Origin of the sequence: Halomonas binhaiensis (genome assembly GCF_008329985.2) — a bacterium.
In the GTDB taxonomy this organism is placed as follows: Bacteria; Pseudomonadota; Gammaproteobacteria; order Pseudomonadales; family Halomonadaceae; genus Halomonas; species Halomonas binhaiensis.
In genome coordinates, this window is the sequence record NZ_CP038437.2 from 1555963 (window position 1) to 1669641 (window position 113679).

At 57.2% G+C, this 113679-nt stretch carries 107 protein-coding genes, 1 other RNA gene and 2 pseudogenes (2 of these 110 cut by a window edge); 77 read left to right on the top strand and 33 right to left on the bottom strand.

Features of this window, described 5'->3' with window-relative positions:
- From dnaX to E4T21_RS06775, 6 genes are all read left to right on the top strand, one after another.
- Window positions 1–1507, top strand: partial view of a DNA polymerase III subunit gamma/tau gene (gene dnaX, locus E4T21_RS06750; RefSeq protein ID WP_149284273.1) — the 3' portion only. 722 nt of this gene lie to the left of the window's left edge; 1507 of the gene's 2229 nt are visible here — the last part of the coding sequence; its start codon lies off the left edge, out of view; the stop codon is at window positions 1505–1507.
- 93 nt (window positions 1508–1600) lie between these two features.
- Complete coding sequence (locus E4T21_RS06755) at window positions 1601–1927, top strand: YbaB/EbfC family nucleoid-associated protein (RefSeq protein WP_149284274.1); 327 nt, start codon at window positions 1601–1603, stop codon at window positions 1925–1927.
- A gap of 83 nt (window positions 1928–2010) precedes the next feature.
- Entirely contained in the window at window positions 2011–2616 is a 606-nt protein-coding gene (gene recR, locus E4T21_RS06760; RefSeq protein ID WP_149284275.1) for a recombination mediator RecR, read from the top strand.
- 26 nt (window positions 2617–2642) lie between these two features.
- Window positions 2643–3767, top strand: coding sequence for a ribonuclease D (gene rnd, locus E4T21_RS06765; RefSeq protein ID WP_149284276.1), 1125 nt, complete (start codon window positions 2643–2645; stop codon window positions 3765–3767).
- 153 nt (window positions 3768–3920) lie between these two features.
- On the top strand, window positions 3921–4229 hold the full coding sequence (locus E4T21_RS06770; protein ID WP_240349317.1) for a YcgL domain-containing protein: 309 nt from the start codon (window positions 3921–3923) through the stop codon (window positions 4227–4229).
- A gap of 150 nt (window positions 4230–4379) precedes the next feature.
- Entirely contained in the window at window positions 4380–4835 is a 456-nt protein-coding gene (locus E4T21_RS06775; RefSeq protein WP_149284277.1) for a YcgN family cysteine cluster protein, read from the top strand.
- A 61-nt stretch (window positions 4836–4896) separates the two neighbouring features.
- Here the strand turns inward: E4T21_RS06775 and E4T21_RS06780 are convergent, their stop codons facing one another.
- From E4T21_RS06780 to E4T21_RS06805, 6 genes are all read right to left on the bottom strand, one after another.
- Window positions 4897–5061: a type 2 periplasmic-binding domain-containing protein gene (locus E4T21_RS06780; RefSeq protein WP_187775126.1), complete on the bottom strand. Its 165-nt coding sequence runs from the start codon at window positions 5059–5061 to the stop codon at window positions 4897–4899.
- A gap of 65 nt (window positions 5062–5126) precedes the next feature.
- Entirely contained in the window at window positions 5127–6350 is a 1224-nt protein-coding gene (locus tag E4T21_RS06785; RefSeq protein WP_149284278.1) for an ABC transporter substrate-binding protein, read from the bottom strand.
- Window positions 6343–7404, bottom strand: coding sequence for a CobW family GTP-binding protein (locus E4T21_RS06790; protein ID WP_205423472.1), 1062 nt, complete (start codon window positions 7402–7404; stop codon window positions 6343–6345). Before E4T21_RS06790 ends, E4T21_RS06785 begins: the two co-directional genes overlap by 8 nt.
- A complete protein-coding gene (locus tag E4T21_RS06795) occupies window positions 7379–7711 on the bottom strand; it encodes a hypothetical protein (RefSeq protein WP_149284280.1) in 333 nt (110 codons plus the stop codon). The genes E4T21_RS06790 and E4T21_RS06795 overlap by 26 nt, the downstream gene beginning before the upstream one ends.
- 26 nt (window positions 7712–7737) lie before the next feature.
- Window positions 7738–9105, bottom strand: a complete 1368-nt coding sequence (locus E4T21_RS06800; RefSeq protein WP_149284281.1) for an amidase family protein — start codon at window positions 9103–9105, stop codon at window positions 7738–7740.
- Window positions 9106–9124: 19 nt separating this feature from the next.
- A complete protein-coding gene (locus E4T21_RS06805; RefSeq protein ID WP_240349318.1) occupies window positions 9125–10648 on the bottom strand; it encodes an NCS1 family transporter in 1524 nt (507 codons plus the stop codon).
- A gap of 421 nt (window positions 10649–11069) precedes the next feature.
- On the opposite strand from E4T21_RS06805, the gene E4T21_RS06810 reads away from it, so the two are divergent.
- The 5 genes from E4T21_RS06810 (at window position 11070) to E4T21_RS06830 (ending at window position 16541) form a co-directional block, all read left to right on the top strand.
- On the top strand, window positions 11070–12029 hold the full coding sequence (locus E4T21_RS06810; RefSeq protein ID WP_420827737.1) for a GntR family transcriptional regulator: 960 nt from the start codon (window positions 11070–11072) through the stop codon (window positions 12027–12029).
- 534 nt (window positions 12030–12563) lie between these two features.
- Window positions 12564–13445: a polysaccharide deacetylase family protein gene (locus E4T21_RS06815; protein ID WP_149284284.1), complete on the top strand. Its 882-nt coding sequence runs from the start codon at window positions 12564–12566 to the stop codon at window positions 13443–13445.
- A gap of 122 nt (window positions 13446–13567) precedes the next feature.
- Window positions 13568–14926 carry an MFS transporter gene (locus E4T21_RS06820; protein WP_149284285.1) on the top strand — a complete coding sequence of 453 codons (1359 nt, stop codon included), beginning with the start codon at window positions 13568–13570 and terminating at the stop codon, window positions 14924–14926.
- The gene (locus tag E4T21_RS06825; RefSeq protein WP_149284286.1) at window positions 14923–15711 is read left to right on the top strand and encodes an SDR family NAD(P)-dependent oxidoreductase; all 789 of its coding nucleotides are present in this window, start codon (window positions 14923–14925) and stop codon (window positions 15709–15711) included. Before E4T21_RS06820 ends, E4T21_RS06825 begins: the two co-directional genes overlap by 4 nt.
- Window positions 15712–15800: 89 nt before the next feature.
- Complete coding sequence (locus E4T21_RS06830) at window positions 15801–16541, top strand: SDR family NAD(P)-dependent oxidoreductase (RefSeq protein WP_149284287.1); 741 nt, start codon at window positions 15801–15803, stop codon at window positions 16539–16541.
- 132 nt (window positions 16542–16673) lie between these two features.
- Here the strand turns inward: E4T21_RS06830 and E4T21_RS06835 are convergent, their stop codons facing one another.
- On the bottom strand, window positions 16674–17582 hold the full coding sequence (locus tag E4T21_RS06835) for a LysR substrate-binding domain-containing protein (protein ID WP_149284288.1): 909 nt from the start codon (window positions 17580–17582) through the stop codon (window positions 16674–16676).
- 126 nt (window positions 17583–17708) lie between these two features.
- Here E4T21_RS06835 and E4T21_RS06840 point away from each other — a divergent pair, with 126 nt between their 5' ends.
- From E4T21_RS06840 to E4T21_RS06865, 6 genes are all read left to right on the top strand, one after another.
- Window positions 17709–18467 (top strand): 5-oxoprolinase subunit PxpA, encoded by a 759-nt coding sequence (locus tag E4T21_RS06840; RefSeq protein ID WP_149284289.1) that lies wholly within the window; start codon window positions 17709–17711, stop codon window positions 18465–18467.
- Between the two features lie 55 nt (window positions 18468–18522).
- Window positions 18523–18780, top strand: coding sequence for an acetyl-CoA carboxylase (locus E4T21_RS06845; protein ID WP_149284290.1), 258 nt, complete (start codon window positions 18523–18525; stop codon window positions 18778–18780).
- On the top strand, window positions 18777–20219 hold the full coding sequence (locus E4T21_RS06850) for an acetyl-CoA carboxylase biotin carboxylase subunit (RefSeq protein WP_149284291.1): 1443 nt from the start codon (window positions 18777–18779) through the stop codon (window positions 20217–20219). Before E4T21_RS06845 ends, E4T21_RS06850 begins: the two co-directional genes overlap by 4 nt.
- Window positions 20216–21121: a 5-oxoprolinase subunit B family protein gene (locus E4T21_RS06855; protein ID WP_149284292.1), complete on the top strand. Its 906-nt coding sequence runs from the start codon at window positions 20216–20218 to the stop codon at window positions 21119–21121. The genes E4T21_RS06850 and E4T21_RS06855 overlap by 4 nt, the downstream gene beginning before the upstream one ends.
- Entirely contained in the window at window positions 21111–22085 is a 975-nt protein-coding gene (locus tag E4T21_RS06860; RefSeq protein ID WP_149284293.1) for a 5-oxoprolinase subunit C family protein, read from the top strand. Before E4T21_RS06855 ends, E4T21_RS06860 begins: the two co-directional genes overlap by 11 nt.
- 159 nt (window positions 22086–22244) lie before the next feature.
- A complete protein-coding gene (locus E4T21_RS06865; RefSeq protein ID WP_149284294.1) occupies window positions 22245–23606 on the top strand; it encodes a purine-cytosine permease family protein in 1362 nt (453 codons plus the stop codon).
- A 224-nt stretch (window positions 23607–23830) separates the two neighbouring features.
- Here E4T21_RS06865 and E4T21_RS06870 read toward each other — a convergent pair whose 3' ends face one another.
- Complete coding sequence (locus E4T21_RS06870) at window positions 23831–24676, bottom strand: hypothetical protein (protein WP_149284295.1); 846 nt, start codon at window positions 24674–24676, stop codon at window positions 23831–23833.
- Between the two features lie 64 nt (window positions 24677–24740).
- Window positions 24741–26903 (bottom strand): S9 family peptidase, encoded by a 2163-nt coding sequence (locus E4T21_RS06875; protein WP_149284296.1) that lies wholly within the window; start codon window positions 26901–26903, stop codon window positions 24741–24743.
- 90 nt (window positions 26904–26993) lie between these two features.
- Between E4T21_RS06875 and E4T21_RS06880 the strand changes: the two genes are divergently transcribed.
- Window positions 26994–27440, top strand: coding sequence for a hypothetical protein (locus tag E4T21_RS06880; protein WP_240349319.1), 447 nt, complete (start codon window positions 26994–26996; stop codon window positions 27438–27440).
- Between the two features lie 64 nt (window positions 27441–27504).
- Window positions 27505–29340: a VWA domain-containing protein gene (locus E4T21_RS06885; RefSeq protein WP_149284298.1), complete on the top strand. Its 1836-nt coding sequence runs from the start codon at window positions 27505–27507 to the stop codon at window positions 29338–29340.
- 417 nt (window positions 29341–29757) lie between these two features.
- On the opposite strand, the gene E4T21_RS06890 is transcribed toward E4T21_RS06885, so the two are convergent.
- Window positions 29758–30141: a DUF4168 domain-containing protein gene (locus E4T21_RS06890; RefSeq protein WP_149284299.1), complete on the bottom strand. Its 384-nt coding sequence runs from the start codon at window positions 30139–30141 to the stop codon at window positions 29758–29760.
- A 258-nt stretch (window positions 30142–30399) separates the two neighbouring features.
- Between E4T21_RS06890 and E4T21_RS06895 the strand changes: the two genes are divergently transcribed.
- The 7 genes from E4T21_RS06895 (at window position 30400) to E4T21_RS06925 (ending at window position 41341) form a co-directional block, all read left to right on the top strand.
- Window positions 30400–31200 (top strand): class II glutamine amidotransferase, encoded by an 801-nt coding sequence (locus E4T21_RS06895; protein WP_149284300.1) that lies wholly within the window; start codon window positions 30400–30402, stop codon window positions 31198–31200.
- Between the two features lie 180 nt (window positions 31201–31380).
- Entirely contained in the window at window positions 31381–33060 is a 1680-nt protein-coding gene (locus tag E4T21_RS06900) for an AMP-binding protein (RefSeq protein ID WP_149284301.1), read from the top strand.
- Between the two features lie 404 nt (window positions 33061–33464).
- Complete coding sequence (hrpA, locus tag E4T21_RS06905; protein WP_240349372.1) at window positions 33465–37406, top strand: ATP-dependent RNA helicase HrpA; 3942 nt, start codon at window positions 33465–33467, stop codon at window positions 37404–37406.
- Window positions 37407–37577: 171 nt separating this feature from the next.
- Complete coding sequence (locus tag E4T21_RS06910; protein ID WP_149284303.1) at window positions 37578–38699, top strand: beta-ketoacyl-ACP synthase III; 1122 nt, start codon at window positions 37578–37580, stop codon at window positions 38697–38699.
- A gap of 112 nt (window positions 38700–38811) precedes the next feature.
- Window positions 38812–39555, top strand: coding sequence for an MlaA family lipoprotein (locus E4T21_RS06915; RefSeq protein WP_149287086.1), 744 nt, complete (start codon window positions 38812–38814; stop codon window positions 39553–39555).
- A gap of 18 nt (window positions 39556–39573) precedes the next feature.
- Complete coding sequence (locus tag E4T21_RS06920) at window positions 39574–40761, top strand: PP2C family protein-serine/threonine phosphatase (protein WP_149284304.1); 1188 nt, start codon at window positions 39574–39576, stop codon at window positions 40759–40761.
- Entirely contained in the window at window positions 40751–41341 is a 591-nt protein-coding gene (locus E4T21_RS06925; RefSeq protein WP_149284305.1) for an STAS domain-containing protein, read from the top strand. Before E4T21_RS06920 ends, E4T21_RS06925 begins: the two co-directional genes overlap by 11 nt.
- 157 nt (window positions 41342–41498) lie before the next feature.
- Here E4T21_RS06925 and tal read toward each other — a convergent pair whose 3' ends face one another.
- Window positions 41499–42434: a transaldolase gene (gene tal, locus E4T21_RS06930; RefSeq protein ID WP_149284306.1), complete on the bottom strand. Its 936-nt coding sequence runs from the start codon at window positions 42432–42434 to the stop codon at window positions 41499–41501.
- Window positions 42435–42737: 303 nt separating this feature from the next.
- Between tal and E4T21_RS06935 the strand changes: the two genes are divergently transcribed.
- From E4T21_RS06935 to pstB, 6 genes are all read left to right on the top strand, one after another.
- Entirely contained in the window at window positions 42738–43967 is a 1230-nt protein-coding gene (locus tag E4T21_RS06935) for a multidrug effflux MFS transporter (protein ID WP_149284307.1), read from the top strand.
- Window positions 43960–44718 carry a sulfite exporter TauE/SafE family protein gene (locus E4T21_RS06940; RefSeq protein WP_149284308.1) on the top strand — a complete coding sequence of 253 codons (759 nt, stop codon included), beginning with the start codon at window positions 43960–43962 and terminating at the stop codon, window positions 44716–44718. The genes E4T21_RS06935 and E4T21_RS06940 overlap by 8 nt, the downstream gene beginning before the upstream one ends.
- Before the next feature lie 173 nt (window positions 44719–44891).
- Window positions 44892–45905: a PstS family phosphate ABC transporter substrate-binding protein gene (locus E4T21_RS06945; protein ID WP_149284309.1), complete on the top strand. Its 1014-nt coding sequence runs from the start codon at window positions 44892–44894 to the stop codon at window positions 45903–45905.
- A 164-nt stretch (window positions 45906–46069) separates the two neighbouring features.
- Window positions 46070–47326 carry a phosphate ABC transporter permease subunit PstC gene (pstC, locus tag E4T21_RS06950; RefSeq protein ID WP_149284310.1) on the top strand — a complete coding sequence of 419 codons (1257 nt, stop codon included), beginning with the start codon at window positions 46070–46072 and terminating at the stop codon, window positions 47324–47326.
- 15 nt (window positions 47327–47341) lie between these two features.
- Complete coding sequence (gene pstA / locus E4T21_RS06955) at window positions 47342–48508, top strand: phosphate ABC transporter permease PstA (RefSeq protein WP_149284311.1); 1167 nt, start codon at window positions 47342–47344, stop codon at window positions 48506–48508.
- Window positions 48509–48571: 63 nt separating this feature from the next.
- Complete coding sequence (pstB, locus tag E4T21_RS06960) at window positions 48572–49381, top strand: phosphate ABC transporter ATP-binding protein PstB (RefSeq protein ID WP_187775171.1); 810 nt, start codon at window positions 48572–48574, stop codon at window positions 49379–49381.
- 89 nt (window positions 49382–49470) lie between these two features.
- Here pstB and E4T21_RS06965 read toward each other — a convergent pair whose 3' ends face one another.
- On the bottom strand, window positions 49471–50655 hold the full coding sequence (locus E4T21_RS06965; RefSeq protein WP_149284312.1) for an acetyl-CoA C-acyltransferase: 1185 nt from the start codon (window positions 50653–50655) through the stop codon (window positions 49471–49473).
- Window positions 50656–50946: 291 nt separating this feature from the next.
- Here E4T21_RS06965 and E4T21_RS06970 point away from each other — a divergent pair, with 291 nt between their 5' ends.
- From E4T21_RS06970 to E4T21_RS06995, 6 genes are all read left to right on the top strand, one after another.
- Entirely contained in the window at window positions 50947–51519 is a 573-nt protein-coding gene (locus E4T21_RS06970; protein ID WP_149284313.1) for a TetR/AcrR family transcriptional regulator, read from the top strand.
- Between the two features lie 191 nt (window positions 51520–51710).
- Complete coding sequence (locus E4T21_RS06975) at window positions 51711–53387, top strand: AMP-binding protein (RefSeq protein ID WP_149284314.1); 1677 nt, start codon at window positions 51711–51713, stop codon at window positions 53385–53387.
- A gap of 48 nt (window positions 53388–53435) precedes the next feature.
- Window positions 53436–54215 (top strand): SDR family NAD(P)-dependent oxidoreductase, encoded by a 780-nt coding sequence (locus E4T21_RS06980; protein ID WP_149284315.1) that lies wholly within the window; start codon window positions 53436–53438, stop codon window positions 54213–54215.
- Window positions 54216–54442: 227 nt separating this feature from the next.
- A complete protein-coding gene (locus E4T21_RS06985) occupies window positions 54443–56248 on the top strand; it encodes an acyl-CoA dehydrogenase C-terminal domain-containing protein (protein ID WP_149284316.1) in 1806 nt (601 codons plus the stop codon).
- 221 nt (window positions 56249–56469) lie between these two features.
- A complete protein-coding gene (locus tag E4T21_RS06990) occupies window positions 56470–57066 on the top strand; it encodes a GNAT family N-acetyltransferase (protein ID WP_149284317.1) in 597 nt (198 codons plus the stop codon).
- Complete coding sequence (locus E4T21_RS06995; RefSeq protein ID WP_149284318.1) at window positions 57053–57298, top strand: helix-hairpin-helix domain-containing protein; 246 nt, start codon at window positions 57053–57055, stop codon at window positions 57296–57298. The genes E4T21_RS06990 and E4T21_RS06995 overlap by 14 nt, the downstream gene beginning before the upstream one ends.
- Here the strand turns inward: E4T21_RS06995 and E4T21_RS07000 are convergent.
- The 13 genes from E4T21_RS07000 to E4T21_RS07060 form a co-directional block, all read right to left on the bottom strand.
- Entirely contained in the window at window positions 57277–57585 is a 309-nt protein-coding gene (locus E4T21_RS07000) for a winged helix-turn-helix domain-containing protein (protein WP_149284319.1), read from the bottom strand. The two genes, E4T21_RS06995 and E4T21_RS07000, sit on opposite strands and share 22 nt — an antisense overlap.
- A 132-nt stretch (window positions 57586–57717) precedes the next feature.
- Complete coding sequence (gene bioA, locus E4T21_RS07005; RefSeq protein WP_149284320.1) at window positions 57718–59001, bottom strand: adenosylmethionine--8-amino-7-oxononanoate transaminase; 1284 nt, start codon at window positions 58999–59001, stop codon at window positions 57718–57720.
- A gap of 118 nt (window positions 59002–59119) precedes the next feature.
- The gene (locus E4T21_RS07010) at window positions 59120–59644 is read right to left on the bottom strand and encodes a BUD32 family EKC/KEOPS complex subunit (protein WP_149284321.1); all 525 of its coding nucleotides are present in this window, start codon (window positions 59642–59644) and stop codon (window positions 59120–59122) included.
- A 291-nt stretch (window positions 59645–59935) separates the two neighbouring features.
- Window positions 59936–60205 (bottom strand): HPr family phosphocarrier protein, encoded by a 270-nt coding sequence (locus E4T21_RS07015; RefSeq protein WP_149284322.1) that lies wholly within the window; start codon window positions 60203–60205, stop codon window positions 59936–59938.
- A 6-nt stretch (window positions 60206–60211) separates the two neighbouring features.
- Window positions 60212–61093, bottom strand: coding sequence for an RNase adapter RapZ (gene rapZ / locus E4T21_RS07020; RefSeq protein WP_149284323.1), 882 nt, complete (start codon window positions 61091–61093; stop codon window positions 60212–60214).
- A 97-nt stretch (window positions 61094–61190) separates the two neighbouring features.
- Window positions 61191–61676 (bottom strand): PTS IIA-like nitrogen regulatory protein PtsN, encoded by a 486-nt coding sequence (ptsN, locus tag E4T21_RS07025; protein WP_149284324.1) that lies wholly within the window; start codon window positions 61674–61676, stop codon window positions 61191–61193.
- Between the two features lie 12 nt (window positions 61677–61688).
- The gene (gene hpf / locus E4T21_RS07030) at window positions 61689–61997 is read right to left on the bottom strand and encodes a ribosome hibernation-promoting factor, HPF/YfiA family (RefSeq protein WP_149284325.1); all 309 of its coding nucleotides are present in this window, start codon (window positions 61995–61997) and stop codon (window positions 61689–61691) included.
- 198 nt (window positions 61998–62195) lie between these two features.
- Complete coding sequence (locus E4T21_RS07035; protein ID WP_149284326.1) at window positions 62196–63608, bottom strand: RNA polymerase factor sigma-54; 1413 nt, start codon at window positions 63606–63608, stop codon at window positions 62196–62198.
- A 112-nt stretch (window positions 63609–63720) separates the two neighbouring features.
- Entirely contained in the window at window positions 63721–64446 is a 726-nt protein-coding gene (gene lptB, locus E4T21_RS07040) for an LPS export ABC transporter ATP-binding protein (protein WP_149284327.1), read from the bottom strand.
- Entirely contained in the window at window positions 64446–64973 is a 528-nt protein-coding gene (gene lptA, locus E4T21_RS07045) for a lipopolysaccharide transport periplasmic protein LptA (protein WP_149284328.1), read from the bottom strand. The genes lptB and lptA overlap by 1 nt, the downstream gene beginning before the upstream one ends.
- A complete protein-coding gene (gene lptC, locus E4T21_RS07050; protein ID WP_149284329.1) occupies window positions 64970–65560 on the bottom strand; it encodes an LPS export ABC transporter periplasmic protein LptC in 591 nt (196 codons plus the stop codon). Before lptC ends, lptA begins: the two co-directional genes overlap by 4 nt.
- Before the next feature lie 2 nt (window positions 65561–65562).
- Complete coding sequence (locus E4T21_RS07055) at window positions 65563–66123, bottom strand: KdsC family phosphatase (RefSeq protein WP_149284330.1); 561 nt, start codon at window positions 66121–66123, stop codon at window positions 65563–65565.
- A 40-nt stretch (window positions 66124–66163) separates the two neighbouring features.
- Window positions 66164–67162 (bottom strand): KpsF/GutQ family sugar-phosphate isomerase, encoded by a 999-nt coding sequence (locus E4T21_RS07060; RefSeq protein ID WP_149284331.1) that lies wholly within the window; start codon window positions 67160–67162, stop codon window positions 66164–66166.
- Window positions 67163–67440: 278 nt separating this feature from the next.
- On the opposite strand from E4T21_RS07060, the gene E4T21_RS07065 reads away from it, so the two are divergent.
- The 9 genes and pseudogenes from E4T21_RS07065 (at window position 67441) to hisD (ending at window position 74339) form a co-directional block, all read left to right on the top strand.
- Window positions 67441–68253 carry an ATP-binding cassette domain-containing protein gene (locus E4T21_RS07065; RefSeq protein WP_149284332.1) on the top strand — a complete coding sequence of 271 codons (813 nt, stop codon included), beginning with the start codon at window positions 67441–67443 and terminating at the stop codon, window positions 68251–68253.
- Window positions 68250–69032, top strand: a complete 783-nt coding sequence (gene mlaE / locus E4T21_RS07070; protein ID WP_149284333.1) for a lipid asymmetry maintenance ABC transporter permease subunit MlaE — start codon at window positions 68250–68252, stop codon at window positions 69030–69032. The genes E4T21_RS07065 and mlaE overlap by 4 nt, the downstream gene beginning before the upstream one ends.
- 18 nt (window positions 69033–69050) lie before the next feature.
- Window positions 69051–69518 (top strand): outer membrane lipid asymmetry maintenance protein MlaD, encoded by a 468-nt coding sequence (mlaD, locus tag E4T21_RS07075; protein WP_149284334.1) that lies wholly within the window; start codon window positions 69051–69053, stop codon window positions 69516–69518.
- Window positions 69519–69568: 50 nt separating this feature from the next.
- On the top strand, window positions 69569–70213 hold the full coding sequence (locus E4T21_RS07080) for an MlaC/ttg2D family ABC transporter substrate-binding protein (RefSeq protein ID WP_149284335.1): 645 nt from the start codon (window positions 69569–69571) through the stop codon (window positions 70211–70213).
- Between the two features lie 8 nt (window positions 70214–70221).
- Window positions 70222–70536, top strand: a complete 315-nt coding sequence (locus E4T21_RS07085; protein ID WP_240349320.1) for an STAS domain-containing protein — start codon at window positions 70222–70224, stop codon at window positions 70534–70536.
- A gap of 262 nt (window positions 70537–70798) precedes the next feature.
- On the top strand, window positions 70799–71053 hold the full coding sequence (locus tag E4T21_RS07090) for a BolA family protein (protein ID WP_149284337.1): 255 nt from the start codon (window positions 70799–70801) through the stop codon (window positions 71051–71053).
- Window positions 71054–71065: 12 nt separating this feature from the next.
- Window positions 71066–72228 (top strand): annotated as a pseudogene (locus E4T21_RS07095) (UDP-N-acetylglucosamine 1-carboxyvinyltransferase).
- A 73-nt stretch (window positions 72229–72301) separates the two neighbouring features.
- The gene (gene hisG / locus E4T21_RS07100; protein ID WP_149284338.1) at window positions 72302–72955 is read left to right on the top strand and encodes an ATP phosphoribosyltransferase; all 654 of its coding nucleotides are present in this window, start codon (window positions 72302–72304) and stop codon (window positions 72953–72955) included.
- 64 nt (window positions 72956–73019) lie between these two features.
- Entirely contained in the window at window positions 73020–74339 is a 1320-nt protein-coding gene (hisD, locus tag E4T21_RS07105; RefSeq protein ID WP_149284339.1) for a histidinol dehydrogenase, read from the top strand.
- 98 nt (window positions 74340–74437) lie between these two features.
- On the opposite strand, the gene E4T21_RS07110 is transcribed toward hisD, so the two are convergent.
- Window positions 74438–75751, bottom strand: coding sequence for a Do family serine endopeptidase (locus tag E4T21_RS07110; protein WP_149284340.1), 1314 nt, complete (start codon window positions 75749–75751; stop codon window positions 74438–74440).
- 163 nt (window positions 75752–75914) lie between these two features.
- Between E4T21_RS07110 and E4T21_RS07115 the strand changes: the two genes are divergently transcribed.
- On the top strand, window positions 75915–76676 hold the full coding sequence (locus tag E4T21_RS07115; RefSeq protein ID WP_149284341.1) for a Nif3-like dinuclear metal center hexameric protein: 762 nt from the start codon (window positions 75915–75917) through the stop codon (window positions 76674–76676).
- A 92-nt stretch (window positions 76677–76768) separates the two neighbouring features.
- On the opposite strand, the gene E4T21_RS07120 is transcribed toward E4T21_RS07115, so the two are convergent.
- Window positions 76769–77242 (bottom strand): Z-ring associated ZapG family protein, encoded by a 474-nt coding sequence (locus E4T21_RS07120; protein ID WP_187775128.1) that lies wholly within the window; start codon window positions 77240–77242, stop codon window positions 76769–76771.
- Window positions 77243–77426: 184 nt separating this feature from the next.
- On the opposite strand from E4T21_RS07120, the gene zapE reads away from it, so the two are divergent.
- From zapE to E4T21_RS07160, 8 genes are all read left to right on the top strand, one after another.
- The gene (gene zapE, locus E4T21_RS07125; protein ID WP_149284343.1) at window positions 77427–78599 is read left to right on the top strand and encodes a cell division protein ZapE; all 1173 of its coding nucleotides are present in this window, start codon (window positions 77427–77429) and stop codon (window positions 78597–78599) included.
- Window positions 78600–78796: 197 nt separating this feature from the next.
- On the top strand, window positions 78797–79225 hold the full coding sequence (gene rplM, locus E4T21_RS07130; protein ID WP_149284344.1) for a 50S ribosomal protein L13: 429 nt from the start codon (window positions 78797–78799) through the stop codon (window positions 79223–79225).
- Window positions 79226–79238: 13 nt separating this feature from the next.
- Complete coding sequence (rpsI, locus tag E4T21_RS07135) at window positions 79239–79628, top strand: 30S ribosomal protein S9 (RefSeq protein ID WP_149284345.1); 390 nt, start codon at window positions 79239–79241, stop codon at window positions 79626–79628.
- A gap of 249 nt (window positions 79629–79877) precedes the next feature.
- A complete protein-coding gene (petA, locus tag E4T21_RS07140; RefSeq protein WP_149284346.1) occupies window positions 79878–80489 on the top strand; it encodes a ubiquinol-cytochrome c reductase iron-sulfur subunit in 612 nt (203 codons plus the stop codon).
- Entirely contained in the window at window positions 80489–81748 is a 1260-nt protein-coding gene (locus E4T21_RS07145) for a cytochrome b (protein WP_149284347.1), read from the top strand. Before petA ends, E4T21_RS07145 begins: the two co-directional genes overlap by 1 nt.
- A gap of 53 nt (window positions 81749–81801) precedes the next feature.
- Window positions 81802–82515: a cytochrome c1 gene (locus tag E4T21_RS07150; protein ID WP_149287088.1), complete on the top strand. Its 714-nt coding sequence runs from the start codon at window positions 81802–81804 to the stop codon at window positions 82513–82515.
- Between the two features lie 160 nt (window positions 82516–82675).
- Complete coding sequence (gene sspA / locus E4T21_RS07155) at window positions 82676–83302, top strand: stringent starvation protein SspA (RefSeq protein ID WP_149284348.1); 627 nt, start codon at window positions 82676–82678, stop codon at window positions 83300–83302.
- A 199-nt stretch (window positions 83303–83501) separates the two neighbouring features.
- Window positions 83502–83990: a ClpXP protease specificity-enhancing factor gene (locus tag E4T21_RS07160; protein WP_149284349.1), complete on the top strand. Its 489-nt coding sequence runs from the start codon at window positions 83502–83504 to the stop codon at window positions 83988–83990.
- A gap of 90 nt (window positions 83991–84080) precedes the next feature.
- On the opposite strand, the gene E4T21_RS07165 is transcribed toward E4T21_RS07160, so the two are convergent.
- The 4 genes and pseudogenes from E4T21_RS07165 to E4T21_RS07180 all read right to left on the bottom strand — a co-directional run bounded on the left by E4T21_RS07165 (window position 84081) and on the right by E4T21_RS07180 (window position 87208).
- Window positions 84081–84650, bottom strand: coding sequence for a BON domain-containing protein (locus E4T21_RS07165; RefSeq protein ID WP_149284350.1), 570 nt, complete (start codon window positions 84648–84650; stop codon window positions 84081–84083).
- Between the two features lie 4 nt (window positions 84651–84654).
- Window positions 84655–85161: pseudogene (locus E4T21_RS07170) on the bottom strand (phosphoheptose isomerase); the annotation flags it as partial.
- Window positions 85143–85451: a YraN family protein gene (locus E4T21_RS07175; RefSeq protein WP_149287089.1), complete on the bottom strand. Its 309-nt coding sequence runs from the start codon at window positions 85449–85451 to the stop codon at window positions 85143–85145. The pseudogene E4T21_RS07170 and the gene E4T21_RS07175, both read right to left, overlap by 19 nt.
- Window positions 85451–87208: a penicillin-binding protein activator gene (locus E4T21_RS07180; RefSeq protein ID WP_149284351.1), complete on the bottom strand. Its 1758-nt coding sequence runs from the start codon at window positions 87206–87208 to the stop codon at window positions 85451–85453. The genes E4T21_RS07175 and E4T21_RS07180 overlap by 1 nt, the downstream gene beginning before the upstream one ends.
- 47 nt (window positions 87209–87255) lie before the next feature.
- On the opposite strand from E4T21_RS07180, the gene rsmI reads away from it, so the two are divergent.
- The 17 genes from rsmI to lpxC all read left to right on the top strand — a co-directional run bounded on the left by rsmI (window position 87256) and on the right by lpxC (window position 106532).
- Window positions 87256–88122, top strand: coding sequence for a 16S rRNA (cytidine(1402)-2'-O)-methyltransferase (rsmI, locus tag E4T21_RS07185; RefSeq protein ID WP_149284352.1), 867 nt, complete (start codon window positions 87256–87258; stop codon window positions 88120–88122).
- An 85-nt stretch (window positions 88123–88207) separates the two neighbouring features.
- Window positions 88208–88560, top strand: an RNA gene (gene rnpB / locus E4T21_RS07190) — RNase P RNA component class A.
- Window positions 88561–88621: 61 nt separating this feature from the next.
- A complete protein-coding gene (rsmH, locus tag E4T21_RS07195; protein WP_187775129.1) occupies window positions 88622–89578 on the top strand; it encodes a 16S rRNA (cytosine(1402)-N(4))-methyltransferase RsmH in 957 nt (318 codons plus the stop codon).
- 8 nt (window positions 89579–89586) lie between these two features.
- Window positions 89587–89910: a cell division protein FtsL gene (ftsL, locus tag E4T21_RS07200; protein ID WP_149284354.1), complete on the top strand. Its 324-nt coding sequence runs from the start codon at window positions 89587–89589 to the stop codon at window positions 89908–89910.
- Entirely contained in the window at window positions 89907–91637 is a 1731-nt protein-coding gene (locus E4T21_RS07205; RefSeq protein WP_149284355.1) for a peptidoglycan D,D-transpeptidase FtsI family protein, read from the top strand. The genes ftsL and E4T21_RS07205 overlap by 4 nt, the downstream gene beginning before the upstream one ends.
- A 14-nt stretch (window positions 91638–91651) precedes the next feature.
- The gene (locus E4T21_RS07210; RefSeq protein ID WP_149284356.1) at window positions 91652–93262 is read left to right on the top strand and encodes a UDP-N-acetylmuramoyl-L-alanyl-D-glutamate--2,6-diaminopimelate ligase; all 1611 of its coding nucleotides are present in this window, start codon (window positions 91652–91654) and stop codon (window positions 93260–93262) included.
- The gene (locus E4T21_RS07215; RefSeq protein WP_149284357.1) at window positions 93262–94638 is read left to right on the top strand and encodes a UDP-N-acetylmuramoyl-tripeptide--D-alanyl-D-alanine ligase; all 1377 of its coding nucleotides are present in this window, start codon (window positions 93262–93264) and stop codon (window positions 94636–94638) included. The genes E4T21_RS07210 and E4T21_RS07215 overlap by 1 nt, the downstream gene beginning before the upstream one ends.
- A gap of 9 nt (window positions 94639–94647) precedes the next feature.
- A complete protein-coding gene (gene mraY, locus E4T21_RS07220) occupies window positions 94648–95730 on the top strand; it encodes a phospho-N-acetylmuramoyl-pentapeptide-transferase (RefSeq protein WP_149284358.1) in 1083 nt (360 codons plus the stop codon).
- Window positions 95731–95737: 7 nt separating this feature from the next.
- Window positions 95738–97156 (top strand): UDP-N-acetylmuramoyl-L-alanine--D-glutamate ligase, encoded by a 1419-nt coding sequence (gene murD, locus E4T21_RS07225; RefSeq protein WP_149284359.1) that lies wholly within the window; start codon window positions 95738–95740, stop codon window positions 97154–97156.
- Window positions 97153–98388 (top strand): putative lipid II flippase FtsW, encoded by a 1236-nt coding sequence (gene ftsW, locus E4T21_RS07230; RefSeq protein WP_149284360.1) that lies wholly within the window; start codon window positions 97153–97155, stop codon window positions 98386–98388. The genes murD and ftsW overlap by 4 nt, the downstream gene beginning before the upstream one ends.
- A gap of 196 nt (window positions 98389–98584) precedes the next feature.
- On the top strand, window positions 98585–99640 hold the full coding sequence (gene murG, locus E4T21_RS07235) for an undecaprenyldiphospho-muramoylpentapeptide beta-N-acetylglucosaminyltransferase (protein WP_149287090.1): 1056 nt from the start codon (window positions 98585–98587) through the stop codon (window positions 99638–99640).
- 7 nt (window positions 99641–99647) lie between these two features.
- Window positions 99648–101117 (top strand): UDP-N-acetylmuramate--L-alanine ligase, encoded by a 1470-nt coding sequence (gene murC / locus E4T21_RS07240; protein WP_149284361.1) that lies wholly within the window; start codon window positions 99648–99650, stop codon window positions 101115–101117.
- Window positions 101117–102040, top strand: coding sequence for a D-alanine--D-alanine ligase (locus tag E4T21_RS07245; protein WP_149284362.1), 924 nt, complete (start codon window positions 101117–101119; stop codon window positions 102038–102040). The genes murC and E4T21_RS07245 overlap by 1 nt, the downstream gene beginning before the upstream one ends.
- Before the next feature lie 2 nt (window positions 102041–102042).
- Window positions 102043–102768, top strand: coding sequence for a cell division protein FtsQ/DivIB (locus tag E4T21_RS07250; RefSeq protein ID WP_149284363.1), 726 nt, complete (start codon window positions 102043–102045; stop codon window positions 102766–102768).
- Window positions 102769–102967: 199 nt separating this feature from the next.
- A complete protein-coding gene (gene ftsA / locus E4T21_RS07255) occupies window positions 102968–104257 on the top strand; it encodes a cell division protein FtsA (protein ID WP_149284364.1) in 1290 nt (429 codons plus the stop codon).
- Between the two features lie 34 nt (window positions 104258–104291).
- On the top strand, window positions 104292–105476 hold the full coding sequence (gene ftsZ / locus E4T21_RS07260) for a cell division protein FtsZ (RefSeq protein WP_149284365.1): 1185 nt from the start codon (window positions 104292–104294) through the stop codon (window positions 105474–105476).
- Between the two features lie 144 nt (window positions 105477–105620).
- Entirely contained in the window at window positions 105621–106532 is a 912-nt protein-coding gene (gene lpxC / locus E4T21_RS07265) for a UDP-3-O-acyl-N-acetylglucosamine deacetylase (protein ID WP_149284366.1), read from the top strand.
- A 348-nt stretch (window positions 106533–106880) separates the two neighbouring features.
- Here lpxC and E4T21_RS07270 read toward each other — a convergent pair whose 3' ends face one another.
- The gene (locus E4T21_RS07270) at window positions 106881–107336 is read right to left on the bottom strand and encodes a DUF721 domain-containing protein (RefSeq protein WP_149284367.1); all 456 of its coding nucleotides are present in this window, start codon (window positions 107334–107336) and stop codon (window positions 106881–106883) included.
- 103 nt (window positions 107337–107439) lie between these two features.
- On the opposite strand from E4T21_RS07270, the gene E4T21_RS07275 reads away from it, so the two are divergent.
- The 4 genes from E4T21_RS07275 (at window position 107440) to E4T21_RS07290 (ending at window position 113052) form a co-directional block, all read left to right on the top strand.
- Window positions 107440–107787 (top strand): hypothetical protein, encoded by a 348-nt coding sequence (locus E4T21_RS07275; RefSeq protein ID WP_149284368.1) that lies wholly within the window; start codon window positions 107440–107442, stop codon window positions 107785–107787.
- Between the two features lie 95 nt (window positions 107788–107882).
- On the top strand, window positions 107883–110618 hold the full coding sequence (secA, locus tag E4T21_RS07280) for a preprotein translocase subunit SecA (RefSeq protein WP_149284369.1): 2736 nt from the start codon (window positions 107883–107885) through the stop codon (window positions 110616–110618).
- A 135-nt stretch (window positions 110619–110753) separates the two neighbouring features.
- Complete coding sequence (gene argJ / locus E4T21_RS07285) at window positions 110754–111983, top strand: bifunctional glutamate N-acetyltransferase/amino-acid acetyltransferase ArgJ (RefSeq protein WP_149284370.1); 1230 nt, start codon at window positions 110754–110756, stop codon at window positions 111981–111983.
- Window positions 111984–112095: 112 nt separating this feature from the next.
- Window positions 112096–113052, top strand: a complete 957-nt coding sequence (locus E4T21_RS07290) for a Nudix family hydrolase (RefSeq protein WP_187775130.1) — start codon at window positions 112096–112098, stop codon at window positions 113050–113052.
- A gap of 150 nt (window positions 113053–113202) precedes the next feature.
- Here the strand turns inward: E4T21_RS07290 and E4T21_RS07295 are convergent, their stop codons facing one another.
- A protein-coding gene (locus tag E4T21_RS07295; protein WP_149284371.1) for a carbon-nitrogen hydrolase crosses the window boundary here: on the bottom strand, window positions 113203–113679 show its 3' portion. Its footprint extends 426 nt past the window's final position; only the last 477 of its 903 coding nucleotides appear in the window; its start codon lies beyond the right edge, outside the window; its stop codon occupies window positions 113203–113205.

The window sequence follows — 113679 nt, forward strand, 5'->3', positions numbered from 1 at the left end:
GGATGTGGCGGCCATGCTGGGCACCCTGGATCATCGGCATGTACTGGCGCTGGTGGAGGCTCTGTCCGATGTGGATGCCGCCCGAGTGTTGCAGGAAGTCGCCAAGCTGGCGGAACAGGGCCCGGACTTCGCTGCCGTCCTGGATGACCTCACAGCGATACTGCATCGCCTGGCGATTGGCCAGATGGTACCCCAGGCCCTGGATAACGGTCATGGTGACAGGGAAACATTGCTTGCCTTGTCCGCTCGTTTCACTGCCGAAGACATTCAGCTGTATTACCAGATTGGTGTCCAGGGACGAGCAGACATGGCGCATGCTCCAGATCTGCGCACCGCATTGGAAATGACCTTGTTGCGGATGTTGGCGTTTCGCCCACAGGGTGTTCCCAAGCCTGCACGAACACCTCTGCCACTGCGCGCAGCACCTGAGCAGCAGGGTAGTGTCGAACAGTCTTCTGCCGGAACAGCAGTTGAAGGCGCTACCGGAACAGCAGTTGAAGGCGCTACCGGAACAGCCGTTGAAGGTTCTACCGGAACAGCCGTTGAAGACTCTGCGCCCGAACCGCAGCCAGAAGCCGCAACGCGTAGCGAACCTCCGCCCTGGGAGGGCGGCGCTGCGGAGGACCCTAGTCCAGGCGCTGAGATGTGCGAGACCGAGGCATCCAGCGCAGAAAATACCGTTGCAGCTACATCCCAGACACTGCCGCATGAGCCATCGCCCATGTCGCAGTCGTCACCAGGGCTCGCGGAACCTGTCTCCGGTGAACCAGGCCCGGATGAGCCAGCCCCTGCAGAGCCTCCTCCCTGGGAAGAAGCGGCGCTGGACAACGCGCAGGAGCCTGAGGGTGTGGCGGCGGTTGGTTCGGCAAATGTTGCTTCGCCAGACGTCCCGAATACACCGGACTTGAATCCCGCTGCGTCGAGTGACGTCACTGCCGCGCCGGCCGCTGCTGACGTTGAGCCTGTTGTTGAGTCTGTTACCGAATCCAGTGCCCCCGTGGACACGGTTAGCGATACCTCCACGGTGGCGGATACCACTCCAGTCATAGATGACAGAAGCGCTTCCGAAGCAAGGGCTGGCGTGGAGAATGGGATCGAAGGCCGCTTGAACCATGCCGTATGGCTGGCTTCCTTTGACACATTAGGGCTTTCCGGGCTGACGCGTAACCTGGCGGCTCACTGTGTGGTAGGCGAAGATGATGGCCAAAGCGTACAAATGTTGCTGGATCCATCGCAGGCGGCGATGAATGCAGAAGTCCACATCACGCGAATTCGCGATGCACTGGAAGCAGCAGGTTATCCGCGGCGTCTGGACATAGAAGTTTGTGAGCTTCCCGGCGACGTGGAAACGCCGCGCCAGATGGCCGAACGTCTTGCTGCAGAACGTCATGCACAGGCGGTTGAGTCCTTGAAGCGAGACCCCCATATCCAGCAAATGCAGCAGACCTTTGGTGCCCGTCTGGTGGAATCCACGGTAAAGCCCCTGGAACCGGAAAACGGGCGCTGAGATAGCATTATTTCACAACAGCATTGTCTGAAATGAATACACAACGGCTGGCATGGGCCGGTCGTTAGACCCCATCGGAAAGAGGACAGCACCATGTTCAAGGGTGGAATGGGCAACCTGATGAAGCAGGCCCAGGAAATGCAGACCAAGATGCAGCACATCCAGGAAGAGATTGCCAAGTCTGAAGTACTGGGCGAGGCCGGTGCCGGCATGGTCAAGGTGACCATGAACGGTCGCCATGATGTCAGCCGCGTCGAAATCGACCCCAGCATCATGGAAGAAGACAAGGAATTGCTCGAAGACTTGCTGGCTGCAGCGGTCAATGACGCTGTGCGCAAGGTAGAGCAAAACTCTCGCGAGAAGATGGAAGAAGCGACGGCCGGCCTGAACCTGCCGCCGGGTTTCAAGATGCCTTTCTGAGGCAAAATATTTTCCCGGACCTGTATCCTGGTCACCTGCACCCTAAGTCGCCCAGGGCCCTGTAATCGGACACTGAGAATCGGATGAGCTTTTCTCCTCTTGTCGAGCAATTGATGGAAGCACTGCGTGTGCTTCCTGGAGTGGGCCCCAAGACCGCTCAGCGCATGGCCATGCACTTGCTGGAGCGTAACCGGGAAGGTGGCGAGCGCCTGGCCGCAGTGATGCGAGAAGCGGTTGAACGGGTGGGCTACTGTCAGCGTTGTCGAACTTTGACTGAAGAGCCGTTATGCGGCCTATGTGAAAGTCCCCGTCGTGATGACAGCCTGCTGTGTGTCGTCGAGTCACCGGCAGACATGCTGGCGATCGAAGACGCCGGTGGTTATCAGGGCCGTTACTTTGTCCTGCATGGTCACCTTTCGCCGCTTGATGGTATCGGCCCCGAGGATATCGGTCTGGATCAACTGGATACCTTGATGGAAGAGGGGCAGGTGCAGGAGGTAGTGCTGGCCACCAATCCTACCGTGGAAGGTGAAGCCACTGCCCACTACATAGCCGCCCAGATCCAGCGTCATGGCGCGCGCCTGTCGCGATTGGCCTATGGTGTTCCCATGGGCGGTGAACTTGAGTACGTCGATGGCGGCACCCTGAGTCGCGCCTTCTCCGGTCGCTTGCCGTTTCTCGGTGAGTGATGTTCTTCATCCAGCTGGACACCTGAATGCCTGTTTCCCCTGATATTCGATGGATCGATACTCCTGACGCACTGGACGCTGTCTGTCAGGCGCTTGACGATGCTTCCGTACTGGCTCTGGATACCGAGTTCTTCCGTGAGAAGAGCTTTTTTCCAGTGCCTGCCCTCATCCAGGTCTGTGGTGGTGGTTCTGCCTACTTGATTGATCCGTTGGCGGTGGATTGCACGGATGCCTTTCGTCGTCTCCTGACGGGAAGTGCGATCAAGCTGCTTCATGCCAGCAGTGAAGACTTGGAAGTCTTCGAGCATTGGGCAGGGGTGTTGCCAACCCCTCTGGTGGATACCCAGGTTGCGCAGAGTCTGCTGGGCGAAGATGCGGCCATCGGTTATCAGCGCCTGGTCGAGCACTGGGTTGGCCAGACCTTGCCCAAGGATGAAACGCGCTCCAACTGGCTGGAGAGACCGCTGAGTGATGCTCAACTGAGCTACGCTGCCATGGACGTGGTGTTCTTGCTCGAGGTATGGCAACACCAGCAGGAAGCCTTGTCGCGTCTTGGGCGCCTCGAGTGGGTGATGGCCGACTGCGCTGAGCTGGTGGCCCAATCTCAGCGCACAGAGGAGGGCGACGGCCAGTGGTATCTGCGCCAACGACAACTCTGGCGTCTTAAACCTCAGCAAGTCGAGGCCTATCGTCTGATGACAATCTGGCGGGAAGGCGAAGCGCGTGAGAGGAACCTGCCCCGGGGCTGGGTGGTTCACGATCGGGTATTGTATGCAATCGCTGAACGGATGCCGGAAAATCGCTTTGAGCTGGCAGATGTGGAAGGAGTGAAGCCGACGCTGATCAAGCGCGAAGGGGATGTGTTGCTGGCCATGGTCAAGCAGGCTCGCCACACTGAACTGGCAGACCTGCCGACCGCTTCCCTGTCACCAAGCCTGCCACCGTTCAAGAAGCGCATGAAAGCCCTCAAGCAGGTGGTCAATGCAGAGTCCGAGAGCCTGGGTGTCGCCGCAGAGGTGTTGCTTCGCCGCCGCGAGATGGAGGCGCTGGTCACTGCCAACATGCGTGCTGAGCCACTGCCGTTGCTGAAGGGCTGGCGTGGCGAATTGCTCAATCAGAAACTGGATGCAGCGCTTAACGGCTTCAAGTGATGTAGTAGGCGGGAAAGACGGGATGGACGTTGTTGTCAGGTTCGCCTGTACAGCATGTTCTCTTGTACAAATGGCTCGCTTGTACAAATGGTTTGCTTGTACAGCATGAATCAATGGTTCTTTAAACGGCACAATGGTGCAAGTGGGCTTTGAATGGCCAAGGTAACGATGAAAGACAAGCTGCTGTGTGAGATCTACAAGAGCTCACGCAAGGAAGAGATGTATCTCTACGTGGACAAGCGCCGAGGCCTCCAGGATGTTCCCGCTGCACTGCTGGAACATTTTGGCAAGGCCATTCCTGCGATGACCATGATTCTGACGGCTGACAAGACGCTGGCGCGAACCAGTGGAGCTGCAGTGATGGAGGCCATTGCCGAACAGGGCTTCTACCTGCAGATGCCTCCCGCCAGGGAAGACTACATGCTCGACCTGTATCGCACACCGACAGAAGCAAGATACTGAAACGAGCTACGAGCTACGAGCTACGAGCTACGAGCTACGAGCTACGAGCGACACAGTTGCACCGCAGAACTCGGTGCTCGTCGCTCGAGACTCGTCGCCACAGGAAGCACCGTGCCAATGAGAGATGACCGCGTGAGACGGTCTTGAGAGATGACCTTGAGAGATAGATTCTGGGAGCGCTATGCGCTCGATGAGTTGACCCAGGAGGAGTGGGAGGCGCTGTGCGATGGCTGCGGCCAATGCTGCCTGCTGAAGTTTCAGGATGAGGATAGTGGCGACCTGGCCATTCTCAATCTGGCTTGTACATTGCTCGACATCGGCAGTTGCCGTTGCAGCGACTATCCCAACCGTTTCAGCAAGGTGCCGGATTGTACCCAGTTGACTCCAGCGCTTGTCGGGCAGTTCAAGTGGCTGCCTCATTCCTGTGCCTATCGCCGTTTGGCGGAAGGGCGCAAGCTGGCGGGTTGGCACCATCTGATCAGCGGTGACCGTGAGCGCGTGCATCGCAAGGGCATCAGTGTGCGTTCCTTCGCCGTCCCCCAGGATGGTGTGCGGGAAGAGCACTACGAAGACCATATCATCGCCATCATTCCCATTGATGATTAACGAGCTTCGAGCTTCGAGCTTCGAGCTTCGAGCTTCGAGCTTCGAGCAGCTCGTGGCTCGACTATCCTGCCATCATCTCGATCAGTGCATCATGAAACGCCTGCGCCGTGGGCGTTAGACCTCGTCCAGCATCCCAGGCCAGGCCCACGTCCATGGTCGGAATCGGGTCGCTGAGATCGATGTGCTCGATGCGCCGCCCTTCCAGTGACCATGGGCGGTAGACCATAGTCCGAATGAGTGATGATGCTGGTGGCCTGGGCCTGTGATTCGAAGTTTGTATCGACAGAGGCGTCATGCCGACATGAAGTCGTTCCAGCGCCGTACCAGATAATTGTGTTCGTCCATGACAGTATTCCAGACCGCGATCTTGCTCATGCGAGAAAAGTAGTCGCCACCGTCGCGTACCTCGCCACGTTGTATCATGACATCGTTACTCATTGGGCCGCAGAGGTCTTCGATGGCAGGTTTGCCGGCGTACCAGTAGTCCCATTCGGCAGTGGACAGGTGTGGTCGGGTCAGTGATGACGTGGAGATGTAATACCCTTGTCTGGCCATGACGGCCCCGGGCCAGCCTGATAGCCACCAGTTCATGTATTCGTATGCGGCATCCAGAGTGCGGCCTCTGACCTCGCGAGAGATAGACATACCGCCATACCAGGCACGATAGCCTTCCTGAGGTGAGGCGAGACGAACCTCGATATGGCGCTGCTTGAGATCGTTTATGGCAGGTGACCAAAGGCTTTCAATGCCAACCTTGCCGCGTGCCATGTCGGTGGCAGATTGGCCTTGATTGCTCCAGAACGTACGAAAATGACGGCGTTGCTTGAAGTTGATCAGACAGTCAATCAGGGCATCAATCTCTTTCACACTTAGGTTACCGATGTCTTCGAACTGGATGAGCCCGGAGGCCTGAGCGGCAAGAGCCGCATCAATGGCGCCTATAGCGCTGTCATTCTGCAGGCTAACCAGCCCTTGCCAGCGTTCATCGAGTAGCCAGCTCCAACTCTCCTGATCAGCACTGAGCCCTTCGGGCAACATATCGAGACGATAACCAAAACTGTCCACATTGTGACTAACTGGCAGCATGGTAATTTGCTCGCTAGGGCGTGAACCACAGCTGCCACCGGGTTGTACATAAAGCCGATCCACAGGGTTGCTGCCTGCGCCTAGTGGAGAGTGTGGCGTCAGGCGCCCTGTCTTGGGCAGTTCATTGATCGCATCCCAGTAATGGATACGCTCCAGCTGAATCGGCTGGATGGCGTTGGCCGGCCATACGAAGTCGACATTGTGAAACCACTGGTCATAGATATCGAAGCTGTGTGGTGCCAGAACGCCGAGCCGCTGCGCGGCGACGCCATCCTGGACTTCAAAGGTGATATCAATACCGAGATCGCTGCGGGCTTGTTGGCGAATGTTCTCCAGTAGAGTGACCGAGGTACCGAGGACACGCAGCGTGACCTTGCTACGCTGGACGTAGGGCCCGCTGGTTGCGGTATTGGAAGACGCATCAGGCATGAAGGATCCTGGGGGCGGAGTGGTCGCTCAATTGTTCCATGAAGATTTTCAGCGAGTTTGCCACGGCCTCTCCCGTGATACCACGAGTGATGAAGACCAGCTCCGAGCGCCGATCACCGGGAGGCCAGGTAGTCAGGTGTTCAGGAGGATGGATCGTGTGTTGCACACCGTGCAGCACAACCGGGTAAGGGGAACCCTGAACGTGGAGTAAGCCTTTGACACGTAATAGATGGGTACCATGACGATTGAGCAGCATCGACAGCCATAGGCCAAAGCAGGTCCAGTCCACATCTCCCTCCAGGCGGAGGCGGAAGGTCTTGATGTCGGCAAGCTGCTGCAGATGGCGCTGGCTGGTACCAAGTTGCCATGGCCCCAGCCACTGGCGTGCCTGGCTGGGGCTGAAATGGGATGGGGGGATATTGTCGTTGAACAGGGAATCGGTGTTTGCCCCCAGGCTATCGGCATCCAGGCACTGGGCAGAAGGGTTGATAGCAGCCAGGCGTTGTCGCAGTTCGTCGAGATCTATCGCTGAGCTCAAAGAGGTCTTGCTGATGATCAGTCGATCTGCGGCAGCGACCTGGCTGGCCCAGACAGGATGGTGCTGGTAGCTGGCTCGGGCGTTGATGGCATCGACGACAGTCACCGCGATTCCGGTACTGAGATGGTGGCGCAATACTGGGTCTGCTGTGATGGTCGAGGTAATAGGACCGGGATCAGCGAGGCCGGTGGTTTCCAGCACGATGCGTTTGAATGGCGGGACCTGCTGTTCCTCACGTTGAGTGAGCAGGCGCTGCAAGGCATCGGAAAGCTCGCCGCGAATGCTGCAGCACACACAGCCGCTCTTCAGCAGTACCGCATCCTCTGCAACTTCTCTCACTAGGCGGTCATCAAGGCCAACTTCGCCGAATTCATTGATCAGTACCGCACTGTCGCCAAAGTCTTCGTTGGAGAGGATCGATTTCAGTAGCGTGGTCTTGCCGCTGCCGAGGAAACCCGAAATGACATGCACTGGCAGCCGTTGGTGGAGGTCAGCCATCGTTGTCACGTTTCCCATGGTAATGCTCCAGCTCATCGAGGAACTGGGCTGATAATGGATCCAGCGCATGGCCACTCATCGCTTCCGCCTGACGCCATATGCCGCCCAGGTCCTGAACAATTTCCTGTTTGCCGGTGGCGCTACCCAGTACGAAACTGGTGGACTGGAAATCAGTGACGGACAGCCGTCGTGGAGCGAGTACGGCATTGATCAGTCTTGCCCGATAGGCACGAGCATGTCGCCGAGCGTAATGGGCCTGTTCGGGATCTTCGATGCCCGTAATCCAGTGGCTGTCTTCTCCAAGTGTGCCGCAGAGTCCGCACATGATGGATAACCTCCCGCGGTTTGGTGTTAGCTCGTTGTGGGTGTCGGAAATGCGGTCAGGCATTGATCCACGGCCAGAGCGGTGCGCAGCAGCGCTTCATCCTGGCCGCGGGAAGCACTCAGTTGCATGCTGGTGTGCTGCTGGTTGTGGCGCCCGCAGGGCAGAGCCACTGCCGGACAGTCCAGCAGGCTGGCCACCATGCTCAGGCGCAGGGTGGCCAGGTTAACTTCGGCAAAGAGTTCTGCATCCTGCTCCAGGGGTGCCAGTTCAGGAGCAATATGTGCCACTGTAGGTGTCAACAGAACCGCGCCGCCGAGCTCTTTGCTCAGTTGTTCGATCAATTCCTGACGTCGCCGGTACAGGGTGACTACGGCATCGGGGGGCATCTGGCACGTATTCAACAAGCGCTGGCGAACACGCGGATCCATCTCATGAGCGGCGTTGCTTTCCAGTAGCGCGCGATACTCGGTGTACGCTTCGGCGGCACCCAGCCATCCGATACGATGAATATCGTCGAGAGTATCGGCAATGCTCTGCAATGGACGCTCGACAACCATGAACCCTGCCTCTCGGAGTTGCTTGGCACGGTGTAGCAAGTGGTCGCGTACACTGGGCTCAAGTCTTTGATCCTCGAGGATGGCGGTGTCTACTATCAGCAGGCTGGTATTCGGCTGTGAAGGCGTTCGCTGGCGGGTGGCATGACCGCGCATGGCATCGTCAATCGCTACGCAATCATCGAGGGTGCGGGCAATGACGCCGATAGTATCGAGGCTACGCGCCAGAGGTGTAGTGCCTATACGGTCGTGGCGCTGCTGGCTGGGTCGGTAGGCGCACAGTCCATTGAAGGCTGCAGGAACACGCAGTGATCCGGCGGTATCGGTGCCGATGGCCGCAGGTACGATGCGTTGGGCCACCGCGATGGCGGAACCCGAACTGGAACCTCCAGGTGCTCGCGTCGGCCCATCGCCGGGGGTGCAGTGTGGCGTACCATAGTGGGGGTTGAGACCCAGGCCAGAATAAGCCAGTTCGGTCAGGTTGGTCTTGCCGATACATACCATGCCCGCGCCACTCAAATGGCGCACGGCGTTGGCATCCTGCTGGGCCGGGCTGGCACTCAGTACACGGCTTCCAGCCGTCGTGCAGGTTCCCGTGATATCGAACAGGTCTTTCCACGCAATCGGAACCCCATCAAGAGGGCCATGTCGGGCTCCCGACTGCTGGCGGGCAGCGGATGCCCGTGCTTCTCTCAGGGCCCGCTCTTCGGTCAGTGAAATAAAGACACTGTCGCTATGCTGGGCCAGGCCAAGACAATGCTCGGTGATGTCGACTGGGTTCAACTCGCCTTGTGCGATGGCTTGGCCTAGTTCCAGCGCAGTGTCAGGAAAGATGGTCATTGAGCGCATTCTCCGGGGGTTAGCGATCTTCTCGTTTGAGTGCGGAAGCTGGTATCTGATCGTTAGTCAGGCGGTCAAAACGACCGTTCTTGGTGTAGACCCAGCTAAGGCCGACGCTGGTCGCCAGGTAGCTGTCTCCGTCACGGGTATCGATCTCGGCTTGAGGATACCGAGGCATAATCCAGGTTTTCATCAGTATCAGGTAGACGATCAGAGCAGTTATGAAACCGACAGCATAAGCGTATTCAAGGAAGATGAGCGCCATTGCACCCCCTGCCAACCAAGCGATGAGTCCGGCTGGGTTGTAGCCGTTGGCGAAGCGAAACTGCCCTTCGCTATCGAACAGGGCGGGTACATTGAGACGGCGTTTTCTCAGTAGATAGTAGTCTGCAACCATGATGCCCCCCACCGCCGACAGTACTGCACCGTAATAACTCAGAAAGGTGAATAGATTGTCGAGAATCAGCCATGGCATAACTGCCGTGCCAATAATGCCGGCCAGCACCAGAGCCAGTGGATAAGACAGTCGAGGAGCACCTGCATTGACGAAAGTAAGGGCCGCGGGAATCAGGTTGGCAGCGTTGTTGGTGGACCACTGAGCAAGAATCACCATCAACAGCAACACGATCAGAGTGAAACCGCCTCCTTGGGCCTGAATCACTGTTACTGGGTTCCAGTCACCAGCGGCAATGAACGAGACGCCACCAATCAGGGCAATCCATGCCTGGGTCACCGGCAGGGCGAGAAACTGTGCCACGAACACGTTGCGGTTGCGGGCAAAGAAACTGCGCTCATCGCCCGAAGTACTGAGGAATCGTGTCAGGTTGGGAATGTCGACTGCCAATGCCGACCAGAAAGCCATATTGGCAAAGAACAGTCCGATGATGGAAATGTCCTGGTCGCCGGCAAAAGTCCAGATGTTGACACCTTTGGCCTTTGCCATGACATCCAGTGTGAAGTACATCCAGACCGAAATGGCCACAATGCAGGGTGCCGCAATCGACGCGAGTAGCTCAACGGCACGAATGCCTAAAGCCGTGTTGACGATCTGTACAGTAGCGAACAGCAGATACCACAGTATCCAGTTATCGAACCCCCACAGGTATTCGACGATACCGTTGAGCGCCAGTGCTCCCAGGTAAGTCTGTATGCCGAACCAGATAGCGGCAACGATACCGCGTGATACTGCGGGTAAATGAGTTCCTTTGATACCGAATGGAGCGCGTAGATAGACTGCAAAGGACAGCCCGTGCTCTGTACCGATGTCAGCAGTCAGAGTCATGACGATACCCAGCACCAAGTTAGCGGCGAAGATGACCGCGACCACTTGCATCAGTGACAGTCCCGCGACGCCTCCTGCGCCGAGCTGGAAGGTCGCAATGATCACGGCCATGCCGATCCATAGCCAGATGAAGCCCCAGAAGCCGATGGTACGTTGACTGAGCCAGACCGGAACAATCGAGGGTTCCAGTAGATGCTGGTTGTTATTGGGGGAGGCATCCAAGTGTGGCGCGGTGTTATCAAGAGGCTGCGAATGTGGCACGGAATGGTCCCTTCTGGAGTTGTTGTATGAGGAAGGCATTTTGTTGTCTTTGGGATGACTTAGCCTTGCTTAAATGAAGTATGAGTACAAAGTTCGTTTTTGTGCAATAGTTGTATCCTGGCCTCTCCAGCGGACATTTTTATCGTGTTGATTTGGCAAAAATTTCTTGCCGAAGGCTTTTTGTCTTGATTACTGTCGAGGTGGGGTGATATCTCAAATCATCATCGTGGTTGTGCTCGAAAGGAGTACTTAAAGGTGCCAGAATGTGTGCCGGTTGCGGCTCGATGGAGCGTGCTGTGATTTCGGGTGATCGCAGAAGTGGCATCTGTCTCGTGACAGTATGAGCCTGGGATAGGGAGGAGAGGTTCTGACCAAAGTCGACAGACCCGTGGGGCGGGATCCTAAGCCGCCGCGTTATACGGTGATTCGGAATGTTTTGCGCGAGAGTATTCTTGATCAGCGCATTGCTCCCAATCTTGTTCTCCTCGAGGGCGCCATTGCGCGCTTGTTCGGTACCAGCCGAGGACCCGTGCGCAAGGCGTTGGAGCTGCTTCATGAAGAAGGTGTGATCAGCCGTTTTGAAGGTCGTGGTTTTCTGGCGACGTCTGACCCGGATTCCGTGGTGCCGGCGCGTGACCCACTAACGCCGAGTGCGCTGAGGCTCAATCACAAGGAAGGCTCCGTGGTTGACCAGCGTTCAGTGGCCGAGAGGATCTATGATGACGTTGAGGACGCAGTAGCGACCTGTATTGCTTTCGGCCATTTTCGTATTATTGAAACCACCCTCAGCGATTACTACGGCGTCAGCCGCACGGTGGCACGTGAAGTGTTGGGGCGTTTGCGTAGCCAGCGGTTGGTCGAGAAAGGGCCGCGTTCCCACTGGCTGGCCGGCCCCTTGACCTCTCAGGCGGTGCTGGAGGATTACGAGATTCGCGTATTGCTGGAGCCTGCAGCGTTGCGCGCTTCGGCACCTCTGCTGGCACGTAGTGAGTTACTGGAAATGCAGCAGCGCCTGCAGCGTCTGCTGGATGATCCTGCCCTGCTGAACGCGGCCGAGATCTCTCGCCTTGAAAATGATCTGCATCGCCAGTGCCTGCGCCACTACCGCAACCGTAAAGCGGCAGAAATGATTGCTCAGAGTCAGTTGCCGATTCTCGTCAACCGACTGTTCTTTCAGTCATTGGGTGTGCCGCTATGTGAGCCGATGGTGGTTGAGCATAAGTTGGTGATCGATCATCTGTTGTACGGTGCTTTCGATGCTGCCGCCTCCAGTCTCGAATCCCATCTACTGGCGTCTTCAGAACGGACCAGAAGTCGCCTCAAGGTGTTATCTGTTTTTCCCGAACCAGATCTTCCTCCCTATTTGACGAGAATCAGCTGAGGAAGGGCTGTATCCGCTTAACGATCCCTGATGGGTAACGACTTGAGCGCAACACTCAGGTTGAAGCGTTATTCGTTTATTGCCCACCTCTGCCATTTTCTCTGCATATCCCTTTTCACCTTGAACGCTCCCGCCCCACCGAATCTGTTCGGCAGACGGTGCTTTGAACTCCCGTCATTGATCCGAATCAATAAAATGATCTTTGTATCCTATAGTCGAATTCAAATGGTTTCAGTATTCGCTTCACGACCTGTTGCTGTCATGGAGGGACATGTCATTGCAATTTTTCAATTAGCTGTTTTTGTTAGAAATTATTGAGGTATTCATCGGGTTTTTTTGCTGGAGGGCTGATCGTGCTGAGCACAAAATCATCAAAAATTAGGTCGCTTTTGGTGATTTGACAAAAATGACGTTTGTATCCAATATCCAAAAAATCCAGTCATGGATAACCATCATCTACGCAGCGCTTGATGGTTACGCCTGCGAAGGCAGTGCCAACTGAAGTCAACGAATTCACAACAAGAGGTGTTGATAATGGCAAAGAAGGAGATTCTCTGTGCGTTTGGCGTCGATGTGGACGCTGTGGCTGGCTGGTTGGGTTCATATGGAGGTGAAGACTCACCAGACGACATCTCTCGCGGCCTGTTCGCGGGAGAGGTAGGAGCGCCTCGGCTGCTCAAGCTGTTCGAGCGCTATAACCTCAAGACCACCTGGTTCATTCCTGGTCATAGCATCGAAACCTTTCCTGAGCAGATGAAGGCGGTGGTAGAGGCGGGACATGAAGTGGGGATTCATGGCTATAGCCACGAAAACCCGATTGCCATGACTCGGGAGCAAGAGCGTGATGTGCTCGATTACAACATTGATCTGGTGACCCAACTGACGGGCAAGCGTCCGACCGGTTATGTAGCGCCCTGGTGGGAATTCAGCCCTGTCACTAATGAGTTGTTGCTGGAACGTGGCATCAAGTATGACCACAGTCTTATGCACAATGATTTCCATCCATACTACGTTCGGGTCGGTGACTCCTGGACAAAGATCGATTACTCCAAGCCTGCCCGCGAGTGGATGAAACCGCTTGAGCGTGGCAAGGAAACGGATCTGATCGAGATTCCTGCCAATTGGTATCTCGATGACCTGCCGCCGATGATGTTCATCAAGAAATCCCCCAACAGCCATGGCTTTGTCAGCCCGCGCCAGCTTGGCGAGATGTGGCAGGATCAATTCGACTGGGTTTATCGCGAGAATGATTATGCGGTCTTCACCATGACGATCCACCCCGATGTGTCTGGGCGCCCACAGGTGCTGTTGATGTTGGAGCGGATGATCGAGCACATGCTGGCCCACGAAGGCGTACGTTTCTGCACTTTCGATGAAATTGCAGATGACTTCGCCGCCAGACAGCCGCGCAAATAGCAGGGAAATTCGAACGTCGAGATAGGGGCTGGCCCGTGTTCCATCCAGCGGCTGGAATGGCTCATTTGCCCCCTGTCTTGTCGCTCAACGTTAAATACCAATAACGATAAAGGGTGGCGTGGATGTCTATGGATTCAAAACTTGGGCGGCCTGAAGGTCGTCCTGATAGCGACCAACCGTGGAACGCTGTCATTACAAGAAAGCAGATCGGCTACGCTTCCTTGGTCTGTTTCATTGCCTGGGCGGCATCGGTATATGACTACACCTTGTTCGGTACCTTGTTACCGGTCATTGCCGAGGACTTTGGCTGGACCACGGCCAAGGCGACCGCTGTCAATACCTGGGCCACTATCGGTGTGTTTCTGGTGTCACTGGTGGTGGGGTCCATGCTGGACCGCTTCGGACGCAAGAAGACTCTGATCCTGCTGGTCATCGGTGGTGCGATCAGCTCCGGGTTTTCCGGTCTGGCAATCGGTGCTGCTTCGATGGTCATCATTCGTGCTTTCTCGGGTTTTGCTGTGTCGGAAGAAGTGGTGAATGCAGTTTACCTGAACGAAATCTATCGCAAGGCCAAAGGCCGGGGCTTCATGTACAGCCTGGTGCAGAGTGGCTGGCCGGTGGGCGCGTTGCTGGCAGCCGGCATGACATCCCTGTTGCTGCCGGTGATCGGTTGGCGCGGTAGCTTCTTCGTTGCGGCTCTGGCATCCGTCATTGTCATTGTGATGGCAGTCAAACTGCCGGAGTCCCCGGTGTTTGCGGCGATCAAGGAGGTTGAGCGGCGGCGCAAAGCAGGCCAGAACGCCGAAGCAGACCAGTTGGCCCTTGAGCATGAGCTTGAGATGTCCAGTGATAGTCACAAGGGCATCAAAGGTGTGCTGACTCCAGAGCTGCGCCGTCACACGATTTCGCTGTCGTTGGTATGGTTGTTCAGTTGGATGGCCATCCAGGTCTTCGCGGTATTGGGCACCACAGTATTGGTCGAGGCCAAGAGTGTCAGCTTTGAAAGCTCATTGCTGGTATTGATTCTGGCCAATGCCGTGGGCTTCATCGGCTACCTGACTCACGGCTGGATCGGTGATCGGATCGGACGTCGCAATACTGTGCTGGGCGGTTTTGTGCTGGGTGGTATAGCGAGCCTGGCAATGTTGCTGGGTCCAGCCACCGAGGCTTTCGTCTATGTGATGTATGCCGTGACTCTGTTCTTTCTGCTTGGTCCCTTCGCCGCCATTCTGTTCTACATGGGAGAATCCTTCCCACCACACGTGCGCGGAACGGGAGCCAATGTGGCCCACGTCATGGCACCCGTAGGAGCGATTGTCGGTTCAGGCCTGATCTCGATACTGCTGACCGCAGGGGTATCCATGACCATGGCAGCGATCATTGCCGGCTCTCTGCCGTTGCTGCTTAGTGGTCTGCTGATGCTGGGGTGTCGTAGGGTCGAGCACCATGTTTCTGATGTGATGGAAGGGGCTACTGCATGAGCAATTTAATTCGCGACGATGGATTGAACGGCAAGGTAGCAATGATTTCAGGGGCTGCCAGCGGCATCGGTCAGGCCCTGGCCGTCTGTTATGCCCGTGCGGGAGCGCGAGTGGTAGCTGGCTACTACCCGGGAGACCCTCATGATGTGCAAGATACGGTTGCCGCGGTCAACGAGGCAGGTGGAGAATGCTTGCCCTTTGCAGTAGATGTGCGCAGTACTGAACAATGTGATGCCTTTGCCCGAAGTGCAGTGGATACCTTTGGTTCGCTAGACATTGCGGTGGCTGGTGCCGGTATTCTCCGTCAGTCGACACTGGCGCAGCTTAGTGATGAGCGCTGGAATGACATGCTGTCCGTGGATCTCGGTGGGGTGATGCGCATCTTCCGCAGTGCTGCTGATGCCATGACCGGCCCTGGTGCCATGGTGGCAATCTCATCCATCGCCGGTGGTGTCTATGGCTGGGATGACCATGCCCACTATGCGGCTGCCAAGAGTGGCTTATTGGGATTGGTGAAATCTCTGGCTGTCGAACTGGCCCCGCGAGGCATCCGCGTCAATACCATCATTCCCGGTTTGATCGAGACGCCGCAGTCACTGGATTCGGTGAATTCGCTGGGACCCGATGGCCTCAAGGAGGCGGGGCGCTATATTCCTGCCGGTCGGGTAGGCCGGGCCGAGGAAGTCGCAACGACAGTACGTTTCCTTACCAGCGATGACTCAGCGTATATCACCGGTCAGCAGTTGATCGTCGATGGCGGACTGACGGTGCGCTGGCCGGGCTGATTCATGCATGGTGTCGTGCTGGCTATCCAAGATCATGCCGGGGGAGGCACAGGCTGCTCCCGGCTGTCTTCTTGTCGGGAGGTGGTGGTATGTCCCATAAGTTGAGTGGAAAGGTAGCTCTGGTGGTGGGGGGAGCGAGTGGCATTGGCCGTGCCATTGCTGAGTTGTTTCATGCCGAAGACGCGTACCTGGCTGTCGCTGACTATAATGACGAGGGCTGCGCTGAGCTTTCACGCCAATTGGTGGATCGCGTGACAGCACATAGCGTGGATGTTGCCTCGGATAGTAGCGTTCAAGCTCTGATCCAGGATGTGATTGCAGCTCACGGTCATATTGATGTGCTGGTCAACAGCGCAGGGATTCTTGATGAGACTGCGTTTCTGGATATGTCGACCGACACCTTTGATCGCATGATCGGTATCAATCTGCGCGGTATTTTCGTTGTCAGCCGCCTTGTGGCGGCACATATGGTCGAGAGGCGTGAAGGGCGTATTATCAATATTGCATCTCAACTGGCGTTGAAGGGTGGAACAGGACTGGCACATTACTGTGCTGCCAAGGCCGGAGTGCTGGGGTTGACGAAATCCATGGCACGTGAGCTGGCACCCTTTAATGTACTGACCAATGCCATAGCACCGGGTCCCATCTTGACACCGATGCTCGGAGGACTGAGTGACGAGTGGATTGCTGCCAAGGAAGCTGAGCTTCCGCTCGGCCGCTTCGGACGTGCGGAGGAGGTGGCACCCACGGCACTGATGCTGGCAGCATCACCGGACGGTGATTTGTATCTTGGACAGACACTGGGCCCCAATAGTGGGGATGTGATGTAACTCCATGTCGAATCTGGTTGCCTAAAGTGCTGCAGTTATTCTATGGATCCAGGCTAAGCGCTTAGCCTCGACATGGGGCATCTGGAGGAGGACAGGCTGTTGCTTGTTTCTTGAATTCAACCAATAAGTGCATCATCCCACCGCCATGGCCTCGATCAGTGCATCATGAAACGCCTGCGCCGTGGGTGTTAGACCTCGTCCGGCATCCCAGGCCAGGCCCACGTCCATGGTCGGAATCGGGTCGCTGAGATCGATGTGCTCGATACGCCGCCCTTCCAGTGACCAGGGACGGTAGACCATATCCGAAAGAATGCTGATACCAGCGCCATTGGCCACCAGGCTTCGTACCGCTTCCACGGAAGACGTACTGAACAGTGTGCGTGGCGCCAGGCCGCTGGGTGCCCAGTATTTGAGCGCTGTCTGCTCGGCTTCGTCGACATTGAGCATGATGTATGGCTCCTGGGCGACATCTTCCAGGCCTACCTGTCGACGTTCCAATAGCGGATGGTGACTTCCGACCCATAGCCGCCTCGGCGAGCGAATCAACAGGTGTGTTTCCAGCGGCGTGTCGGGTTCCAGGTTGGAGACAAGCATGATGGCCAGATCGAATGTGGCGTTTTTCAGGCCGGCCTGGATGACGGGTCTGGGGGCTTCATGCAAGCGTACTTCGACCCCCGGATAGCGGCGTTGGAATTGAGCCAGCAAGGGCGGCAGGAAGTAACCGGCCACGGTGTAGCTCATGGCCAGCTCCAGTCGGCCAGTGAGTGTGGGGGAATGCACCCTTGTGCTATCGAAGGCCTCATCCACGGCCTGGAAAACATGCCGAACCTGTTGCAGAAAACGGGTACCTTCGCGGGTCAGCAGCATGCCCTGGGCCTGACGATCGAATAATTTTACGCCCAGTTCTTCCTCGATTTCCCGGACGCCAGTGGTGATGGAAGACTGTGAGACATTCAGGTCGACCGCGGCCTGGGTGACTTTGCCGCTTTCAGCAACGGCCACAAAATAACGTAGCTTTCGCAGTGATGGAGTTCTTGCCATGGCCTGATGTCCACTGAGTTTACGCTAGGTGTTCGGATTTTTTGATAATGCCAAACAAGAATGAATAATTCCAAAGATAAAAGGGCTGAGATACACCTGTGGGTACCGAAAGACGGGAGACTCACAATGACAACGGTTCTGGACATCAATGCGGACATGGGAGAGGGGTTTGGCCCATGGCTGATTGGCGAAGGTGTCGATGATGACATCATGGCATTGATCAGTTCTGCCAATATCGCGACCGGCTTCCATGCTGGCGATCCTTCCACCATGACCCACAGCCTGCGTGAAGCTCGGAAACATGGTGTGGCCGTCGGTGCCCACCCCGGATTTCGTGACCTGGTCGGTTTCGGGCGCCGACATATCAATGCCAGCCCGGAAGAGCTGGTCAATGACGTGCTCTATCAGTTGGGCGCGCTGCGTGAACTGGCCCGGCGAGAGGGACAGACGCTGCACCACCTCAAGCTGCATGGTGCGTTGTTCATGCATGCGGCACGAGACGAGGCGTTTGCGACTCAGCTGTGTGAAGCCCTGGTGGCGTCAGGCACTGATCTGCCGATCTATTGCTTGGTGGATTCAGTGCTCGACCGAGTGGCTCGGCAGGCCGGCTTGCGTTCCGTTCACGAATTCTATGCCGATCGTGACTACGACGATAACGGTTCGATTGTCTTCGTCCGTCAGGTGGCGCGACGTGACCCGGATCAGGTTGCCGCCAAGGTGCTGCTGGCTGTCACCGAGGGTGTCGTCGAGAGCATCAATGGCAAGCGAGTGGCGGTGAGCTGCGATTCGGTGTGCCTGCACAGCGACTCGCCGGGAGCACTGGATATGCTCAAGACCATTCGTCGTCGCCTGGGTGAAGCCGGTATCGCAGTGCGGACGGTGTGATCTTTCCTACCAATTGCCCATCAATAACAACATTTTTGAATGAAGGACCCATGCCATGTCACAACTTACTCAACAAGCCCCGTTTCCCGGCGTCTTCTACTGTCGGCCCTCGCCGGACTCTGACCCCTTTGTCGAGCCTGGCAGCTCGGTGGATGCGAACACAACTATCGGCTTGCTGGAAGTCATGAAGCAATTCGTCGAGGTCAAGGCCGAGGCTGCTGGCAAGGTACTGGAGGTTCTGGCCGGCGATGAACAGCTGCTGGAGGCCGGTGATGACATTCTGGTGATCGACACCAGTGGGGAGGGCGCATGAACGGTCGACTGCTGATTGCCAACCGGGGCGAGATCGCCGTTCGTATCGTACGTGCCGCACAGGAGCTGGGGCTGACCAGCATTGTGGTACACAGCGAGGCGGATGCTGAAAGCCTTGCCGTGCAACTGGCGGATGAAGCGGTGTGTATCGGCCCGGCCCAGGCAGCGAAGAGCTATCTGAATATCGACGCTATCCTTGCCGCTGCCCGCGATTGTCGTGCCGATGCGGTACATCCCGGTTATGGCTTCCTGTCAGAGAATGCGGAGTTTGCCCGGCGTGTCGAGGCTGCGGGCATTGTCTTCGTGGGACCGGATGCTGGCTTGATCGAGCGCATGGGCAACAAGTCAGAGGCGCGGGCCACGGCGATGGCGGCGGGTGTTCCGGTAGTGCCGGGCTCTCCCGGGCCGGTGGTTGGCATTGACGAGGCAACAAGTGTTGCCGGTGATGTTGGCTATCCACTACTTATCAAGGCTGCAGCGGGGGGCGGTGGACGTGGCATTCGCACCGCGCGCAACGAGAGTGAGTTGCGTGAACAGTTGCCGCTGGCTCAGGCAGAAGCGCGTGCAGCATTCGGTGACGATAGTGTCTATCTGGAGCGTTACATCGAGCGGGCGAGGCATATCGAGGTGCAGATTCTCGCCGATGGTGAGCGTGCTGTGCACCTGTTCGAGCGCGAGTGTTCCCTGCAGCGTCGTCGCCAGAAGGTGTTTGAGGAGGCGCCGTCTCCAGCACTTTCCGAAAAGGCACGTCAGCAGCTCTGTGAGTCTGCCGTGGCACTGGCCGAGCACGTCGGCTACCGCGCTGCGGGCACGCTTGAATACCTGTATGACGACGATAGCGGCGAATTCTTCTTTATCGAGATGAATACCCGCATTCAGGTAGAGCATCCGGTCACGGAGATGATTACCGGTATCGACCTGGTTCGAGAGATGATCCGTATCGCCCTGGGGCAGGGCCTGTCACTGCAGCAGGGCGATATCCAGCGTCGCGGTTGGGCGGTGGAAATGCGCCTTAATGCCGAGGATCCCGACAAGGGGTTCTTCCCGTCACCAGGGCGCGTGGAGAAGCTGACCTGGCCCACGGGCCCCGGTATTCGCATCGATTCGTTGCTCTATGAAGGCTATCGCATGCCTCCCTATTACGATTCGATGGTGGCCAAGCTGATTGTCTGGGATGAAACCCGTGAGGCGGCGCTGAAGCGGGCAGCTCGGGCATTGGATGAGTTCTGCCTGGAAGGATTCACCACCACGGCGGGCCTGCACCGCCGTCTGTTGGATGAACCTGCCATCCAGAACGGTGATTTCCACACCGGCAGTCTGGAAGTCTGGCTGGAGGATCAATCTCAAGCGCTCTCTCAATCCGAGTCTCAACTCCGGTCTCAAGCCCAGTCTCAACTCCGGTCTCAACCCCAGTCCACATCAGTGGAGGAGGCATCATGAACGCTGAATCCGTTACGGAAACTGCTGCGGCACGCTATAGCGTTGCGGGCGATGAATTCCTGTTCGTCGAGCTCAGCGAATCGATGACACTGGAGGCTTTCTTTCGCTCGATCTCGATCACTGGTCGTCTGCGGGAGAGGGCGTTACCTGGGGTGCTGGAAATCTGTCCGGCCAATGCCTCCTATCAGGTACGCATTGATCCGCAGCAGATATCGGTGAGCCAGTTGCAGGCCGAGCTGGAAGATATCGATGCCGAAGTATCCAGCCAGTCCGTTCAGAGGCTGACCACGCGGGTGGTTGAGGTACCGGTGCTGTACAACGATCCCTGGACCCATGAAACGCTGATGCGTTTTCGGGATCGCCATCAGGATCCAAGTGGTACGGATCTCGAGTATGCCGCACGCATCAATGGCTATGCCGATGTCGAGGCCTTTATCGATGCTCACAGTGGCAGCCCTTGGTTTGTGTCGATGGTGGGCTTTGTTGCCGGTTTGCCGTTCATGTACCAGATGGTGCCTCGCGAACGCCAGATCCAGGTGCCCAAGTATCTGCGGCCGCGTACCGATACTCCGAAGCAGACCGTCGGTTACGGTGGCTGTTTCAGCTGCATCTATTCAGTGCGTGGGGCGGGGGGCTACCAGATGTTCGGTGTCACGCCGATGCCGATCTACGACCCCACTGGCAACATGCCGCATATCGACGACTCGATGATCTACTTCCGGCCCGGCGATATCGTCAAGCACCGTCCGATCACCCGTGAGGAGTATGACACCTTGCAGGCCGCCGCCGAGGCTGGTGAGTTCAAGCCACGAACAGCCGAGTTCGTGTTTGATCTGGATGATTTCACTGCCGATCCCGATAGTGTCGCCAATCGTGTCAAGGAGGTGCTCAATGAGCATTGAAGTGATCAAGCCGGGACTTGCGACCACCATTCAGGATGCTGGGCGTAGTGGTCATTATCATCTAGGGATCCCGCCATCGGGAGCCATGGATCAGGTCTCGATGCGCTCCGCCAATCTACTGCTTGGCAATCCGGAAGCTGCTGCAGTGCTTGAATGCGCTTTGATGGGCCCGGAGCTGCGCTTTCATGACACCCTGCGTATTGCCACCGGTGGCGCGCAAATGGTGCCGAAGATTGATGGCGTCGCCTGTCCCAATCATGAAGTCATCGAGGTGCCGGCGGGGAGTGTACTGAGCTTTGACTTCGTACGAGCGGGGGCGCGCCTGTATCTGGCGGTGGAAGGGGGCTTCGATGTACCCGAACGCCTCGGCAGTCGCAGCACCTATGCATTGGGTAGTCTCGGAGGCCTGGAAGGTCGGCCGCTGCAAGCGGGGGATCGGTTGAAGGTACTGTCGGCAGAGTATTGTGCGGATGTTGGCCGATCCTTGCCGGAGTCCTTGAGGCCCGTATATCACAAGCAATACGAGCTGCGCGTGGTACCCGGTATCTATGATCACCGTTTGACACCGGAAGCTCGTGAACGCTTTTACGACGAACTGTGGTCAGTGGGTTCCGAAGCAGACCGTATCGGTTATCGCTTCAAGGGGGGAACGCCACTGGAGTTCATCGAGCGGGAGCCACCTTTTGGTGCCGGTGATGACCCTTCGAATATTGTCGATGCCTGCTATCCCATTGGCTCCATCCAGGTGCCGAGTGGTAGCGAACCCATCGTGCTGCATCGTGATGCAGTATCAGGCGGTGGGTACGCGATGATCGGTACTGTGATCAGTGCCGACATGGATCTGATTGGTCAGATTCAGCCCCACCAAAAGGTGCGTTTCGTGCCGGTTTCCCTGCAACAGGCCTTGACGGCCAGGGCCGAGTACCAGCAGCGCCTGCAAGGGCTTCGTCAGGCATTGGTTTGATGTTCCCCAGAGGCTGAACGCCTCTGACGTATCTTCTCCTCACTGTTGCTCGGGGCCTTGTGGCCCCGTAGGAGAGCTTTGTCATTTTGATGGAGTTCAGCAAAGGTACTGCTAGTCCTCGAACTTGGAATAACAACATTAAATCAAGAGGATATTTCCATGAGCAATATATCCCGTTGTTCAGAGACGTCTGTCGATAGCGACTATACGGATCGCCCGGTGCCCAGCGACCAGCGCATGCCGAGGCTCAATCTGATGATGGCCTGGTGGGCGGTATGCAGCGCAGTTTTCTACATGGTGGTGGCAGCGTCCATGGCGCGCAATTATGGGACAGCCAATGCCTTGATAGGCATCGTCCTGAGCGTGCTGTGTTACGGCATCATCAATGCGGTCATCAGTCGCTTTGCCATGCGTACAGGCGTGACGGTGGCCTTGTTCTCCAAGGTGATGTTCGGACATGTCGGAGCCGTGATCGCTACCTTGATCTTTTTTGCCACCGCCCTGTATTACGCTGTCTTCGAGGGTTATGTGATGGCACTGGTATTGTCCGAATGGTCGCCGTCTCTGGGCATGCCCATGGCCACGCTGATCGTCGTGGTATTGGGAGTCTCGCTGATTTTCGGCAGCATTCAACACTGGCTCGACAAGTTCAATGGCATTCTGCTGCCGGTCTATGTGATTGGCATGCTTGTCGCCGTGGCTGTGGCGATTGCTGTGCATGGATACCCGTCGGGATGGTTGAGCCAGGTACCTGAAGGCGGTGCAAGCCCCTGGGGATGGTGGCATGCCTTCAGCTACTACATGGGTGTCTGGGTGCTGATGATGTTCACCTTTGACTATGCACGTTTTGGCCGTCAGGAAGATGCCGGCTTCCATGGGCGGGTGACCTTTGGCGTGCCGTTCTATCTCATGACGTTTCTCTTCAGTGGCCTAGTAGGCATCCTGCTGGATGCGTGTCTACCCAGCGAAGGACTTTCTGAGGCCTCTATTGTGCTGGGGCTGCTGAAACTGCTGGGAGTGGGGGGGCTATTGTTGGTGTGGGTGACCCAGAGCCGTATCAATACGGCGAACTTCTACTTGGCGACAGTGAACCTGGAAGCCTTCATCGGCAAGGCCATGGGAATCAGGCTGAACAAGTTCGTGGCAGGCTGCCTGGTTGGTGTATTGGCCTGGGGGTTGATGTCGGCAGATGTCTTCTCTTACTTGCTCAAGGCACTGGCCTATCAGGGCGTGTTCGTGGTTGCCTGGGTGGGCGTGGCATTGGCTCATATCCTGTCGCGTACCTATCAGCGTCGCTTCAATGGCCACCTGGAGCTTGTGGATGCAAGAATTCCTGCGCTCAATCCATGTGGTCTCGTGGCATGGGGCGGCGCTACCCTGTGTGGCATTGGTGTGATGCATCTGCCCGGCTGGTCTGGCGCTTCAGCGCCTTTGACCTTCATCGCCGCCTATCTGGTCTATGCCGTGGGGCTGCATTTTGCGAGGCCGCAGTGGTATAGCGTAGAGCCCTCAGCATCTTGAAACTGGAGCCCTCAGCATCTTGAAACTGGAGCCATCAGCGTCTTGAAACTGGAGCCCCTCAGTTTCTTGAAGCCAATAGCTCTCAACCATTCGAAGAACTGTTGGTGCAGGACTCTGGCCTGATACCTAAAAACCCAGGGGCCATGATGGCCCCTGGGTTTTTACTGCCCCACAAGATTACCTGCGAGCTTCTGGCTGAAAAGCCCAGAGGCCCAGACTGTCGGTTACTGCTGTGGGCTGCTGTCATCCTGCTGCTGTTCGGCTTCCTCTTCGACAGCATCGCCAGCGGCTTCAGGGTCGCTGTCTTCTTGAATGGAGCTGTCTTTCTCTTTCTGCTTGTCATCCTTATCAGATGAACTGCTTGCCTCGGCCGAAGGTTCACTCATCTCGTATGAGCCGCTGATTTCGCCTTCAAACAGTGGGTGGGCGTCATCCAGGCTGTCAAACGGTTCGATCAGGGTCTTGCCTCCAGTGGCGTCGTCACCCTTTCCGTCGGCCTCCACATAGCTATCCCCATCGAAGCGCAAGCGTACTGTCTCGGAGGGCTGGTCGGCGGCGACATGACGTTGCATCAACAGGTCCTGCCAGCCGTCATGGTTGTCCGCGCCCAGTGCGATAGGCGGCTCGGTCGTTGGCTGGGCGCTGAGTACCTGGTAGGTATCGCCTTGGGCCTGGAGAATCAGAGTATCGCAGCCACCGGTACCACAGACCATAGGGCCGACGACATGCACGATCGCTTCATCTTGTCCGTCATCATTGAGATCGGCCCAGCCCACCAGATAACGGATCTCGCCCAGTTGCGGGTCGAAGTTGCCACGCAAGGAGTCTTCCAGAACCTGCTGGCGCTCGGCGGGGTCGATGGCTGAGGTAGGCTCCTCGGCCTTGGATTCAGCATCTTCGGCTTCCGCGTCAGAAGTCGAAGTATCCTGGGTATCAGCCGCGTCGGCGTTCTGAGTCTGCTCGCTTCCCCCATTGGTGCCTTCTGCATCTTCATCGTTATCCGAGCAGCCGGATAGGCCGATACCAAGCCAGAGGGCGGCGGTGAGAGCCAGCATGGGTTTTGCGTTCATTGAATGTCCTTTTCCGTCGATTGCCGCAGGTTCGTGATTCGCGGCTTTCAGCATAATGGATGTCTTACGCGTGTGTTAATGGGCTGGCGAAATCAATGTGCTTCCCGTCATCGGCGAGACCCAGGGCCCAGAGGATGAAGGCATCCTGACGGGCTCCATCGCGCCAGGCCTTGAAACGACCGGAAGCACCGCCATGACCAGCTTCCATGTCAGTGCGCAGGAGTACTGGTCGATTGGACAACTCAGGGTTGTCGATGTTCGCCATGGCCAAGCGAGCGTAGAGTTTGGCGGGCTCCCAGTAGGGGACACGAGTATCGTGCCAGCTGCCCTGAAGGAATACTGCCGGCCAGTCTGCTGCAGCCAGGTTGTCCAATGGTGAATAGCTGCGGATACGCCGGGCAGCGGCAGGTTCCTGCGGATCGCCCCATTCGGTATATTCCGCTGTGGTCAAGGGGAGGTCCGGATTGTTCATGGTACGCAGGACATCGACGAAAGGTACGTCGAGAACCGCGGCACAGAAGGATCCTGGAGCAGCATTGAGGCTGGCGCCGACCAACAGGCCGCCAGCACTGGCGCCGTAGGCGACAATACGTTCAGCATCGGCCAGGCCGTGCTCGACAAGGGCATCCCGGGCAGCGAGGAAGTCCTCGAAACTGTTGGTCTTGTGCTCCAGCTTGCCCGCCAGATACCAGGGCTCGCCTCTTTCTCCCCCTCCACGAACATGGGCGACAGCAAAAGCGATGCCTCGCTGCAACAGCTCCAGGCGTGAAATCGAGAACCAGGGGTCCAGAGCTTCGCCGTAGGCTCCATAGCCATACAGCAAGGTGGGCATGGCCTGGTTGGCGAGATCGGCCCGGCGGACGATCGATACCGGGACACGCTCTCCGTCATGGGAGGTGGCCCAGATGCGATCGCAGACCAGGTCCTGCGGAGTAAGATCGCCGTGAACAGTCTGGCGCTTGAGCAGGGTACGGGTAGCGCCATCCAGGTCCACTTCCCACCAACTTGGCGGTGTCGTGAAGGATTCCTCGCGCAGGCGCAGGGTGCGGGTATCGAAATGGGGCGAGTCCGCCATACCGATGCTCAGTAGCCCGGTAGAGCAGGGCAGGGGTTCATCGAGGCAGATGTTGCCTTTGGCATCCAGCTCGATGCGGTGCAGGTGAAGTTGTGCCTGCTCATGGTCACGTTCCGTGACCACGAGCCCCCAGGAGTAGGCGTCGATACCTTCCAGAGTGACATCCTGACGATGGGGCAGCAGCACACGTGTCATGGTGGCGATGTCGGGGGAAGATGAAATGGCCAAGTCTTCATCGATGACATCGAGCTGAAAGTGCACGGCATTGCGGTTATGCAGCAGGTAAAACGCTCCAGGCCGGTGATCCAGGGCATATTCAACGCCTGACTGGCGCGGCAGTATACATAACGCGGGGGTTGCTGGGTGCGCTGCGGGAACCAAGTGGGTCTCGCTGGTGTCCTTTGAGGCACTCTCGATGATCAGCCAGGTGCGAGAACGAGTCTTGCCAAGGCCAACCCAGAATTGTGGATCGTCCTCGCGCAGGATCAGCTGCGGTGTCGGGAAGTGGATATTGCCTACTGGACCGCTGAGTTCCAGAGTGAGTCGCCAAACACTGTCAGGTCGTTGGGTGGCATCATAGCGAGTGAACAGGAGGGTACTGTTGTCTTCGGCCCAGCACAGTTCGGGGCCAATCTGTTCCAGTAGCAGTTGCGGCTCGCCATCAGGCAGGCGCTTGAGGTAGAGCTGGTAGGTTTCATCGCCCTGAGTGTCTTCGCTCCAGGCCAGCCACTCTTCATCCGGTGACAATGTCATGTCACCCAGTTCGAAAAAAGTGTGCTGATGAGCGCGGGTTTCGAGGTCGAAGAAACATTCCTTCGCTGTGCTGTTACCGTTAGGGTGGCGCCACCACAGTGGATAATCGGCATCGGCAGCCGTCTCGCTCCACACCGTATAGTGATCGAGAGGCGTGGGCAGGCCTTTTACGGCGAGTTCCCTACGTGCCAGGTGGCCTTGATAAAGCTGCTCGGCAAGAGGCATCAGGGGGGTGAACCAGGCGTCGGATTCCGTATTGGCTGCCGCAAGAAAGGCCTTTACGTTATCGTCATCGCGTTGCTCGAGCCAGTCCCAGTTCGGGTCATCCGGGTGCAGGAAGTCTTTGGCTGGGCAAGTGGCGGAAGAGGTGCCTGGTGCATTTGGCGGCTGTGCTTTCATGGTGCGGGATGTACCATACTCAAGAGAAATTTCATTATGCGCGCCTAAGGCGCGTTCTGGAGTGAGAAACAGATGCTTATCGGAAATTCCATGTCATCGCTTTGGATGATCTATATCGCATTGTCGCTGGTGGTGCTGCTGACTGGCTACCTTGGCTTGGCTTTTCTTCCTCGTCTGCCGCGCTTGGTGATTACCTGGGCAGTGGCAGGGGTGATGTGGATGCCGGCGGCCTTCGAACTGCCCTTGACCGATGATGGTGAAGTATACCGGGGCGAAGCGCCAGGCGTGATGGTCGCTGCCGTGGCATTCGTTGAGCACAATGCGGTGGTCTTGGCTGGCTCGGGCATGAAAGTTGTCTTCGCTGCGGTGCTTGGTGCCTTGTTTGGCATCGTGCTGTGGTGGTTCGGCCACAAGCGTCGTGTACGCAAGGCAGAAGAAGCTCGAGCACAAGCTCGCCGCGAGCAGGCTGGTGGCGAAGATGAACCTTCCGTCTCCCGTGCAGAAGGTGGTCGCAGAGAACCTGTGCTTGGCCAATGATCTTGCCTGGAATGCTGGGCCAATGGGTTCCAGTTAAGGGGCTGTCGTGGGACATTGCAACATTATGCTGAAACTTCTGCTGAGATACGGCCGTAGTGTCGCCAACCGGGCACCGGTCATAGGGCTGGCGGTGGTACTGTCCTTGGCAGCCCTAGGTAGTGCAAGCGCTCAGAACACGGGTGATCAAGCTGACATTCGCGTGCTGGTCGATGTGTCCGGCAGCATGAAGACAAATGATCCCAACCGTCTTGCAGTCAGTGCCATGGACATGCTGGTGGCTTTGCTGCCGAGTGGTGTTCATGCAGGCATTTGGACCTTTGGCGAGCATGTCGATAATCCCTTGCCTCTTGCCCCGGTGGAGGAAAGTTGGAAGAAACAGGCTCTGTCGCTGCCCCCGGCACTGCAGGATTATCAGCAGTACACTGATATCGAGGCCGCCTTGCGTGTCGCGGCGGCTTCTGATGGTCAGGGGCCACGCCATCTGGTTCTGATGACGGATGGTGTGGTCGATCTTCCACCATCCCGTGGTGCCAAGCCTGCCATCGATGTGGCATCACGTCAGCGTATTCTTGACGCTATCTCCCCGGATCTGGTCAACCAGGATACGGCAGTGCATGCCATTGCCTTTTCTGCTGGAGCAGACGCTGCCCTGGTCGAACGCCTGGCCCAGCAGTCCGGTGGCCTGGCGGCCGTTGTCGATTCACCTGAGGAACTGTTGGGGGCCTTCCTCGATATCATCGGTCGTATACTGCCGACAGATCAGTTGCCACTGGACGGCAATCACTTCACGGTGAATGGCTCTGCTGATGAAATCGTGCCATTGATATTCCATGGGCCTGATGATGGCGGCAAGGTGACGCTGATCGCACCGGACGGTACTCGCTATAGCGCAGAATCCCCTCCGCCAGGTGGGAGTTGGCAGCAGGATCCACGTTTCGACCTGATTCGCGTGCCGAATCCACAGCAGGGTGAGTGGCGGATTGAAGGGCCTGTCGGCGAGGGGAGTCGGATCATGGTATCAGGTGGCTTGCGCCTGGCCACACAGTCGCTGCCGACCACACTGTACTCCAGCTTTGCTCTCCCTTTGCAGGCCTGGGTGGAAGGGGACTCTGACGCAGAGTTGCCTGAGAACCTGTCAATCACTGCTCGGTTGGTGGGGGACAATGAGGAAGCCCCGCAGAGCATCACTCTGAAACGTTCCTCCGATGGCCGTTTCAACGGTGTGCTGCCAGCGCCCCAGGGTACGGGCAATGCACGTCTGGTCATTGATGCCAAGGGCGATGATTTTCGTCGTCAGCGGATACAGGCGGTAAACATCCTGCCTGCCGTGGGGGCCGTGCAAAGCGAGGATGGGCAGCGGGTGATTCTGGTGGCTGAGCACCCTGAGCTGGATCGCGACAACACGACATTCAGCAGTGATCTGCGGGGTGAAAACCTTGATGTCGACGCCACGGGCCGGAAGCGTTGGCAGATCGCGCTGCCGGAGATCGAGGAACATTTGCGTCAGCCGCTGGAAATCGAAGCCACGGCACAGCTCGAGGATGGCGAGCATCGCTGGAAGCTGGCGACAGTCTGGCTCAATGCCGATGAAGTGGTTGGCATCGATCGCGCAACGGCTGGGCCGACCCTGGCAGGCGAGCGTTTTGCGGAGGCTGATCAGTCAGCCCCGCCGGCAGAGGACTCCTTGGCTGATCGATTCGTTGCCCTGGTCAATGAAGGGCCTCGGCGTCTGATGGACTGGTGGCAGGCAGGGCACCCGGGCCTCGAGGAGACGATTGAACGCGCCGTGAATGACATACGTGTATGGATTGGCGTCGCTGTCGTGTTGCTGTTGATGGTGTGGAGCCGCTGGCGGCGGAGGCGTGTGATGTCCCGGAAACGGCAGGAGCCGCATGTGTGATCAACAGGGCCCGCTTTGGTATCGCAGTGTCTCTTTACTGTCGAAGAGACCTGCCAGACAAGATATGCCCTGGCCAATGCCAGGGCATATGATGGAGCAGGGGCGAGGAATCATGTCTTCTGACTTGAGAACAGATATTTGACCAGGGCTGCAATGCCTAGCCCGAGCAGTGCCAGAAAGGCTATCCCCACGACCGGCATCAGCCATCCCATTGAACCCATCATCATGGAACAGTCTTGTACTGCACCATTCATGGCCGCACCCCCAAGTGCTGATTGAGTCACTACATGGTGCAACCTGGGGGCAGGGCATAGGTCAATAGTCGTTACGAAATAGCCACCACTACATACAAGTCGCCAATGGTGATGAGGCCAGCCGGGTTAGGCACTCAAGTCCTCATTCATGGTCCCCGGGCGCTTAATTGGTGCCTTGAGCCAATTCCTTCACGCGATTGGCCAGTTCAGGGTCTGACTGGACCGCGTTGCCGATGGCGCCATAGGTATTGGCATCGAGTCCTTTGCTCTCTACCACTCCGACCATCTTGTTATTGGCTTCCTGCATCAGCGATTGTTTTTCAGCATCGCTGGGAGCCTGTTGAATGCGTGGATTGTACTCCTCGATTAACCCGCGCAGTTCACGGGAAGCATCGACAAACTGCTGCAACTGCTCATCCGTGAAGTTTGCGGCCGGGGCCTGGGCCTGCGTGAGGGCACTGCCAGCTTCCTGCGCATGAGCTGTCGCACTCATCAGTCCAATGCTCAGTACTGCTGCGGTCAACAGCGTAGTGATACCTTGCCGCATGAAATACTCCTAACATTTGTATGAACCCACCACCCTATCAATCACACTATCGCGTCACCACCGCATCTCAATGACATCTACAGTAAAATTATGAAAATTTGCGACAGGTCATGTCGGATAAAGCGTCAACCGCTATTAGATGCCTGCATACTCGCTGGAAACGCAAGTGATGCAGGTTTGTGAGACACTAGAAATATCATGTGGCAGCAGGTTGTTTAATCTGCTGAATGGAAAGGCGGATTTCGAGGATAAGCGTTCATGTGCGAGTTGCTGGGTATGAGTGCGAACGTGCCCACAGATATCTGCTTCAGCTTTACCGGCTTCCTGCGCCGTGGCGGGGATACTGGGCCCCATCGTGATGGCTGGGGGATCGCATTCTATGAGCAAGGTGGCTATCGCGAATTTCGTGATCCTTTTCCCTCCGTCGATTCGGCCATCGCGCGGCTGATCTGTGACTACCCAATCAAGTCGAACATTGTCATCAGCCATATTCGTCAGGCCAACGTTGGCCAGGTGCGCCTGGCCAATACTCATCCCTTTACTCGCGAGATGTGGGGCCAGCCCTGGTGTTATGCCCACAACGGCCAATTGGAAGAGTGGCAGGCCTTGCCGTTGAGTTTCTATCGCCCGGTGGGATCGACGGATAGCGAACATGCCTTCTGCTGGCTAATGGGCGAGCTGCGCAAGTGCTACCCGGACCCTCCTGAAGATCGCTCTGGATTGTGGCAGAGACTGCATGAGCTATGCGAGGAACTGCGTCGTCTTGGTGTGTTCAACCTGATGCTGGCGGATGGCGAATATCTCTACACTTTCTGTTCGACCAAGCTGGCGCATATCACGCGTCGCGCACCTTTTGGAGAGGCGAATCTGGCGGATGCGGAGATGGTGGTGAACTTTGCTGAACACACGACGCCGAATGACGTAGTGTCGGTCCTGGCGACGGAGCCCCTGACCGACAATGAAGAATGGGTCCGGATGCTTCCCGGTGAGCTGCTGGTCTGGCGTGATGGTGTCATAGTGGCGCGTTTTGTTGCTGGGCAGGATGAGAGTGTCGTTTAAGTTGACCCATTATTTACGTGAGTTTAAAACGAAAGTTTAAATCATCTGTATTACGGATGGGTAGCGAGTACGCTATCGTAACGACTCTTTGAGTGATGGCTACGTCATAGCCACTACGCTATAACAACAATCACGCCACAGTATCAGGCCCATCTTGAGCCTGGATAATGGAGAATGCCCATGAGCGAGAATGCCAGCGAAGCGCTTATCAAGGGAGCGGCCCTGGAGGGCCTCGACGAATATCATTCCGTGATGGATATCTTCCATCGTTCGGCCAAGCGCTTTGCCGATCACACGGCCTTCTCCTGCATGGGCAAGTCGCTGAGTTATGCGGACCTTGATCGATTGTCCGGGGATTTTGCTGCCTGGTTGCAGCAGGAAACAGACCTTGAGCCTGGCGATCGCATCGTTATCCAGTTACCGAACCTGCTGCAATATCCCGTCGCTGTCTTTGGCGCCATCCGTGCGGGCCTGGTGGTGGTCAACACCAACCCGCTCTACACCGAACGTGAGATGGAGCATCAATTCAAGGACTCTGGTGCCAAGGCCATTCTGATTCTGGCCAACATGGCCGACAAGCTCGAAAAGGTCCTGCCTGCGACAGATATCAAGCATGTGCTGATCACCGAGATTGGAGATCTGCATGATTTTCCCAAGCGACAGCTGATCAATGCGGTGGTCAAGTACGTCAAGAAGATGGTGCCGGGCTATTCGTTACCTAAGGCAGTATCGTTTCGCCAGGCGCTGGCGCGAGGAGCAAAGCATCGTCATGAAGAAGTCCAGCGCGAGCTGGATGACATTGCGGTATTGCAATATACCGGCGGAACGACAGGAGTGGCCAAGGGCACGATGCTGACCCATCGTAATCTCGTGGCCAACATGCTCCAGGCCAAGCAGGCCATTGGTGTCGGGTTGAAGGAAGGTCATGAACTGATTGTGGCACCGTTACCGGTCTACCACATCTATACCTTTACGGTGAATTGCCTGTTCCTGCTGGAGGGTGGCCACCACTCATTGTTGATTACCAACCCCCGGGACCTGCCCAATTTCATCAAGGAGTTGAAGAAGACTCCTTTCACGGGCTTTGTTGGCCTTAATACGCTGTTCAATGCACTGTGCAATCGTGAAGATTTCCGCAGTCTGGATTTCTCACGTCTACACCTGACCATTTCCGGTGGCATGGCACTGACCTTGGCTGCCGCTGAGCGTTGGAAGGAGGTGACAGGCTGTCCCATCGCCGAAGGTTATGGGTTGACCGAGACCTCGCCCATCGTCAGTTTCAACCCCATTGAGGCTATTCAACTGGGCACCATCGGTGTACCGATGGCGGGTACTGAGCTGAAGATTGTCGGCCCTGAAGGTGGGACGTTGTCCCTGGACGAACCCGGTGAGCTATGCGTGCGCGGCCCCCAGGTGATGAAAGGCTACTGGCAGCGGGACGACGAAACGACCAAGGTCATTGACCAGGATGGCTTCCTGCGCACGGGAGATATCGCATTGATTCAGCCGGATGGCTATGTGCGTATCGTCGATCGCAAGAAAGACATGATTCTGGTATCCGGCTTCAATGTCTATCCCAACGAGATCGAGGATGTCGTTGCCACGCATCCCGGTGTGGTGGAATCCTGCGCGGTGGGAGTCCCTGACGATGATAGCGGTGAAGTGATCAAGCTGTTTGTCGTGTCCAGGGATCCTGATCTTGATGCGGCATCGTTGCGTGCCTGGTGCAAGGGAAAGCTGACCGGCTACAAGGTGCCGAAGCTGGTCGTGTTCCGCGATGAACTGCCCAAGACCAATGTGGGTAAAGTGCTGCGTCGGCAACTGCGCGATGAACCCGATCCGGAAACCCGCAATGGCTGAAAGCTCATGACAGCTTGGAACGCTGCCCAAGGGCTCTGACAGATTGGGAGCTGCCGACACATAAAGACGCTGCGCAGCGGGATTGTTGGCTGAGAAGCCCATGTCAGCGTTACAATGATCTTCTTTTACTCGACGATTCACGTCAGGTTTCCCGATCAAGATGAAGGGAGCGGACGTGAATCGCTCGTCTGAGGGTACTGGTAAACAGTGGTATTCGCCCCGTTCGTCGGCACCCTTGTCTTTTAGCATGTCACCCTGACAGGCCGCGTGGCTTGTGTGGCATGTCTTGATGATTTCCATTTGGAGCCCTCGATTTCGACGTGAGCACCGATACTTCCTCTACTTCTGTACACTCCGACCAGTTGACCCTGCTCAAGCAGCTTTCCGCCAGCCTGGAGGATGTGATGCTGCGTGACCGGCCCACCCTGGCCAAGCGTCTGGCAGGGTTGCAGCGTCGGGTCCGTGAGGGCAAGCCCGTGGACCGCGGACTCAAGGAAGTGCGTGACCAGTTGGCGCGTTCCCGACAACGCCTGGAGGAGCGCCGTACACGCTCGGTACATCTGGAATATCCGGAGTCGCTGCCAGTAGCCGCTCGGCGTGAGGATATCCTCAAGGCGCTGGCATCCCATCAAGTGGTGGTGGTGGCAGGTGAAACGGGTTCGGGCAAGACGACTCAGCTACCCAAGCTGTGTCTCGAGCTGGGACTCGGGCGCAAGGGGTTGATCGGACATACCCAACCCAGGCGCTTGGCAGCACGTTCCGTGGCGAATCGCCTGGCTGAGGAAATGCAGGTCAATCTGGGCGAGCAGGTCGGTTATCAGGTGCGTTTCACTGATCAGACTGATGAAGGCACCCTGGTCAAATTGATGACCGACGGTATCCTGCTGGCCGAAACCCGCCACGATCCAGATCTTCGTCGCTATGACACGCTGATCATCGATGAGGCCCACGAGCGCAGTCTCAACATCGACTTTCTGCTTGGCTACCTCAAGCGTCTGTTGCAACGGCGTGATGATCTCAAGGTGATCATCACCTCAGCGACCATCGATGTGCAGCGTTTCAGCGAGCACTTTGCTCAAGTGGGGGCGGATGGTGTCAAGCGCCCAGCGCCAGTCGTCGAGGTCTCGGGGCGTACCTATCCGGTAGAGGTGCGTTATCGGCCCTTGATGCGTGATGCCGAGGACGAGGAAGACCTCACTCTGAGCGAAGGCATCCTTCACGCGGTGGAGGAAATCGATGGCATTGAGCGGGAAAAACGCTGGTTCCATGGTCCCAGGGACATTCTGGTGTTTCTGCCCGGGGAACGGGAAATTCGTGAAGTAGCGGATGTATTGCGTCGCGCGGATCTCAAAAGCACAGAAGTGCTGCCGCTTTATGCACGCCTTTCCAATGCCGAGCAGAATCGGGTGTTTGCACCCCACAGTGGGCGGCGGATTGTACTGGCTACCAACGTTGCTGAAACATCTCTGACAGTCCCAGGCATCCGCTATGTGGTCGATCCGGGGCTGGTTCGTATCAGCCGCTACAGCTATCGTGCCAAGATTCAGCGCCTGCCGGTCGAGCCGGTAAGCCAGGCCAGTGCCAATCAACGCAAGGGGCGCTGTGGACGAGTCGCGGAAGGGGTCTGCATTCGCCTCTATGATGAAGAGGATTACCTGTCGCGCCCGGAGTTCACGGACCCGGAGATTCGTCGCACGAACCTGGCCTCGGTGATCTTGTCGATGTTGTCGCTCAAGCTTGGCGACATCGAAGACTTTCCCTTCATCGACCCTCCGGATTCTCGTTTTATCACCGATGGCCTGCGTCTGCTGTATGAGCTGGGTGCGGTGGATGAGCGCAATCGGCTTTCGCCTGTTGGTCGTAGTCTGGCACGCCTGCCTATCGATCCACGCCTGGCGCGCATGGTGCTGGCCGCCGAGAAAGAGGGCGCTCTGCGCGACGTGCTGGTGGTGGTCTCTGCATTGGCCGTACAGGATCCTCGCGATCGACCGGCAGAAAAACGCGAGGCGGCCGATCAGGCCCATCGCCGCTGGCAGGATCCCGACTCCGACTTTCTCGCACTGTTGAACCTGTGGAATGGCTTCGAACAGGCCCGTGAAGAGCTGTCCGGCAACCGTCTGCGACGTTGGTGCAAGCAGCACTACTTGAGCTATCTGCGCCTGCGTGAATGGCATGATACCTTCCGCCAGCTACGTCAGTTGCTACGCGATATGGATATCCAGGTGCCTCCACCTGAACCGAGGAAGGCTGACACTGGCGATGGCGACGAGAGCATTGCCGAGGCCAGTCGTGAGCAGGTTCGTCGCAACAGTGCGGCGATGCATCGTGCCTTGCTGACGGGCTTGCTGTCTCACCTTGGCACGGTGACCGAGAATCGAGAGTATCTCGGTGCGCGCAATCGAAAATTCGTGATCCATCCGTCTTCGGGGCTGGCCAAGAAATCACCCAAGTGGGTGATGGCGGTCGAGCTGGTGGAAACATCCCGGCTGTTTGCCAGGATGGTCGCGCGCATAGAGCCGCAGTGGATCGAGCCACTTGCTGGGCATCTGGTCAAGCGCAGCTACAGCGAGCCGCACTGGGAAATGAAGCGGGCCCAGGTGGTGGCTTTTGAGCAGGTGACCTTGTTCGGCCTGCCCGTCGTTACTCGGCGCAAGGTGCATTATGGGCCCATTGCGCAGAAGGAATCTCGCGAGATCTTCATTCGCCGTGCGTTGGTGGAAGGTGAGTTCCGCACCAAAGGGACGTTCTTTGCTTACAACAGAGCATTGATCGAGGAAGTCGTTGATCTGGAGGATCGTGCACGGCGTCGTGACATTCTTGTCGACGAAGACACGCTCTATGATTTCTACGCCGAGCGATTGCCTGACGGTATCGTCAACGGCAAAGGGTTCGAGGCGTGGCGCAAGCAGGCTGAACACGATGATCCGGGGCTGCTCAAGTTTGACCGTCAAGCACTGTTGGCTCGGGGAGCCGAAGAGGTCACGCAAGAGCAGTATCCCGATGCGCTCGACATCGATGGTGTGCGTTTCCCCCTGGCCTATCACTTTGCGCCTGGCGCAGAGGACGATGGTGTGACCATGACAGTACCGGCTGCCATGCTGTCGCAGTTGGATCCTGCCCGTCTGGAGTGGCTGGTGCCAGGACTGCTGCGGGACAAGTGCATCGCGTTGCTCAAGTCTCTGCCCAAGTCGATTCGACGTCAGGTCGTGCCAATCCCCGACTGGGTCGATGCCGCACTGGAAGCCATGGTGCCAGGCAATAATAGCTTGTGTGAGGCCTTGGGAGAGTTCCTGCGGGTCAAGACCGGCGTACGCTTGCACATGGACGACTGGCGTCTGGACCAGTTGGAGTCGCATCTGGTCATGAATATCCGAGTGGTCGATCACAAGGGCAAGGTGCTTGGCCAAGGGCGTGATCTACGGGCGCTGGAACAGCGCTTCGAAGCCGCTGCTGGCGAAGGAGCGCGAGCCCTGGCCAAGGCGGTGGAGCAACATGACAGGATGGAAGCGTTTCCCAGTGAGCCGCTGGCCGAGTCACGGGTCACGACTCAGGCAGGCATTCGTGTCGAAGCTTTCCCGGCATTGGTCCCGGACGGAGAGCAGCTCAAGCTCGAATTGTTTGATCATCCAGGCAAGGCCAGGGTTGCGCAGCGTTCCGGCGTGGTAGCGGCGGCCATGAAGCGTTTGCCTGATCAGGTGCGGGCCATCGAGCGGTTACCGGGCATACCGGCTTGTGCGTTGCTGTTCACCAAGGTAGGAAGCAAGCAACAACTGGTCGATGATGTGGTCAAGGCGGTGTTTTCCCAGGTAGTGGCAGTGGAACCTCTGCCGCGCAGCCATGCCGAACTGGAGCAGCGTCTCGAGGACGTGCGTGCAGAACTGGTGCCATTCGCTGAAACTCTCATTGCTACGCTCAAGCAAGCACTGGAAGGGCATCTGACGGTCACCAAGGCGCTGAAGGGTAATCTCAGCCTGGCGCTGGCCCTGGTATACAGTGATCTCAAGGCCCAGATGCAACGCTTGGTATATCCCGGCTTCGTTACTCGAGCAGGGGCCTGGCTGGAGGCGTATCCGCGCTACATGGAAGCAGCTATCTTGCGCCTGGAAAAAGCGCCCAGAGAGCGGATGCGCGACCAGATGCACATGCAAGTGGTGCAGGAGTTCGAATCGAAGCTGGTGGCGCGTCGGGAAGCCCAGCGCCGCGGTCAGTTTGAGGACCCGGAATTGGTCGAGTTTGGCTGGTGGATCGAGGAACTGAGGGTATCGTTGTTTGCTCAGCAACTGGGAACCGCCATGCCAGTATCGGAGAAGCGCTTGCAGAAACGCTGGGCAGAGTTGACCGGGTGAATGGCAACCCGCTGATGGGGAAATATTGTGCAATGTCAGGAAAGTCGGGAAATAAACGACTAAGCATGTATCTATGCTGATGAAGGTTTATGCATAGAGAAGGATAGTGCGCAGAGACGGTTGGTGTGCTGCGAAGGATGGTTGCGTTGCTGCAGCCCATAGGAGATAGGCATGACCCAAGTGGTAATTACTGGCAGTGGTCTTTTTACCCCTGCCAATTCCATTGACAACGATGCTCTGGTGGCCTCATTCAATGCCTGGGTGGATGCCGAGAATGCACGCAACAGCAAGGCTATCGATGCTGGAGAAATGGAGCCCCTGGCTCATTCCAGCACCGAGTTCATCGTCAAGGCTTCTGGAATTCATAGCCGTTATGTGCTGGATGCAGAAGGTATCCTCGACATAGAGCGCATGCGGCCGAGACTCGATCAGCGTTCCAACGATGAGCCTGGCATTCAATGCGAGATGGGGATGGCAGCAGCCCAGCAAGCGCTGGAGAGTGCTGGTGTCGCGGCGGCAGAGATTGATCTGGTCATCGTAGCCTGCTCCAACCTGGAACGTGCCTATCCTGCCGTGTCGGTGGAGCTGCAGGCGCAGCTTGGGACTGGGGGATATGCTTTCGACATGAACGTGGCCTGCAGTTCAGCGACCTTTGCCATCGAGATGGCGGCAAACGCCATCCGTGCAGGTAATGCAAAACGTGCCTTGGTCGTGAATCCTGAGATCTGTTCGGCACACCTCAATTTTCGTGATCGTGACAGCCATTTCATCTTCGGTGATGCCTGTACGGCATTGGTGCTGGAGGATGCCTCTGTTGCGACAAGCGATACGCGTTTCGAGATTCTGGGTACGCGCCTGATAACACAGTTCTCCAATGCCATTCGCAACAATGCAGGGTTCCTGAATCGTGTTACCGATAGTGACCCGATGGCTCTGGACAAGCTATTCGTGCAGGAAGGGCGCCGCGTGTTCAAGGAAGTGTGTCCGATGGTGGCCAGTCTGATCGGTGACCATCTTAACTCGCTCAGCATTGATCCTGCTCAAGTAACTCGACTATGGCTGCACCAGGCGAATCGGCACATGAATGATATGATTGCGCGTCGTGTGCTCGGTCAGGATCCAACACCGGAACAGGCGCCTATCATTCTTGATCGGTACGCCAATACCAGTTCGGCAGGCTCGATCATTGCCTTCCATCTTCATCATCAAGATATGTCAGCTGGTGCAATCGGGGTGGCGTGTTCTTTCGGTGCGGGATACAGTGCCGGCAGTGTAGTAGTGCGTCGCAGCTGAACAGTGACATGCTGTGGCGTCCTTCCGCAGAGCAATAGCAATGCAGCGAGGCAGGCAATCGATGGAACTGAGAGCAGGCGCTAGCCTGGGAAAAGGTAGTCGCCGAGTGGCCATGATGGTGGCAATCCCACTGACAGTAATGTCGTTGGCCATGACTGGGTGTGCAACTACCGGTGGCGCCAATGGTGTCAGCGAAGCCAATCCAGATGACCCCTGGGAAGGATTCAACCGACGTGTGTTCGCCTTCAATGATGTGCTGGATCGCTATGCGCTAAAGCCCGCGGCCCAAGGTTATCGCTACATCACCCCGGATCCACTGCAAAAGGGCATCAGCAACTTCTTCGACAACCTGGGAGAGGTACGGACAGCGTTCAACAGCCTGCTTCAGGGCAAGCCGAAGAATGCGGGCCTCGCTTCGACCCGTTTCCTGATGAATACGACTTTTGGTCTGGGTGGTTTGCTGGATCCGGCAACGCATGCGGGTTTCATTGCCGATAAAGAGGATTTCGGTCAGACACTGGCCGTATGGGGCGTCGGGGAAGGGCCTTACCTGGTCCTGCCATTCTATGGTCCTGCGACTGTACGCAGCACAGCAGGCCTGCCGGTAGACTGGGCGACCTATCCGCTGACCTACGTCGAGGATGATACGGTACGTTATTCATTGCGTGGTCTCGAAATTCTCGATGCCCGGGCCAGCCTGCTGGATCAGGAAGACCTGATTCGTGGTGACCGCTACAGCTTTATTCGCGATGCCTGGTTGCAGCGTCGTCGCTTCGAGGTGAATGATGGTGACACGGGTGAAGATACCTTTATCAATGACGACTTCGACTATGACGAAGACGCCTTCTCCGAATAAGACGATGAAGAGCATGTCATGTCTGCCGCCAGCACTCTGATCGGAGTGATCGACCTCCCGGGCAACGAGCGTGATGCTCTGGTCGATGCCATTGCCCGGGATGGTGTTGCAGTGTGTGCTGTCGATCGAGCAGCCGACCTGCCTGACGACATCAGTCTGGTCGTGGTGCATGCCCGGGCAGTTCCCAGTTGCGAATGGCATATGCTGTCCAATCGCTGGCCGACCCTGGTGGTCAGCGCAAAGCGTGACGACGATGATCTGCTCAAGGCGGTGGATGCCGGGCTGGTCGATTACGTGATTGACCCATTACGCCATGCCTATCTGCTGCGTCGCATGATTCGTCGTGTACTCGATGTGCATCGTCTGGCCCAGCAGCGAGAGGCTGACAGGCGCCGGCTTGAAGAGCTCAACGAGAATCTTGAGACTCACCTGGTCATGCTGCGCCTTGACCAGCAGGCGGGTGGACAGATTCAGCGTCGGCTATTGCCTGCCCGCTCCCAGCAATTCCGTGACATATGCTGTGACTACTGGATGGCGCCGTCGTTATACCTCTCCGGGGACTTTCTCGATATTCAGGCATTCAATGAACGCTATACGCTGTTCTACTTTGCTGATGTATCAGGACATGGTGCCTCGTCTGCCTTTGTCACGGTATTGCTCAAATACCTGTTCAATCAGCTGCAGAGCCAATGGGATGGCTTGTATCCAGAGCAATTGCCTCCGCGCTGGTTGAAGGCGCTCAATGGTGAACTGCTTGATACGGGGATCGGCAAGCATGCCACGTTGTTTGTCGGAGTGATTGACCAGCAGCGCCACTATCTGCACTATTCGCTCGGTGCACAATTACCCATGCCGCTATTGAAGAGTGGCTCCGAGACCACCATCTTGGAAGGAGAGGGAATGCCTGTTGGCTTGTTCCCTCAGGCAGAATATCCGCAGCTGGGATGTGATCTGCCTGATGATTTCTCGTTATGGTTGTGTTCGGATGGGGTGCTTGAATGCCTGCCAGGCGACAGCCTGGAGGTTCGTCTGGAAGAGCTCCGGAGCCGAGTGATGGAGAGTGAAAATCTGGAGTCCATGCGTCGTAGTCTAGCCTTGGGAACTCGGGGCGAAGACGATGACACTGATGATCCAGCGGCGGATCGTGAAGAATTACCTGATGACTTGACGATCATGCTGGTGAGTGGATTTCGCCATGAATGCTAAAGAAGGTTGTATAGGGGCAGGCCGCGTCATTCACGAAGGCCGTGTAAAGGCGGCATTCGAGTCTGGCGTCTTCGTTCTTAATCTGAGCGGAGACGTGCGCTTGCCGTTGTGCGCAACACTGGACTACCAGGCCCAGCAGCTTGCTCGAACTCCCGGCCTCAAGGCTGTGATGATCGACCTGCGTGATGCGACCAATGTGGATTCCACTGCTCTGGGGTTCCTGGCCAAGGTGGCCATGGCGCTGAAAGGCAAGCTGGAGCAGCCACCAACGATTGTGGCTGATAATCCAGATGTGAAGCGCATGCTCGAAGTGATGGGGTTCGCGACTTACTTCACCATGGTTGAGCAGCCGATTGCCGAGGTGGCCGAACTGGAAGATCTGATGCAGCTACCTGCGGATGAAGAAGGCCTGCGTCAGCGTATCCTCGAAGCCCACCGCATTCTGATGGATATCAATGAGCACAATCGCCAGCAGTTTCAGCCACTGGTGGAGATGCTGGAGCAGCAGGCACAAGCACCTGAATCAGCACCCGTGCAGGAACAAGAGAAGACCGGGAAGGAAAAGACCTCCCACCATTGACGGTGTGATCAGCGCATGTGTGCACTGCTGAGGCGTGAGCAGCCACCGAAAGAGCTGCCTCCGAGTAAAAGCGTGCCTGATTCCCAAACAGCAAGTCCCGATGTCACCCATGCATCGGGACTTGCTGTTTGGGGTATTGCAGGCCTGTGCTGGCAGCTTACTTGCGTAGTTCACCAAGCAGAGTTTCCAGCTTGCGCTGATCGGCCATGAACTTGCGGATACCTTCGGCAAGCTTTTCTGTGGCCATGGCATCTTCATTCATGGACCAGCGAAACTCGGGCTCGTCCTGGGGTTCCGGAGCCTGTGTCTCGGCATCGCAGGAGCGTAAGCGTCGCTCAAGTGAGCCTGTTTCCTGTGCCAACTCTTCGAGCAGGGCCGGGGAGATGGTCAGGCGGTCACAGCCGGCCAATGCCTTGATCTCTCCGGTATTCCGGAAACTGGCTCCCATGACGATAGTGGAGTAGCCATGGCCTTTGTAATGGTCATAGATCTGTTTGACGGACTGCACTCCGGGGTCATTGTCGCCGGAGAAGTCCGCGCTGGGATCCTGGGCCTTGTGCCAGTCAAGAATACGGCCAACAAAAGGTGAAATCAGTGTCACACCGGAGTCTGCACAGGCCTGGGCCTGGGCAAAGTTGAACAGAAGCGTCAGGTTGGTACGAATGCCTTCACGCTCCAGCACCTTGGCGGCACGGATACCTTCCCAGGTGGAAGCAATCTTGATCAGGATACGTTCGGCACCGACACCATGTTGCGCATAACGCTCGATGAGCGAATGAGCGCGGGCCAAGGTCGCCTCGCTATTGAAAGAAAGGCGCGCACTGACCTCGGTGGATACATAACCAGGCACCAGTGAGCTGATTTCACTGCCGATTTCCACTGCCACGGCATCCAGGGCATCGTCGATGTCATTGGCACTCTTGGCGATGGCTGCCAGACGGGCACGCCTCTCGTCCTGTTGAGCAGCCTGCAGGATCAGGGACGGATTGGTCGTCGCATCAGTGGGGGAGAAGCGGCGAATGGCATCCAGGTCGCCAGTATCTGCGACAACGGTGGTCATCGCTTTCAATTGTGTCAGCAGGTCTTCTGCCATGGTGACTTTTCCTCCTTGGGTAGCCGGCTTGTTACTCTAGCAAGGTCGCGCTACCGGTGACAGTTGGTTGAGATAGATAAGTCAATGCTGTGTGAACGTTTGTCTGGGGCTTTGTGCATGCTATCGGGAAGCTGTTGCATTTGTGCGAGCAGCTGAAATGGTGCATGGATGAAAATGGCGGATAGATGACGCTGCGGCGGAGGTCGTATCCAGCTGATGGCAGAGAATGATGTTGGTCGGTGATATGGATAAGATGGTGATTGCGCTATTATTTAGCTCTCTACTCATTCCTGCGGAGAACCAGTGACGATCAATGCTCGGCGAGTCGCCCTTCTCGTGGCGGCCAATACTGCCTTGGCTCCTTTTGCCATCGATGCCTATCTTCCCGCCATGTCCGCACTGGCAGAAACGGTTGGCGCCAGTGTCCACCATACAGAACTATCGATCAGTATTTTCCTGTTTGGTTTCGCTATCGGCCAACTGGTATGTGGCCCTCTGTCAGATCGGGTTGGGCGCAAGCCGGTTCTACTCAGTGGATTGGTGGTGTTCGGACTGGCCAGCCTGGCGATCATCAGCGTGGATTCGCTGACGGAGTTGCTTGCCTTGCGTTTCGTACAGGCATTGGGGGGTGGTGCCTGCGTCGTCAATTCGGCTGCCATCGTGCGCGACTGCTTCAGCGGCAGGGAGGCGGCCAAGGTCATGTCGACCATGGCCATGATTCTGATGCTGGCACCGTTGGCGGCCCCTGCCGTCGGCAGTGGCTTGCTGTATCTTGCGGACTGGTGGCTGATCTTCGTGTTTCTGGCCGTCTATGCTGCCTTTCTGCTATGGCTGCTGGGCACCAATCTTCCCGAGACTCGTGCCCCAGACCTGCCCGTGGCCTCGTTGGGGCAGGTGCTGAGGAACTATGCCAGTGTTCTCAGTAGCCGTAGTGCAATGGGGTATATCATGGCAGCGTCCATGTCCTTTGCCGGCATGTTTGCCTTCGTTACCTCATCACCCTTCCTGTACATGGAATACTATGGGCTGACGCCTGCCATCTACCCGGTGGTATTCGGGGCCAATGTCGTATTGATGGCGTCTTCGAATCGTCTGAACATTCATCTGCTGCACCGATACTCGCCCCATCAGATTCTTCATCTTGGTCTTGGAATTCAGTTGTTTGCTGCCATGGCCCTGGTACTGCTGGTTGCCCTGGGGCTAGATACCATCTATACCGTGGTCCCTCTGGTGATGATGTTTCTGGGCGTGATAGGGCTGATCTCTCCGAATGCCATTTCATTATTGCTTGAGCGTTTCCGCCATATGAGCGCTACAGTGGCCGCGGCGCAGGGCTGCATTCAGTTCAGCTGTGGTGCGCTGACAGGGGTGCTTGTCACTGTCTTTGAGGTCGATTCCGCCTGGCCCATGGTCACTGCGATGCTGCTGGCCGCATTGGCTGGCAATCTGGCGCTGCGCGTTCTGGCGGGGCATGCCAATGGGGAGCATGATCAGACAAAGGAATACGGTCAGGTGAAAAGTACTGATGGTTGAAGGTTTACATGTCGTCTGGCATGACTGGTGGCAGTGGACTGGCCTGTCACCTGCTACCTGGCTGTGTGTCGGGCTTGTGCTGGCACTGGGGGCTTGTGTTCAGCGCATTACCGGGTTTGGGTCGGCGGTCGTTGGTGCTCCTCTGATCCTGATGCTGGCACCATCTCTGGTGCCTGTAGTGCTGGTCATCTATGGCTTTCTGCAATCCTGCATCGTGATACGGCGTTACTACCGAGAGGTGGCCGTGACAGATATCAGCGTTGCCCTGATTGGCAAGGTGCCTGGCACGTTGGTTGGGGTGTGGTTGCTGCTGCTGGTGCCCATGGCAACGCTGGAGCTGTTGATTGCAAGCATCGTGCTGTTTGCCGTATTCGTGACGCTGTTTCAGTTCAGGTTGCCGGTCAATCGTGGCTCGATGTTTGCTGGTGGTTTTCTTTCCGGGGTTTTCGGCGCGGTTGCTGCCATTGGTGGGCCGCCCATCGTACTGCTGATGCATGGCATGCCCATGGAGCGCCTGCGCGGCAACCTTGCTGCTTTCTTTCTGATCTCGTCGTTGATGACGTTGACCGCGCTGGCCTTCGCAGGGAAGGTCACCCTATGGCTGGTGCTGATGAGCCTGAGTTTTTTCGCTTTCGTGGTGATGGGGAATGCGCTGGGGGCCGTGCTGGCACCTCGCTTGCCGAGGCGGCTGTTGCAAGGAGTGTCCCTGGGGCTCTGCACCGCTGCCGCCATTGGTCTGCTGCTCAAGTGACGAGAACCAAGCCGCGCCCTTCATATCTATAACGTTGCTCACATCACGTTAACAGTACGGACACAGAAACCGGGAGGACGAAACAGGAACGGGGTTGTCATGAAGTTGTCATCTTTGTGGGGCAATGTGTCCATCGCGAAGGTTGACCACATCCTGAACGAGGAGCCCCCTCCATGAATCGCATTCTCAAGACCACTGCTGTAGCTGCGGCCGTTATGGGCGTAGTTGGCATTGCTGAAGCTCGCGACCAGCTTCGCATCGTCGGTTCCAGTACTGTCTACCCGTTCGCCAGCTATGTTGCCGAGGAGTTCGGGGCTACTACCGACTTCCCGACTCCTGTCATTGAGTCTACCGGTTCCGGCGGCGGTCTGAAGCTGTTCTGTTCCGGTGCAGGTGATGACACTCCCGATATCACCAACGCCTCCCGCCGCATGAAGCCGTCTGAGTTCGAAATCTGTGAGGCCAACGGGGTCACTGATATCACTGAAGCCTTCATTGGCTACGACGGCATCTCCTTTGCTCAGTCCGCCGACAATGAGCCCATGGATGTGACGCGTGAGCAGCTGTTCCTGGCCCTGGCTGCCAAGGTGCCGGTGGATGGCGAGCTGGTCGATAACCCCTACACCAAGTGGAGCGATGTTGACGCCTCTCTGCCGGATCGCAAGATTGCGGTGTATGGTCCGCCCACGACTTCCGGTACTCGCGATGCTTTCGAGGAACTGGTCATGGAGGCCGTTTCCGAAGAAATGTCCGAGTACGGTGGTGAAGGTTACACCGATATCCGTGCTGATGGTGCTTACATCGATGCCGGCGAGAATGACAATCTGATTGTTCAGCGTCTTGCCGAGAACAAGGATGCCTTCGGTATCTTTGGCTACTCCTTCCTGGAAGAGAACAGCGACTCCATCGTTGGCTCCCATGTCGATGGTGTAGAGCCGACTCCGGAAAACATTGGCTCCGGCGAATATCCGGTATCTCGCTCTCTGTACTTCTACATCAAGGACCAGCATGCCGAAGATGTACCGGCCATGTATGAGTACGCCAACATGTTCATGAGCGAGATGATGATCGGTTCTGAAGGTTACCTCCGGGACATCGGTCTGATTCCGGCTCCGGAAGACGTTCAGGCTGAAGCTCGTGCAGCAGTGGAAGGCAAGACGGCTCTGCAGTTGAGCGATCTCAACTAAACATCGGGCCCTCGATGACGCTGGCCGACGTCCTCTGTTGAGGCGTCGGCCGCTCAGGATTCCGGCGAATCGGGCTCGCTCCCCGGCACGATTCGCCGGAATGAAGGAACCCATGCATTCATGTGGATGTGTGCAGAGGTTCTTACAAAATCCGAGAGACATCCATGCAGACTAACCAACTCTTGGCAATGTTCAGCGGCTCGCTGCTGCTGCTGGGTCTCATTGCCTATCTGCTGGGGCGCTCCAAGGCCGCACGAGTGCGTGCCAGTGGAGCTTCCATGTATTCCCAGCCCGACCAATATGCCTGGTTCACTGTCCTGTCGACTGCAGGGCCAGCGCTGGCGGTTGGCGCTGTTGCCTCCATTCTCATGTTGTCATTGGGTGCTGAGGTTTCGCCGCTTTATCTCTTGATCGGCTGCCTGTTGGTGGCCTGTATCGGTCTGGTCGTCGGTATCCAGATGGTGCGCCCCAATTTTCATGCCCGCCAGGCCATCGAAAGTGTCATCCGTTTCATCCTGGCTGGCGCGGCGCTGATTTCCATCTTCACGACTCTGGGTATTCTGGTTTCGATCATCTTTGAGGCGATACGCTTCTTCCAGATGCAAAACTTCTGGGACTTCATCACGGGCACTACCTGGAATCCTGGTGCCAGCTTCCTGGAAGCCGCTGGACGAGCCAAAGAAGGCGCCAGTGCTGCGCAATTCGGATCTGTACCATTGTTTGCCGGCACCTTCATGATCACGTTCATCGCCATGCTTGTGGCGATTCCGGTGGGTCTGTTGGCGGCGATCTACATGGCAGAATTTGCTCCGGCCAGAATTCGCACCATCGCCAAGCCCGTGCTCGAGGTCTTGGCGGGTATTCCTACCGTGGTATATGGCTTTTTCGCCGCTATCACGGTGGCACCTATCATTGTGGGCATTGCCGGTTTCTTTGGTCTTGAAGCCTCGTTCAACAATGCACTGGCTCCTGGCATCGTCATGGGCATCATGATCATTCCGTTCATTTCCTCGCTGTCGGATGACGTCATCAACTCGGTACCGGACAGCATGCGCCAGGGAGCCTTGGCCCTGGGGCTGACCAAGGGCGAAATGATTCGTGACATCGTGGTACCCGCTGCGTTGCCCGGCATCATCTCCGCTTCCCTGCTGGCAGTATCCCGGGCCCTGGGAGAAACCATGATTGTGGTGATGGCGGCAGGCATGCGACCAAACCTCACCGCCAACCCCCTGGAAGACATGACCACCGTCACTGTGCGTATCGTGGCCGCACTGACGGGAGATCAGGAGTTCGCCAGTGCCGAGACCCTGTCGGCATTTGCCCTGGGACTGGTGCTGTTCGTCGTGACGCTGGCACTCAACCTGGTGTCGGTGATGATGATCCGCCGCTTCCGCGAGAAATATCGCGTCAACAACCTTTAAGCGTGGAGCATGCCAATGCCTCAATCTTTCGATGACATCAGTGCTCAGCTCCGCGCCCGCCACCGCAAGTCCGCTCGGCTGAAGTGGATCTCCATGGGGGCGCTGGGCTTGGCTGCGTTATTCCTGGTGCTGTTCTTTGCCGACATGCTGGTCAAGGGCCTGCCGGCCTTTCAACAGGCCCAGATCCAGGTCGAGGTCGATTATTCCGAAGAGACCAGCAAGATGCCGCTGAAAGCCGTGGACAGAGACATGAGTCGTCTCGTCAGCCGTGGCTTTCTGCGCCTGATTCCCGGTCGCATGAAGAACGATCCGGAGCTGCTGGGTACCAGGCAAATGGAGTGGGTGACCGCCACTGCCGAGGTCGATCAATATCTCAAGGGCCATTACTCCCGACTCAAGGATGACCAGAAGGCGATCGTCGATCAGTTGGTGGATGAAGGGCGGGCGGAGTTGCGCTTCAACTCGACTTTCTTCACCAGCGGTGACTCCAAGATGGCGGAACTTTCCGGTATCGCCTCTGCTGCCATGGGTACCGTGTTGACCCTGCTGGTGACGCTGGCTGTGTCATTTCCCATTGGGGTCATGACAGCGGTGTATCTGGAGGAGTTCGCTCCAGACAATCGCTTCACTCAACTGATCGAAATCAACATCAACAACCTGGCGGCGATTCCGTCGATTCTGTTTGGTCTGCTGGGTCTGGCGGTATTCATCGGCTTCTTTGGCATGCCTCGATCTTCACCATTGGTGGGGGGCATGACGTTGGCACTGATGACGCTGCCCGTGATCATTATTTCGACACGTACTGCGCTGCGCAGCGTGCCGGACTCCATTCGCCATGCCGCCTTTGGTGTCGGCTGCTCGCGCTGGCAGATGGTTCGCGATCATGTGTTGCCCATTGCGCTGCCAGGGATCATGACCGGCTCCATCATTGGCCTGGCACAGGCCATGGGAGAAACGGCGCCATTGATCATCGTGGGGATGGTGGCCTTTATTCCTGATGTGTCCGCGTCTCTGAGCGATGCAGCGACGGTGCTGCCAGCGCAGATATTCACCTGGGCTGGTGAACCGGAGAGAGCTTTCATCGAGAAGACTTCCGGCGGCATTCTGGTCCTGCTTGCGGTTCTCATCACGTTGAATGCGACGGCCGTGGTGCTGCGCAAGAAATTCGAGCGTCGTTGGTAACGCTGCCACCAGACAGGATATGTTGTTATGAATATGAAAGTTACTCCGCGTGGAGAGCATGCCATGAAGCAGGATCAACCTGGCCAGCCGGTCACCCGCAACGATGATGCCAACCATGATCTCAGCATTCGCGTGCGTGACCTGGACTTGTGGTATGGAGACTTCCACGCTCTGAAATCCATCAACATGGATCTCTACTCGAAGAATGTCACTGCCTTGATTGGCCCTTCTGGCTGCGGCAAGTCGACTTTCCTGCGCTGCCTGAACCGCATGAACGACCTGATTCCCAGTGTGCGCATCGATGGCCTGGTAGAGATGGATGGGCGCGATGTCAACGAGCCGAAGATGGATGAGGTGGCCCTGCGTCGCCGGGTTGGCATGGTATTTCAGAAGCCCAATCCATTCCCCAAGTCGATCTATGAAAACATCATCTATGCTCCCAAGATGCATGACCTGGTCAGCCGCAAGGCCGATCAGGATGAACTGGTGGAGCGAGCATTGCGCGATGCTGGCTTGTGGGAAGAGGTGAAGGACAAGCTGCACCAGCCCGGGACTTCGTTGTCGGGTGGTCAACAGCAGCGTCTGTGTATTGCGCGGGCCATTGCCGTGCAACCGGATGTCATTCTGATGGATGAGCCGACATCGGCCCTGGACCCGATTTCCACAGCGACCATTGAAGACTTGATGGACAAGCTCAAGAAGCAGTACACCATCATCACCGTGACGCACAACATGCAGCAGGCCGCTCGTGTCGCTGACTACACGGCTTTTTTCCACCTGGGCGAGGTCATCGAGTACAACGATACCAAGACCATGTTCTCGACACCTGCGACCAAGAAAGCGGAAGACTATATCACCGGCCGTTATGGCTGAGGCATTGTCTTCGGGCTGACTCTGCTCATTGGGATAACGCTGATGATGGTGGCATCAGCGTTATCCGGAAGGAACTGAAGAAAAAGGGGTCAGTCAATCAGCTCGACGGCGACAGCGGTCGCTTCACCGCCTCCGATACACAGACTGGCGATACCACGCTTACCGCCTGTCGTGCGTAGCGCGTGGATCAGGGTGGCGATGATGCGAGATCCCGTGGAGCCAATCGGGTGGCCTTGAGCACAGGCCCCGCCAAAGATATTGACCTTGGTGTGCGGGATGGAAAGATCATCCATGGCCATCAGGGTGACCACGGCAAAGGCTTCGTTGATCTCGAACAGGTCTACATCGTCCACTGTCCAACCCAGTGTTTTCATCAACCCATCGATGGCGCCTACCGGGGCAATGGTGAATTCACTGGGATGGCGCGAGTGGGTGTTGTGACCAAGCATGCGAGCCAGGGGGTTGATTCCCAGGCGATCCGCAGCCGCTGCTGAAGCCAGGATCAGTGCCGAGGCGCCATCGGAAATGGAGCTGGCATTGGCGGCCGTGATGGTACCTTCCTTGGCAAAGGCAGGGCGCAGAGAACGGATCTTGTCGAGCTTGGCCTGGAAGGGTTGCTCGTCGTGTTCGACCAGTGTTTCTCCCGCACGACTGCTAACGGTCACAGGAGCCATCTCGGCATTGAGCTGACCAGATTCTGTGGCGGCCATGGCACGTTCCAGAGAGGCGATCGCGAAATCGTCCATGCGCTCCCGGGTGTAGCGACGATCGTCGGCGATGCCCTGGGCGAAACTTCCCATCAACTTGCCGGTTTCAGCATCTTCCAGGCCATCCAGAAACATGTGGTCCTTGAGTTCACCGTGTCCCAGGCGATAGCCACTACGAGCGCGGGTCAATACATGCGGGGCATTGGACATGGATTCCATGCCGCCGGCCAGCATCACTTCACCACTGCCGGCCTTGATCAGGTCATGGGCCAGCATGGCTGCCTTCATGCCGGAGCCACAAAGCTTGTTGATGGTGGTGGCGCCGACGCTATCGGGAATGCCGGCCTGGCGCATGGCCTGTCGGGCTGGCCCCTGCTTGACGCCAGCGGGCAGAACGCAGCCCATGAAACCTTCATTGATGGCTTCTGCAGGAATGCCGGCCCGTTCGATGGCTGCACGAATGGCCACGGCAGCGAGTTCTGGGGCTGGCATGCTGGATAATGAGCCCAGCATGCCGCCCATGGGGGTGCGAGCTGCAGAAAGGAAGACGATATCGGACTGAGTCATGGCGTTTCTCCCGGCATCGGTGAGTTTGTCTTGCTATATATTTGCCTTGCTATATATCAGCAGCAGAATGCTCCCGGATGCCTGTTGTGCTTATGTGTCGTGGTCGTGATTTGTTTGCCGGTAGTGATGTGTCGTGGCGATGTGGCCGAGAAAGCAACCTCTGCTCTTTCAGTCTGGTCCAGCTCGCCGGAATATGCCGCTTGTGCGTCGCAGTTGGCGTTGACCCCAGGGCGTGGCTGTGCTTTTCTCAGTTCAACCAAGCAAGCGCTAGTGTGACTGCAGATGACTGTAATGAATGACTCGCCCCGCCGCAAGGAGCTGACTCGGCTTGCCGGCCAGCTTTTTGTCCAGGAAGGATTTGATCGTACTACGGTGCGTATGTTGGCCCAGGAGATGGGTATCAAGTCAGGCAGCCTGTTCCATCATTTTCGAGACAAGCAAGAGATTCTTGCTGCCGTCATCGAGGAGGGGACCCAAAATGCGCTGACCCAGGCCCGACAGGCACTGGCCAAGTGTTCACCAGAGCCTCAGGCGCGTCTGCATGCGTTGGCCAAGGCGCACCTGGATACTCTGCTCACTGATCGCAACTCCCATGTGGTGGCGCTCTATGAGTGGCGCCGCCTGGATGATGAGGCTCGGGACCACCTGATCCATCTGCGTGATGCCTACGAAACGCTATGGAATGAAGTGATTGCGGATGCCATTGATGCGGGCCTGGTCAAGGGAGAGCTGGCTCTGGTATCTCGCTTTGTTCTTGGTGCATTGAACTGGACCGTGCGCTGGTATGACCCGGATGGTCCACGTGATTCAGGTGAACTGGCCGAGGAACTGGTGGCCATGATTACTCAGGAAAATCCAGCCTGACGCCATTTTCTGCGGCTTTCTCCTTTCTTCTCGTGATACGCGCCTAGACCATAGTCTAGGCGTTTGTGTCTTGTGCCTGTGCTGTTCTGACTCTAGTTTGTACCGAGCGCTTGGTAGGTTTTGTCTTGAGTGTTTGCCTCAAGCATTGTTTGTCCAATAACTTCATACAAGAGTCAGACAGAGGACCAATCATGAGTACATCAGTAAAGCCCATCGACTATGCCGACTATCTTGCTGACTTTCGCATAGAGGATGTTTTTCGGCGCCTTGATGATCATGACGATGGCCTGTTCAATGCTTATGAATCCTGCTGTGGGCGACATCTCCGGGCGGGGCGTGGGGATGTCGAAGCTCTGGTGCATGAGGCTGTGGATGGCAGTGTGAACCGCCTGACGTTTGCTGATCTGGATACGCGTAGTGCACGATTGGCTGGCTGGATGGCCGAGCAAGGGCTGGGCACTGGCGATCGTATTGCCTGTATGCTGCCGCGCTCGCCAGATCTGCTGGTGGCTGTGCTGGCAACCTGGCGTCTGGGGGCAGTGTATCAACCGCTATTCACGGCTTTTGGTCCTGATGCAGTGGCGTATCGCCTGGAACGGGCTAGTACTCGCCTGGTCATCACTGATACGAGCAATCGCCACAAGTTTGCTGATCTCGATAATCTGCCTTCGGTGCTATGTGTTCGAAGTGCGGATGCTGAAGATGACCACCCTGAGGACCTGGATTGGCTGAGTGCCTTGCAGTCTGCCGCCATGGATACTCCGCCGCCACGCTTGTCAGCCGATGCCCCTTTTCTGCAGATGTTTACCTCCGGCACGGTCGGCAAGCCAAAGGGAGTGGCGGTGCCCCTGTCCGCCATGGCGGCATTTGCGCTGTACATGGATCTGGCCGTTGATCTGCGCGAGAACGACCGTTTCTGGAACATGGCGGACCCGGGTTGGGCCTACGGACTTTATTACGCGATTACCGGACCCTTGCTGCTGGGACGGACGACACACTTTTGTGAGGCAGGCTTCAGCGCCGAGGGCGCCAAGGCCTTCATGCAGCGCCACGGCATCACCAATTTTGCTGCGGCCCCCACGGCCTATCGACTGATGAAGGCCTCTGGCCTGTTCGAGGATGCTCATCGTGTTCTATCGCTACGTGCGGCGAGTTCCGCTGGAGAGCCTCTGAATACGGAAGTGGTGAGTTGGGTCGAGTCATCACTGGGCTGCCCGGTGATGGATCATTATGGCCAGACGGAAACTGGCATGACGTGCAACAATCACCATGCACTCGAGCACCCTAAGCACGTCGGCGGCATGGGGGTGCCTATGCCGGGTTACCGGCTGGCGATCCTGGATGCGGAATATAACGAGCTACCGGTGGGGGAGCCCGGAGTGCTGGCAGTGGATATGGCCCGTTCTCCCGCATTCTTCTTTCCGGGCTATACCTGGCAGGAAAAGCATCCATTTGCCGAAGGCTATTACCTGACTGGCGATGTGGTGGTACGCCTGGAAGATGGCACCTTCCAGTTTGCCGGGCGTGATGACGACATCATCACCACGGCGGGGTATCGAGTCGGACCCACGGATGTGGAGAATTCGGTGCTCACGCATCCTGCCGTGGCAGAGTCTGCGGCTGTCGGTCTGCCTGATGATATCCGCGGGGAAATCATCAAGTCCTACGTCGTGCTGCGTGAAGGCTTCGAGCCCAGTGATGAGTTGGCCGAAGAAATACAGCAACGTGTTCGTCAGCGGCTTTCAGCGCATGCCTTCCCTCGGGTCGTTGAATTCGTCGATGCATTGCCGAAGACACCAAGCGGCAAGATCCAGCGTTTCAAGTTACGTGCCGATGCGGCCACTAAATCTCGAGGCAGTGCTGCATAGAGATAGTGCCGCATAGATATCTATCGACAGGAATATGGAGAAGCAACAATGCAAATTCAGGGCTCGACTTTCCTGATCACCGGGGCGGCTTCTGGGCTTGGGGCTGCTACGGCGGAACGTTTGGCCCAGGGTGGGGCCCGAGTGGTGTTGTGTGACCTTAGTGACAAGGTCGAGCAACAGGCGGCAGGCTTGAATGAGAAATACGGTGAGGTAGCCATCGCCGTACACGCAGATGTGACCTCGGCAGAGCAGATGCAGCAGGCCTTCGATAGCGCTGTGGCTCACGGTGGTGAGCGGGGGCTGGGCGGAGTCATTCATTGTGCTGGTGTGGTCAGCGTCGCCAAGCTTCTGGACCGTCAGGGCAATCCGGCGGACCTGGACGCGTATGCCCGTACTGTACAGATCAACCTGGTGGGAACCTTCAATGTCATGCGCCTGGCTGCAGCCGCCATGGCCGGTAACGCTCCAGGGAAGGATAGTGAGCGTGGAGTGATCATCAACACCGCCTCGATTGCGGCCTTCGATGGCCAGGTTGGACAGTGTGCCTATAGTGCTTCTAAGGCAGGGGTGGTGGGGATGAGCCTGCCAGCAGCTCGGGAACTGTCGCGCCATGGGATTCGGGTCATGGCGATTGCGCCCGGTGTATTCGAGACCCCGATGATGAGTGATATTCCCGATGATGCGGTGGCTGCTCTGTCCCAGGCCGTGCCATTTCCCAAACGTCTGGGCAAGGCTGAAGAGTTTGCCAGCCTGGCGGAACAGATCATCACGAACACCATGCTCAATGGTGAAGTGATTCGCCTGGATGGCAGCATTCGCATGCAGTGATCGCCTGCGCGATCGATAGTCAGCCAGGGGCAGGGCGGCGCCTGGCTGATTCCATTCGTATAGGGCGCTCAAGTGGCTTTGTCTTTACACCTTGGTCGAATTCAGTGGTTAAATTTAAAACGAACGCTTGACCTTGGTCATGCTTGAGAGCTACTTTCAAACAATCGTTTGAAAGCGCTTCGTCCCAGTCACTGACTCTGGCGAACCCCGTTATCCAGGAGTATCCCATGCCCGACTATCAGGCTCCGCTGCGTGATCTTCGTTTCGTGATGGACGAGATGTTCGACTACCCGGCCCACTATGCGCGTCTGCCGAATGGAGAAGATGCCGATCCTGATACGGTAGCGGCCATCCTCGAAGAGGGCGCCCGTTTTTCCCGGGAAATTCTCCTGCCATTGAACCAGAGTGGCGACCAGGAAGGCTGCACCTGGGAGGGTGGTGAAGTGAAGGCTCCCAAGGGATTTCGTGAAGCCTACCAGCAGTACGTCGAAGGTGGCTGGCCCGGGTTGTCTGCAGATCCTGAATATGGCGGACAGGGGCTGCCGCCCTCCCTGGCGATGATACTGTCCGAGATGATCTGTGCCTCCAACCTGGCCTGGGGAATGTATCCGGGGCTTTCTCATGGTGCAGCGGATGCTCTGCGGCACCATGGTACCGAGGAGCAGAAGCGCACCTACCTGACCAGACTGATCGAGGGCACCTGGACCGGTACCATGTGCTTGACTGAACCTCATTGCGGGACGGATCTTGGCCTGATCAAGACGCGTGCCGTGCCACAGGATGATGGCAGCTTTGAGATCAGTGGCACCAAGATCTTCATTTCCGCGGGTGAGCATGACCTGGCGGAAAATATCGTGCATCTGGTACTGGCCAAGCTGCCCGATGCACCGCAGGGATCAAAGGGCATTTCCTTGTTTGTGGTGCCCAAGTTCCTGCCGGGCGCCGATGGTGAGGTTGGTGAGCGCAATGGCGTGGTATGCGGTTCCCTGGAACACAAGATGGGCATACATGGCAATGCGACATGCGTGATGAACTTTGATGCAGCCAAGGGGTTCCTGGTCGGTGCTCCGAACAAGGGGTTGGCGTGCATGTTCACCATGATGAACGATGCCCGCATCGGGGTCGGTATCCAGGGACTTGGCCTGATGGAGGCCAGCTTCCAGAATTCCCTGGCCTATGCTCGTGATCGCCTGCAGATGCGTGCACTTTCTGGCCCCAAGGCTTCCGACAAACCGGCTGACCCCATCATCGTGCATCCTGATGTGCGCCGCATGTTGCTAACGCAGAAGGCCTTTGCTGAAGGTGGGCGCATGCTGGTGCTGTATGCGGCACAACTGGTTGATGTTGTTGCCAGTGGAGAGGAAGGGCATGAGCGTGCTGATGAACTGCTTGGTTTCCTGACTCCCATCGTCAAGGCTTTCCTGACGGAGGTCGGCTTTGAGTCCACCAATGAAGGTGTACAGGTATTTGGTGGGCATGGCTTCATCCAGGAGTGGGGAATGGAGCAGCGAGTCAGGGATTCCCGTATCACTCGTCTGTACGAAGGCACAACGGGTATTCAAGCCCTGGATCTATTGGGGCGTAAGGTGCTGATGAGCCAGGGGGAAAGCCTCAAGCTGTTTACCAAGGAAGTTCATAAGTTCTGTCAGGCCGAGGCTGACAACGAAGCGCTCAAGGGCTTCATCGAACCATTGGCCAAGCTCAATGCCGAGTGGGGCGAACTGACCATGAGCATTGGCATGAAGGCCATGGAGGACCGCGAAGAGGTCGGTGCAGCGAGTGTCGATTACCTGATGTATTCCGGGTATGTCACCTTGGCTTACCTGTTCGCCCGGGCTGTGAAGTGCGCTCGACATGCATTATCGGCATCCCCCAGTGACGCTGCTTTCTATCATGCCAAGATCCAGACGGCACAGTTCTATTTCGCGCGTATACTGCCGCGCACTCGGGCTCACGCCATGATGATCCAGGCAGGGGCTGAATCACTGATGGCAGTCAGTGAAGGAGATTTCGGCCTGGGTTTTGAGATCTAGGCTTTTGATCTAAACCAACCTCTCTCGATCCCCGGAAGCTTTTCTCTCAATGCTGGGCTTCCATTTCGCCGACCGTCATGGTCGGCTTTTTTGTGAGGTGGAGGTTGGGGCGGCAGGAGTGCGCATGGAGGAGGCTTGCATGGATGGGGCTTGCATGAGATAGAAAGAAGTCATCCTGATAGCATTGGGCCAGGACACGTCAGTCTGACAGGAGGTTGGGCATGGTATGGCAGGTCAGAGAATCCATCACGTTGCGTCCGTTGTCTCCAGCACACCAGCAGGAGCTGTGGCTCGCCGTGGATGCCAGTCGCGAGCATCTGCGCCCGTGGCTGCCGTGGGTGGATGCAACGCGAGCGCCAGAGGATATTGGTAGCTTCATCCAGGGAGCACAAGGGGAGCATCAGCGAGGAGCTGCCTGGCATTTTGCGATTATCGATGACGGCGAAAAAGAGGGCAATGAAGTGATTGGTGCCTGTGGCTTCAATCGTATTTCTTTACCGCATCGTTGGGCGTCGATTGGCTACTGGCTGCGGCGAGATCGTTGGGGTCAAGGCATCATGTTGGCATGTGTCCGTACGCTGCTGCAGGTGGGCATCAGTGAGCTGAATGTGCATCGCTTGGAAATCCGCTGTGCCGAGGGCAACAAGCGCAGCCGAGCCATTCCTGAGCGTCTAGGGTTTCGCCAGGAAGGCGTGCTGAGGGATTGCGAGTGGGTCAATGACCAGGCCTTGAGTCACGTTGTCTATGGACTGCTGGTTTCCGAGACATCATTTTCTGCGCATCACCATCGTCAGAGGATGGGTAATGGCGTTCAGTAATGTGGAAAGAGAGCAGTTGTTGGCGTTAAAAGGTGTTGGCCCTTTGGTGGTGGCGCGCCTGGAACAGATTGGCATTGACTGCTTTGCTGTCCTGGCGGGATCCGATGTCGAGAAGGTTCTTGCAGACATTTCTGCCATGCTGGGTGTTACGTGCTGGCGCAACAGTCCGCAGGCTCGCGGAGCCATCGAGAGCGCTGTTGCGCTCGCTCGTCAGTCTCGAACACTGGGATAACCCAGTGTCTTGCGCAGGTGCTCGGCGTTGGCCGACACCCATTCCGGGGTGATAGGGCCCCAGTCCTCCACAGTGTAGTGGCCCACGTTATGCCGTTGCCCGGGTTCGGGAATGAAGCGGCAGCAAATGTCCAGTTCTTCCAGTGCCGTCAGGGTGTCCTGGGCGGTGCGCCTTGGCATGCCGGTAGCCGCCATCAGCGTGGGTACGGTATCGATGCCTTGTTCGATCAAGTGGGCAACGTACAAACGACGATAAAAGCTGGTGCGTGTCTTGCTGGGAGATGACATGAATGCTCCATCGAGATGAGGTAATCACATTCCATGACAGATATTGATGCCATGACAGGTATTGATGCAATGACAGGTATTGATGTCATGATATGTGATTGCCTCAGGATCAGCGATTGTGCCGCAGTGTGGTCAGCGGTTGCCAGGGGAATTCAGGAAAGAGGCTTTCATGGCATCGGTGATGCGGCGCATGTCGTCATCGCTGGTGATGTAAGCCGGCATGGTATAGAGCCAGCGTCCGAAGGAGCGTAACCAGACGCCGCGCTCTCTGGCCTGCTCGGCGACACCCTTGAGGTCTGCACTATCCTTGACCTCAATGACCCCTGTGGCGCCGAGAGTGCGTACATCGGCGATCCGAGGATGGCTGCGTAGATCATCATCCTCTTCAAGCTCTGCCTTCAGCACAGCATTGAGTCTGGCGATGCGGTCAAGGTAATGGTCTTCTTCGAAGACCCTGATGCTTTCCAGTGCGACACGACAGGCCAGGGGGTTGCCCATGAAGGTGGGGCCATGCATGAAGGCATGGTATTCGCTGTCGCCAATGAATGTGTCATGCACCTGGTCGGTGGCCAGTGTGGCTGCATGGCCGAGGTAGCCACCGGTCAGCCCCTTGGACAGCACCATGATGTCGGGGCAGATGTCGGCATGATTGGCAGCAAAGAGACGTCCGGTGCGGCCGAACCCGGTGGCCACTTCGTCGAAGATCAGCAGCACATCGAATTCATCACAGAGCTCCCTGGCCCCCTTCAGGTAAAGCGGAGAAGTCATGTTCAACCCGCCTGCGGCCTGTAGCAAAGGCTCCATAAGCAGAGCTGCGATTTCCTTATGATGGGCTTCAAGCACCTTGCGCAAGGCGGCCAGGTCAGCATCGACACTTGCCTGGTCGGCGTCAAAGGGAGAAGTCGGCGCTGGGGCAAAATAATGCTGAGGCAAGAAGCCTGAAAACAGGCTGTGCATTCCTTCTTCGGGATCGCATACCGCCATGCAGCCAGCAGTGTCGCCATGATAGGCCTTCATCAATGACAGCATGCGGTGCTTTTGTGGACGCCCGCGGAGGAAGTGGTATTGCACTGCCATCTTCATCGCCACTTCCATGCCCACGGAGCCACTGTCCGAGTAGAACACATGGTTGAGCCCCTGCGGGGTGATACGCACCAGCTCGCGCGCGAGAAGGTCGGCGGGTTCATGGGTCAGGCCGCCCAGCATTACATGGCAAAGTGTTGCTGCCTGTTCCTGAATGGCCTTGACCAGGCGTGGATGACCATATCCATGGATCATGCACCACCAGGAACATGTGGCATCGAGAAGATGCTCGCCAGACTCCAGAGTGAAATGTGTCCCCTGGCCTCCAACGACCTTGAGAGCTGGGGCCTGGTGCTTGAGATGGGCGTAGGGGTGCCAGACAGGTGAAGACATGGATGATTCTCGCTAATGGTAAACCTGTGTACGAATATAAAGTTTACCAATATGAGCGAAAAAGTGGAGTCATCCTGTTGTTGGGCGATCATCCGTTAGGCGATACCCCGAACCTGTATCAGGAGGCAGGAGCCTCTATGGCTTGCAGGAAGCGTTGGAACAGAAAGGCTTCTTCACCTTTCAGGGAGCGGCTGAGACAGTCGATGAACTCTTGGTGGGGATAGGTAAAAATTCTCGGCGCCTTGTAGGCATCCAGATCAATGGCGATGATCTCGCCATTCTTGACCAGGAAGTTGTCGGTGTGCAGGCCTCGGCAGTGAATACGATCACGATACAGGGCTACCAGAATGTCCACATAACGTTGCTGCAGGACAGGATCATCCTGAATGAGCTGCTTGAGAGGCACGCCATTCACATTGGCAGTGACCAGGCGATAACGCTTGGACTCGATAATCTCGGGAGCCTGGATGCCAAGCAGAGACAGACGCTTGGCCACATAGCGAAAGTTATATCCGGGATAACGACGAATGCCGAGCCGGTAACGCCAGCGATCGGTGATGTTGGGAGAGAACGTCTTGATAAAAGTGTCGTGCTCGGGATCGTAATGGACGCTACTGTATTTTCCGGTCTGGATTAACTGCATGGTGGGAAATCGATATTCTCCGCACGCTCGAGCAGGATGCTCGGCGATCATCTAATGTACGCACAGTATAATCGACTGGCGCTAAGGAAAAACTGCATAAATGCCTGCGCGACTCAATCACTGCGTTACGCGGTGCGCGGAATCCTCACCTATATCCCATAGGCTCCGGTTCCTGTGCTCCGGGCGCCTTGTGCTTGAGCATGCTCGTCGATTTATTCAGCGCTTCCCTAATTCAAGCATATCTCTTGTACATCGAGTTCGTATGCATGGAAAGGATGCTGATGCTAGAGATCAGTCTTCTTCGTCGAAGCGGGCGGTGAATAGCGCTTCAATGGCGTCAAGTGCTGATTCGGCATCGTCACCTTCGGCTTCAATGATCAACTCGGTGCCGCAGGGCGCAGCCAACATCAATAGCGACATGATGTTGGCGCCATCTCCCTGCATATGGTCACGGCGAACAATGATCTGAGACTGGAAGGTCTGACAGCACTGTACCAGGCGGGTGGCAGCTCTAGCGTGAAGGCCGCGCTTGTTGATAAGAGTGAGCTGTCGCTGTGGCACGGTATGTCAGTCTCCCTTTGATACCAGGCGTCGCTGCTGAACAAGCTCGCGATGGCGCAGGCGAATGCGGTCGTGCTTGGAGGCAAGAGATTGAGCGATACGCTCGGCCAGATAGACCGAGCGATGTTGACCACCGGTGCAACCGATGGCCACGGTAAGATAGCTGCGGTGGCTGGCCTTGTATTGCGGTAACCACTTGTCCAGCCAGTGGAGAATGTCATCGTACATCTCGTCCACGACAGGAAATCCCTCGAGAAAGTCGATGACAGCCTGGTCCTGGCCTGTCGCGTCACGCAGGCAGGGGTCCCAGTAAGGGTTGGGCAGGCAACGGGCATCGAAGACGATGTCGGCATCAGGAGGAACGCCGCGCTTGAAGCCGAAGGACTCTATGGTCAGGCTGAGCTGTTCTGCATCTTGCCCGGCGACCTGGTCGGCAATCTGGGCACGCAAGTCATGCACGGACAAGCGGGTGGTATCGATGACCAGGTCCGTCAGATCTCGCATGCCACTGAGTGCTTTTTCTTCAGATTCAATAGCTTCAGCCAGGGTCATGTCGCTGTAGCGGGTTAGCGGATGACGCCGACGAGTGTGGGAAAAGCGTTCCAGCAGTACCTGCGGGTTGCTGGTCAGGTAAACCACCTGGCACTCGATATTGCCATCCTTGAGCTCGCTGAGCAGTTCAGGGAATCGTTCGAGTGCTCCTGGCAGATTGCGTGCATCGATGCTGACAGCGACGCGGCGCAGGTCACTATTGGCCAGTTCTGCCACCAACGATCCCAGCAACATGGCAGGGAGATTGTCGATGGCATAGAAACCGAGATCTTCGAGGGCCTGCAGAGCAACGGACTTGCCCGAGCCAGAGCGGCCGCTGATGATCACGAGTTGCATGTCCTGTCTCCTGGTCAGGGGAGAGCCGCAGTACTCGAAGGAGAGTGCGGCTGAGGCATGTAATGGATGGACGGTATTGTTGATGGGACGGAAGCTCTCAGCCACTGGGAGGTGAAGGTTCGTCGGATTGACGAATCGCTTCCTGGAGGCATTCGTAAAGCTCTCGCTGTGAAGTGGCATTGCGCAGGCGTTGCCGGGTTTCGGCATCGCTCATGACCCCTGCGACCTGTCCCAACAGAGCCAGGTGGGTATCGTCAGCTTCCTCAGGCACCAACAACACAAAGATTAGATCGACGGGCTCACCATCGATCGCATCAAAGTCGATAGGCTCAGAAAGCTTGAGAAAGCCCGAGATTGGCGTTTTGCAGTGAGGGTTACGGGCATGAGGAATGGCCACACCATTACCGATACCCGTACTGCCTAGCCGCTCGCGGCCAATCAGTCGGCTAAAGACTTCCTGGCTGTCCAGGCTCGGAGTATTTTGCGCAATAAAGGTGCTGAAAAATTCCAGCACCCTTTTTTTGCTTCCTCCCGGCACATCAAAGAGAGTGCGCTCGGGAGGGAGAATGGCTTCCAATGTCATAATGATGGGGGATCAACGGAGTCCGGTGCCCTGAGCTCGGGCTTGAGATTTTTCCTTATGCTTGACCAACTGACGATCAAGCTTGTCGGCAAGCGCGTCGATGGCGGCATACATATCGCCATCTTGTGCATCAGCATGGAGATCAGCACCGGCGGCGTGAAGCGTGCAGGCGGCGTGCTGGCGTTCCTTCTCCACTGACAATGTCACCTGAACGTTGGTGATATTGTCGTAGTGGCGCTCCACTCGAGTGAGCTTCTCTTGTACGTAGTCACGCAGGGGGTCGGTCAGTTCAACGTGATGGCCGGTGATGTTTACTTGCATGACAAGCTCCTTGCTCTTGCATGTGGTAGCTCGATTGTAACCCTTTTTCTGATCCTGCAAACCCCCTCATCGAAGTTGCTTGAAATCTGGCAGGAGAGCCCGTGATTCAGCAACTTGTATGGTTTATCAGCTTGTCCAGCAGGCGGATTCAACGGCAGCGGGTGTTTGCGGGCAGTCCTTGCGACTTTAAGACGCGCCTCAGCGTAGACGTTTTCTCTCGCTGGATGAGGGAATATGCATCGACTCACGGTACTTGGCTACTGTACGTCGGGCCACGTTGACGCCAGTCGCATTAAGCAGCTCGACCAGCTTGCTGTCGGATAGCGGCTTGCGAGGAGGCTCGTCCTGGATGAGTTTCTTGATCATGGCGCGAATTGCTGTGCTGGAATGAGCGTCGCCATCGTTGCCTACCTGGCTGGAGAAAAAGTATTTGAGTTCGAAGACGCCACGGGGGGTATAGATGAACTTCTGTGTCGTGACTCGAGAGATGGTGGACTCATGCATCTCGACCTTGTCTGCAATGTCGGCCAGGATCAGGGGTTTCATTGCTTCTTCGCCATGATCTAGAAAGTCGATCTGGCGTGCCATGATTTCACGGCCCACCTTGAGCAGGGTGTCATTGCGGCTGGATAGACTCTTGAGAAGCCAGCGGGCTTCCTGCAGATGATCCTTGAGAAACTGGTTGTCCTGGCTTTTATCGGCACGGCGAATCAAGGCTGCGTAGTCGGGTTGAATACGCAGTCGCGGCATGGCATCAGGGTTGAGCTCTACCTGCCAGCCAGCGGCGCTGTGGCGTACGATGAGGTCAGGTATCACGTAGTCTGAGCTGTTGTCACCGAATTGACTGCCGGGGCGCGGATCGAGGCTGCGTATGAGGCGGATGACGCTGTCGAGCTGGTCGTCATCCAGGCTGAGACGGCGCTTGAGCATGCGACGATCATCAGCAGCCAGAGCCTCGAGAAACTGGCGGACCAGACGCCCTGCCTGGGCCAGCAGAGGCGTTTCCCTGGGCAATGCATCGAGTTGCAGGGATAGGCACTCGCGCAGGTCGCGAGCGAAGACGCCGGTGGGTTCGAACTGTTGCAGGCGCTTGAGAATGGCCTCGACATCGCTCAGGGTCAATGGCTCCAGACCTTGGCCGAGAAGGCCTTCATGGATGTCTTCCAATGGCTGATCGAGATAACCGTCGCTGGTGACAGCATCAATCAGGCTTTCGGCGATGCGGTTTTCTGCTGGAGAAATGTCGAGCATGGCCAACTGCCAACTGAGATGGCTCTGGAGTGACTGGCTATCGGCCTGACGCTCGAAGTCGGGCGCTTCACCGCTGCCGGCAGGTGCCATGCCGAGGTCCTGGAAGGTGTCCTCCCATTCGCTGTCGGTCGTCAGGTCTGCAGGAATTTCATCGGCCCAGTCGTCATCTGTGGTTTCCTGGGCCTGTTGCTCGCCAAAATCATCTTCCAGCTCGAGCATGGGGTTGGAATCCAGGGCCTGCTGGATCTCCTGGCGCAGGTCCAGGGTGGATAGCTGCAACAGAGCAATGGCCTGTTGCAGTTGGGGAGTCATGGTGAGCTGGGTGCCAAGACGCAGCTGCAGTGACGCCTTGAGGGCCATTAGCGAATTCCGGTTAAGGAAACACTGATGGATATTACAGTGCTTCTCGGGTGGATGATCGCATCACACTAACGGCGAGTCGGGCGGCATGCAAGTCCCTTGCCAACATTAGTTAAAGGCGGAAGTTTTCGCCTAGATACACTTCCTTGACCCGCTGGTTGGCAAGAATGTCATGGGCATTGCCTTCAGCGATGATCTGTCCATCGCCCACGATGTAGGCATGATCACAGATATCGAGTGTCTCGCGGACGTTGTGGTCGGTAATCAGAACGCCGATATTGCGTGCCTTGAGCTGGCGAATGATGGCCTTGATCTCACCGACGGAAATGGGATCGACGCCGGCAAAGGGCTCATCAAGAAGAATGAAGGCGGGTTCTGTTGCCAGGGCGCGGGCAATCTCCACCCTGCGACGTTCACCGCCGGACAATGCCATGCCGGGATTGTCGCGGATATGGGTGACATGGAAGTCTTCCAGCAGTTGCTCCAGGCGCTGTTGACGGCCGGCCTTGTCAAGGTCCTTGCGAGTTTCGAGAATCGCCATGATGTTATCGGCAACCGTCAGCTTGCGGAATATCGAGGCTTCCTGGGGCAGGTAGCCAATTCCGGCAAGTGCTCGCTCGTGCATGGCGGCACGACTCAGGTCCATTTCGTCAATGGCAACTTCGCCGGAGTCTGCGCGCACCAGTCCCACGATCATGTAGAACGAGGTGGTCTTGCCGGCACCATTGGGGCCGAGCAGACCGACAATGCTGCCCTGGCGAATGGACAAGCTGATGTCATGGACGACGCGGCGTTTCTTGTAGCTCTTGGCCAGGTTGCGGGCGTGAAGCGTCTTCATCAGTTACCTTGCTCCGGCTCGAGAGTCATGCGAATACGCTGATTGCCCTGAACGCCTTCAGCACTGGAGCGGGCCTGCACTACCTTGCGATCGAGGAAGTATTCCACATAGGCGCCATCGAAGGTGTCGCCTCCCTTGTGCAGCTCGGCCTGGTTGATCAGCTCGATGCGGCGCTCAGGGACGTGATAGATGACTCGATGCCCCCACCCCTTGACCACGGGTTCTTCGGGAGAGGGTTTTTGCTCGAGGTAGGCGCGCTGACCGGTGGCCGTGGCCAGCGACAGCTCGCCCTTGTTGTTGCGCCGAATTTCTACCCGGTCGCCGGTGAGGAGCATGCTGCCCTGCTGGATGCGTACATTGCCGGTATAGACAGCCGTGCCAGCCTTGTCATCCAGATCAAGCTGATCGGCTTCGACCTGAATCGGGGCAGTGCGGTCACTTTCCAGGGCCAGGGCAGCGCTGCTGCCGAGGCAGGTGGCAAGGCCCAGGCACAGGGCGAGCAGGTGAGTGGTGCTCGGACGCGTCATTGGGCAGACTCCTTTTGGGGTTCGGGCGGATGAAAGCCAGTCACATTGTCGGTCAGGCGGGCGCGATTGTCATGAATCCAGGCATCGAAACGCTCGCCACGCATTTCCTGGGGCGGTTGGCGTAACAGGGCAGGGGTTTCGCTCCAGGCGTGACCTGTCTTGTTATCGTAGTGGAGTTCTTCGGTATCCAGCTGCCAACGTTCCTGCGGTGCTTCTAGGTGAGCGTTGCCGGTAAGGACGATGGGGTTGCCATCAGGCCCCAGGCGTCCTTCGTCTGCACTGGCAATCCAGTCCCTTCCGTCATCGTCGATCAGTTCGAGATCTGGTGTCTTCAGGCGGGTGACATCATCCTCCGGAGTATGTGCCAGACGTGGAGTGGTAGCACGCTGATACGCTTGGCCCTGGGCATTGAAGCGAGTCAGCTTGGCATCCTCCAGGTAGTAGTCCGGTTCCCCCGCCTCGTTCTTGGGGATCATGTTGGGAATGATGGTATCGCGTGGATCAAGAAAAGCCAGCCATGCTCCCAGCCCTAGTAGTATCACTACCAGCCAGAAGCGGAAGCCGGGCTTTCGCAGGCGCAATTGCATGTTCAGTGACCACTGTGCAAATAGGTATCGAGCACGCTGTCCCAATGACCCTGGGCCATCAGTAGGCGGTCGCAGATTTCACGCACAGCACCATGTCCCCCATGGCGTTCGGTGACCCAGTGAGCATGCTTCTGTATATAGTCGGGGGCACCGGGAACGCTGATGCCTACGCCTACATGATGAATGCAAGGCAGGTCGGGGAGGTCGTCACCGCAGTAAGCGACCTGGTGCAGTTCAAGGCCAAGTGCTGTGCAGAGAGTCTTGAGCTCGACAAGCTTCTTTTCCACACCTTGGCTGACATGGCGGATGCCCAGAGCATCGGCTCGATGCTCGACCATGGTGGAGCGCCTTCCAGTAATGATCGCGACTTCAATGCCTGCGCGCTTGAGCAGTTTCAGTCCGTGTCCATCCAGCGTGTTGAACGCTTTGAGTTCGCTGCCATCGGCCTGGAAGTACAGGCTGCCATCGGTCATTACGCCATCCACATCGAGAGCAAGCAGGCGTATCCGGCGCAGGCGGTCGAGCAGATCCTGGGGGACGGTCGAGAGAGTATCTTTGGGCATGGCACTGTCCTTGTTCATGAGGGCGTCATGGAGGCTCTGTTTAGATGACCCCTGCACTCAGCAGGTCATGCATGTGCAGTGCGCCGATGGGACGTTGCAAATCGTCGATGACGGCTAAAGCAGTGATGCGGTTATCTTCCATGATGCGTACGGCTTCTGCCGCCAGTGTATCAGGAGTCACGTAATGTCCTGGCCGAGTCATGACATCGTCCACCTTGAGGCCAGTGAAATCCTGGTAGCGGTCCAAGGTGCGACGCAGGTCACCATCAGTATAAACGCCAGCCAGCGTGCCATCGGTGGATACTACGCAAGTGAAGCCCAGCCCCTGGCGGGAAATTTCCAGCAAGGCATCACGCAGAGGACTGCCTTGCGGAACCTGGGGCAGACGGTCGCCTTTATGCATCAGGTCAGCAACCGTCAACAGCAGTCGCTTGCCGAGGCTGCCGCCGGGATGGGACATGGCAAAATCTTCGGCGGTGAAGCCGCGTGACTCGAGCAGCGCCACTGCCAGAGCATCGCCCAGGGCGAGAGCCGCGGTAGTCGAGGAAGTCGGAGCCAGATCCAGAGGGCAGGCCTCGCGCTCGACACCTGCATACAGGTGTGCGTTGGAGTGGCGTGCCAGTGTCGAGTTGGGACGGCCGGTCATGCTGACCAGCGGTATGCCCATGCGTTTGAGCAATGGTAGAAGTGCAGTAACCTCGGCGGTTTCACCAGAGTTGGACAGTGCCAGGACCACGTCGCCACGGGTAATCATGCCGAGGTCTCCGTGGCTGGCTTCACCGGGGTGGACGAAGAAAGCCGGAGTGCCGGTGCTGGCCAGGGTGGCGGCGATTTTGCCGCCAATATGGCCGGACTTTCCCATGCCTGTGACGACTACGCGACCGCGGCAGGTGAGAATCAGCTCACAGGCTCGATCAAAGCTTTCGTCGAGATGCGTGAGCAGAGCATCTATTGCATCTCGCTCCAGGCTGAGAGTGCGTCGGGCGCTATCGCGTAAGGACAAGGGGGCCACGTGTGCGGTATCAGGTTGTTCTGTCATGGATATGATTGTTGCCGTTAGAGCGCGTTCTCACAAGAGGCAGGAGGTGGTCGGTCACGACGCCTTTGTCAGGCCAGGTTGCTTCAGCGAAGAGCGTCCTGTACCAAGTTTGCCTGTGCGCATAAGTCGTTGGGGGCATACTAGCATGGTGTGAGAGAGTTAGGATACGATGTTCGATAACTGGCCGAATGGTCGTTATCATTGATGCTTCGACTCTTGGCCGGCGCGAATGTTCAGCGGCCACCTTCACTTTGACTGATTCAATAACGGGGATTGCGATGACTTCATCCGCCTTGGTAGAGGTGGAAAAACTGCGCTTTTCGCGAGGAGATCGAGAGATCTTCCGCGGCGTGGATCTGTCTATTCCGCGTGGCAAGATCACGGCCATCATGGGGCCGAGCGGTACCGGCAAGACGACGTTGCTGAAATTGATCGGAGGCCAGCTGGTCCCCGATGCCGGGCGTGTGCTGATCGCTGGTCATGATGTTCATCGGCTGTCACGCAAGGCGTTGTTCCGAATGCGTCGACGCATGGGCATGCTGTTTCAGAGTGGCGCACTGTTTTCCGACCTGAATGTCTATGAAAATGTGGCTTTTCCGCTGCGTGTTCATACGAACCTGCCTGAGAGCATGGTTCGTGATGTGGTGCTGATGAAGCTGGAGGCGGTTGGCCTGCGCGGTGCTCGCGAGCTGATGCCCTCGGAGCTATCAGGGGGTATGACCCGGCGAGTGGCGCTGGCCCGTGCAGTGGCGCTCGATCCCGAACTGATTCTCTACGACGAGCCTTTCGTTGGACAGGATCCGATTTCCATGGGCGTGCTGGTGCAGTTGATCAAGCGTCTCAATGAAGCTCTTGGGCTGACAGCGGTGGTTGTGTCACACGATATCAAGGAGACCTTGTCCATCGCGGATTATGTCTATGTGATTGCCGATGGCGAGGTGATGGCGCATGGCACACCGGCTTCCCTGGATGTCGAACAGGACCCGCGGGTTTATCAGTTTGTTCATGGTGAGCCCGATGGTCCTGTGCCATTTCACTATCCGGCCAACGATTTCCATGAAGATATCCTAGGGCAAGGAGTCCGGCCATGATGGCGTACATCACCCGCCTTGGGCGGCTTGGCTGTGACCTGCTTGAGGCCATGGGGCGGGCAGGGTTGTTTCTGATTCAGTCGATGTTTGGTCGGCCTACTGCAGAGGGTTTCCGTCTGTGGCTTGTCCAGATGCATATGGTAGGGGTGATGTCTCTGGCCATTATCCTGGTGTCCGGACTGTTCATCGGTATGGTGCTGGCCCTGCAGGGTTATACCATCCTGGTCGATTTCGGTGCCGAGCAGGCTCTGGGCCAGATGGTGTCCCTGTCGCTGCTGAGAGAATTGGCCCCTGTCGTTGCAGCCTTGTTGTTTGCTGGTCGTGCAGGTTCAGCCTTGACCGCTGAAATAGGCCTGATGAAGGCCACTGAGCAACTGACCAGCATGGAGATGATCGGGGTGGATCCTCTGCGCCGTATCGTAGCGCCGCGCCTGTGGGCTGGTTTTGTCTCCCTGCCTCTGTTGACGATTGGCTTTAGTGTCATCGGGATCTGGGGCGGCTATCTGGTGGGGGTGCAGTGGCTGGGTGTCTTCGATGGTTCCTACTGGGGCAACATGCAGGCCAGTGTGGAATTTATCGATGATATCGGCAATGGCCTGGTGAAAAGCCTGGTGTTTGCCCTGGTCGTGACCTGGATTGCCGTGTTCCAGGGCTATGACCTGGTGCCCACGTCAGAGGGTATTTCCCGTGCTACCACACGTACTGTGGTGTACTCGTCCCTGGCCGTACTGGGCTTGGATTTTGTATTGACTGCCGTAATGTTCGGCGGGCTTTCCTGATTCTGCGGAGTATTGTTGATGAAGCGCAGCAAGATGATGGAGTTCGGTGTGGGTCTGTTCATGTTGGCCGGCATCCTGGGGCTCGTATTCCTGGGGTTGAAGGTCAGTGGTCTCGACCCGACAGGACGCCCCAACGACACTTTCGAGTTGACCGCCAACTTTGCCAATATCGGTGGTCTCAAGCCGAGGGCCAGAGTCACCATGGCTGGCGTGACGGTGGGTCGTGTGGAGAGTATCCGCTTGAGCACGGAATGGTATGACGCTCAAGTGGTGATGTCTTTGAACAGCGATCTGCTTGGCAAACTGCCGGAAGACTCCACGGCAGCCATTCTGACAGCAGGCCTGCTTGGTGAGCAGTATGTTGGCCTTTACGTGGGGGGCGCACCGGATACGCTGGGTGAGGGCGACACAATTCGTGACACTCAATCGGCCGTCGTCCTGGAAGAGCTGATACAACAATTTATCTCCAGCGCTGTCAAAGACTAATCAAGTCAACTACGTGGCCGGTAATTGCCGGAAATCACAAGGAGAGCTCCATGAAAATTACCTATTCCCCGATGAGTGTTCGTCATGCTCTGTTTGCACTGGTGTTGTTGCTTGTCAGCTTGCCGGTTTTTGCCCAGCAAACACCGCAACAGGTAGTCCAATCGAGCATTGATGGTCTGATGAGTCAGATCGAAGGGCGCAAGGACTATTTCGCATCGAACCCGGGTGAGCTCAAGCGGGTGGTTGATCAGAGTCTGAGTGGTGCGCTGGACTTTCGCTACATCGGCGCGAGCGTCATGGGGCGTTATTTCAACAATGCCACTCCAGAGCAGCGCACGCGCTTCGTTAATGTGTTCAAGCAAAGCCTGCTCGATACCTATGCGAAAGGCTTGATTACCTATGACTACCGCGAAATCCGAGTGCTCGATGGTGGATCTGGCCGTTACGAAGACCAGGCCAATGTCGAAACACAGGTTATCGGCACTGATGGCACGGTTTATCCGGTCAACTACACCCTGCGCAGCAGCCAAGGGCAGTGGAAAGTGGTCAATGTCATCGTCAACGGCATCAACCTCGGGCTGACCTTCCGTAACCAGTTCGATCAATCCATGCGCGAGCATGACCGTGACTATAATACTGTCATCAACACATGGTCGCCGGATGTAGGTACCGATGAACTCGAGCGTGGTGCATGAGTGTGTTGATGAAGAGCGAAACTGCCCGCCTCGAAGCCGACGACAATACGTTGAAGGTAAGTGGGCGGGTCGCCTTCGAAGCAGCTGCGGAGATGGCTGAAGCGGGGCGTGACTGGCTTGCTTCCCGTCAACAGGGAGAGTCGGTGCGGCTTGACCTCAGTCAGGTAGAAGAAGTTTCCAGTGCCGCGCTCAGCGTCATGCTCGAGTGGCTGCGCTCCATCGGCTCGGCCAACCTGAGTCTCGAAGCTGTTGTTCTATCTCCTGCCTTGGCGCGTCTAACGCAAGTGGCTGGTATCGATACTCTGTTACCCAGCGGAGATTGAGTACAGTACTTCTTTGTCACGCCACCTTACCTGCCATGAAAGGGCCGCATTCGCGGCCCTCGATGTTTTTGTGGCCCTGTTTTGTTGCCACAGGCAGTCACAGGCAATATGTGTCATGACAGCACGGGTTTTGTTTCCGGCATCGCCAAAGACGCTGCTTTTCTTTACCATAAGGCGCCAAACGTCCTTTTTTATTGGCGCCGGGCGAGAATGGTCATTGACCGTCGTGCCGGTGTCTCACGACTTTTTCAGGAGAGTCTGCATGCAACCTAGCGACGTCAAAGCGTTGCTCGAAAGCCGCGTGGACGGTTGTGAGTTCCATATCCAGGGTGAAGGCTGCAATTTCCAGGTCATTGCTGTGGGAGACCGTTTCGCCGGATTAACGCCGGTCAAGCGCCAGCAGCTGATCTATGGTGCTCTGGCCGAGGAAATCGCCTCAGGTGCGTTACACGCTATCAGTATCAAGACCTTCACGCCGGACCAGTGGCAAGTGGCGGCCGAGAACCCGGGAGCCTGACGGTATCGTTGCATGGATAAACTGATCATTACCGGCAATGGCCCGACCCACGGAGAGGTTTGGGTCAGTGGTGCCAAGAACGCCGCACTGCCTATTCTGTGTGCCACTCTGCTTTCTGAAGAGCCGGTGACCATCGGCAACCTGCCGCATTTGCAGGACATCACCACGACGCTTGAACTGCTGGGCCACCTGGGAGTGGAAGCGGTTCTTGGCGAGGATATGAGCGTCCAGCTCAATGGTGCTCAAGTCGAGCATTGTGATGCGCCCTATGAACTGGTCAAGAAAATGCGCGCTTCCATTCTGGTGCTGGGACCCTTGCTTGCCCACTTTGGCAAAGCGGATGTTTCCCTGCCAGGAGGATGTGCCATTGGATCGCGTCCGGTGGACCTACACCTGCGCGGACTCGAGGCCATGGGGGCGGATATTCGTGTCGAAGGTGGTTACATTCGTGCGCGCAGCGATGGTCGTCTCAAGGGAGCGACCATCTTCTTCGATGTAGTGACCGTGACAGGTACCGAGAACCTGCTGATGGCGGCGACGCTGGCTGAAGGCACCACTGTGCTGGAGAATGCAGCGCGCGAGCCCGAGGTAGTGGACCTGGCCGAGTGCCTGATCAAGATGGGCGCAGATATCAGCGGCCATGGCACCGATACCATCACTATCCGGGGGGTCGAGCGCCTGCATGAGGCTGTGCATCATGTCATGCCAGACCGTATCGAGACGGGCACTTTCCTGGTGGCGGCAGCACTCAGTCGTGGCAAGGTCAGAGTGAAGCGGACGCGTGCCGATATTCTCGAGGCGGTGCTGCGCCATATCCTGCCTTTCCGACTGACATGCAGGCCCAGTTCGTCGCCATGAATGCCGTTGCAGAGGGCACTGGGCGTGTAGTCGAGACCATCTTCGAGAATCGCTTCATGCATGTGCAGGAGCTCAATCGAATGGGGGCCAGCATTGCCCTGGAAGGAAATACGGCAGTGATTACCGGGGTTGAAGCATTGTCTGGCGCGCCAGTGATGGCGACCGACCTGCGTGCTTCTGCTTCACTGGTGATCGCGGCGATGATGGCTCAAGGTGAAACCTTGGTGGATCGTATTTACCACATCGACCGCGGCTACGAATGCATTGAAGAGAAGCTGCAACTGCTGGGCGCCAAGATCAAGCGCATTCCTGGTTGACGTGATGCCTGACTACCAGCCTGGCATTCTGGCGGGCTGGTAATGTCTTTCACAATATTTACCTGGCTGGACAATGACTCAACAACTCATTCTGGCCCTTTCCAAAGGGCGCATCCTGGAAGAAACGCTGCCGCTGCTGGCTGACGCAGGTCTTCGCCCTGCAGAGGACCTGGGCAAGAGTCGCAAATTGCTATTCGATACCAACCTGCCAGATGTCAAGCTGGTGGTGATTCGTGCCACTGACGTACCGACCTATGTCCAGCTGGGTGCAGCTGACATGGGGGTGGCCGGCAAGGATGTGCTGCTGGAACATGGTGCTGAGGGATTGTATGAGCCACTTGATCTGGAGATAGCCCGCTGCAAGCTGATGACGGCGGGAATCACTGGCGCGGAGCCGGCCCGTGCTCGTCGCCGGGTGGCGACCAAGTTTGTCAATGTCGCGCGTCGCTATTATGCCGAGCAGGGTATCCAGGCTGAGGTCATCAAGCTTTATGGGGCAATGGAGCTGGCGCCATTGATGAACCTGGCAGATGAAATCGTTGATATCGTCGATACTGGCAATACCTTGCGGGCCAATGGCATGGAGCCTCGTGAGCTGATGGCGCATGTCAGTACGCGTCTGGTGGTCAACCAGGCTTCAATGACCATGAAACATGAGCGCATCAAGCCGCTTATCGACCGTCTGCGCAAGGCGGTGGAGAGTCGCCGGGTTGCTGCCGAGACCTGATCCTGGCGTGAGTTCTGATGCTGAACGACTGGACACAGAAGAATTATTACAGGTAATGCCCGATATGAATGCCCCCGTTTCCAACGATCTTGCAATCACTCGCCTGTCTACCTGGGAAGAAGACTTTGACGCACGCCTGTCAGCATTGCTTGCCTGGGAAAGTGTGTCTGACAAGGCGGTGCAGCAGAGTGTCGACGAGATCGTGACCGCAGTGCGTGAGCAGGGTGATGCTGCGTTGCTGGAGTATACCCGTCGTTTTGACCGGGTCGAAGCGACAGACATGGGCGAACTGACGCTGGGCAAGGAGCGCCTCGAGTCTGCTTTTGCAGGACTACCGGACCAGCAGCGTGATGCACTGGCTCAAGCCGCTGAGCGGATACGTGAGTACCATCAGCGTCAGAAGCCGGAGTCCTGGCAGTACACCGAGGCGGATGGCACGGTGCTGGGGCAGAAGGTAACGCCCATTGACCGCGCAGGCATCTATGTACCTGGCGGCAAGGCTGCATATCCATCATCCGTGTTGATGAATGCCTTGCCGGCTCACGTGGCAGGTGTGCGAGAGATCGTGATGGTGGTGCCTGCGCCGGGTGGAGTCGTCAGTGAACTGGTGTTGGCAGCAGCGCACCTGGCCGGGGTGGAAAGGGTTTATACCGTAGGTGGTGCTCAGGCAGTGGCGGCGATGGCTTATGGTACCGAGACATTGCCGAAAGTCGACAAGATCGTGGGGCCTGGCAATATTTTTGTCGCCACGGCCAAGCGTGCAGTATTTGGCCAGGTGGGCATCGATATGATAGCTGGGCCATCGGAAATCCTGGTGGTTTCTGATGGGCAGACCGATCCCGAATGGCTGGCCATGGATCTGTTCTCCCAGGCCGAGCATGACCAGGATGCCCAGGCCATTCTGGTCAGTTGGGATGAGGCTCACCTTGATGAGGTGCAGAGCGCCATGGAGCGTTTGCTGCCGACCCTGGAGCGTGAGCCTATTGCGCGAGTGTCTCTGGTGGAGCGTGGCGCATTGATCGCCTGTCGTGATCAGAAAGAGGCGATGGAGCTGGTCAACCGTATCGCTCCGGAGCATCTGGAACTCTCTGTCGCGGATCCCGAAGCGCTGCTGCCTGAAGTGCGTCATGCTGGTGCTATCTTCATGGGGCGTTACACGGCTGAAGCGCTGGGTGACTACTGTGCTGGTCCCAACCATGTTCTGCCGACCTCAGGGACGGCGCGCTTCTCATCTCCTCTGGGGGTGTACGATTTCCAGAAGCGCTCCTCGATCATCCAATGCTCTCCTGAGGGCGCCTCTGTTCTGGGCAAGACGGCCTCTGTGCTGGCTCGTGGGGAATCCTTGACGGCGCATGCTCGCTCGGCAGAATATCGAATCAAGTAGTAAGCACGAATCTGGGAGTAGCACAGCCCCTGTCAGTCGTTATAACGCAAGAGGCCCCGGCAATAGCCGGGGCCTCTTGCGTTATTGATGGCTGATCGTTACTCAGGTTGAGTGTTGTTCAGGAGGTCTTCCTGGCTGCTTGGAGTCGGCCGTTCACCGACGACAATCTTGACCTCCAGGGGGGAGCCCTTGCGCGCCACCGTCACTTGGAGCTCTGTTCCTGGGGAAACTGCGGCAATATCGCTCATGGTGCGGCGAGGATCAATGACGGGGCTGTTGTCGACCTTGAGCAGTACGTCTCCTGGTTTTAATCCTGCCTGATCTGCTGGACCATCGGAAACGACACCGGCGATGATCACTCCAGCGGGAACCTTGAGGCCGAAGGAGGCGGCCAGGTCCTGGTTGAGTTCCTGGGCTTCGATGCCGAGCCAGCCACGGATGACGCGTCCATTGGTCACGATCTGTTCAAGAATGCTGCGGGCCAGGTTGGCTGGAATGGCAAAGCCTATGCCCTGAGACCCTCCTGAACGAGAGAAGATAGCAGTATTGATGCCGACCAGGCCTCCTTGGGGGTTGATCAAGGCGCCGCCGGAGTTGCCAGGGTTGATGGCGGCATCGGTCTGGATGAAATCTTCGTAGGCACTGAGCCCCAGGTGACTCCTGCCGGTGGCGCTGATGATTCCCATGGTGACAGTCTGGCCGACGCCAAAGGGGTTGCCGATGGCAAGCACTACATCACCTACCACTGCATCCTCGGAATCACTCAGTTCGATGACAGGCAGATTGTCGAGGTTGATCTTGAGTACCGCCAGATCGCTCTCGGGATCAGTGCCAATCACTTCGGCCAGGGTTTCGCGCCCATCGCGCAGGGCCACTTGGATCTGATCAGCACCGCTGATGACATGGTGGTTGGTCAGGACATAGCCATCCTGGCTGACAATGACGCCGGAGCCGAGGCTCGACAGCATGCGCTGGCGTGCAGGGGCATCGCGGCCGAAGAACTGGCGGAAGAAGGGGTCGGACATCAGCGGATGAGTCTCGCGTTCCACTACACGAGAGGAATAAATATTGACCACGGCGGGTGCTGCACGCTCGACTGCATCAGCATAGCTGACCAGCCCTTTCTGTCGGTTCAGTGGCGGTGCTTGCTGCAGTTCGGGCAGGGGACGCTTTGCACCGTCAGTGGAGGTGGTGCTGCCCTCTGTTGGTGCAACTGGGTCCGGTGCTGGTGCGCCGACGGCCGGTACGCTTTCTGTGCCTGGCGCCGGTGATGCAGCGGGGGGCGGGGTGGACTCGGTACTTAGGTCAGGAGCCATTCGACCGAGACGCTCAGGAAAAGCGTTGAGCAGGACGATAGCAAGCAGAATGCCGATGATGACCGGCCAAAGATAGGGCAGCAGGTTGCGGCGCATGCGGCGGGAGTCCTTATCGCTGGGGCGGTGTCGCGGGCCTGTTTCGGGCCGAGTACAATGAGCGATATTGTAACACTGCCTGGAAGGTTATGGCTGCCTCCCGGAAGGAAACTTGGTTGAGTGGAACCTGGGTTTCCTGCACTTCTTGCTCTTGGATGAAATCATGGTCGACTGTAAAGAACTGGTTGCTGCCTGCGACACACTGCTCGATTCTTCGCGCTTCAGAGACTATACGGAAAACGGTCTGCAGGTCTCTGGTAAATCCCGTATCCAGCGTGTGCTAAGTGGGGTGACGGCATGTCAGGCTTTGCTTGACGAAGCGGTGGCATGGCAGGCGGATCTGGTGCTGGTGCATCACGGATACTTCTGGAAAAACGAGCCGGTTGCCGTCACCGGCATGAAGCGAAAGCGACTGGCAACATTGCTGAATCACAATGTCAATTTACTGGCCTATCACCTGCCCCTGGATGCCCACCCTGAGCTTGGCAACAATGCCATGTTGGCTCAGCAATTGGGGTTCGAGGTGGAAGGTACCCTGGATGCTCCCATGGGGGAGGGGTTGTTGTGGCATGGCCGACCTGAGCATCCTGTTTCTCTGGAAACGTTATCGGAGCAGGTGGCTAAGGTGCTGGGCAGAAGGCCTACCGTGATCGAGGCGCCTGGGTTGAAAGATGTGGAGCGGGTTGCCTGGTGCACGGGTGGGGCCCAGGACATGATCGGTGCGGCGGCAGAGGCGGGGGTAGATGCCTTTATCTCTGGTGAGATTTCTGAGCGAACGACTCATCTGGCTCGAGAAATGGGCATCCACTATCTGGCCGCGGGGCATCACGCGACCGAGCGCTATGGGGTGAAGGCCTTAGGGCAGTGGTTGGCCGAGCGCTTTTCTGTCGAGCATAGATTTGTCGATATCGACAACCCTGCCTGAAACATTCAGGCCACACTCCGCGTCATGGAGTGTGGCCTGATGTTGAGGAGGTGGCGATCGTCTATGCGGAAACGGGCTTGGTTGCGTACGGCTTAATAGCGCGGAGGGCGAGGGGCTGCTTCCTCATCGTCCTCATCCTCTTTACGCAGGCCGTAATTTTCGGAAAGTGTGCCGCTGTTGCCATCTGCATAATCGCGTGGAATCTTGAGATCTTCCTGCGCGGCGTCGTCCGATGGTGTCAAGCTGTTTATCTGCAGGTTGCCTGGGGGCGTCACCTTGTTGGGAGTGCCTTCGCGGCCCAGGCGCTTGGCTGATTCGTCCAGTTGCTGACGAAGATTCTGCCCGCCTTCCAGCAGGCGCTGGATCAGCGTGTCCATCTGGGTAAAGTGTTCGTCGACACCGTCTTTCCATTCGGCGATCTGGCGTTCACGTTCTGTGAGGCGCTGGCGTAGCTTCTGAGCATTGCGAGCACCGCCATTGAGCAGATGATAGCCTAGGGCGCCGATGCCGATGCCGGCGATTAGGCAGGCTGCTGCCAGAATCACATTGATATTGCTTGCTTCCACTATTGTCTCCCTGAGTGCCAGTCGCTAGCCGCAGTGCCGGTCAAGCCGGGGCTCCATTATAGAGGGCGACGCCTACGGAGCGTCAAATGCCACGCTGTCTAATGTGTTTCATGCTGCGGCTGCGCATTTTGCTGCAGCTGCGTATAATGCGGCCTTCTTCATTCAGACTCAGCCAGGATGGTACATGACTGCCACCGCTACCACGCCGAGCACTAGTCGACCTCCGACCCCTATACAACGCTATCGCCGGGATCTGGAGCGCTCGGATTTCAATCATGATGCGGCTCAGGCCAATGCTGTCGAGCATCTGCAACGTCTGTATGACCAATTGGTTGCAGCTCCGGTGCGCAAGCCTGCAATAGCGAGCAGTCGCGGGTGGAAGTCCAAGGTGAAAGGTATCTTTGGGCGCCAGGAGGCCAATCAGGAGCCCAAGTTGCCGGATATTTCCGGGCTGTACTTCTGGGGCGGGGTTGGCCGCGGCAAGACGTATTTGGTGGATACCTTTTATGAAGCACTGCCGTTTCCCCAGAAGATGCGTACCCATTTCCACCGTTTCATGCAGCGCGTGCACAACGAGCTGACCCACTGTAAAGGGGAGAAGAACCCTTTGCAGCTCATTGCTGCCAAGTTTGCTCAAGAGACGCGGGTCATCTGCTTCGACGAGTTCTTCGTCAAGGACATCACTGATGCCATGATCCTGGCTAATCTGCTCGAAGCACTGTTCGAGCGGGGCGTGGTGCTGGTGGCAACTTCCAACATTGTTCCTGATGACCTGTACAAGGATGGGCTGCAGCGAGCCAGGTTCCTGCCTGCCATCGACTTGCTGAAGCGCCATTGTGAGGTCGTTAATGTCGACTCGGGCGTGGACTATCGCCTGCGAGCTCTCGAACGTGCACAGATCTACCACACGCCTCTGGATGATGCGGCGAACAGGGAGCTGGAGCGTAGCTTTAGGGAGATCGCTGGGCATCCGGGAGAGCAGGGAGTCGCTCTGGAGGTCAATCATCGCGTTCTGCACGCGGTGCGTCTTCACGAAAATGTGGTGTGGTTCGATTTCCTGGAGCTATGTGATGGTCCCAGGAGTCAGAATGACTACATTGAGCTGGCACGAGAATTCCATACAGTGGTGATGTCATCGGTGCTGCGCATGAGTGGTGCTGCTGATGATCGGGCTCGTCGTTTCATCAATCTGGTCGATGAGTTCTATGATCGTGGGGTCAAGTTGTTGATGTCGGCCGAGGTGTCAGCGGATGCGCTTTATTCCGGAGGAACGCTGGAGTTTGAATTCCAGCGCACTCTTTCGCGTCTGCAGGAAATGCAGTCAAGAGAATATCTGGCGTTACCACACAAGCCTTGAGCATAAACCCCATGAAGGGGGTGACGTGGCGCTATCCTATCGTGTAGAATGCGCGCTCGCTCGACCGTTGTGCCGCTGTGGTGGTTGTCGCCGCTGGTACAACCAAGAAAAATAGGGATGATCCAATGTCGACCTTCCTTCAGCATGCTGAAGCGGGCCGATGGCAGGATCCAACATATCTAATTGGTGATTCATCCATGAAGACGTTCACTGCTAAGCCGCAGTCCGTCCAGCGCGACTGGTATGTCGTCGATGCTGCGGACAAGACGCTCGGTCGTCTGGCCACTGAAATTGCTCGTCGCCTGCGCGGCAAGCACAAGCCTGAGTACACTCCTCATGTTGATACCGGCGATTACATCGTCGTGATCAACGCTGAGAAGGTGAAGGTGACTGGCAACAAGGCCAGTGACAAGATGTACCACCGTCATACCGGTTATCCGGGTGGCCTGCGTTCCATGAGCTTCGAACAGCTGATTGCTCACGCTCCTGAGCGTGTCATCGAAGGTGCTGTGAAAGGCATGCTGCCGAAGGGTCCGCTGGGTCGTGCCATGCACGCCAAGCTGAAGGTCTATGCCGGCACCGAGCACCCGCACGCTGCACAGCAGCCGCAAGAACTGAACATCTAAGGGGAATCAGGCCATGTCACAGCAGTATTATGGTACCGGTCGCCGCAAGACCTCTACCGCTCGCGTTTTCCTGAAGCCGGGTTCCGGCAAGATCGTCGTCAACGGTCGTGAGCTGAACGAATACTTCGGTCGTGTAACCGGCCGTATGGTGGTTCGTCAGCCTCTCGAGCTGACTGAAACGCTTGAGCAGTTCGATGCCTATGTCACCGTCAAGGGCGGTGGTGGTAGCGCCCAGGCCGGTGCTATCCGTCACGGTATCACTCGTGCCCTGCTCGAATACAACGAAGACTTCCGCAAGCCGCTGCGTGATGCAGGCTACGTCACTCGTGACGCGCGTCAAGTCGAACGTAAGAAGGTCGGTCTGCGCAAGGCACGTCGTCGCCCGCAGTTCTCCAAGCGTTAATCGTTCTTTATCGCTTCGATCTCCAAAGCCCGGACCTAGGTCCGGGCTTTGTCGTTTAGTGCCATCCTTGTGTGTTCGTATGAGGCTTGCCTAAGATACAAGCACTTGGGTCTGTATGTCTGGGCTCACAAGAGCAGTCAGCAATAACAACAACTGGCAATAACGACAAACAGCAATAACGACAAGGACCAGTGGCCACGCTGCACAGCTGCGGTCCAGGAGGAGTGAGGCGATGGGAGGCACCAGGGCATGGCTGAGCATGACGTGAACCAGGGAGTCAACAGGGCTCGACGTCGGTTCCTGGTAAGTGCGACGACGGTTGTCGGGGCCGTGGGTGCCGTTGGCGTAGCGGTACCTTTTCTGTCGTCCTGGCAGCCGAGTGCAAGGGCGCTTGCGGCGGGGGCGCCAGTCAGGGCGGACATTTCCAAACTCGAACCCGGGCAGCGCATCGTGGTGGAGTGGCGCGGGAAGCCGGTATGGGTACTGAGTCGTACTGCGGAGATGATTGAGCGCACCGAGGATCTGGGTGGAGATATTCTTGCAGACCCCGAGTCTGTTGAGCCACAGCAGCCTGATTATGCCTCTGGGCCGATGCGCGCCATTCGCCCCGAGATAGGAGTGCTTGTTGGCCTATGTACTCACCTGGGATGTTCGCCGCTATTCAAGCCTGAACCCAATGCCAGCGATGTCGGGGTCAGCAACTGGCCTGGAGGGTTCTTCTGTCCTTGTCATGGATCGCGCTTCGACCTGGCTGGCCGGGTGTACCGTAATGTGCCGGCGCCAATCAATCTCGAAGTGCCACCATATCACTTCGAAGGTGACTCGGTGATTGTGATCGGTGAAGACGGGGAGGGAGCCTGATGGCTAATCAGCGTAGAGCGAAAGCTGAGCGCGGTATGATGCGCTGGATAGACGACCGATTCCCGGCAACCCAAATGCTGCGCGACCACCTGACGGAATACTACGCGCCGAAAAATTTCAACTTCTGGTATTTCTTTGGTTCTCTAGCGTTACTGGTGCTGGTCAATCAGATCATTACCGGTATCTGGCTGACCATGAGCTTCAACCCCAGTGCCGAAGGGGCCTTCGACTCTGTCGAATACATCATGCGCGATGTGGAATGGGGATGGTTGATCCGCTATATGCATTCCACGGGCGCTTCGGCTTTCTTCATCGTGGTCTATCTGCACATGTTTCGTGGGCTGCTCTATGGGTCGTACAGGGCCCCGCGAGAGTTGGTGTGGATCTTTGGCATGGCCATCTATCTAGCCCTGATGGCAGAGGCTTTTATGGGGTATCTGTTGCCTTGGGGGCAGATGTCCTATTGGGGGGCTCAGGTCATCATTTCGCTGTTTTCAGCGATTCCAGGGATTGGTCCGGATCTGTCTCAGTGGATTCGGGGGGATTACCTGATCTCCGGGATTACCCTGAACCGCTTTTTTGCCTTGCATGTTGTCGCGTTGCCTATCGTGATTCTGGCACTGGTCGTGCTGCATATCATTGCCTTGCACGAAGTTGGCTCCAACAACCCGGATGGCATTGATATCAAGAAAAAGCGTGATGAAGCGGGCAATCCACTGGACGGGATTCCCTTTCATCCCTATTACACGGTCAAGGACCTGTTTGGGGTGGCGGTTTTTCTCTTTGTGTTCTGTGTGGTGATCTTCTATTTCCCTGAGGGTGGCGGCTATTTCCTGGAAACGCCCAACTTCGAGCCGGCCAACCAGTTGAAGACGCCGGATCATATTGCTCCTGTTTGGTATTTCACGCCTTTCTACGCCATCTTGCGTGGTGTCACTTTTAGCATCTTTGGTCTCGATGCCAAGTTCCTCGGCGTGTTGGCAATGGGGGCTGCCATTGCTGTGTTGTTTGTGCTTCCTTGGCTTGATCGGTCGCCTGTGCGTTCGATGCGCTACAAGGGCTGGTTCTCTCGAGTCATGTTGGCGCTGTTTGTCATCAGTTTCATCACGCTTGGGGTGCTTGGTGTTTTGCCGCCAACGGCAATGCGCACAGTGATTTCCCAGGTGTGTACCTTGGTTTATTTCGCCTTCTTCATTCTGATGCCGTTCTACACCAGGTTGGAGAAGACCAAGCCTGTTCCGGAAAGGGTGGCTGGCTGATGAATACACAACGACTCATTCTGACCATCGCCCTGTCCCTTGCGTGTTCTCTCATGTCATTCGCCATGGTGCCATCTGCCATCGCCGCAGGTGGAGGCGCTACCCATAGTATGGCGCCGGACCTGGGTGATGAGGCATCGTTGCAGCGAGGCATGAAGTTGTTCGTCAATTACTGCATGGGTTGTCATTCCCTTGAGTATCAGAGGTTTTCCCGAGCCTCCGAGGATCTGGGTATTCCTGAGGGCATGATGGTGGATAACCTGATGTTCTCGTCTCAATTGAGATTCAATGACCAGATGCACCGAGCGATGCGGGAAGAGGACGCGGAGGTCTGGTTCGGTGTTGCACCTCCTGACCTGACGCTGGAGGCTCGTTTGCGAGGAGCCGACTGGATCTATTCTTATTTGCTGGGTTTCTATCGTGATCCCGAGCGTCCCTTTGGCGTCAATAACGTGGTCTTCCCGGCAGTAGGCATGCCCAATGTGCTGGAGGAGTTGCAAGGAGTTCAGGAGCTGACTTGTCCCGAAGAGGAAAGGGAGCATGCGCAAGGTAGGGAGTGCAGTACCTTGAGCGTGGTTTCGCCCGGTAGCATGTCCACGCAGGACTTCGAGGCTGCGATGTTCGATCTCACCAACTTCCTGGTTTATGTGGGTGAGCCGTCACGCTTGCAGGCCCGTTCGCTAGGGCCAAAGGTGCTGATCTTCCTGTTGGTGTTCATTGTGATCACCTGGCTGCTCAAGCGTGAATATTGGCGTGATGTGCATTAGGATGCAGCTTTTTTGATCAAGGTGCATGGCCTTGGCCATGCACCTTTTGCGTTATCTGGGTATCATATTTTTCCGATTTGTCGCTCTCGAAGGAGTCGTGAGCCCCAAGTCGGTGCTGTCGTGTTATTATCCCGGCTTGAACTGATGCGAGGATTGTTTCATGGGTGTAGTGGCCAAGCGGTCGTCGATGATCTTCTATTCCGGCGGTGACGATCATTACAGTCATCGTGTGCGGATTGTGCTGGCCGAGAAGGGGGTCGCGGTTGATATCGTCGAAGTGACGGAAGAGAAGCATCCCGAGGAGTTGGCTGATCTGAACCCCTACAACAGTGTGCCTACGCTGCTCGATCGTGAGTTGGTGCTGTATGAGTCCAAGGTGATGATGGAGTACCTGGACGAGCGTTTCCCGCACCCGCCGCTGCTGCCTGTTTATCCGGTTGCCCGTGCCCAGAGTCGTCTGTGGATGCACCGCATCGAGCGTGAATGGTGCCCGATGGTGGAGCGCATCCTTTCTGGCAGCAAGAAGGAAGCTGACAAGGCACGCAAGGAGCTGCGCGAGAGTCTGATTGGCATTTCGCCGATCTTCGAGGACATGCCATTCTTCATGAGTGAAGAGTTCACTCTGGTCGATTGCTGCCTGGCTCCGGTGCTCTGGCGTTTGCCGGCTCTTGGCATTGAGCTGCCGGAAAAACAGGTGCGTCCGTTGCTGGATTACATGGAGCGCCTGTTCGATCGTGAAGGCTTCAAGGCATCCTTGTCGGAGAACGAGCGCGAGATGCGTGCTTGACCGACCTTCTGTGACCGACCTTCGGTGAGGTCGGTCCAGCTGAGGTTGTATCGCCTGTCATGAGAGCAAAGGCTTATTCTGAAGGCAGCCTTGGCGTGTCCATGAAGAAAGCCGTTAGCGTGATGTGCAGAAAACCGTTAGCGTGTTGCAAGGAAAGCCATCAGCCCGTTTTGAAAGAGCCATCCAAGAGGGCCAATTCATGAAATCAAGTCGTCCCTATCTGGCCAGGGCGCTCTATGAGTGGCTGCTGGATAACGATCTGACCCCGTATATCGTTGTTGATGCTACTCAGTCTGGCGTCGAGGTGCCGCGCCAGTTTGTGCAGAATGATCAGATTGTGCTCAACCTTGGGCCAAGTGCTGTGCGTGACTTGCATATGGATAATGAGTGGATTCGTTTTTCCGCTCGTTTCAATGGCAAGTCCGAGCAACTGTTCGTACCTGTGCCTGCCTTGATCGCGCTGTATGCACGAGAAAATGGTGTAGGCATGGTTTTCGGCCATGAGCCGGTATTGCCTGAAGAGGCGGAAGAAGATCAGGCGCCAGCACTGGAGAGTGTTGATAGTGCTGATGCTGCTGCGGAGTCTCAAGGGCAGGAAGAGCGTGCCGAAGCGCGCAGTGATGATGATACCGGTCAGCAAACGAAGCCGCCGCGTAAAGGGCGCCCATCTCTGCGTGTCATCAAGTGATGGTGTGATTGCTGATTTGCGTGATCGTTGGACAATGCAAAAACGGCAGGCCTCAGGCCTGCCGTTTTTGCATGACTGGAATGGAAAAGGCTAGTCGAGGTAATCGAATACCTTGACGATGCGTTCCATGCCACCAGCACTGGCTGCTGTATTGACCACTTGGTCGGCTTGGGCATGGGTGACCAGGCCCATCAGATAGACAGTGGCATTTTCAGTGACAACCTTGATGTCCTTGGCGGAGGTGCCGCTGGTCGCCAGGGTGGTGCGAACCTTGGTATCGATCCAGGAATCACTGAGACGCTGGCTGGTGGGCAGGTTGGCTGCCACGCTCAGCTCGTTGTGTATCCGGCGGACGTTGCGGATCTGGGAAACGATCTGCTCCGCACTCTGCTTGAGTTCTTCGCTAGGCACTTGGCCGGTCAGCAGAACAACGCCATTGTAGGAGTCCACGTTGACACGGGCATCTCCGAAGCGGGCGTCGGTTGCTTTCAGGTTGTGTTCTGCCTTGGTTTCGATGCTTTCATCATCGACCTGGGCACCCCAGGTGCGCTCGCCATAGTTGTCCTCGATCGGGCCGGGGTTGGTCACTGAAGTGATGGTGGAGCAGCCGGTCAGCATGAGGGCCAGGGTTAGGGAGACGATAAGAGAGCGTTGGGTCATGGGGTTACTCGCTTGCACCAAAGAGTTGTTCGTCGATCAAGTCGCAGAGACAGTGAATCACCAGCAGATGCACTTCCTGAATGCGTGCGGTAGAGGTGGCCGGGACGCGGATTTCACAATCGTCCTGGCCAAGCAATGACGCCATGTCACCACCGTCGCGCCCGGTCAAGGCGACGACTGTCATGTCACGGTCATGGGCAGCTTGAATGGCCTGGATGACATTGGCCGAGTTGCCGCTGGTGGATATCGCCAGCAGCACGTCGCCAGGTTGGCCCAGTGCCCTGATCTGCTTGGAGAACACATCGTTATAACTGTAATCGTTGGCGATAGAGGTCAAGGTTGATGTGTCGGTAGTCAGGGCTAATGCCGGGAGGCTAGGGCGCTCTCGCTCGAAGCGGTTGAGCAGCTCCGAGGAAAAGTGTTGGCTGTCGCCGGCACTGCCGCCGTTGCCACAGGCAAGAATCTTGCCGTCAGTGACCAGGCATTGAACCATCATTTGACTAGCCACATCGAAGCACTTCGCCGTTGGTATCGATGAAAAATTCGCGCCGCCTTGATCAGGCGGCGCTGTTTGGTGGGCGTGACCGTTTCTGCAGGCGTCCCGAAGCGATTGCTGGAGCGGTGGCGAACCTCGACAAAGACCAATGTGTCGCCGTGGCGCATGATCAGGTCGAGCTCGCCACCTTTGGTGGCTTGATTGCTGGCTACCAGGCGCAAGCCTTGCTGGCTGAGCCAGAGGCATGCGGCATGCTCGATACATGCACCCCTTGCTCTGGCTGACTGTGGCCTGGTATCCGGCATCAGCGTTGCTCGCTGCTGGCAGTGTCGTCAGTATCGCCGCCGGCCAGGATGGGCGCAGGTACGCCATTGACGAATACTGCCCAGGGCAGCTCGCGATAGATGCGGCCATCGCCGTTGCCACCAAGCATGCCGGTTGCTCCTTGCATGCGTGTCTGTGGTATGGCCTCGTACTGGGGCAGGCGTCGAGCCAACTCGTAGGCATCTACCCCCATGGCTTTGAGCCGGAATGTGCCCGGGTTGTCTTCAGAGCGCAGCTGCTGGTAGCTGGCATAGAAGGGCAAGGCCTCGGCACCACCCACCGCGGCATCAGGGATCTGCCATGGTATGTCGAGGAACTGGACGCCATCCAGGTCCCTGTCCAGATTTGGCTGAGGCCGCCCTTCATACAGATGGGACGTGGCGTAGACTGGCAGCTTGAGAGCATTGTAATACTGCAGTGTTGGACGCACTTGGCGGGCATAGTCAGGAAGTGCCAGCAAGAAGAGCATGTCCGGGCGAGGCTCGCTTACTGCGCGGCGTGTGCTGTCGGTCGCAGGAGCAGATGGAGAGTAGCGTACCGCCGAGGCAACTTCGCCCCCCAGTGCTTTCCATTCATTCCAGAAGGCTTCGCCAACTCGCTGGCCCCAGTCATTGTTGGGAACAAGCACAGATGCTTTGCGGTGTCCGTCTTGCCAGCCGCGGCGAGCAGCCTGTCGGGCTTCGTCTTCCGCAGAGAGGCCATATTCAAAGAGCCCCACGGTCGTGTTTGAGGTGCCTTCTCCATAGTTCAATGCCAGGGTGGGCAGCGGGACGCTGGAACGGCTCTCCAGTTGGGAGACGTCCTTCTTGTCCAGAGGCCCGATCACGACTTGGGCGCCACCGCCTTTGGCTGTCTGATAAAGCTGGTCGAGACTGGCGCTGGATGTGTCGAGGAATGCCAGCTTGGCACCACTGTTGCCGCTGACTTTCTGCCGGGCACGGATGCCTTCTTCGATAGCGTCGGCAACGCCGGCAAGAGGTCCGCTTTCGGGTAGCATGACCGCAATCTTGGTAACCTGCTTGCCCCGCAGGTCGCGCATTGCCGTGATCTGTTTCGGCATGCGGCGGTTGGCTGGGTGGTCCGTGTTGGCCACTCGCCAGTCATCCAGTTGGGTAAACAACTGGTCGATATTTCCATTGCTGTTGCGTACGAGGGCTGCCAGTGACAGCCAGCCTGTCACAATGGCGTTGTCCGGCTGGGCCAGGGCGTTGGCTTGACGTTCGCTGAGGGTCGATAACTGGGCCCAGATGGCGTCGTTGATGTCCTCGCGGCCAGAGGTTGTCTGTACCTGCAGAAGAATGCGGGTAGATTTCTGAGCTTGGCCAAGCTGGCCAAATGCAAGCCCCTGACGTAGCAGCAGGAGGTTGAGCTGATCGTCGGAGAACTGGACGAGCTTTGTCGCGCTGGTAGCGCGAAGCACCGCTTGAGGGTCCCCCTCGCTGTCGCCTAGCTCTGACAGCAGCAGTGCCCATTGGCGCAGGTTGTCACCTTTAAGCTGGCTGTCATCAATCTGTTTAGCGACTTCCAGAGCCTCGGGGCGGCGCTCGGATCGTGCTAGGATGTCGGCCGCTTGCAGACGAGTCTGCGCCGCCTGGGCTGGCTGTTGCTGGGCAGCCTGGGTCAGTAGCTGGTCAGGATCTTCGTCGAAGGTCCTTTGGATCACGCCAGGTGCGCTACACCCCGCCAGTGTCAGCGCAAGCAGCGTGGCGGCCAGAGGGCCGCGAGTCGAAATCATCATGAATCCTTCCTTGTCCTCGATGCGGAATTCACCCCAGGGAGCCCGAGATGTCAGACGCTTTAGCCGGTTCATTGTACGTGGTCGCCACACCGATTGGGAACTTGGATGACCTAAGTCCCAGGGCGGCGGCAGTGCTGGGACGTGTGGCCATGGTGGCTGCAGAGGATACTCGGCATAGTGCTCGCTTGATGCGTCACCTGGGAATATCACCCAAAATGGTGTCGCTACACGACCATAATGAGGGGGGGAGAGTCTCTCAGCTCAAGGATGTGTTGGCCGGTGGTGCCGATGTGGCCTTGATCAGTGATGCAGGAACGCCGCTGATCAGTGATCCGGGATATGTCCTGGTCAGAGAGTTGCGTGCTGCAGGTTTTCGCATCGTGCCGGTGCCGGGGCCCTGTGCATTGGTCACTGCCTTGAGTGCAGCGGGCTTGCCGACGGATCACTTTTCGTTTCATGGGTTCCTTCCTGCCAAGGGGAGCGCTCGTCGTGTGCGTCTGGAGGCATTGGTAAAGGCTACCGAGACGCTGGTGTTTTATGAGTCACCGCACCGTATTCGTGATGTACTCGGTGATATTGCTGTGCTACTGGGTGGGCGTCGAATTGTGCTTGGTCGTGAGCTGACCAAGACGTTTGAAACCTTTCTCGATGGCGATGCCAGGACATTGTTGCAGTTGATGGAAGACGACCCGGACCAGGCTCGCGGTGAGTTTGTTGTCATGGTCGCAGGTGCACCAAAGCCGGAGCATGGTGCAGCAGCAGAGGGTGGTGATGTCGATGCCGAGACTTTGCTCAAGGCACTGCTTGCAGAGGGAGTGGGAGTGAAGCAGACAGCAGCGGTGGCCACTCGAGTGCTTGGTGGGACGAAAAAGTCTTGGTATGCCAGGGCCCAGAGTCTGAAAGATGGGACCTGAATATAGGATAAGGTAACTGAAAATAAGCCTCGTTCTCGGTGGACGGGGATTGAGGGGTTTGCAGGCCGCTGGTATGCTTGCCGCGGGAGTTGGCCAGACAGTCGCCGCCGCTTAGATGCGGGGGAGGAAAGTCCGGGCTCCATAGGGCAGAGTGCCAGGTAACGCCTGGGCGGCGTGAGCCGACGGAAAGTGCAGCAGAGAGTAGACCGCCTAAGTCTCCTTTGGGAGGCCGGTAAGGGTGAAAGGGTGCGGTAAGAGCGCACCGCGCGCCTGGTAACAGTGCGTGGCACGGTAAACCCCACTCGGAGCAAGACCAAATAGGAACCCGTTGGCGTGGCCCGCGCTGGGTTCGGGTAGGTTGCTTGAAGGTAGTGGCGACGCTGCCTCTAGAGGAATGGCTGTCCACGACAGAACCCGGCTTATCGGCCAACTCCCCCCTAATTTCAATATGATGCGCCCTTCGTTAGTTGCTCTTTTCAGCCCGTCGAACGAGATATACATGCCGTCACCCACTTCTGAACCTTCTGTGCGCGGCTTCGCTCATGTCAGCGTTCTGCTCGACGGCGCCGTAGAGGCGCTGATTCATGACCCCAAGGGAATCTATCTGGATGGCACCTTCGGTCGTGGCGGTCACTCCCGCGCCATCCTGTCTCGCTTGGCCCCGGAAGGGCGTCTACTGGCTCTGGACCGAGACCCGCAAGCCATTGCTGAAGCCGCGAATATCGTGGACCCCCGCTTCTCCATCATTCATTCCGAGTTTGCCCGCCTGGGCGATGTGGCTCGGGAAAAGGGCTTGCACGGCCAGATTTCCGGGATATTACTGGATGTCGGCGTATCGTCTCCTCAGCTCGATGACGCTGAACGGGGATTCAGCTTCTTGCGTGATGGTCCGCTGGATATGCGCATGGACCCCAGTAGAGGGGAGAGTGCGGCCGGGTGGTTGGCGCGTGTCGGTGAAGCGGAAATGGCAGGGGTGTTCAAGCGCTATGGCGAAGAGCGCTATGCTCGCCGCTTGGCCCGGGCCATCATCGAGCGGCGCAAGGAGCGCCCTTTTACACGGACAGCCGACCTGGCCGAAGTGATCAAGGCTGCACATCCCGCATGGGAAAAGGGCAAGCATCCGGCCACAAGGGTATTCCAGGCGATTCGTATCGAGATCAATGGTGAGCTGGATCAACTGGATATGGCCCTTGAAGAGGCCCTGGAAGCGCTGGCGCCCGGAGGGCATCTGGTAGTGATCAGTTTTCACTCGTTGGAAGATCGTCGCGTCAAGCGCTTCATTCGTGACCATGTGCGCGGCGATACTCAGCTCCCCAAGGGGGTACCATTGCGAGATGACCAGATACAGAGGCGTCTGGAATCCCTGGGCAAGGCACAGAAGGCCAGCAAGGAAGAAGTCGACGCCAATCCTCGGGCCCGCAGTGCCGTGATGCGTATCGCCCGCAAGCGTTATTGAGGAAACCCATGGCTCAAGGACGACTGGATATCAATGCTTTCGGTTGGCCGCTCAGGCAAACCTTCACACCCCGGCTCATTCTGGTGCTGGCACTGCTGGGCGCCTGTCTGGTATCGGCCCTGGCCGTGATCAGTGTTAGCCATCAGACCCGAATGCAGTATGCCCGCCTGCAAAGCCTGGAGCGCGAGCAGCAGCAGTTACAGACTGAATGGGGACAACTGCTGCTGGAAGAAAGTGCCTGGTCAACGCCGTCTCGTATCGAGAGCATGGCGGTGGAGCGTCTTGAGATGCACCTGCCTGATATTCACAATATTGAGGTGATCGCTCCATGAGTACCGGGCAGTCACGTGGGGTGTCCACCCGTAGGCCCCCTCCCATGGCCCCCATGGGGCGTGCTCGCTACGTGGTGATGATGTCGCTGATACTGATTGGCCTGGGCTTGCTTGCGGGTCGTATTGTGGATTTGCATGTCATCAATCGTACTTTCCTTCAGGGGCAGGGGGATGCGCGGACACTGCGCACCGATCCGATCCCCGCGCACCGAGGCATGATCACCGATCGCAATGGTGAACCGCTGGCGATCTCTACGCCTGTCATGACGTTATGGGCCAATCCCCAGCAGTTGCCAGAGGATGATATTCAGCGCCTGATGTTGGCCAGGGCGCTGGGTACTGACCTGGACTCACTCAATGAGCGAATTGCTAACTACGGCGACAAGGAGTTCATGTATCTCAGTCGACGCCTGACTCCAGCGGAAGCCCAGCCGGTTGTGGATCTGCGCATGCCAGGAGTATATGCACGCGAAGAGTACAAGCGCTATTACCCGACGGGTGAAGTGACCGCTCAGCTGCTTGGGGTAACCAATGTCGATGATGCTGGCCAGGAAGGCCTTGAACTGGCCTACAATTCCTATCTTTCCGGCGAGCCCGGCAAACGCAGGGTGCTCAAGGACCGTCGTGGACGTCTGGTGCGAGACTTGGAAGTCCTGCAGGAGGCACAACCCGGAGGCGACTTGACGCTGTCGATTGATCAGCGCCTTCAGTACATGGCCTATCGCGAACTCAAGGTGGCGATGGACGAAAACGATGCCGACGGTGCTTCCCTGGTGATGCTGGATGCCCGTACAGGCGAAGTGCTGGCCATGGTCAACCAGCCATCCTATAACCCCAACAATCGTGCGGGTCTTGATCCGCGAGGGTTGCGTAACCAGGCCATTGTAGATGTGTTCGAGCCAGGCTCGGTCATGAAACCGCTGGCCATGTCGGCATTGCTGGAAACAGGCAAATTCCCGCTGGATACCGTGGTGGACACCTCGCCGGGATGGATGCGAATCGATCGCTACACCATTCGAGATGTGTCCAACAATGGCAAGTTGACCCTTGCTGGTATTCTGCGCAAGTCCTCCAATATCGGCATGTCCAAGCTGACCTTGCAGCTTGATGAGCCTGTGGTTCCCGACAAGTATCGCGCGCTCGGCCTTGGCCAGGCGCCAGGCACCGGCTTTCCTGGCGAAGCCACAGGGAATGTTCCGTCACCAAGGGTATGGTCGAGTAGCCAATGGGCTGCTCTGTCCTATGGCTATGGCCTGTCGGTTTCTCCGTTGCAATTGGCCAGTGCTTATACCGCCATTGCCAACCATGGCAAGAAGCTGCCCCCTTCGCTGCTGCGCCTGAGCTCGCCATCAGAAGGTGAGCAAGTGATTCGCAGCGACGTGGCCGATGACATGCTGCGCATGATGGATGAAGTCGTCTCTCCGCAGGGCATTCGTCGTGCCGTAGTGCCGGGTTATAGTGTGGCAGGCAAGAGTGGTACAGCGCGCAAGACAGGGGCCAGCGGTTACCAGAAGAGTTCTTATCGTTCCTTGTTTGTCGGCATTACACCGGTATCTGATCCACGTATCATCACCGTCGTGATGATCGATAATCCCAAGGCTGGTGCCTATTACGGGGGCGCCATTGCCGCCCCGGTGTTTGCTCGGATTGCCGGTAACGCCCTGCGTATTCTCGATGTGCCGCCGGACCGTCTGGACGAGATGGCCGAGCAGGACAGCAAGAAATAAGGAAGCTGATGACCATGACCCTAGCTGTCGCACATCTGGTAAGCATAATGACCCGGCGCTGGCCTGAGTGCCGGTTGCCTGAAGGGCTCGATGCCCAGGCCAGCACCACTTTGACTACCGATAGCCGCGAACTGGGCACTGGAGACGTGTTTATTGCCATTCCTGGCGTGGCTGCCGATGGACGTGACTATATCTATCAGGCCCTGAACACGGGGGTCATGATGGTGCTGGCCGAAGCCGGAGGAGCGAGCCAGTCCATCGACGATGATCGGGTGGTATGGCTCGATGGCTTGCGTGCAAGGCTTGGCGAGTTTGCTCGTGAGCTCTATCAGGTTCCTGACAATATGGAACTGATCGGTGTCACTGGCACCAATGGCAAGAGTTCAGTAACCCACTATATTGCCGAATTGTCTCTTGCCTTGGGTGTCGAGGCGGGAATCATTGGCACCCTTGGGCATGGTCGCCCCGGTGGGTTGCAGCAGGGCATGTTGACAACACCAGAGGCTCTTGCACTACAGCGTCAACTGGGAGAGCTTGCGCAAGCAGGCATCTACCGGGTTGCCATGGAAGTGTCATCCCATGCACTGGACCAGGAGCGTATTGCCGGTTGTCGCTTTGATGCTGCCGTCTTTACCAACCTGACGCGAGATCATCTGGACTATCACGGCAGCATGGCGGCTTATGCCGCTGCCAAGGCAAAACTGTTTCAGCAGGCCGGTCTGAGGCTGGCCGTGGTGAATGGCGATGACAGCCTGGCGCGCCTGATGTTGGCGGGGGTGGCCAAGGAAGTGCGCGTGTTGGCCACCGGAGAAGACGAATCCGTGTCTCTGCGGGTGCTTGACTGGAATCCTCGCCTTGATGGCCAGCGTGCCCTGATTGCCACTCCGGAAGGCGAGAAAGTGCTGGTGCTACCACTGATGGGGCGCTTCAACCTGGACAATGTCCTGTTGGCCATGGCGACGCTCTATGGCATGGGGGCACGGCTTGATGCGCTGTTCGCTGCTGCCGAGAACCTGACGCCGGTCCCGGGGCGGATGCAACCTGTCACACAGGAAGCGGGTGACGTTCCCACTGTCGTGATTGACTACGCCCACACCCCGGATGCCCTGGAAAATGCCCTGCAGGGGCTGAAGGCACATTTGCCGGGTAAAGGAAGGTTGTGGTGTCTGGTCGGTTGTGGTGGTGACCGCGATACTGGCAAGCGTCCGCTGATGGCGCAGGCCGCAGCCAAGCTTGCCGATAGGGTGGTGATTACTGATGATAATCCGCGCAGCGAGGATCCCGCGACCATCCGGGCCGCCATGCTGGACGGGCTTTCGGCGGCAGACCTCGAGCGCACTTGGAATATTGCCGAGCGTGCCGTCGCTATCGAGCGCACTATCCGTGAAGCAGGAAGCAATGACGTGGTGCTGATCGCAGGCAAGGGCCACGAAACCTACCAGGAGGTTCATGGGGTGCGTCATGATTTCTCGGATCTGGTCGAAGCACGGAGAGCCCTCAGCGGTATGGTAGGAAAGGCACACAGCGCGGTGGCAGAAAAGGCCTCCAGCGGGATTGCGAAAGAAGATCTCAATGGACCTAAGGAACGCCCCCTTCATCAAGGTCACCGGGAAGGTGATAGCTGATGAATATCCTTGGTCTGAAGAACCTGAGTGATATTGCCACTGCTCTCGGGCTTGCCTTGCCTGAAGGTGCTGATGCACAAGTCCTGGTAAGTGCCGTGCTCACTGATACGCGGCGGTTATCCACAGGTGCGCTTTTTGTGGCGTTACGTGGCGAGCACTTTGATGCTCACGACTTTCTTCCCCAGGCGAGAGAGGCAGGGGCCGTAGCCGCAGTAGTGGAGCGGCCAGTAGATGACCCTCTGCCTCAATTCGTCGTGGGTGATACTCGCATGGCCCTGGGATTGCTGGGCCGTGCCTGTCGTCGCGCCTGGGGAGGTCCTCTGGTGGCAGTGACAGGCAACAGTGGCAAGACAACCGTCAAGCAGATGCTTGCCACGCTGCTGTCACGTGAAGGCGAGATTCTAGCGACCCAGGGGAATCTCAATAATGATATCGGTGCCCCATTGACGCTGCTGGCTCTGCAGCCAGAACACGGCCGGGCCGTCGTGGAGCTTGGCGCGAATCATCTCGGGGAAATTGCCTGGACCACGGAATTGGCCGAGCCGCAGGTTGCGGTGATAACCAATGTCACAGGCGCTCATGTGGGAGAATTCGGCGGACTTGGGCGTATCGCTCAAGCCAAGGCAGAGATTCTCGCCGGGCTGCCGGAGAATGGTATCGCTGTGCTCAATCGAGACGATGCATTCTTCCCGCTATGGTCGAGTCTGGCGGCACCTCGAGAGGTGATGGACTTCTCCTTGTCCAGACAGGCCCGTGTCATGGCATCCTCTCTGGCTTGTGATGATTTCGGACGCTATGCTTTCACGCTGACTTTTGATGATCGCCCTCTGGGGCGGGTTCAGTTGCCGTTGATGGGACGCCATAATGTAGCGAATGCACTGGCGGCAGCATCAGCTGCACTGGCCATGGGAGTGAGCGAAAGCAATATTATTGCCGGGCTGTGTGAAGTCGCTCCAATGAAAGGGCGACTGACCGTAGTCGACGGCATGAATGGCACTCGGGTGCTTGACGATACCTATAATGCCAACCCGGGAGCGATGAAGGCGGCCATCGATACGTTGATGAGTTTGCCAGGACCTCATTGGTGCCTGCTTGGCGCCATGGGGGAATTGGGTGCCGAATCGGATCGGCTGCATGCCGAGATCGGGCACTATGCGCGGGAACAAGGGGTGGAATTTCTCGGTACTCTAGGCGACGCGGCGCAGATCGCGAGCCATGCCTTCGGTGAAGGCGGAGTCCATTTTTCTGATCAAGCGGCGATGATCCGCCATGTGCTGAGCCAGCTTCCCAAGGATGCCAGCGTGCTGGTAAAAGGCTCACGGGCCACGGGAATGGAACACGTCGTGGCGGCCTTGCGGCCGGATGTTTCAAGGTGAAACTGATACATGTTGCTTTTTCTGGCTGAACTCCTGGCGCAGCACCAGAGCGCCTTCAACGTCTTTGGTTATCTTACGTTGCGGATGATCCTGGCCACGATCACGGCATTGGTATTGTGCCTATGGCTGGGTCCGTTGATGATTCGTCGTCTGGTCGAGCGCCAGATAGGTCAGGCGGTGCGTGACGACGGTCCTCAATCCCACTTGTCCAAGGCCGGTACGCCGACCATGGGCGGCGCCATGATCCTGATGGCCATGGCAGTGAGCACCTTGCTGTGGGGGGATCTGAGTAATCACTATGTATGGATCGTATTGATCGTGACGCTGGGCTTCGGCGCGATTGGCTGGGTGGATGACTACCGCAAGGTGGTGGAAAAGAATCCTCGAGGCCTGCCGGCACGCTGGAAGTATTTCTGGCAGTCGGTGATTGGTCTCAGTGCTTCTGTCGTCTTGTATGTCACGGCAGCTTCCGACGTGGAAACCAGCTTGACGCTGCCGCTTCTCAAGGATTTTGTCCTGCCTCTGGGAGCTTTTTACGTCGTCCTCAGCTATCTGGTCATCGTAGGCAGCTCAAATGCGGTCAACCTCACCGATGGCCTTGATGGCCTTGCCATCATGCCGACGGTCATGGTGGCCATGGGCCTGGCGGTATTTGCCTATGCCAGTGGCAACTCGGTATTTGCCGAGTACCTCCAGATGCCCCTGATTCCCGGCTCCGGTGAACTGGCGGTATTCTGTTCTGCCATTGCTGGTGCAGGGCTTGGTTTCCTCTGGTTCAACACTTACCCGGCTCAGGTATTCATGGGAGATGTCGGTGCCTTGGCGTTAGGTGCAGCCTTGGGAGTCGTGGCGGTAATTGTGCGCCAGGAGGTGGTGTTGTTCATCATGGGCGGTGTGTTTGTCATGGAAACCATCTCGGTCATCCTGCAGGTGGGTTCCTATAAGCTGACAGGGCGACGCATTTTTCGTATGGCCCCACTGCACCATCATTTCGAACTGAAAGGCTGGCCCGAGCCGCGGGTCATCGTACGTTTCTGGATCATTACTGTGATATTGGTCCTGATGGGATTGGCCACACTGAAGATCCGTTGAGGTAGTCATGGCCGCCGAATGCGACCTGCCTAATACCTTCCTGCCCCAGGATTACCGAGTGCCGCCAGGCACTACGGTCGTCGTGGGGCTTGGTATTTCCGGGATGGCCATTTGTCGCCATCTCAAACGTATCGGGCGACGTTTCATGGTCGTCGATACCCGGGGTGTACCTCCTGGACTTGATGGCTTTCTGCGCGATTTTCCAGATGTTGCGCTGCGTCTTGGCCCGTTGGATGGGCTGAGTCTGGATGATGCCTTTGAGGTGGTGCAAAGCCCTGGCGTCGACCCTCATCATCCTGTGCTGGCACCGTTGCTTGCCCAGATCAATCCACAGACAGGAGAGCCTCGTCTGGTCGGAGAGATCGCTTTATTCCGGCGTGCTTGCCAAGGGCGTATTGCTGCCATTACGGGAGCCAATGCCAAGTCCACTGTGACGACCCTGGTCGGTGAAATGGCCAGACAGGCCGGTTGCCGGGTGGCTGTAGGCGGTAATCTGGGGACGGCGGCGCTGGACCTGCTGGAAGATACCGAGGCAGAGCTGTTTGTGCTCGAGTTATCCAGCTTTCAGCTCGAGACAACACCGTGTCTTGCTGCCGATTCGGCAGCATTTCTCAATCTCAGTGAGGATCACCTGGATCGCCATGGCGACATGGCGGGTTACCGGAATGCCAAGCTGGGAATCTTCAAGGGCGCGGCTCATGGCGTGATCAATGCAGATGACGACATGACATGGCCGGAGGCTCCGCTCCCGGCGCAATCGCGCTTTACCCTGTCGCCCCCTGCCAATGACGATGACTGGGGGATTGCCGAACACAATGGCCAGCTATGGTTTGCCCATGGCAATGAGCGTTTGATGCCGGTTTCCAGCATGAAGCTCAAAGGGCGTCATCACCAGGCCAATGCTCTGGCAGCCATGGCAATGGGACATCGACTGGGGTTGCCTGTTGCGGTCATGGAGGGGGTCTTGAAACGCTTTGCCGGGCTTGCACATCGCAGTGAATGGATTGCCGACATCGATGGTGTTGCCTGGATCAATGATTCCAAGGGGACTAATGTCGGGGCAACCATTGCGGCTATTGCTGGACTGGGTCCGACCCTTGATGGGCGCCTGATTCTACTGGCAGGAGGCGTGGGTAAAGGGGCGGATTTTCGACCTCTGGCCGAGCCTTTGTCTCAATATGCACGGGAGGCGGTGGTCTTTGGTCAGGATGCCGAGCGTCTATGCTCGGCCCTGGAAGGGCATGTTGCACTGACCAGGGTGGATACACTTGATGCTGCCATGGAACACGCAAGAGAGATTGCTGAACCAGGCGATGCGGTATTACTTTCCCCCGCCTGTGCCAGTCTTGATCAATTCGCCAACTATCTGGCTCGGGGCGATGCCTTTCGCCACTGGGTCAAGCGGTTCACTGAGGGGGATTCATGAGCCGATTGGGCAAGATCCGGCGTCGCCTGGGAGATATCAGCGAGCGCCTTTCCACGCGTGATCATGCCTTTGATGGCTGGCTGCTGGTAGCGACCTTTTCGCTGCTGTTGATTGGCTGGGTGATGGTGACCTCGGCTTCCACTGAAGTGGCCTCCGGTCTGACCGGTAATGCCTGGTACTTCAGCATTCGCCACGGCATTTTTGTGCTGGCTGGCGTTGTCGTTGGAACGCTGGCTTTGAGGGTGCCGTTGGCCTGGTGGAAAGCCAATGGGCCGTTGTTGCTGCTGGTCGGTGTGGGGTTTCTGATCCTGGTGCTATTGGTAGGGCGTGAGGTCAATGGAAGCAAGCGCTGGTTGTCAGTGCCAGGCGTGCCCATCAACCTGCAGGCTTCTGAGGTCGCCAAGCTGTGCCTGATTGTCTACATGTCCGGCTACCTGGAGCGCTTTTTGCCCCAGGTGCGTACTCAATGGGGGGCTTTCCTGCGTCCCCTGGCGGTGGTTGGGGTATATGCTTTCCTGCTCATCTTCGAGCCGGATTATGGCGCTGTGGTAGTGATGACCGGATGTGTCATGGGCATGTTGCTGATGTCGGGCGCCCCCTGGGGACGCTTTATCCTGCTGTTCATCGGAGTTGGGTTGCTGGGGGCATTGCTTGCCGTGGCAGAGCCCTATCGTATGGCGCGTCTGACCAGTTTCACTGACCCATGGGCGGATCAGTTTGCCAGTGGCTATCAGTTGACACAGGCACTCATTGCCTTTGGTCGAGGCCAGGTATTTGGTATGGGGCTGGGCAACAGCGTGCAGAAGCTGTTCTATCTGCCGGAAGCTCATACCGACTTTGTTTTCGCCGTGCTGGCCGAGGAGCTTGGCCTGGTCGGTGCCATTGCCGTTATCGGGTTGTTCGCTCTGCTCGTGTGGCGCGCCATGGCGGTAGGGCGGCGTGCTGAACTGGCTCAGTTGCCCTTTGCTGCCTACCTCAGCTATGGCATTGCCCTGGTGATAGGTGCTCAGGCCTTTATCAATATCGCCGTAGCCAGCGGCATGTTGCCCACCAAGGGACTGACGCTGCCGCTGTTGTCCTATGGTGGTTCAAGCCTGATTGTCAGTTGTGTCATGGTGGCCCTGCTGCTGCGGGTGGATATCGAGACCCGCGAGCGTCAACGTCAGTCTGCTCCTACTGCTCAGCGTATCGGGACTCGCCAGCGAAGCAATGCTCAAGGAGTGAAGCCATGAGTGGTGGTGGAAAAGTCTGCCTTGTGGCGGGTGAGCAAACAGCCCTGAGTGTGATTGGACGAGACATCCACAGCGAGGCTGGAAAGAACATCCTGAGTGGAGCTGGGAAAGACCTATGAATGGAAGTGAAAAAGGTTCCTTGGATAGACAGGATGCTGAAGTGATCGGTGCCTCTCAGGGAAGGCGTGCATTGATCATGGCTGGCGGCACTGGCGGGCATGTGATTCCTGCCTTGTCCTTGGCCAAGGGCTTGGCCGAGCAAGGGATCGAAGTCGAGTGGCTGGGAAGTCCCAGAGGCATTGAAAATCGCCTGGTACCTGAAGCCGGGATTCCTCTGAACAGAATTGCCATCAGCGGCCTGCGTGGCCGTGGGCTGAGTGGCTGGGTCTTGGCGCCGTTACGCCTCACGCGTGCGGTCTTCCAGGCCCGGGCTGTGATTCGCCGCTTCGATCCACAGTTGGTCGTTGGCATGGGAGGCTTTGCCAGCGGCCCCGGGGGGCTGGCTGCCTGGTTGAGTCGTCGCTCCTTGGTGATTCACGAGCAAAATGCCGTAGCTGGGATGACCAACAAGGCCCTGGCCCGCTTGGCCAGTCGAGTCTACGCCGCTTTTCCCCAGGCATTCGGTCCTCGAGGGATGGTGGTCGGTAACCCTGTCCGTCACGAGATTGCTGTTCTCGGCGAGTTTCCGCGGCAATTGGAGCAGATGAGTGAACGCCGCCTGAGAATGCTGGTGGTTGGTGGCTCTCTGGGGGCTCTGGCGCTGAACCAAGGCGTGCCCGAGGCACTCGCGCAGTTACCCGAAGCGCAACGTCCTGAAGTCCGTCATCAAGCTGGACGGGACAAGGATGCGGATACTAGGCAGAATTACGCCAACCAGGGTGTCGAGGCGGAAGTGACTGACTTCATCAGTGACATGGCTTCTGCCTATGATTGGGCGGACCTGGTGGTGTGTCGCTCGGGAGCGTTGACGGTGGCTGAACTGGCGGCAGCGGCCAAGCCTGCGTTATTCGTTCCCTTTCCGCATGCGGTGGATGATCATCAGACGGCTAATGCCCAGGCATTGGTCGAGACAGGCGCTGCAGCATTGTTGCAGCAACGTGATATGACAGCGGCAACGCTGGCCAATTGCCTGACGACGCTGCTCAATCCCGCCACTCTTGCTGAAATGGCGCAGAAAGCTCGGGCCCAGGCTCACCTTGATGCAGTGGATCGGCTGGTGGCAGGTTGCATGGAGACAGCTTTTGAGCACTGAAAATAGCATGTTAGAAGACAATGGGCCGGTGCCTGGCCAGATTTCCAGAGGTCATGGCCTCGGTATGCGCCGGATTCGTAACATCCACTTCGTCGGCATAGGTGGTGCCGGGATGTGTGGCATTGCCGAAGTTCTTGCTAACCAGGGTTATAGCGTCAGTGGCAGTGACCTGAGGCACTCAGCTGTGGTTGAACGGCTGAAGAGCTGTGGTGTGAAAGTGTTCATCGGTCATCGCGCTGAAAATGCAGAGCAGGCTGATGTGGTGGTGGTGTCCACCGCTGTGAACCAGGAAAACCCCGAGCTGCTGTGGGCCCATGAGCACCGTGTGCCAGTCGTGCGTCGAGCTGAAATGCTGGCGGAGCTGATGCGCTTCCGACATGGTATCGCTGTGGCGGGTACGCATGGCAAGACCACCACGACCAGTCTTACAGCGACGTTGTTGGGGGAGGGCGGTCTCGACCCGACCTTTGTCATCGGTGGCAAGTTGACCAGCGCAGGGACCAATGCCCAGTTGGGCAAGGGAGAATACCTGGTAGCCGAAGCGGATGAGTCAGATGCTTCATTCCTGCACTTGCAGCCGATGGTCAGTATCGTTACCAATATCGACGCCGATCATATGAGCACCTATGGCGGTGACTTCGAGCGCCTCAAGTCGACGTTCATCGAATTCCTGCACAATCTGCCATTCTATGGTCTAGCTGTTCTGTGCCTCGATGACGACAACGTGCGTGGTCTGCTTGAATTCATCAATCGCCAGTTTGTCACTTACGGTTTTTCCGGGGATGCTGATTATCGCATCGAAGACTTCTCCCAGAGCGCCGGCGAGATCCGCTTCACTGCCGTGAGACCGGAAGGGCATGCTCCTCTGGCGGTGCAATTGGCCATGCCTGGTCGTCACAATGCACTCAACGCCTTGGCTGCCATTGCCGTAGCGACTGATGCCGGAGTGGGCGATGACGCCATCTGCCGTGGTCTGGCAGGTTTTGCCGGTGTGGGCCGGCGTTTTCAGGTTCAGGGGAATTTCCCTGCGCCACAAGGTGATGGTGAGGTGATGCTGGTCGATGATTACGGCCATCATCCTCGTGAAGTGGAAATGGTGATCAAAGCGGTTCGTGACGGCTGGCCCGAGCGCCGCCTGGTCATGGTCTACCAGCCACATCGCTATTCCCGTACCCGCGATCTGTATGAAGATTTCGTGCGGGTGCTTGCCGGCGTGGATACGCTGTTGCTGCTCGATGTGTACAGCGCCGGGGAAGCGCCCGTGCCTGGTGCTGACAGCCGCAGCCTGGCCGGTTCCATTCGTCAGCGTGGAGGACTGGATCCTATTTTTGTCCAGGACAAGACAGAACTACCAGGGCTATTGGCCAAGGTGCTGCTACCCGGTGATATCTTGATTACCCAAGGAGCAGGTGATGTGGGAGGGATTTCCCAGCATCTTGCTACCGCTTGTTTGAAGCTGGATGAGGTGGCTCTGTGATGACACAGGATAAAGATTTCGGACATGTCGTCGTGGTCTATGGTGGGCACAGTGCCGAGCGAGAGGTGTCATTGAAGAGTGGCGGTGCAATTCTTGCTGCTCTCCAGCGAGGAGGTGTCGATGCCGTCGGCTATGACCTGGCCAAAGGTGGTCTGGCCGGTCTCGAGGCGCTATCTCCCGATATCGTGTTCATTGCTCTGCATGGCAGAGGTGGGGAAGACGGTTCCCTGCAGGGGGCCCTGGAGCTGGCTGGTCTTCCTTATACCGGCAGCGGAGTGCTGGCTTCTGCCCTTGGGATGGACAAGCTGCGTACCAAGGCAGTGTGGCAATCCATGGGGCTGCCGACTCCCGAGAGCATTTCCCTGAGTGCAGACATGGACTGGAGTGCTGTGGTCGAGCGCCTGGGGTTGCCTCTGGTGGTCAAGCCGGTGCACGAGGGGTCTACTATTGGCATCACCATCGTGCGTGATCACGGTGAGCTGGAAAAGGCCTATCAGGATGCAGCAGGCTTTGATACCCGCGTCATGGCCGAGCGTTTCGTGGTAGGAGACGAATTTACTGTGTCCGTGCTTGGCGACAGGGCGTTACCGGCGATTCGGGTCGAAGTACCCAACGGCTTCTATGATTATGAGGCCAAGTACCTGTCGAATGACACGCTCTACCACTTGCCCTGTGGCCTTTCTCGGGAAGACGAAGAAGTATTGGCTAGCTTGTGTCTCCAGGCTTTTGAGGCAGTGGGTTGCGAGGGCTGGGGACGTGTCGATGTCATGCGTGATGCTGACAATCGCTTCTGGCTGCTCGAGGTCAACACGGTGCCCGGGATGACAGATCATAGCCTTGTACCGCAGTCAGCAGCATATGCAGGCATTGACTTCGATGATCTGGTGTTGCGAATCCTCGCTACCGCTCAGGAGCGTGGCTGATCATGACTAGGCGCGGCACTTTTCTCGGCGTCCTGTTGCTGGTCTTGTTGTTGGGGGCAGGAGGCCGCGCGCTGTGGGTGTGGCTGGATCGGCCTATCGAGCGAGTATCGATAGGCGGAGAGCTGCACTACGCTGGTGCCGATTATCTCAAGGCTAAACTGGCTCCCCTCGTGCAAGGGCAGACTTGGTTGTCCGTTGACCTTGGCGCGCTGCGTGAAGAAGCACTGAAAATTGGCTGGCTCAAGGAAGTTCGCCTGCGTCGAGAGTGGCCCAATGCCTTGACTTTCGAGTTGACCGAGCAAGTTCCGATAACTCATTGGAACGATGATCAACTGCTCAATGCTGAAGGTGAGCCCTTCGACTTTGCACCAGTGTCTCCACCCGGCGACATGCCGGATTTATCCGGTCCCAAGGGGTCGAGTCAGGAAGTCCTGGCCTATTATGGTGAGCTATCTAAACGCTTCGATAAAATGGACATGAAGCTCAAGCAGTTGAGTCTGGAAGCTAGGGGCGCCTGGCGCTTTCAGTTCGAAGATGGTGTATGGATAATGCTCGGACGTAGTGATCTTGATGGACGTTTAGCGCGCCTTGATGCTGCCTGGAACAGAGAACTTGGTGAAGTTGCGTCGCATATTAGATACATCGATCTGCGCTATCCGAATGGTGTCGCTGTCGCCTGGCATGGTGAGACGGAGCCTGTGAATGGAACTGATGACAAGCGAGGGTGATCAATAAACGCCGGCGCTGTTGAATGGTTATCTTCAAATTTAGGGTATTTCCTTTTAAAGGGTGTACCCTTAATGTTGAAATAACAGTGCATCTGGGGTGGTAGAACAAGTGCTCTTGTTTCTATAATCGTTCCAGGTTTTTTTTATTAGTGACAAGTTCCCTATTTAGTGGGATCGATTCGAGGAGAATTCCCGACTCATGGCAGGTCCATCCAACGTGTCCAATATGGTAGTCGGGCTGGATATCGGAACATCCAAGGTCGTCGCGATCGTGGGGCAGCCCACTGACGATGGTGGTATCGAAATCGCCGGTATCGGCTCTCACCCCTCCCGAGGAATGAAAAAGGGAGTCGTGATCAATATCGAGTCTACCGTGCAGTCGATCCAGCGTGCGGTAGAGGAAGCTGAGCTGATGGCTGGCTGTGATATCCATTCTGTCTATGTCGGTATCGCCGGCAGCCATATCAGTTCCATGAACTCCGATGGGGTCGTGGCAATAAAGGAGCGCGAAGTCGCTCCTTCCGATATTGACAGAGTGATCGATTCTGCGCGGGCCCGGGCTATTTCCGAAGGGCAGCGCGTATTGCACGTTCTGCCCCAGGAATTCGCCATCGACACTCAGGGTGGCATCCGCGAACCTCTTGGCATGTCGGGAGTGCGCCTGGAAGCACGCGTCCATCTGGTTACCGCAGCGCTCAATGCAGTTCAGAACATCGAGAAATGTGTCCGTCGTTGTGGCCTCGAGGTTGATGCCATCATCCTGGAGCAGTTGGCTTCCAGTCATGCGGTGCTCACAGAAGATGAGCGTGAGCTCGGAGTGTGCATGGTCGATATCGGTGGTGGAACTACCGATATTGCGGTGTTTACTGAAGGTGCTATTCGCCATACTGCTGTGATTCCGATCGCAGGTGACCAGGTGACCAATGATATCGCCATGGCACTGCGTACACCGACCCAGTATGCCGAGGAAATCAAGGTCAAGTACGCTTGTGCTCTGACTCAACTGGCCTCAGCTGATGAGATGGTCAAGGTTCCCAGTGTTGGTGACCGACCTGCGCGGGATTTATCGCGACAGTCTCTGGCCGAAGTCGTCGAGCCTCGCTACGAGGAGCTTTTCACCCTGATTCGGGATGAGCTGCGGCGTAGCGGATATGAAGACCTCGTTGCTGCAGGTGTCGTATTGACTGGCGGCACTGCACGCATGGAAGGGGTGGTTGAACTGGCGGAAGAAATCTTCCATATGCCGGTTCGGATTGCCTGTCCGCAGAATGTTCGTGGTCTAGCCGACGTCGTGCGTAATCCAATTTATTCGACGGGCGTTGGTTTGTTACATTACGCTTTACATCAGGCTCATCAGGGTCATGGCCGCCAAGGGCAGGGTGGCATAATCTCGGAGCAACCGAGACGCGAGGACGTCTCCCGGCGTGGACCAGAGGAAGGACCTTCGGCGCTGGAAAAGATTAAGGGCTGGTTCAAAGGAAATTTTTAAACGGGCCGCTATCGCGGCTCAGGAGACGGGGCAAATGTTCGAACTCGTAGATAGTGCACCCTCAAGCAGTGCGGTCATCAAGGTCATCGGTGTGGGCGGTGGCGGCGGTAATGCTGTCAACCACATGGTGGAAAGCAACATAGAAGGTGTGGAGTTCATCTGCGCCAATACTGATGCCCAGGCACTGAAGCGCTGTTCAGCAAAGACCGTGCTGCAGCTGGGTACAGAGATCACCAAGGGACTGGGCGCTGGCGCCAACCCTGAAGTGGGACGCCAGGCAGCTCTGGAAGACCGCGAGCGTATCGCCGAGTTGCTGGATGGCGCCGATATGGTGTTCATCACTGCTGGCATGGGTGGTGGTACTGGGACAGGTGGTGCTCCGGTGGTGGCCCAGGTGGCCAAGGAACTGGGTATCCTCACCGTTGCAGTGGTAACCCGTCCGTTCCCCTTCGAAGGCCCGAAGCGCATGCGCTCTGCTGAAGAAGGGATGAAAGAGCTTTCAGAGCATGTGGACTCTCTGATCACCATTCCCAATGAGAAGCTGTTGTCAGTGCTCGGTAAGAGCGCGACGTTGTTGACGGCCTTCAGTGCTGCCAACGATGTTCTGCTGGGAGCTGTCCAGGGAATCGCCGAGCTGATTACCAGCCCCGGTATCATCAACGTCGACTTTGCCGACGTGCGTACTGTCATGTCCGAGATGGGTATGGCCATGATGGGAACTGGCGGTGCCATCGGGGAAAACCGTGCCCGCGAGGCCGCCGAGAAAGCCATTCGCAGCCCGCTGCTGGAAGACATCGATCTGCATGGTGCTCGTGGCATCCTTGTCAACATCACTGCTGGTCCGGACCTGTCCATCGGCGAGTTCAATGATGTAGGGGCAACCGTCCAGGAATTTGCTTCCCAGGATGCAACGATCGTGGTCGGTACCTCCATCGATATGGACATGACCGATGAACTGCGCGTCACTGTGGTGGCTGCAGGCCTGGATCGTCCGGTCACCCAGCACAAGCCGGCCAGCCAGCCAGCTGCACGTCGCCAGCAGGAAGTGACGCGCCAGCGTCCTCAGCATTCGGTCATGCATCGCGGCCAGTCAGGTGCCGTGGCAAGCAAGCCGGAAGCCCAGGAAGCGCCTGCGCGCCCGCAGCCGGAATCGCGCAAGTCTCAGGATCTCGATGACTATCTCGATATTCCTGCTTTCCTGCGCCGTCAGGCTGACTGAGCAAGGGCCCGAGTCATTCAAGGGCTAAAGAAAACTGTCGCAGAGGTGCGCCATTCAGGGCAGTTGAGGTTTTTTTGTTGAAACGCTTGTTTGGTGTTATAGTGAACGGTGTTTGATAACTAAACGACTGCCTGGCGACTGCACATGATCAGACAACGCACTCTAAAGAATGTCATTCGCGCTACTGGCGTGGGCCTGCACTCCGGGAAGAAGGTGTACCTCACCTTGCGCCCGGCGCCGGCCGATACTGGTATCGTGTTCGTACGCACTGACCTGGATCCGGAAGTCCACATTCCGGCCCAGGCAACCAATGTCACCGATACGACGCTGTGTACGGCGTTGTCGAAGGACGGTGAGAAGGTAGCTACTGTGGAGCACCTGATGTCAGCTTTTGCTGGCCTTGGTATCGACAACTGCTATGTCGATCTCAGTGCTCCCGAGGTGCCGATCATGGATGGCAGTGCTGGCCCCTTCGTATTCCTTATCCAGTCTGCCGGTATTGCCGAGCAGAACGCCCCGAAGAAGTTCATCCGCATCAAGCGTGAGATTTCGGTGCGTGAAGACGACAAGGAAGCTCTGTTCCTGCCCCATCAGGGCTTCAAGGTCTCCTTTGCCATCGACTTCGATCATCCGGTGTTCGAGGATCAGAAGCAGACTGCGGTGGTCGACTTTTCCACCACCTCCTTCGTCAAGGAAGTGTCTCGGGCTCGCACCTTTGGTTTCATGCGTGACCTGGAGTATCTGCGCTCCAACAATCTGGCTTTGGGTGGCAGTCTCGATAATGCCATCGTGGTCGATGACTACCGTATCGTGAACGAGGGTGGTCTGCGTTATGACGACGAGTTCGTCAAACACAAGGTGCTGGATGCCATTGGTGATCTCTATCAGTTGGGGCATAGCCTGATTGGCGAGTTCCGCGGCGTGAAGTCTGGCCATGCATTGAACAACATGCTGTGCCGTGCGCTGCTTGAGCAGCCTGAGGCTTGGGAAATTGTCACCTTCGAAGATGAGTCCCAGCCGGTGCCGATCTCCTATGCGGCTCCTGCCATGGCCTGATGCTTCGCCCCCATCAGCCATCAGTCGTTGAACACACTGCGGCCGCCCAATGGGCGGCCGCAGTGTGTTTGGTAGGGGAAGACAAAAGTTTGGCAGGTGGACAGGTGGACAGGTGGAAGAGTTTGAACGTACGAGTGCGTGGAGTCGTACTGGAAGCACCTGGCTGATCTGAAGAAGTGCCTGTCTAGAGGCTTGTCTGAACAGACTGCCTGGGGCATACAGGCCTATGGCCGGGCCAAGTGCAGAATGCCGGAATTACCGGTTTGTGAGGCGATGTTGCGTTGTGGCGGGCTAAGTTGACTTGTCGGCATTTCAGAGAGGTTTTGTGATCGATATGTCTCTGGCTGGCTACTCGTGTTCAGCATGAGAGGCCAGTCGTTGCAGGGCTTGCTTCAGCTTGGGATCGTCAGTGTCTTCGGCGCAGGTGGCAATTTCCCTGCCGGCCTGGGCGGGAAGACGGCGGGTCTGGCGTAAAGGCGCCTTGGCCGGCCTGACGGGCCTCACCTTGAGATGGAAGCTGGTGACAGCGGCAAACTCCGGTAACTGATGGAGGAGTGACAGCAGGCGTGGTTGCTCGTAGCGCAACCGGGTCAGCCAGGCGGCGCCATCGGTGATCAGGGTCAAACGGCCATTGCGGTAGCCGCCAACGAACAGATGCTCAGCCAGATCATGGGTAAGGTGCTGACGTAGATGGTCTTGCGCTTTTTCCAGCAGACGCGCCATATGCATCAAATTGCCTAATTCGCCTCTGTTCAGGAGGCGGGACATGGGCTGGGCGCGGAACCGCTTAACCTTTATACTCATATGCCTCTTTCTCGGGGTAAAAGGCCCGGGGCTTATACCAGTTGTTGCTGCTGTACTCCGGCTTGTTGCCTGAGTCTAGCATGCCAAGGAGTTGCTTGACCGTATGGCCGTTGTCACCCCATCTTCCAGCAGTGCTGATACCAGTGCCCGGCGTGCTATGACACGCTTGTGGCTGGCTGGACTGCTGGTCGGCTGTCTGTTGCCGGCGGGGTTGGCCCAGTCCCAGGGGGCTCCATTCAGCGATCGGCTGGTCCAGATCTGCATCATGGCTCCTGCCATGATTCGTGCGCGAAGTGTACTCAATGCTCGCCGCCGTTTTTTCTCGTCTCCACTCTGGACGCGAAGACTTCATGATCGAGAGATCATCAGTGTTTCAAGGTCCGAACCATTGGTGCGCCTTGTGGCTGCACTTGATGTCGTTTCCCGGCGGGGCCCGCCTTTGCTGGCCTGATGCCTGTATGCGTCATCGAGAACTGTTTCGCCACTCTTTCACCTACGCACTATAGGGTCACTGCCCATGATGCAGGACCCGGTTATGGACCTTTTATGATCAACTCTTTGCTACGTAAAGTCGTCGGTTCCAAGAATGACCGTGAAGTGAAACGCATGACCCGCCAGGTGCGTGCGATCAATAATCTGGAGCCCAGTCTGGAAGTCCTGGACGATGCCGCACTGCAAGCCCGTACGGATGAATTTCGTCAGCGGCTGGCAGAGGGCGAGAATCTGGAGGCACTGTTGCCCGAAGCCTTCGCTACGGTGCGTGAAGCAAGCAAGCGCATCATGGGTATGCGCCATTTCGATGTCCAGATGATCGGCGGCATGACACTTAATCGTGGTCGCATTGCCGAGATGAAGACCGGCGAGGGCAAGACCCTGGTGGCAACCTTGGCGGTGTATCTGAACGCTTTACCTGGCCAAGGGGTGCATGTCGTCACTGTGAACGATTATCTGGCCCGCCGCGATGCTGGCTGGATGAAGCCTCTTTATGAATTCCTCGGGCTCAGCGTTGGTGTCATCTTTTCTGGCCAGACGTCGGAAGAGAAGCGCCAGGCCTATGGCTGCGACATCACCTACGGAACCAACAACGAATTTGGCTTCGACTACCTGCGCGACAACATGGCCTTCTCGCTGGACGATAAGGTACAGCGGGGTCTGAACTTTGCCATTGTTGACGAAGTGGACTCCATTCTCATCGATGAAGCCCGCACACCGCTGATCATTTCCGGAGCGGTGGATGAGAACACTGAGCTGTACAAGGTCGTGGATCGTCTGGCCATTCAACTGACACGTTGTACGGATGAAGAAGACCCGGAAACGGGCGACTTCATTCTCGACGAGAAACAGAAGCAGGTGGAACTGACCGAGATAGGCCACCATCGGGTCGAAGAGATGCTGCAGGCACAGGGCTTGCTGACGGAAAACGACTCCCTGTATGCCGCCCAGAACCTCAATCTGCTGCAGCATATGAACTCGGCTCTGCGTGCGCGCCACCTGTACCACAAGGATGTGGATTACATTGTCAGCAACGGCCAGGTTGTCATTGTCGATGAGCATACTGGGCGTACCATGCCGGGCCGTCGCTGGTCTGAGGGGCTGCATCAGGCTATCGAAGCGAAGGAGGGTGTCACCGTTCAGCGCGAGAGCCAGACCCTGGCTTCGACCACCTTCCAGAACTATTTCCGCCTTTATGACAAGCTTTCGGGCATGACTGGTACAGCGGATACCGAAGCCTTCGAATTCCGCCAGATCTATGGTCTGGATGTGATAGTCATTCCGACCAACAGGTCGATCGCGCGTAAGGATATGAACGACCTCGTCTACCTCAGTACCGAGGAGAAGTTCGAGGCCATCATCGAGGACGTCAAGGTACAGGTCGAGGCCGGGCGCCCAGTGCTGGTCGGTACTGCGTCCATCGAGACCTCCGAGTACCTGGCCGAGATGATGCGCAAAGCTAGCATCAACTTCAACGTGCTTAATGCCAAGCAGCACCAGCGCGAAGCCGAAATCATCGCTCAGGCCGGTCGTCCTGGAGCGGTTACCATTGCGACCAACATGGCCGGTCGTGGTACGGACATCATGCTGGGGGGCAACTGGGAAGCGGAAGCCGCCAAGCTTGAATCGCCTTCCGATGAACAGATCGAAGATCTCAAGGGTGCCTGGGCTGAGCGTCATCAGGCAGTGCTGGATGCCGGTGGCCTGCATGTGATTGGCTCCGAGCGCCACGAATCTCGCCGTATCGACAACCAGTTGCGGGGACGTTCTGGTCGCCAGGGTGATCCGGGTTCCACGCGTTTCTTCCTGTCCCTGGAAGATAATCTGATGCGCTTGTTTGGCTCCGAGCGGGTGCAGCGCTTGATGCAGGCGCTGGGGCTGGAGCGCGGCGAGGCCATCGAGCACAAGATGGTATCCAATGCCGTGGAGCGGGCACAGAAGAAAGTTGAAGGTCGCAACTTCGATATCCGTAAGCAGTTGCTGGAATATGACGATGTGGCTAACGACCAGCGTCATGTGATCTACGAGCAACGTAACGAGATTCTCGCAGCCGAGGATGTATCCGAGAATGTGACCGGTATTCGTGCTGAAGTGCTGGATGAAGCTGTCAGTACCTTCGTACCGCCGCAGAGCTTGCCTGAGCAATGGGATTTGCCTGGGTTGGAAGCTCATCTCAAGAGTGAATTCAATCTTGAGGTGCCCGTGGTGGAATGGGCTGAAAGCGACGAGCGTTTCCATGAGGAAGAGCTGCGCGAACGTCTTCAGAAGCTGCACCGCGAAGCCTATGAGAACAAGGTGGCGACGGCTGGCGGAGAGCTGATGCGTCGCTTCGAGAAGCAAGTCATGCTGCAGGTGCTGGATACTCGCTGGAAAGAACACCTGCAGTCCATGGATCTGCTGCGTCGTGGCATTCACTTGCGCGGCTATGCGCAGAAGAACCCCAAGCAGGAATACAAGCGCGAGTCTTTTGAGCTGTTCCAGAACCTGCTGGTAAATATCAAGGCCGACGTGACGCGCATCCTCAGTCATGTGCAGGTGCGTGCTCCGGAAGAGGTTGATGCTCTGGAACAGCAACGTCGTGAGGCACTGGCACGGGAATCCGCCAAGGCTGACAATCGTCATCCCGAAGCAGCCCTTGCCACAGTGGCTGAGGGGGCGGAAGAAGAGGGCTTCGAGGGCGAAGACGAAGCACGCCCGGTGCGTCGGGAAGCACCCAAGGTTGGGCGTAATGATCCTTGCCCCTGCGGTTCTGGCAAGAAATACAAGCAGTGCTGCGGCAAGCTGAACTGAGGGCGCCTGCCTGAAACGTTTGTGTGGGAGAATCATGCAGATTCGCTTTATCCTGCACAATGTTTCCGTGTGGCTCCAGATGCGATTCGAGGTCAGGCCCCGGCGTTGGGGCGACCAATGTAAGGAGATAAATCAATGGCAGTGGGTGACAACCGCTTCCCTGACATGCCGAGCATAGAGGGTGTGCGTCTGGGTACCGCAATGGCGGGAATCAAGAAGCCTGGTCGCCGCGATCTGGCGCTGATCGAGATCGCTGAGGGAGCCTCGGTAGCGGGCACATTCACCCGCAATGCCTTCTGCGCCGCTCCGGTGCATGTCGCCAAGGCTCACCTGGCAGAGGCCGTGGCTTCGTCCCAGGGGGTGCGTTATCTGGTCATCAACACAGGTAATGCCAACGCTGGAACCGGGGACATTGGCATGCGGGATGCGCGAGAAACCTGTTCGGCACTGGCGCGTCTCGGTGGTGTCGCCGACTGCTCTGTACTGCCGTTTTCTACCGGGGTGATCGGTGAGTCGCTGCCGATGGATCGGTTGCTGGCGGGCCTGCCAGCCGCCTTGGAAGCCTTGGCCGATGATAGCGATGCCTGGAAGCTGGCTGCTGAGGGCATTCTGACGACTGATACTCGAATCAAGGGTGCTAGTCGCCGCATCGAGTTGAGTAGCGGAGTCGTTACTCTGAATGGCATCACCAAGGGCTCAGGGATGATTCGGCCCAACATGGCCACCATGCTGGGATTTGTTGCCACGGATGCCGGTATCGAACAGGCCGTGCTGGAAGAGCTGCTGCGCGCCGGGGTGAAGCGCTCCTTCAACAGCATCACCGTGGATAGCGACACTTCCACCAATGACGCCTGCATGTTGATTGCTACCGGCAAGGCGGCTCGTGTGGAAAGCGAGGAAGACCTGAAAAGGTTCCGCGCGGCACTGGATGAAGTGTTGATCGAGCTGGCTCAAGCCATCATTCGTGATGGTGAAGGTGCTACCAAGTTCGTGACGCTGCAGGTTGATGGTGCCACGAACGAGGACGAAGCCCGTGAAGTGGCCTTCACCGTAGCGCATTCGCCGCTGGTCAAGACGGCGCTTTATGCCAGCGATGCCAACTGGGGGCGTATCCTGGCGGCAGTGGGGCGTGCCTCGGTGGAAGACTTCGATGTCGACAAGGTGGTCATCGATCTCGGCGGGGTCCGCCTGGTACAGAATGGTGGGCGTGCAGCAAGTTATACCGAAGAAGCCGGTAGTGCGGTTATGGCGCGTGAAGAGATCGAGATTCGAATAGATCTCGGGCGTGGTGATGCTGCCGCCACGGTCTGGACATCGGATCTGTCGCATGACTATGTATCGATCAACGCAGACTATCGCAGTTAAGTCGATCATTAAGCGCCGCGGTCAAGCATCAATGCTTTCGGTGAGAGGCATTCAGGAACACCGGGGAAAACATCTGGCGGGCATGGGCTCGCAGCTAAGCTGGTAGGGTTGAATGGACACAATTGTAAAGAGAAGGGTGCACGTAGCGGCGGCAGCCATCGTCAGTAGCGACGATAAACAGGTGCTCTTGGCACGTCGCCCCTCCAATGTCGATCAGGGTGGCCTGTGGGAGTTTCCGGGCGGCAAGCTGGCACCCTATGAGACAGGTCTGGAAGCACTCAAGCGTGAATTGCACGAGGAACTCGGTATCGAGATTCTTCGCGCTCAACCGTTGATTCGCATTCATCACGAATATCCTGACAAGCACATCCTGCTGGATGTATGGCAAGTCCGGGACTTCGCTGGTGAACCCTTCGGTCGTGAAGGTCAGGCTGTTCGCTGGGTGCCGATGGAAGAGCTGCACAGCTACCCGTTCCCGGCTGCCAATCTACCTATTCTTCGGGCTGTCATGCTGCCATGCGAATTCCTCATCACTGGAGAGGAAGGCGATGAGGCGGCATTCGACGCCAAGCTGGAAAAAGCACTCAAGGAAGATGGTGTCCGGCTTGTGCAGTTGCGAGCCAAGGGGCTGGATGAAGATGCCTACGTTGCTCGAGCAGAGCGCGCCCTGGGGTTGTGCCGTCAGTATGGTGCTCGCCTGGTGCTCAACGCAGAGCCAGAGTTGTTGAAGCGTGTGGATGCCGATGGCATTCACCTGACCAGTCAGCGCCTGATGAGCTTGGAACGACGTCCTATCATCGACAGCAAGTGGTTGTCAGCATCTACCCACGACAAGGCGCAGCTCGATCAGGCTGCACGCATCGGCTGTGACTTTGTCACGTTGTCGCCATTGCGCACGACACCTTCTCACCCGGAAGTGCCGCCGATCGGCTGGCATGACTTCCAGGAACTGGTGGAGCGTGCAGGGATGCCGGTCTTTGCCCTTGGCGGCATGACCCGGCACGATGCCAACCATGCTCGAGCCGTGGGCGCTCAAGGTATTGCCTCTATCCGCGACTTCTGGAGTTGATGGACTGCTGATGGATGCAGGCATGGCCATGATGCAGAAAGCCCGGGGAATTTCCCGGGCTTTCTGCATTTAGGGAGAGATCCTGATGTCTGTGTAACGCAGTTTGAGCCAGCGCAGGCACTTTTTGAACAGGGTCTAGTTAAACAGGGCCTAGTCGCGCAGGCGCCGGGTCAGGTCCCCATACGCATCAACCCGGCGATCACGCAGATAGGGCCACCAGCGGCGTACGTTCTCGCCATGATCCAGGTCGAGTGTCACCAGCATGCGCTCGGACTCGGTGCCCGCATGGGCCAGAAGTTCTCCTTGAGGGCCACAGACGAAGCTTCCGCCCCAGAAATCAATACCAGCGCCGACGCCAGACAAGTCTGGCTCATGGCCAACACGGTTGGCGACCAGCACTGGAATACCGTTAGCCACGCCGTGGCTGCGCTGGATGATGGTCCAGGCGTCTTTCTGACGGGTCTTCTCAGTCTCATCGTCCTGGGGGTTCCAACCGATGGCGGTGGGATAAAGGAGCAGCTCTGCCCCTGCCAGGGCCATCAGGCGGGCTGCCTCGGGGTACCACTGATCCCAGCAGACCAGCACACCCAGGCGGCCCACAGAAGTGTCGATGGGAGTGAAGCCTTC

Excerpts from the sequence above, each read along its gene's own strand:
- E4T21_RS06755 (WP_149284274.1), top strand. The coding sequence starts at position 1,601 with ATGTTCAAGGGTGGAATGGGCAACCTGATGAAGCAGGCCCAGGAAATG.
- recR (WP_149284275.1), top strand. The coding sequence starts at position 2,011 with ATGAGCTTTTCTCCTCTTGTCGAGCAATTGATGGAAGCACTGCGTGTG.
- rnd (WP_149284276.1), top strand. The coding sequence starts at position 2,643 with ATGCCTGTTTCCCCTGATATTCGATGGATCGATACTCCTGACGCACTG.
- E4T21_RS06770 (WP_240349317.1), top strand. The coding sequence starts at position 3,921 with ATGGCCAAGGTAACGATGAAAGACAAGCTGCTGTGTGAGATCTACAAG.
- E4T21_RS06775 (WP_149284277.1), top strand. The coding sequence starts at position 4,380 with ATGACCTTGAGAGATAGATTCTGGGAGCGCTATGCGCTCGATGAGTTG.
- E4T21_RS06780 (WP_187775126.1), bottom strand. The coding sequence starts at position 5,061 with ATGGTCTACCGCCCATGGTCACTGGAAGGGCGGCGCATCGAGCACATC.
- E4T21_RS06785 (WP_149284278.1), bottom strand. The coding sequence starts at position 6,350 with ATGCCTGATGCGTCTTCCAATACCGCAACCAGCGGGCCCTACGTCCAG.
- E4T21_RS06790 (WP_205423472.1), bottom strand. The coding sequence starts at position 7,404 with ATGGGAAACGTGACAACGATGGCTGACCTCCACCAACGGCTGCCAGTG.
- E4T21_RS06795 (WP_149284280.1), bottom strand. The coding sequence starts at position 7,711 with ATGTGCGGACTCTGCGGCACACTTGGAGAAGACAGCCACTGGATTACG.
- E4T21_RS06800 (WP_149284281.1), bottom strand. The coding sequence starts at position 9,105 with ATGACCATCTTTCCTGACACTGCGCTGGAACTAGGCCAAGCCATCGCA.
- E4T21_RS06815 (WP_149284284.1), top strand. The coding sequence starts at position 12,564 with ATGGCAAAGAAGGAGATTCTCTGTGCGTTTGGCGTCGATGTGGACGCT.
- E4T21_RS06820 (WP_149284285.1), top strand. The coding sequence starts at position 13,568 with ATGTCTATGGATTCAAAACTTGGGCGGCCTGAAGGTCGTCCTGATAGC.
- E4T21_RS06825 (WP_149284286.1), top strand. The coding sequence starts at position 14,923 with ATGAGCAATTTAATTCGCGACGATGGATTGAACGGCAAGGTAGCAATG.
- E4T21_RS06830 (WP_149284287.1), top strand. The coding sequence starts at position 15,801 with ATGTCCCATAAGTTGAGTGGAAAGGTAGCTCTGGTGGTGGGGGGAGCG.
- E4T21_RS06835 (WP_149284288.1), bottom strand. The coding sequence starts at position 17,582 with ATGGCAAGAACTCCATCACTGCGAAAGCTACGTTATTTTGTGGCCGTT.
- E4T21_RS06840 (WP_149284289.1), top strand. The coding sequence starts at position 17,709 with ATGACAACGGTTCTGGACATCAATGCGGACATGGGAGAGGGGTTTGGC.
- E4T21_RS06845 (WP_149284290.1), top strand. The coding sequence starts at position 18,523 with ATGTCACAACTTACTCAACAAGCCCCGTTTCCCGGCGTCTTCTACTGT.
- E4T21_RS06850 (WP_149284291.1), top strand. The coding sequence starts at position 18,777 with ATGAACGGTCGACTGCTGATTGCCAACCGGGGCGAGATCGCCGTTCGT.
- E4T21_RS06855 (WP_149284292.1), top strand. The coding sequence starts at position 20,216 with ATGAACGCTGAATCCGTTACGGAAACTGCTGCGGCACGCTATAGCGTT.
- E4T21_RS06860 (WP_149284293.1), top strand. The coding sequence starts at position 21,111 with ATGAGCATTGAAGTGATCAAGCCGGGACTTGCGACCACCATTCAGGAT.
- E4T21_RS06865 (WP_149284294.1), top strand. The coding sequence starts at position 22,245 with ATGAGCAATATATCCCGTTGTTCAGAGACGTCTGTCGATAGCGACTAT.
- E4T21_RS06870 (WP_149284295.1), bottom strand. The coding sequence starts at position 24,676 with ATGAACGCAAAACCCATGCTGGCTCTCACCGCCGCCCTCTGGCTTGGT.
- E4T21_RS06875 (WP_149284296.1), bottom strand. The coding sequence starts at position 26,903 with ATGAAAGCACAGCCGCCAAATGCACCAGGCACCTCTTCCGCCACTTGC.
- E4T21_RS06880 (WP_240349319.1), top strand. The coding sequence starts at position 26,994 with ATGTCATCGCTTTGGATGATCTATATCGCATTGTCGCTGGTGGTGCTG.
- E4T21_RS06885 (WP_149284298.1), top strand. The coding sequence starts at position 27,505 with ATGCTGAAACTTCTGCTGAGATACGGCCGTAGTGTCGCCAACCGGGCA.
- E4T21_RS06890 (WP_149284299.1), bottom strand. The coding sequence starts at position 30,141 with ATGCGGCAAGGTATCACTACGCTGTTGACCGCAGCAGTACTGAGCATT.
- E4T21_RS06895 (WP_149284300.1), top strand. The coding sequence starts at position 30,400 with ATGTGCGAGTTGCTGGGTATGAGTGCGAACGTGCCCACAGATATCTGC.
- E4T21_RS06900 (WP_149284301.1), top strand. The coding sequence starts at position 31,381 with ATGAGCGAGAATGCCAGCGAAGCGCTTATCAAGGGAGCGGCCCTGGAG.
- hrpA (WP_240349372.1), top strand. The coding sequence starts at position 33,465 with ATGCTGCGTGACCGGCCCACCCTGGCCAAGCGTCTGGCAGGGTTGCAG.
- E4T21_RS06910 (WP_149284303.1), top strand. The coding sequence starts at position 37,578 with ATGACCCAAGTGGTAATTACTGGCAGTGGTCTTTTTACCCCTGCCAAT.
- E4T21_RS06915 (WP_149287086.1), top strand. The coding sequence starts at position 38,812 with ATGATGGTGGCAATCCCACTGACAGTAATGTCGTTGGCCATGACTGGG.
- E4T21_RS06920 (WP_149284304.1), top strand. The coding sequence starts at position 39,574 with ATGTCTGCCGCCAGCACTCTGATCGGAGTGATCGACCTCCCGGGCAAC.
- E4T21_RS06925 (WP_149284305.1), top strand. The coding sequence starts at position 40,751 with ATGAATGCTAAAGAAGGTTGTATAGGGGCAGGCCGCGTCATTCACGAA.
- tal (WP_149284306.1), bottom strand. The coding sequence starts at position 42,434 with ATGGCAGAAGACCTGCTGACACAATTGAAAGCGATGACCACCGTTGTC.
- E4T21_RS06940 (WP_149284308.1), top strand. The coding sequence starts at position 43,960 with ATGGTTGAAGGTTTACATGTCGTCTGGCATGACTGGTGGCAGTGGACT.
- E4T21_RS06945 (WP_149284309.1), top strand. The coding sequence starts at position 44,892 with ATGAATCGCATTCTCAAGACCACTGCTGTAGCTGCGGCCGTTATGGGC.
- pstC (WP_149284310.1), top strand. The coding sequence starts at position 46,070 with ATGCAGACTAACCAACTCTTGGCAATGTTCAGCGGCTCGCTGCTGCTG.
- pstA (WP_149284311.1), top strand. The coding sequence starts at position 47,342 with ATGCCTCAATCTTTCGATGACATCAGTGCTCAGCTCCGCGCCCGCCAC.
- pstB (WP_187775171.1), top strand. The coding sequence starts at position 48,572 with ATGAAGCAGGATCAACCTGGCCAGCCGGTCACCCGCAACGATGATGCC.
- E4T21_RS06965 (WP_149284312.1), bottom strand. The coding sequence starts at position 50,655 with ATGACTCAGTCCGATATCGTCTTCCTTTCTGCAGCTCGCACCCCCATG.
- E4T21_RS06970 (WP_149284313.1), top strand. The coding sequence starts at position 50,947 with ATGAATGACTCGCCCCGCCGCAAGGAGCTGACTCGGCTTGCCGGCCAG.
- E4T21_RS06975 (WP_149284314.1), top strand. The coding sequence starts at position 51,711 with ATGAGTACATCAGTAAAGCCCATCGACTATGCCGACTATCTTGCTGAC.
- E4T21_RS06980 (WP_149284315.1), top strand. The coding sequence starts at position 53,436 with ATGCAAATTCAGGGCTCGACTTTCCTGATCACCGGGGCGGCTTCTGGG.
- E4T21_RS06985 (WP_149284316.1), top strand. The coding sequence starts at position 54,443 with ATGCCCGACTATCAGGCTCCGCTGCGTGATCTTCGTTTCGTGATGGAC.
- E4T21_RS06990 (WP_149284317.1), top strand. The coding sequence starts at position 56,470 with ATGGTATGGCAGGTCAGAGAATCCATCACGTTGCGTCCGTTGTCTCCA.
- E4T21_RS06995 (WP_149284318.1), top strand. The coding sequence starts at position 57,053 with ATGGCGTTCAGTAATGTGGAAAGAGAGCAGTTGTTGGCGTTAAAAGGT.
- E4T21_RS07000 (WP_149284319.1), bottom strand. The coding sequence starts at position 57,585 with ATGTCATCTCCCAGCAAGACACGCACCAGCTTTTATCGTCGTTTGTAC.
- bioA (WP_149284320.1), bottom strand. The coding sequence starts at position 59,001 with ATGTCTTCACCTGTCTGGCACCCCTACGCCCATCTCAAGCACCAGGCC.
- E4T21_RS07010 (WP_149284321.1), bottom strand. The coding sequence starts at position 59,644 with ATGCAGTTAATCCAGACCGGAAAATACAGTAGCGTCCATTACGATCCC.
- rapZ (WP_149284323.1), bottom strand. The coding sequence starts at position 61,093 with ATGCAACTCGTGATCATCAGCGGCCGCTCTGGCTCGGGCAAGTCCGTT.
- ptsN (WP_149284324.1), bottom strand. The coding sequence starts at position 61,676 with ATGACATTGGAAGCCATTCTCCCTCCCGAGCGCACTCTCTTTGATGTG.
- hpf (WP_149284325.1), bottom strand. The coding sequence starts at position 61,997 with ATGCAAGTAAACATCACCGGCCATCACGTTGAACTGACCGACCCCCTG.
- E4T21_RS07035 (WP_149284326.1), bottom strand. The coding sequence starts at position 63,608 with ATGGCCCTCAAGGCGTCACTGCAGCTGCGTCTTGGCACCCAGCTCACC.
- lptB (WP_149284327.1), bottom strand. The coding sequence starts at position 64,446 with ATGAAGACGCTTCACGCCCGCAACCTGGCCAAGAGCTACAAGAAACGC.
- lptA (WP_149284328.1), bottom strand. The coding sequence starts at position 64,973 with ATGACGCGTCCGAGCACCACTCACCTGCTCGCCCTGTGCCTGGGCCTT.
- lptC (WP_149284329.1), bottom strand. The coding sequence starts at position 65,560 with ATGCAATTGCGCCTGCGAAAGCCCGGCTTCCGCTTCTGGCTGGTAGTG.
- E4T21_RS07055 (WP_149284330.1), bottom strand. The coding sequence starts at position 66,123 with ATGCCCAAAGATACTCTCTCGACCGTCCCCCAGGATCTGCTCGACCGC.
- E4T21_RS07060 (WP_149284331.1), bottom strand. The coding sequence starts at position 67,162 with ATGACAGAACAACCTGATACCGCACACGTGGCCCCCTTGTCCTTACGC.
- E4T21_RS07065 (WP_149284332.1), top strand. The coding sequence starts at position 67,441 with ATGACTTCATCCGCCTTGGTAGAGGTGGAAAAACTGCGCTTTTCGCGA.
- mlaE (WP_149284333.1), top strand. The coding sequence starts at position 68,250 with ATGATGGCGTACATCACCCGCCTTGGGCGGCTTGGCTGTGACCTGCTT.
- mlaD (WP_149284334.1), top strand. The coding sequence starts at position 69,051 with ATGAAGCGCAGCAAGATGATGGAGTTCGGTGTGGGTCTGTTCATGTTG.
- E4T21_RS07080 (WP_149284335.1), top strand. The coding sequence starts at position 69,569 with ATGAAAATTACCTATTCCCCGATGAGTGTTCGTCATGCTCTGTTTGCA.
- E4T21_RS07085 (WP_240349320.1), top strand. The coding sequence starts at position 70,222 with ATGAAGAGCGAAACTGCCCGCCTCGAAGCCGACGACAATACGTTGAAG.
- E4T21_RS07090 (WP_149284337.1), top strand. The coding sequence starts at position 70,799 with ATGCAACCTAGCGACGTCAAAGCGTTGCTCGAAAGCCGCGTGGACGGT.
- hisG (WP_149284338.1), top strand. The coding sequence starts at position 72,302 with ATGACTCAACAACTCATTCTGGCCCTTTCCAAAGGGCGCATCCTGGAA.
- hisD (WP_149284339.1), top strand. The coding sequence starts at position 73,020 with ATGAATGCCCCCGTTTCCAACGATCTTGCAATCACTCGCCTGTCTACC.
- E4T21_RS07110 (WP_149284340.1), bottom strand. The coding sequence starts at position 75,751 with ATGCGCCGCAACCTGCTGCCCTATCTTTGGCCGGTCATCATCGGCATT.
- E4T21_RS07115 (WP_149284341.1), top strand. The coding sequence starts at position 75,915 with ATGGTCGACTGTAAAGAACTGGTTGCTGCCTGCGACACACTGCTCGAT.
- zapE (WP_149284343.1), top strand. The coding sequence starts at position 77,427 with ATGACTGCCACCGCTACCACGCCGAGCACTAGTCGACCTCCGACCCCT.
- rplM (WP_149284344.1), top strand. The coding sequence starts at position 78,797 with ATGAAGACGTTCACTGCTAAGCCGCAGTCCGTCCAGCGCGACTGGTAT.
- rpsI (WP_149284345.1), top strand. The coding sequence starts at position 79,239 with ATGTCACAGCAGTATTATGGTACCGGTCGCCGCAAGACCTCTACCGCT.
- petA (WP_149284346.1), top strand. The coding sequence starts at position 79,878 with ATGGCTGAGCATGACGTGAACCAGGGAGTCAACAGGGCTCGACGTCGG.
- E4T21_RS07145 (WP_149284347.1), top strand. The coding sequence starts at position 80,489 with ATGGCTAATCAGCGTAGAGCGAAAGCTGAGCGCGGTATGATGCGCTGG.
- E4T21_RS07150 (WP_149287088.1), top strand. The coding sequence starts at position 81,802 with ATGTCATTCGCCATGGTGCCATCTGCCATCGCCGCAGGTGGAGGCGCT.
- sspA (WP_149284348.1), top strand. The coding sequence starts at position 82,676 with ATGGGTGTAGTGGCCAAGCGGTCGTCGATGATCTTCTATTCCGGCGGT.
- E4T21_RS07160 (WP_149284349.1), top strand. The coding sequence starts at position 83,502 with ATGAAATCAAGTCGTCCCTATCTGGCCAGGGCGCTCTATGAGTGGCTG.
- E4T21_RS07165 (WP_149284350.1), bottom strand. The coding sequence starts at position 84,650 with ATGACCCAACGCTCTCTTATCGTCTCCCTAACCCTGGCCCTCATGCTG.
- E4T21_RS07175 (WP_149287089.1), bottom strand. The coding sequence starts at position 85,451 with ATGCCGGATACCAGGCCACAGTCAGCCAGAGCAAGGGGTGCATGTATC.
- E4T21_RS07180 (WP_149284351.1), bottom strand. The coding sequence starts at position 87,208 with ATGATGATTTCGACTCGCGGCCCTCTGGCCGCCACGCTGCTTGCGCTG.
- rsmI (WP_149284352.1), top strand. The coding sequence starts at position 87,256 with ATGTCAGACGCTTTAGCCGGTTCATTGTACGTGGTCGCCACACCGATT.
- rsmH (WP_187775129.1), top strand. The coding sequence starts at position 88,622 with ATGCCGTCACCCACTTCTGAACCTTCTGTGCGCGGCTTCGCTCATGTC.
- ftsL (WP_149284354.1), top strand. The coding sequence starts at position 89,587 with ATGGCTCAAGGACGACTGGATATCAATGCTTTCGGTTGGCCGCTCAGG.
- E4T21_RS07205 (WP_149284355.1), top strand. The coding sequence starts at position 89,907 with ATGAGTACCGGGCAGTCACGTGGGGTGTCCACCCGTAGGCCCCCTCCC.
- E4T21_RS07210 (WP_149284356.1), top strand. The coding sequence starts at position 91,652 with ATGACCCTAGCTGTCGCACATCTGGTAAGCATAATGACCCGGCGCTGG.
- E4T21_RS07215 (WP_149284357.1), top strand. The coding sequence starts at position 93,262 with ATGAATATCCTTGGTCTGAAGAACCTGAGTGATATTGCCACTGCTCTC.
- mraY (WP_149284358.1), top strand. The coding sequence starts at position 94,648 with ATGTTGCTTTTTCTGGCTGAACTCCTGGCGCAGCACCAGAGCGCCTTC.
- murD (WP_149284359.1), top strand. The coding sequence starts at position 95,738 with ATGGCCGCCGAATGCGACCTGCCTAATACCTTCCTGCCCCAGGATTAC.
- ftsW (WP_149284360.1), top strand. The coding sequence starts at position 97,153 with ATGAGCCGATTGGGCAAGATCCGGCGTCGCCTGGGAGATATCAGCGAG.
- murG (WP_149287090.1), top strand. The coding sequence starts at position 98,585 with ATGGCTGGCGGCACTGGCGGGCATGTGATTCCTGCCTTGTCCTTGGCC.
- murC (WP_149284361.1), top strand. The coding sequence starts at position 99,648 with ATGTTAGAAGACAATGGGCCGGTGCCTGGCCAGATTTCCAGAGGTCAT.
- E4T21_RS07245 (WP_149284362.1), top strand. The coding sequence starts at position 101,117 with ATGACACAGGATAAAGATTTCGGACATGTCGTCGTGGTCTATGGTGGG.
- E4T21_RS07250 (WP_149284363.1), top strand. The coding sequence starts at position 102,043 with ATGACTAGGCGCGGCACTTTTCTCGGCGTCCTGTTGCTGGTCTTGTTG.
- ftsA (WP_149284364.1), top strand. The coding sequence starts at position 102,968 with ATGGCAGGTCCATCCAACGTGTCCAATATGGTAGTCGGGCTGGATATC.
- ftsZ (WP_149284365.1), top strand. The coding sequence starts at position 104,292 with ATGTTCGAACTCGTAGATAGTGCACCCTCAAGCAGTGCGGTCATCAAG.
- lpxC (WP_149284366.1), top strand. The coding sequence starts at position 105,621 with ATGATCAGACAACGCACTCTAAAGAATGTCATTCGCGCTACTGGCGTG.
- E4T21_RS07270 (WP_149284367.1), bottom strand. The coding sequence starts at position 107,336 with ATGAGTATAAAGGTTAAGCGGTTCCGCGCCCAGCCCATGTCCCGCCTC.
- E4T21_RS07275 (WP_149284368.1), top strand. The coding sequence starts at position 107,440 with ATGGCCGTTGTCACCCCATCTTCCAGCAGTGCTGATACCAGTGCCCGG.
- secA (WP_149284369.1), top strand. The coding sequence starts at position 107,883 with ATGATCAACTCTTTGCTACGTAAAGTCGTCGGTTCCAAGAATGACCGT.
- argJ (WP_149284370.1), top strand. The coding sequence starts at position 110,754 with ATGGCAGTGGGTGACAACCGCTTCCCTGACATGCCGAGCATAGAGGGT.
- E4T21_RS07290 (WP_187775130.1), top strand. The coding sequence starts at position 112,096 with ATGGACACAATTGTAAAGAGAAGGGTGCACGTAGCGGCGGCAGCCATC.